The sequence below is a fragment of the Ruegeria sp. CDSC068 genome, from assembly GCF_059610545.1.
In genome coordinates this window covers 288,358-403,700 of record NZ_JBXWNV010000003.1, presented here as the reverse complement: position 1 = coordinate 403,700, position 115,343 = coordinate 288,358, and the positions used below count along the sequence as shown (strand labels likewise).

92 protein-coding genes and 2 pseudogenes (2 of these 94 only partly in view) are annotated in these 115,343 nt (G+C 55.9%); 52 read left to right on the top strand and 42 right to left on the bottom strand.

What is annotated here, in order from left to right; genetic code table 11:
• Nucleotides 1-497, bottom strand: the 5' portion of a protein-coding gene (iolC, locus tag AC2FID_RS09155) for a 5-dehydro-2-deoxygluconokinase (RefSeq protein WP_282152137.1). The gene continues 484 nt to the left of window position 1, outside the view; only the first 497 of its 981 coding nucleotides appear in the window; it begins with the start codon at nt 495-497; the stop codon falls past the left edge of the window.
• A gap of 115 nt (nt 498-612) precedes the next feature.
• On the opposite strand from iolC, the gene AC2FID_RS09150 reads away from it, so the two are divergent.
• Nucleotides 613-1,716, top strand: a complete 1,104-nt coding sequence (locus AC2FID_RS09150; RefSeq protein ID WP_282169434.1) for a Gfo/Idh/MocA family protein — start codon at nt 613-615, stop codon at nt 1,714-1,716.
• Nucleotides 1,717-1,755: 39 nt separating this feature from the next.
• Nucleotides 1,756-2,889 carry a Gfo/Idh/MocA family protein gene (locus AC2FID_RS09145; protein WP_282169435.1) on the top strand — a complete coding sequence of 378 codons (1,134 nt, stop codon included), beginning with the start codon at nt 1,756-1,758 and terminating at the stop codon, nt 2,887-2,889.
• Here the strand turns inward: AC2FID_RS09145 and AC2FID_RS09140 are convergent, their stop codons facing one another.
• The 3 genes from AC2FID_RS09140 to AC2FID_RS09130 form a co-directional block, all read right to left on the bottom strand.
• Complete coding sequence (locus tag AC2FID_RS09140) at nt 2,890-3,888, bottom strand: LacI family DNA-binding transcriptional regulator (protein ID WP_282169436.1); 999 nt, start codon at nt 3,886-3,888, stop codon at nt 2,890-2,892.
• A 268-nt stretch (nt 3,889-4,156) separates the two neighbouring features.
• Complete coding sequence (locus AC2FID_RS09135) at nt 4,157-4,996, bottom strand: hypothetical protein (RefSeq protein WP_282119496.1); 840 nt, start codon at nt 4,994-4,996, stop codon at nt 4,157-4,159.
• A 74-nt stretch (nt 4,997-5,070) separates the two neighbouring features.
• Complete coding sequence (locus tag AC2FID_RS09130; protein WP_282169438.1) at nt 5,071-5,985, bottom strand: LysR family transcriptional regulator; 915 nt, start codon at nt 5,983-5,985, stop codon at nt 5,071-5,073.
• A 100-nt stretch (nt 5,986-6,085) separates the two neighbouring features.
• Here AC2FID_RS09130 and AC2FID_RS09125 point away from each other — a divergent pair, with 100 nt between their 5' ends.
• The 4 genes from AC2FID_RS09125 (at nt 6,086) to AC2FID_RS09110 (ending at nt 10,202) form a co-directional block, all read left to right on the top strand.
• Nucleotides 6,086-7,045, top strand: a complete 960-nt coding sequence (locus tag AC2FID_RS09125; protein ID WP_496836462.1) for a Bug family tripartite tricarboxylate transporter substrate binding protein — start codon at nt 6,086-6,088, stop codon at nt 7,043-7,045.
• Nucleotides 7,046-7,114: 69 nt separating this feature from the next.
• Nucleotides 7,115-7,582 carry a tripartite tricarboxylate transporter TctB family protein gene (locus AC2FID_RS09120; protein WP_109310957.1) on the top strand — a complete coding sequence of 156 codons (468 nt, stop codon included), beginning with the start codon at nt 7,115-7,117 and terminating at the stop codon, nt 7,580-7,582.
• A gap of 6 nt (nt 7,583-7,588) precedes the next feature.
• Nucleotides 7,589-9,103 carry a tripartite tricarboxylate transporter permease gene (locus tag AC2FID_RS09115; protein ID WP_496836461.1) on the top strand — a complete coding sequence of 505 codons (1,515 nt, stop codon included), beginning with the start codon at nt 7,589-7,591 and terminating at the stop codon, nt 9,101-9,103.
• On the top strand, nt 9,096-10,202 hold the full coding sequence (locus tag AC2FID_RS09110; RefSeq protein WP_496836459.1) for a lyase family protein: 1,107 nt from the start codon (nt 9,096-9,098) through the stop codon (nt 10,200-10,202). The genes AC2FID_RS09115 and AC2FID_RS09110 overlap by 8 nt, the downstream gene beginning before the upstream one ends.
• Nucleotides 10,203-10,265: 63 nt before the next feature.
• Here AC2FID_RS09110 and AC2FID_RS09105 read toward each other — a convergent pair whose 3' ends face one another.
• Genes AC2FID_RS09105 through AC2FID_RS09095 form a run of 3 tightly spaced genes read right to left on the bottom strand, consistent with a single transcriptional unit; the run spans nt 10,266 to nt 13,983 of the window.
• Nucleotides 10,266-11,042, bottom strand: coding sequence for an enoyl-CoA hydratase-related protein (locus AC2FID_RS09105; RefSeq protein WP_282152127.1), 777 nt, complete (start codon nt 11,040-11,042; stop codon nt 10,266-10,268).
• A 2-nt stretch (nt 11,043-11,044) separates the two neighbouring features.
• Nucleotides 11,045-12,358 (bottom strand): ferric reductase-like transmembrane domain-containing protein, encoded by a 1,314-nt coding sequence (locus AC2FID_RS09100; protein ID WP_496836458.1) that lies wholly within the window; start codon nt 12,356-12,358, stop codon nt 11,045-11,047.
• A complete protein-coding gene (locus AC2FID_RS09095) occupies nt 12,358-13,983 on the bottom strand; it encodes an amino acid adenylation domain-containing protein (RefSeq protein ID WP_496836456.1) in 1,626 nt (541 codons plus the stop codon). The genes AC2FID_RS09100 and AC2FID_RS09095 overlap by 1 nt, the downstream gene beginning before the upstream one ends.
• A gap of 153 nt (nt 13,984-14,136) precedes the next feature.
• On the opposite strand from AC2FID_RS09095, the gene AC2FID_RS09090 reads away from it, so the two are divergent.
• The 5 genes from AC2FID_RS09090 to fcl all read left to right on the top strand — a co-directional run bounded on the left by AC2FID_RS09090 (nt 14,137) and on the right by fcl (nt 19,221).
• Complete coding sequence (locus tag AC2FID_RS09090; protein ID WP_496836455.1) at nt 14,137-14,967, top strand: DUF6502 family protein; 831 nt, start codon at nt 14,137-14,139, stop codon at nt 14,965-14,967.
• A 2-nt stretch (nt 14,968-14,969) separates the two neighbouring features.
• Complete coding sequence (locus tag AC2FID_RS09085) at nt 14,970-15,839, top strand: DUF5666 domain-containing protein (RefSeq protein WP_496836454.1); 870 nt, start codon at nt 14,970-14,972, stop codon at nt 15,837-15,839.
• 256 nt (nt 15,840-16,095) lie between these two features.
• Nucleotides 16,096-16,980 (top strand): phytanoyl-CoA dioxygenase family protein, encoded by an 885-nt coding sequence (locus AC2FID_RS09080; protein ID WP_496836452.1) that lies wholly within the window; start codon nt 16,096-16,098, stop codon nt 16,978-16,980.
• A gap of 128 nt (nt 16,981-17,108) precedes the next feature.
• Entirely contained in the window at nt 17,109-18,233 is a 1,125-nt protein-coding gene (gene gmd, locus AC2FID_RS09075; RefSeq protein ID WP_113790783.1) for a GDP-mannose 4,6-dehydratase, read from the top strand.
• A gap of 10 nt (nt 18,234-18,243) precedes the next feature.
• Nucleotides 18,244-19,221, top strand: a complete 978-nt coding sequence (fcl, locus tag AC2FID_RS09070; protein WP_496836450.1) for a GDP-L-fucose synthase — start codon at nt 18,244-18,246, stop codon at nt 19,219-19,221.
• 33 nt (nt 19,222-19,254) lie between these two features.
• Here the strand turns inward: fcl and AC2FID_RS09065 are convergent, their stop codons facing one another.
• From AC2FID_RS09065 to AC2FID_RS09035, 7 genes are all read right to left on the bottom strand, one after another.
• On the bottom strand, nt 19,255-20,331 hold the full coding sequence (locus AC2FID_RS09065; protein WP_496697706.1) for a DUF2793 domain-containing protein: 1,077 nt from the start codon (nt 20,329-20,331) through the stop codon (nt 19,255-19,257).
• Between the two features lie 247 nt (nt 20,332-20,578).
• Nucleotides 20,579-21,472 carry a UTP--glucose-1-phosphate uridylyltransferase GalU gene (gene galU / locus AC2FID_RS09060; RefSeq protein ID WP_282169450.1) on the bottom strand — a complete coding sequence of 298 codons (894 nt, stop codon included), beginning with the start codon at nt 21,470-21,472 and terminating at the stop codon, nt 20,579-20,581.
• Between the two features lie 311 nt (nt 21,473-21,783).
• Nucleotides 21,784-23,589 carry an ABC transporter ATP-binding protein gene (locus AC2FID_RS09055; RefSeq protein ID WP_282169451.1) on the bottom strand — a complete coding sequence of 602 codons (1,806 nt, stop codon included), beginning with the start codon at nt 23,587-23,589 and terminating at the stop codon, nt 21,784-21,786.
• A 1-nt stretch (nt 23,590) separates the two neighbouring features.
• Nucleotides 23,591-24,520, bottom strand: a complete 930-nt coding sequence (locus AC2FID_RS09050) for an ABC transporter permease subunit (RefSeq protein WP_058274595.1) — start codon at nt 24,518-24,520, stop codon at nt 23,591-23,593.
• Nucleotides 24,521-24,530: 10 nt separating this feature from the next.
• Nucleotides 24,531-25,454 carry an oligopeptide ABC transporter permease OppB gene (gene oppB, locus AC2FID_RS09045; RefSeq protein ID WP_058277210.1) on the bottom strand — a complete coding sequence of 308 codons (924 nt, stop codon included), beginning with the start codon at nt 25,452-25,454 and terminating at the stop codon, nt 24,531-24,533.
• A 65-nt stretch (nt 25,455-25,519) separates the two neighbouring features.
• Nucleotides 25,520-27,148, bottom strand: coding sequence for a peptide ABC transporter substrate-binding protein (locus tag AC2FID_RS09040; protein ID WP_496836447.1), 1,629 nt, complete (start codon nt 27,146-27,148; stop codon nt 25,520-25,522).
• Between the two features lie 404 nt (nt 27,149-27,552).
• A complete protein-coding gene (locus AC2FID_RS09035) occupies nt 27,553-28,788 on the bottom strand; it encodes a lytic murein transglycosylase (RefSeq protein ID WP_496836445.1) in 1,236 nt (411 codons plus the stop codon).
• A gap of 187 nt (nt 28,789-28,975) precedes the next feature.
• On the opposite strand from AC2FID_RS09035, the gene AC2FID_RS09030 reads away from it, so the two are divergent.
• The 6 genes from AC2FID_RS09030 to AC2FID_RS09005 are packed head-to-tail and all read left to right on the top strand — an operon-like array spanning nt 28,976 to nt 35,507.
• Entirely contained in the window at nt 28,976-29,938 is a 963-nt protein-coding gene (locus AC2FID_RS09030) for a cytochrome ubiquinol oxidase subunit II (RefSeq protein WP_496836444.1), read from the top strand.
• On the top strand, nt 29,935-32,025 hold the full coding sequence (locus AC2FID_RS09025; RefSeq protein WP_496836442.1) for a cbb3-type cytochrome c oxidase subunit I: 2,091 nt from the start codon (nt 29,935-29,937) through the stop codon (nt 32,023-32,025). The genes AC2FID_RS09030 and AC2FID_RS09025 overlap by 4 nt, the downstream gene beginning before the upstream one ends.
• A complete protein-coding gene (locus AC2FID_RS09020) occupies nt 32,022-32,654 on the top strand; it encodes a cytochrome c oxidase subunit 3 (RefSeq protein WP_282119480.1) in 633 nt (210 codons plus the stop codon). Before AC2FID_RS09025 ends, AC2FID_RS09020 begins: the two co-directional genes overlap by 4 nt.
• A complete protein-coding gene (locus AC2FID_RS09015) occupies nt 32,647-32,973 on the top strand; it encodes a cytochrome o ubiquinol oxidase subunit IV (RefSeq protein WP_058277205.1) in 327 nt (108 codons plus the stop codon). The genes AC2FID_RS09020 and AC2FID_RS09015 overlap by 8 nt, the downstream gene beginning before the upstream one ends.
• Nucleotides 32,974-33,006: 33 nt before the next feature.
• The gene (locus tag AC2FID_RS09010) at nt 33,007-33,987 is read left to right on the top strand and encodes an HlyD family secretion protein (RefSeq protein WP_282169456.1); all 981 of its coding nucleotides are present in this window, start codon (nt 33,007-33,009) and stop codon (nt 33,985-33,987) included.
• Nucleotides 33,984-35,507 (top strand): DHA2 family efflux MFS transporter permease subunit, encoded by a 1,524-nt coding sequence (locus tag AC2FID_RS09005; protein ID WP_496836439.1) that lies wholly within the window; start codon nt 33,984-33,986, stop codon nt 35,505-35,507. The genes AC2FID_RS09010 and AC2FID_RS09005 overlap by 4 nt, the downstream gene beginning before the upstream one ends.
• Here the strand turns inward: AC2FID_RS09005 and AC2FID_RS09000 are convergent.
• Both AC2FID_RS09000 and AC2FID_RS08995 read right to left on the bottom strand, forming a co-directional pair.
• The gene (locus AC2FID_RS09000; protein WP_282169458.1) at nt 35,504-35,866 is read right to left on the bottom strand and encodes a fluoride efflux transporter FluC; all 363 of its coding nucleotides are present in this window, start codon (nt 35,864-35,866) and stop codon (nt 35,504-35,506) included. The two genes, AC2FID_RS09005 and AC2FID_RS09000, sit on opposite strands and share 4 nt — an antisense overlap.
• Nucleotides 35,863-36,270 carry a fluoride efflux transporter FluC gene (locus tag AC2FID_RS08995; RefSeq protein ID WP_261307899.1) on the bottom strand — a complete coding sequence of 136 codons (408 nt, stop codon included), beginning with the start codon at nt 36,268-36,270 and terminating at the stop codon, nt 35,863-35,865. The genes AC2FID_RS09000 and AC2FID_RS08995 overlap by 4 nt, the downstream gene beginning before the upstream one ends.
• Before the next feature lie 216 nt (nt 36,271-36,486).
• On the opposite strand from AC2FID_RS08995, the gene AC2FID_RS08990 reads away from it, so the two are divergent.
• The 3 genes from AC2FID_RS08990 to AC2FID_RS08980 all read left to right on the top strand — a co-directional run bounded on the left by AC2FID_RS08990 (nt 36,487) and on the right by AC2FID_RS08980 (nt 40,594).
• Nucleotides 36,487-38,067 carry an FMN-binding glutamate synthase family protein gene (locus AC2FID_RS08990; RefSeq protein WP_496836437.1) on the top strand — a complete coding sequence of 527 codons (1,581 nt, stop codon included), beginning with the start codon at nt 36,487-36,489 and terminating at the stop codon, nt 38,065-38,067.
• A gap of 62 nt (nt 38,068-38,129) precedes the next feature.
• Complete coding sequence (locus tag AC2FID_RS08985) at nt 38,130-38,669, top strand: RNA polymerase sigma factor (RefSeq protein WP_496836435.1); 540 nt, start codon at nt 38,130-38,132, stop codon at nt 38,667-38,669.
• On the top strand, nt 38,666-40,594 hold the full coding sequence (locus AC2FID_RS08980) for a vWA domain-containing protein (RefSeq protein ID WP_496836434.1): 1,929 nt from the start codon (nt 38,666-38,668) through the stop codon (nt 40,592-40,594). Before AC2FID_RS08985 ends, AC2FID_RS08980 begins: the two co-directional genes overlap by 4 nt.
• Before the next feature lie 43 nt (nt 40,595-40,637).
• Here AC2FID_RS08980 and AC2FID_RS08975 read toward each other — a convergent pair whose 3' ends face one another.
• From AC2FID_RS08975 to AC2FID_RS08960, 4 genes are read right to left on the bottom strand one after another with little or no spacing between them, the layout of a single operon-like run.
• Nucleotides 40,638-41,288, bottom strand: coding sequence for an ABC-type transport auxiliary lipoprotein family protein (locus AC2FID_RS08975; RefSeq protein WP_109310978.1), 651 nt, complete (start codon nt 41,286-41,288; stop codon nt 40,638-40,640).
• Complete coding sequence (locus AC2FID_RS08970) at nt 41,285-42,601, bottom strand: MlaD family protein (protein WP_282152105.1); 1,317 nt, start codon at nt 42,599-42,601, stop codon at nt 41,285-41,287. The genes AC2FID_RS08975 and AC2FID_RS08970 overlap by 4 nt, the downstream gene beginning before the upstream one ends.
• 5 nt (nt 42,602-42,606) lie before the next feature.
• Nucleotides 42,607-43,422, bottom strand: a complete 816-nt coding sequence (locus AC2FID_RS08965; protein ID WP_496756085.1) for an ABC transporter ATP-binding protein — start codon at nt 43,420-43,422, stop codon at nt 42,607-42,609.
• Between the two features lies 1 nt (nt 43,423).
• A complete protein-coding gene (locus AC2FID_RS08960; RefSeq protein WP_496836432.1) occupies nt 43,424-44,548 on the bottom strand; it encodes an MlaE family lipid ABC transporter permease subunit in 1,125 nt (374 codons plus the stop codon).
• A gap of 296 nt (nt 44,549-44,844) precedes the next feature.
• Here AC2FID_RS08960 and AC2FID_RS08955 point away from each other — a divergent pair, with 296 nt between their 5' ends.
• From AC2FID_RS08955 to AC2FID_RS08945, 3 genes are all read left to right on the top strand, one after another.
• Nucleotides 44,845-46,377, top strand: a complete 1,533-nt coding sequence (locus AC2FID_RS08955; RefSeq protein ID WP_496836430.1) for a sulfatase-like hydrolase/transferase — start codon at nt 44,845-44,847, stop codon at nt 46,375-46,377.
• Between the two features lie 130 nt (nt 46,378-46,507).
• Nucleotides 46,508-48,373 (top strand): PAS-domain containing protein, encoded by a 1,866-nt coding sequence (locus tag AC2FID_RS08950; RefSeq protein ID WP_496836429.1) that lies wholly within the window; start codon nt 46,508-46,510, stop codon nt 48,371-48,373.
• Nucleotides 48,373-49,071 carry a response regulator transcription factor gene (locus AC2FID_RS08945; protein WP_058274613.1) on the top strand — a complete coding sequence of 233 codons (699 nt, stop codon included), beginning with the start codon at nt 48,373-48,375 and terminating at the stop codon, nt 49,069-49,071. Before AC2FID_RS08950 ends, AC2FID_RS08945 begins: the two co-directional genes overlap by 1 nt.
• Nucleotides 49,072-49,142: 71 nt before the next feature.
• Here AC2FID_RS08945 and AC2FID_RS08940 read toward each other — a convergent pair whose 3' ends face one another.
• The 5 genes from AC2FID_RS08940 to AC2FID_RS08920 form a co-directional block, all read right to left on the bottom strand.
• Entirely contained in the window at nt 49,143-50,453 is a 1,311-nt protein-coding gene (locus AC2FID_RS08940; protein WP_282119467.1) for an HlyD family type I secretion periplasmic adaptor subunit, read from the bottom strand.
• Nucleotides 50,437-52,584, bottom strand: a complete 2,148-nt coding sequence (locus AC2FID_RS08935) for a type I secretion system permease/ATPase (protein ID WP_496836427.1) — start codon at nt 52,582-52,584, stop codon at nt 50,437-50,439. The genes AC2FID_RS08940 and AC2FID_RS08935 overlap by 17 nt, the downstream gene beginning before the upstream one ends.
• The gene (locus tag AC2FID_RS08930) at nt 52,572-53,927 is read right to left on the bottom strand and encodes a TolC family protein (protein ID WP_496836426.1); all 1,356 of its coding nucleotides are present in this window, start codon (nt 53,925-53,927) and stop codon (nt 52,572-52,574) included. Before AC2FID_RS08930 ends, AC2FID_RS08935 begins: the two co-directional genes overlap by 13 nt.
• A 2-nt stretch (nt 53,928-53,929) precedes the next feature.
• Nucleotides 53,930-54,736, bottom strand: a complete 807-nt coding sequence (locus tag AC2FID_RS08925; protein WP_496756074.1) for a SapC family protein — start codon at nt 54,734-54,736, stop codon at nt 53,930-53,932.
• 61 nt (nt 54,737-54,797) lie between these two features.
• A complete protein-coding gene (locus AC2FID_RS08920; RefSeq protein ID WP_496836424.1) occupies nt 54,798-58,628 on the bottom strand; it encodes an Ig-like domain-containing protein in 3,831 nt (1,276 codons plus the stop codon).
• Between the two features lie 210 nt (nt 58,629-58,838).
• Between AC2FID_RS08920 and AC2FID_RS08915 the strand changes: the two genes are divergently transcribed.
• Nucleotides 58,839-60,890: a dockerin type I domain-containing protein gene (locus tag AC2FID_RS08915; protein ID WP_496836422.1), complete on the top strand. Its 2,052-nt coding sequence runs from the start codon at nt 58,839-58,841 to the stop codon at nt 60,888-60,890.
• Nucleotides 60,891-60,903: 13 nt separating this feature from the next.
• Here the strand turns inward: AC2FID_RS08915 and AC2FID_RS08910 are convergent, their stop codons facing one another.
• From AC2FID_RS08910 to AC2FID_RS08900, 3 genes are all read right to left on the bottom strand, one after another.
• Nucleotides 60,904-62,217, bottom strand: coding sequence for an HlyD family type I secretion periplasmic adaptor subunit (locus tag AC2FID_RS08910; RefSeq protein WP_282169471.1), 1,314 nt, complete (start codon nt 62,215-62,217; stop codon nt 60,904-60,906).
• Nucleotides 62,217-63,914, bottom strand: a complete 1,698-nt coding sequence (locus AC2FID_RS08905) for a type I secretion system permease/ATPase (protein ID WP_496836420.1) — start codon at nt 63,912-63,914, stop codon at nt 62,217-62,219. Before AC2FID_RS08905 ends, AC2FID_RS08910 begins: the two co-directional genes overlap by 1 nt.
• 682 nt (nt 63,915-64,596) lie before the next feature.
• Entirely contained in the window at nt 64,597-65,856 is a 1,260-nt protein-coding gene (locus tag AC2FID_RS08900; protein WP_496756066.1) for an aminotransferase class V-fold PLP-dependent enzyme, read from the bottom strand.
• Between the two features lie 557 nt (nt 65,857-66,413).
• Here AC2FID_RS08900 and AC2FID_RS08895 point away from each other — a divergent pair.
• The 14 genes and pseudogenes from AC2FID_RS08895 to AC2FID_RS08830 all read left to right on the top strand — a co-directional run bounded on the left by AC2FID_RS08895 (nt 66,414) and on the right by AC2FID_RS08830 (nt 80,912).
• A complete protein-coding gene (locus tag AC2FID_RS08895; RefSeq protein WP_496697747.1) occupies nt 66,414-68,153 on the top strand; it encodes an ABC transporter substrate-binding protein in 1,740 nt (579 codons plus the stop codon).
• A gap of 82 nt (nt 68,154-68,235) precedes the next feature.
• Nucleotides 68,236-69,285: an ABC transporter ATP-binding protein gene (locus AC2FID_RS08890; RefSeq protein ID WP_496836417.1), complete on the top strand. Its 1,050-nt coding sequence runs from the start codon at nt 68,236-68,238 to the stop codon at nt 69,283-69,285.
• Between the two features lies 1 nt (nt 69,286).
• Nucleotides 69,287-70,363 (top strand): ABC transporter ATP-binding protein, encoded by a 1,077-nt coding sequence (locus tag AC2FID_RS08885; RefSeq protein WP_496836416.1) that lies wholly within the window; start codon nt 69,287-69,289, stop codon nt 70,361-70,363.
• On the top strand, nt 70,360-71,223 hold the full coding sequence (locus AC2FID_RS08880; RefSeq protein ID WP_058274620.1) for a carbohydrate ABC transporter permease: 864 nt from the start codon (nt 70,360-70,362) through the stop codon (nt 71,221-71,223). The genes AC2FID_RS08885 and AC2FID_RS08880 overlap by 4 nt, the downstream gene beginning before the upstream one ends.
• On the top strand, nt 71,220-72,017 hold the full coding sequence (locus tag AC2FID_RS08875) for a carbohydrate ABC transporter permease (protein WP_058274621.1): 798 nt from the start codon (nt 71,220-71,222) through the stop codon (nt 72,015-72,017). The genes AC2FID_RS08880 and AC2FID_RS08875 overlap by 4 nt, the downstream gene beginning before the upstream one ends.
• Nucleotides 72,018-72,025: 8 nt before the next feature.
• Nucleotides 72,026-72,430 carry a DUF2160 domain-containing protein gene (locus tag AC2FID_RS08870; protein WP_058274638.1) on the top strand — a complete coding sequence of 135 codons (405 nt, stop codon included), beginning with the start codon at nt 72,026-72,028 and terminating at the stop codon, nt 72,428-72,430.
• 66 nt (nt 72,431-72,496) lie between these two features.
• Entirely contained in the window at nt 72,497-72,892 is a 396-nt protein-coding gene (locus AC2FID_RS08865) for a BlaI/MecI/CopY family transcriptional regulator (RefSeq protein ID WP_113790821.1), read from the top strand.
• Nucleotides 72,879-73,976: a M56 family metallopeptidase gene (locus tag AC2FID_RS08860; RefSeq protein WP_282169476.1), complete on the top strand. Its 1,098-nt coding sequence runs from the start codon at nt 72,879-72,881 to the stop codon at nt 73,974-73,976. Before AC2FID_RS08865 ends, AC2FID_RS08860 begins: the two co-directional genes overlap by 14 nt.
• A 441-nt stretch (nt 73,977-74,417) precedes the next feature.
• Nucleotides 74,418-74,807, top strand: coding sequence for an adenosylmethionine decarboxylase (gene speD, locus AC2FID_RS08855; protein WP_282169477.1), 390 nt, complete (start codon nt 74,418-74,420; stop codon nt 74,805-74,807).
• Nucleotides 74,808-74,814: 7 nt separating this feature from the next.
• Nucleotides 74,815-76,107: a GNAT family N-acetyltransferase gene (locus tag AC2FID_RS08850; protein WP_282169478.1), complete on the top strand. Its 1,293-nt coding sequence runs from the start codon at nt 74,815-74,817 to the stop codon at nt 76,105-76,107.
• Between the two features lie 30 nt (nt 76,108-76,137).
• Nucleotides 76,138-76,725: a hypothetical protein gene (locus tag AC2FID_RS08845; protein ID WP_282119451.1), complete on the top strand. Its 588-nt coding sequence runs from the start codon at nt 76,138-76,140 to the stop codon at nt 76,723-76,725.
• A gap of 76 nt (nt 76,726-76,801) precedes the next feature.
• Nucleotides 76,802-78,352 carry a polyamine aminopropyltransferase gene (locus AC2FID_RS08840; protein ID WP_282169480.1) on the top strand — a complete coding sequence of 517 codons (1,551 nt, stop codon included), beginning with the start codon at nt 76,802-76,804 and terminating at the stop codon, nt 78,350-78,352.
• A 68-nt stretch (nt 78,353-78,420) separates the two neighbouring features.
• Nucleotides 78,421-78,626 (top strand): annotated as a pseudogene (locus tag AC2FID_RS08835) (transposase); the annotation flags it as partial.
• 231 nt (nt 78,627-78,857) lie between these two features.
• Nucleotides 78,858-80,912 (top strand): adenylate/guanylate cyclase domain-containing protein, encoded by a 2,055-nt coding sequence (locus AC2FID_RS08830; protein ID WP_282169481.1) that lies wholly within the window; start codon nt 78,858-78,860, stop codon nt 80,910-80,912.
• 190 nt (nt 80,913-81,102) lie between these two features.
• Here AC2FID_RS08830 and AC2FID_RS08825 read toward each other — a convergent pair.
• Nucleotides 81,103-81,936: pseudogene (locus tag AC2FID_RS08825) on the bottom strand (transposase family protein); the annotation flags it as partial.
• Nucleotides 81,937-82,173: 237 nt separating this feature from the next.
• Here AC2FID_RS08825 and AC2FID_RS08820 point away from each other — a divergent pair.
• The 4 genes from AC2FID_RS08820 to AC2FID_RS08805 all read left to right on the top strand — a co-directional run bounded on the left by AC2FID_RS08820 (nt 82,174) and on the right by AC2FID_RS08805 (nt 86,741).
• Nucleotides 82,174-83,379, top strand: coding sequence for a YcaO-like family protein (locus AC2FID_RS08820; RefSeq protein WP_496836411.1), 1,206 nt, complete (start codon nt 82,174-82,176; stop codon nt 83,377-83,379).
• Nucleotides 83,376-84,734 (top strand): TfuA-like protein, encoded by a 1,359-nt coding sequence (locus AC2FID_RS08815; protein WP_496836409.1) that lies wholly within the window; start codon nt 83,376-83,378, stop codon nt 84,732-84,734. The genes AC2FID_RS08820 and AC2FID_RS08815 overlap by 4 nt, the downstream gene beginning before the upstream one ends.
• Complete coding sequence (locus AC2FID_RS08810) at nt 84,721-86,016, top strand: gluzincin family metallopeptidase (RefSeq protein WP_496836407.1); 1,296 nt, start codon at nt 84,721-84,723, stop codon at nt 86,014-86,016. The genes AC2FID_RS08815 and AC2FID_RS08810 overlap by 14 nt, the downstream gene beginning before the upstream one ends.
• Before the next feature lie 149 nt (nt 86,017-86,165).
• On the top strand, nt 86,166-86,741 hold the full coding sequence (locus AC2FID_RS08805; protein WP_282169484.1) for a pentapeptide repeat-containing protein: 576 nt from the start codon (nt 86,166-86,168) through the stop codon (nt 86,739-86,741).
• A gap of 55 nt (nt 86,742-86,796) precedes the next feature.
• Here the strand turns inward: AC2FID_RS08805 and AC2FID_RS08800 are convergent, their stop codons facing one another.
• Entirely contained in the window at nt 86,797-88,566 is a 1,770-nt protein-coding gene (locus tag AC2FID_RS08800) for a tetratricopeptide repeat protein (RefSeq protein WP_282119444.1), read from the bottom strand.
• 94 nt (nt 88,567-88,660) lie between these two features.
• Nucleotides 88,661-89,263, bottom strand: a complete 603-nt coding sequence (locus tag AC2FID_RS08795) for a GNAT family N-acetyltransferase (protein ID WP_282119443.1) — start codon at nt 89,261-89,263, stop codon at nt 88,661-88,663.
• 278 nt (nt 89,264-89,541) lie between these two features.
• Here AC2FID_RS08795 and AC2FID_RS08790 point away from each other — a divergent pair, with 278 nt between their 5' ends.
• On the top strand, nt 89,542-90,384 hold the full coding sequence (locus AC2FID_RS08790; RefSeq protein ID WP_496836404.1) for a fumarylacetoacetate hydrolase family protein: 843 nt from the start codon (nt 89,542-89,544) through the stop codon (nt 90,382-90,384).
• 55 nt (nt 90,385-90,439) lie between these two features.
• Here the strand turns inward: AC2FID_RS08790 and phnY are convergent, their stop codons facing one another.
• Both phnY and AC2FID_RS08780 read right to left on the bottom strand, forming a co-directional pair.
• Complete coding sequence (gene phnY, locus AC2FID_RS08785; RefSeq protein ID WP_496836402.1) at nt 90,440-91,888, bottom strand: phosphonoacetaldehyde dehydrogenase; 1,449 nt, start codon at nt 91,886-91,888, stop codon at nt 90,440-90,442.
• Between the two features lie 186 nt (nt 91,889-92,074).
• A complete protein-coding gene (locus AC2FID_RS08780; RefSeq protein WP_496756041.1) occupies nt 92,075-93,094 on the bottom strand; it encodes a GlxA family transcriptional regulator in 1,020 nt (339 codons plus the stop codon).
• A gap of 150 nt (nt 93,095-93,244) precedes the next feature.
• Here AC2FID_RS08780 and AC2FID_RS08775 point away from each other — a divergent pair, with 150 nt between their 5' ends.
• Nucleotides 93,245-93,925 (top strand): GntR family transcriptional regulator, encoded by a 681-nt coding sequence (locus AC2FID_RS08775; protein ID WP_496756039.1) that lies wholly within the window; start codon nt 93,245-93,247, stop codon nt 93,923-93,925.
• A gap of 13 nt (nt 93,926-93,938) precedes the next feature.
• On the opposite strand, the gene AC2FID_RS08770 is transcribed toward AC2FID_RS08775, so the two are convergent.
• From AC2FID_RS08770 to AC2FID_RS08740, 7 genes are all read right to left on the bottom strand, one after another.
• Nucleotides 93,939-94,895, bottom strand: coding sequence for an ABC transporter ATP-binding protein (locus tag AC2FID_RS08770; protein WP_496836400.1), 957 nt, complete (start codon nt 94,893-94,895; stop codon nt 93,939-93,941).
• Nucleotides 94,892-95,869, bottom strand: a complete 978-nt coding sequence (locus AC2FID_RS08765) for an ABC transporter ATP-binding protein (RefSeq protein WP_472725037.1) — start codon at nt 95,867-95,869, stop codon at nt 94,892-94,894. Before AC2FID_RS08765 ends, AC2FID_RS08770 begins: the two co-directional genes overlap by 4 nt.
• Nucleotides 95,870-95,873: 4 nt before the next feature.
• Nucleotides 95,874-96,779, bottom strand: a complete 906-nt coding sequence (locus tag AC2FID_RS08760) for an ABC transporter permease subunit (protein ID WP_496836399.1) — start codon at nt 96,777-96,779, stop codon at nt 95,874-95,876.
• Nucleotides 96,776-97,783, bottom strand: a complete 1,008-nt coding sequence (locus AC2FID_RS08755; protein ID WP_282169492.1) for an ABC transporter permease subunit — start codon at nt 97,781-97,783, stop codon at nt 96,776-96,778. The genes AC2FID_RS08760 and AC2FID_RS08755 overlap by 4 nt, the downstream gene beginning before the upstream one ends.
• Entirely contained in the window at nt 97,783-98,877 is a 1,095-nt protein-coding gene (locus AC2FID_RS08750) for a M24 family metallopeptidase (RefSeq protein ID WP_496836397.1), read from the bottom strand. The genes AC2FID_RS08755 and AC2FID_RS08750 overlap by 1 nt, the downstream gene beginning before the upstream one ends.
• Before the next feature lie 68 nt (nt 98,878-98,945).
• Nucleotides 98,946-100,529: an ABC transporter substrate-binding protein gene (locus tag AC2FID_RS08745; protein WP_282119435.1), complete on the bottom strand. Its 1,584-nt coding sequence runs from the start codon at nt 100,527-100,529 to the stop codon at nt 98,946-98,948.
• Nucleotides 100,530-100,754: 225 nt separating this feature from the next.
• On the bottom strand, nt 100,755-101,675 hold the full coding sequence (locus AC2FID_RS08740; protein WP_282119434.1) for a LysR family transcriptional regulator: 921 nt from the start codon (nt 101,673-101,675) through the stop codon (nt 100,755-100,757).
• A gap of 344 nt (nt 101,676-102,019) precedes the next feature.
• Here AC2FID_RS08740 and AC2FID_RS08735 point away from each other — a divergent pair, with 344 nt between their 5' ends.
• Genes AC2FID_RS08735 through AC2FID_RS08725 form a run of 3 tightly spaced genes read left to right on the top strand, consistent with a single transcriptional unit; the run spans nt 102,020 to nt 108,932 of the window.
• Nucleotides 102,020-105,748 carry a beta strand repeat-containing protein gene (locus AC2FID_RS08735; RefSeq protein WP_496836395.1) on the top strand — a complete coding sequence of 1,243 codons (3,729 nt, stop codon included), beginning with the start codon at nt 102,020-102,022 and terminating at the stop codon, nt 105,746-105,748.
• A 59-nt stretch (nt 105,749-105,807) separates the two neighbouring features.
• Nucleotides 105,808-107,565, top strand: a complete 1,758-nt coding sequence (locus AC2FID_RS08730) for a type I secretion system permease/ATPase (RefSeq protein WP_496836393.1) — start codon at nt 105,808-105,810, stop codon at nt 107,563-107,565.
• Nucleotides 107,562-108,932 (top strand): HlyD family type I secretion periplasmic adaptor subunit, encoded by a 1,371-nt coding sequence (locus AC2FID_RS08725; protein ID WP_496836391.1) that lies wholly within the window; start codon nt 107,562-107,564, stop codon nt 108,930-108,932. Before AC2FID_RS08730 ends, AC2FID_RS08725 begins: the two co-directional genes overlap by 4 nt.
• A gap of 70 nt (nt 108,933-109,002) precedes the next feature.
• Here AC2FID_RS08725 and AC2FID_RS08720 read toward each other — a convergent pair whose 3' ends face one another.
• Nucleotides 109,003-109,620 (bottom strand): TetR/AcrR family transcriptional regulator, encoded by a 618-nt coding sequence (locus AC2FID_RS08720; protein WP_282169497.1) that lies wholly within the window; start codon nt 109,618-109,620, stop codon nt 109,003-109,005.
• 207 nt (nt 109,621-109,827) lie between these two features.
• Between AC2FID_RS08720 and AC2FID_RS08715 the strand changes: the two genes are divergently transcribed.
• The 5 genes from AC2FID_RS08715 (at nt 109,828) to AC2FID_RS08695 (ending at nt 114,369) form a co-directional block, all read left to right on the top strand.
• Entirely contained in the window at nt 109,828-110,757 is a 930-nt protein-coding gene (locus tag AC2FID_RS08715; protein ID WP_282169498.1) for an AEC family transporter, read from the top strand.
• Between the two features lie 101 nt (nt 110,758-110,858).
• Complete coding sequence (fghA, locus tag AC2FID_RS08710; RefSeq protein ID WP_496836389.1) at nt 110,859-111,692, top strand: S-formylglutathione hydrolase; 834 nt, start codon at nt 110,859-110,861, stop codon at nt 111,690-111,692.
• A gap of 3 nt (nt 111,693-111,695) precedes the next feature.
• Nucleotides 111,696-113,153 carry a Si-specific NAD(P)(+) transhydrogenase gene (gene sthA, locus AC2FID_RS08705; RefSeq protein ID WP_282119428.1) on the top strand — a complete coding sequence of 486 codons (1,458 nt, stop codon included), beginning with the start codon at nt 111,696-111,698 and terminating at the stop codon, nt 113,151-113,153.
• Nucleotides 113,150-113,605 carry a YaiI/YqxD family protein gene (locus AC2FID_RS08700; protein WP_058272080.1) on the top strand — a complete coding sequence of 152 codons (456 nt, stop codon included), beginning with the start codon at nt 113,150-113,152 and terminating at the stop codon, nt 113,603-113,605. Before sthA ends, AC2FID_RS08700 begins: the two co-directional genes overlap by 4 nt.
• A 143-nt stretch (nt 113,606-113,748) precedes the next feature.
• Complete coding sequence (locus AC2FID_RS08695; RefSeq protein WP_108859718.1) at nt 113,749-114,369, top strand: HAD family hydrolase; 621 nt, start codon at nt 113,749-113,751, stop codon at nt 114,367-114,369.
• A gap of 1 nt (nt 114,370) precedes the next feature.
• On the opposite strand, the gene AC2FID_RS08690 is transcribed toward AC2FID_RS08695, so the two are convergent.
• Nucleotides 114,371-115,343 carry the 3' portion of an MFS transporter gene (locus tag AC2FID_RS08690; RefSeq protein WP_282169501.1) on the bottom strand. The gene runs 266 nt beyond the window's last position, so the window shows 973 of its 1,239 coding nt (coding positions 267-1,239); the start codon falls outside the window, past its right edge — the gene reads right to left on this strand; the stop codon is at nt 114,371-114,373.

Genomic DNA, 115,343 nt, shown 5'->3' with positions numbered 1-115,343 from the left:
GCCTTTCGGGCGTTTTCGAACGCGCGAAACGTGGCGCTGCGCGAGGGTTCAGCGGCAAACACCGTTCCGGCAGATATCACGGCTGAAAATTTGCCGTAGTCGACCTTGTTCATGTCATCCTCGGTCACCTGAAAGTCGACTGCGCCGTTGCGGTAGATGACATTCTGAAATTCTTCGATCCGGCTTTCGTAAACGGCCAGAGACATGCGGTATTCACCACCGACGACGCGGATATAGGATGTGTCTACACCGTAGTGAGCAAGTTTATTCAGGCAGAAGCGGCCAACCGCATCATCTGAGACCGAAGTGATCAAGGATGCCTGGCTGCCCAGTTTGACCAGCCCCGCGCAGATATTTGCCGATGAACCACCCAGATCGGCGTGAAACATGTCGGCGTCTTCGCTTTTAACACCAACGGGATCGGCATACAGGTCCATGCCCGCGCGTCCAAAGACCGCAAACCGGTTTCCTTTGATACCGTCTATCAAAGCGCTCACGTCATGTCCTCCGGCAAAAATGGGCTGGCGAGGATCGTTGGTCCTTGCGTTGAATCGATTCACACGATACTGATTTTGCAACCGGTTGCAAATACATTGTTCGGAGCCGTTGCAGATGCCTGAAATCGGAATTGGAATAATCGGCGGTGGCTATATGGGCAAAGCTCATTCAGTCGCGATGTCAGCCGTAGGCCCAGTTTTTAACACAGCCTTGCGGCCACGACTTGAGATGATCTGCGCCTCCACGCCCGAAAGCGCCGAGCGATACCGCGCGGCTTACGGCTTTCGTCGCGCGACCTCGGATTGGTCAGTGCTGGTCAATGACCCGGCAGTGGATGCTGTCGTGATTGCCTCGCCTCAAACAACGCACAGACAGATTGCAGAGGCCGCGTTAGCCTTGGGCAAGCCTGTGTTGTGCGAAAAACCCCTCGGATCTTCTTTGGATGATGGGCGCGCAATGGTTGCCGCGGCCGAGGCCACGGGCGTCACCAATATGGTCGGGTTCAACTACGTCAGAACGCCCGCAACACAGTTTGCCCGTCAGTTGATAGCCAACGGTGAATTGGGGGACATAACCTGGTTTCGCGGCGAGCATACTGAGGACTTCTATGCCGACCCTGACGCCCCGGCCACATGGCGGACGTCCGGAATGGCCAACGGCACGATCGGAGATCTTGCCCCACATATGGTCAACGGTGCTTTGGCCCTGATCGGTCCGATTGTCGAGGTTATGGCCGAAGTCGAAACGGTTCATACTGAGCGCCCAGGCGGCACCGTCACCAATGATGACCACGCGCAAATCATGTGCCGGTTTGCCAGTGGCGCGATGGGCAATATCTATGTCAGCCGCATCGCGACAGGTCGAAAGATGGGCTATGCCTATGAAATTACAGGCACCAAAGGCGCAATCCGGTTTGATCAGGAAGATCAGAACGCCCTGTGGCTCTATCGGCGCGAAGGACCAGAGGAAGAAAGGGGCTTCACTAAGATCCTGACGGGTCCGGCGCACCCCGACTACGAGCCTTTCTGTCAGGGCCCCGGTCATGGAACAGGTTATCAGGACCAGATCATCATCGAGGCCAAAGATTTTCTTGAGGCCATTCACACGGGCAAAACGATTTGGCCCACATTCCGTGATGGGCATGAGGTCAACTGCGTTCTGGCCGCCGCGTTGAAATCGTCAGAGCAGCGGCAGTGGCAGGACGTCAGTACCGTCTGAACACAAAAACTAAGAGATCATCTAAGAGAGACGAGAACCATGGCAAAGCTGAAATGGGGCATGATTGGTGGTGGTGAAGGCAGTCAGATCGGACCCGCACACCGGTTAGGAGCGTTGGCGGACGGGATGTTCGAATTCGCTGCGGGTGCTTTGGATCACCGACCCGAAGTCGGGCGGGAATATGCGCGACGACTTGGAGTGGCATCGGATCGTGCCTATGGCGACTGGCAGGAAATGCTGGCCGGGGAAAAGAACCGTCCCGACCGGGTTGATCTGGTGACCATCGCCACTCCGAACTCCACCCATTTTGAAATTGCCAAAGCGTTCCTTGAAGCCGGGTTCAATGTGCTTTGCGAAAAGCCAATGACAATGAACGTGGAAGAGGGCCAAGAGATCGTTCGCGTTGCAGAGGCCTCGGGCAAGATTTGTGCCGTGAACTATTGCTATTCCGCTTATCCGATGGTGCGCCAGGCGCGCGCGATGGTTCGCGCCGGGGATATTGGCAAGGTGCGTCTGGTTGTGACGAATTTCAGCCATGGCCACCATGGCGACGCGACTGACGCCGATAACCCGCGCGTACGCTGGCGCTATGATCCAGCGATGGCGGGTGTGTCTGGCCAATTCGCCGATTGCGGTATCCATGCGCTGCACATGGCCAGTTTCATCAGTGACGATGAAGTCAAAACCTTGTCTGCAGATATGGCGTCTACGATTTCAAGCCGCGAACTTGAGGACGATGCCATGGTCAACTTCCGGACCGAAGGCGGTGCTGTCGGGCGGTTGTGGACCTCTTCGGTGGCAATTGGGCGTCAGCACGGGTTTGATATTCAGGTGTTTGGCGAAACCGGAGGTCTTCGCTGGACGTCGGAGCAACCCAATCAATTGATCTATACGCCTGTCGGTGGCCGTACACAGATCATCGAAAAAGGCGAGGGCGGTCTTCACGACGATGCGCAACGATTGTCCCGTGTGGCGATTGCCCATCCCGAAGGGTTCCCGCTGGCCGTGGCCAACATCTATTGCGATCTTGCCGACGCTATTCGCGGAGAGGCGCGTGATGGTCTGCCTACACCTGCCGACGGAGTGCGGTCGATCGCAGCCGTGCATGCCGCAGTGGCGTCTGCAAAAAATGACGGGGCATGGACGGACGCGCGCCCACCGATGTTTCGCTGATCAGGGTCGGGGCCGCAATGTGCCCCGCTCGATCACACGGCAGGGGAAAATACGGGCCTCGGGGTAACGCTCGGGGTCTTTCAGCATCTCTTCGACCAGGTCGACGGATGCGGTAATGATTTGTTTGATCGGCTGATGAATCGTCGTCAGGTTCACGCTTTCCCAGCGCGACATCTCCATGTCGTTCAGGCCGATGATGCCGATGTCTTTGCCCGGTTTCAGCCCGTGATCGGATAATGCGGACAGGGCACCTATGGACAGAATGTCGTCGCCGCAAAAGTACCCTTCTGCAGGGCCTTCCGCCAGTTGCTGAAGCATTTCTTCTCGCCCGGCTTCAAATGAATAGGCGCCTGCGAAGCAATGCGTCACTTCGAGTTCCGGGTGCTTTTCAACTTCTTCCATGAAGCCGCGATACCGATCCATCGCCGATGTCGCATCTTTCGGGCCGCCCAGATAGCCGATACGACGATACCCCCGCGACGACAGCTCGCGCGCGGCCATGCGTCCGCATTCAACGTTGTCTATGCCTACAACATGCACCTCAGGTGACGTCGCAGATCGACCGAAAGTGTGCACTACCGGAACACCTGCATCGTGGAACGCCTTGGCAAAGCTGGGGGGCAAGGTAGATGAGGCGACGATGGCAGCATCCACAGAATACTGCCGCAGCATTCGGACCGAATTTGTCGGCTCGGTTTCGTCGGTCAGGTTCACGATCAGCGGACGCAGGCCGCGTTCCTGCAAAGCGCGGGTGAACTGGTCAAAGACCTCAAGAAAAATGGGGTTGTGGAAGTTGTTAGAAATCAAACCGATCAACTTGGTGCGTCCGGTTGTCAGCGAAGAAGCCAACGCGTTTGGGCTGTACCCCAGTTCGGCTGCAGCCTTCTCCACCTTGCTCCGTGTCTTTGGTGATACGGACGCGCCTTCGGTAAAGGTCCGCGATACGGCAGAGCGAGATACACCGGCCAGTGCGGCCACTTCTTTGAGGGTCACACTCATAGCTGGCACCGATGGGTTCGGGGATGGCTTTCAGTCAAATTCATGGGAAAATACTACGCCCTATTGCGTCGGGTTTGCAATCGGTTGCAAGGGTGTGCTGAAAAGACGTTGGGTTCCTTGCAAAGAAGCATCGAAAATCTCAAGCCCTCCGACTTGGATGCAATCTATGGATTCAGACGCTGTATCGAAGGGGGTTTAGGCACGCACATCGCTCCTAACGACCCTGACATTATGTGGCCTGCAACTTGAGAATGCCCCTTTTCCGACCTCATTGAAGCAATGACCATTCAAGACGGTTATCTCCGCACACTTCAGCCCGAACACGCATTGCCCCGCCTTTGGTGGGCGCAGCGACAATTGTGCCTTCTTTGACCGGCGTCAAGGGTGTTGTCGTCCATCGCAGTCTTTGTTCCATGGTAACATGCTTAAGTGGGCGCTGCAGACTGGGTTCTTCGTAAAAAACGGGGCAGTGGGGCGCATAAACGTTCAGGGACGTCATCTTGTAGGCGGTGAACACATCAAACGGCTTACTCCGTTTTATGGCCGCCCGCGTGGAATGCCGCCACGCATCCAGACCTGCTGGTGACACATAGAGAATAGCTATCGCACCGGCCATAGAATGCAGCCTCAGCCAATCGCTGTTCTCAGTCGAAGCGAGTGCAAGGTTGTAATGCGCGCGGTGGCCGAAACGTTGAACATAGCGACGTATCCAGGGAAAGCAGCCGAAGGGCGAAACGCCCAAATAAACGACGTCCGCATCTTTTGGAATTTCAGGAATGGTCAGGTCTTCGGTCAACGCGGAGACATCATCCTCCAGAACCAATGCCGGGAGCGTTTTGAGTGACTCAAGCGCTGCAAGGTGGGCGCGGGCGCAGTTTAAGGCACGGCTTTGTCCGGCGCTGCCTTCTGAAAATGAAAAACTGATGCCGTGCTTGTTCATCAAGTTGGTCATATGAAGCCGTCTGCTATTGTTATCGGGTAAATTGATGACCCGGCAGTCTGCGACGATTGCGCTCAACTTTTTCATTTTGGTGTCCGTCAGCTGCGCCACGCAATTCGCGCAGCCGATGAATGATCGTGGATCGGGGGTTTCAAGATGCTTGAGCATCGGCTCTGTTGCAATCGTTGCTTTGGCCTACGCGGGGCATGGGACATGGACCTGAATCCGCCCGACAACAATTGTCAGGCAAGAGACAAAGTTGGGCTGTTCTTACATAGCTTGGACGCCTGCCAAAACAGAACGTCCTCAAAATCCTGAAGCGCCTGAGATTTCTCCTGCGTTGCGGGGTACAACAAACCAAAGGTCATCCAACGCTCTGGTGCGATCGGAACCAGGGCCAAACGTTCTTTTGTTTCCTGTGCTGCGACCAACTCGTCAGCAATGGTTATACCGGCGCCTTCCGCGACAAGCGAACAGGCAAGCTGGGACGCCGCGACTTCGCAGGTATGTCTGGGATTAACGCCCGCTGACCGGAAGATGTCATCAAGTTGTTCGCGCAATAGAAGTCCGTTCATCAGCCGAATGACCGGCTCGCGGGCAAGATCTGTCGCCGTAACCGACTTGCGATCAGACAATGCATGCGCAACCGGCAAAACGGCCTGCGCCCGCACCCGCAGCAGGGGTTTTGTCCTGACGCCCGGATGCTCGACCGGCAATGCTCCGATGCCGATGTCATATTCACGTCCGGCAAGCCATTTGCTGGCCTCACGTCGTGCCCGGATGTCCAGAGTTACGTTTGTATCAGGGTGGGCTTGCAAAAACATCGCAAGTGCAGGCGCCGAAATTGCCCGTGCGATACGCGGCATCGTGACCACGCGCAGTGTTTCCGTACGTCCGGCTTTAATCTCTGCAGCGATGCGGGGCACTTCATCAAGGTTGTCCAGGATACGCCCGGCTTCGCGGTAGAATGCCAACCCTTCGCGTGTCGGAGTCAAGTTGCGGCCGCTGCGGTCAAACAGGGTCAGGCCCAATTCTGCCTCAAGCCCGGAAATCAGTCGGCTGATTGCAGGCTGACTCAGGTGCAGAATTTCAGATGCAGCAACCAGCGTTCCTTCGGAAAGGGTGGCACGAAAGGCGCGAAGGGCTTTGATATTCATCAGGTGGACTCTTTACTAATTTGCAAGATAAGATAACATCTTTGCATTTTTATTAACACTGAATTTAAGCTAATTTTGATCGCATCTTAGGGAGGATGCTATGAAGCGTAGAACAATTCTCACTGCTGTTCTTGCGGCAGTAACCGTGACTGCAACGGCAATGGCAAGTTTCGCAGCCGACTGGCCGAAACGTCCGATCAACCTGGTTGTTCCTTACAAAGCCGGCGGTGGTACAGACGCTTATGCTCGCGCTATTTCGGCAGCAGCCGAAGGCATTCTGGATGTTCCAGTTGTCGTCGTGAACAAACCCGGCTCGGGCGGTCTGAATGGTGCGAACTCGGTCGTGGGTGCACGCCCTGACGGCTATACATTGATGATGACTTCGGGCGGTTCGTTCCTGTTGTCGACCATGACACGTGACACCGATATCGATGCACTGGACAGCTTTGAGTTTGTTGCTCAGGTCGGTCAGCTGCAAACGTCGCTGATGGTGCCGCTGAACAGCCCGTTCGAGTCCGTTCAGGACGTGATCGACGCGGCCAAAGCCAACCCCGGTCAATTGCGTTGGGCCCATTCGGGTCGCGGAGGCTTCCACCACGTTGGTGGCATGGGCTTCCTGGCCAGTAACGGCATCGAAGCACAGGACGTACCGTTCAAAGGTGGCGGACCAACCCGTGCTGCACTGATCGGTGAACAGGCCGACTTTGGTTTCCTGGGTGTTCAGCAGCTGGCAGGGTTTGAAGAGCAGCTTCGCGCCTTGGCCGTCAACAGCCAGGAACGCGATGGCATCATGAAAGATGTGCCTGCATTTGGCGAGCTGGGCATCCCGTTTGCCGCTGTATCTTCGCCGGTAATCGTTTTCGCTCCGAAGGGCACACCGGCCGAGGTCGTTGCCGCGATGGAAACCGCGCTGGAGCAGATCGCCGCGAAACCTGAATTTGCCGAACTGCTGGCCTCGCGCGGAACAGGCCCGGTTTATCAGAATGGTGCGGACGCAAAAACAACGCTGTCCGCCATGAAAGAGGACGCCGCTCCCCTGGTCGAAAGTCTGACCAACTAAAGTCCTCGGGGCCGGGTGGATATTCTTCCCCCGGCCTTTTTGTATCTAACGCAATCAGGGAGGAACGATATGCGCGCCTATGCAGAAGGCCTTGTGCTTGCCCTTATTTCCATCGTTGCCATTTGGGGCGCCTGGCAAGTGCCAGCAGCTTCGCCGGGGGATACCTGGGCTGGCATCGTACCATTTTCAGCATCCATCGCACTGCTGTTTCTGTCCGGCCTGTTACTGTTAGGCGCCGTCCGTCAACCGGCTGGCGATACCGGTCAAGAACAGGATAACGGCGCAACCCTGCAGATCATCGGCCTGTTCATCATTGCCCTGATCTATCAGCAGTCATTCCGCTGGTTTGGCTATCTTTTGCCAACAGCGATCGCTGCGCCGGTCGTTTTGTACTTCTTCGGAGTTCGCAGCTGGATCGGTCTGGCGGTTTCCGTCGTTCTGTGCCCGTTGATCTTCCACCTCATCTTTTTTGTGCTGCTTGGTGTGTACCCGCCTTATGGCGAGGTCTTTGACCTGCTCAGCTGGATACAGGGGTAAATCGTCATGGAAATTTTTCCCGCACTTCTTTCGGTCATAACCGACCCCAGTTTGCTGTTTGCCATCGTGCTGGCCGCAGCTGTGGGCATGGTCGTTGGGGCCACGCCCGGTCTGACCGCATCGGCGGCGATTGCCATGCTGCTGCCCATCACCTTTTACATGTCGCCACTATTCGCGCTCGCCTTTCTGTATGTGATCGGTAAATCCGGTCGCTATGGCGGCTCGATCGCGGCAATTCTGTTCAACACGCCGGGCACCGCTGCCAGTGCCGCGACACAGATTGACGGTTATCCCCTTGCTCGCGCTGGTCAGGCTGGCAAGGCGATGAAGGTCGCGACCATATCATCAGTCATCGGTGATCTCATGGGGGATATCCTGCTGGTCGTCGGCGTCGGTTTTATTGCGGCTATCGCCCTAAAGCTTGGCCCGCCCGAAACCTTTGCAATCTACTTTGCAGCCTTCGTGGTCATCGGTTCGGTCATCGGCAGTTCAATCGTCAAAGGGTTGGCATCTGCCCTGATGGGTATTTTGATCGCTATGGTCGGATTGGACCCAATCTCAAGCGAAGAGCGTTATACCTTTGGCTCGTTCGACCTGTCCAACGGGATTGGCCTTGTGCCCCTGATGATCGGTGTATTCGTTTTGGGTGAGGTTTTTGCCCAATTGGAAACGCGCCGCAAGGCAACCGGTGAAACCAAAGAAAATGAAAGCACGGAAGACGGCAACAGCCTGACCTGGGAAGAGTACAAACCTTGCTTGCCCCATGCGTTCCGTGGTGGCTTCATCGGTGCAGGCATCGGTGTGCTCCCAGGTTTGGGTTCGGCTATTGCGGCCTTCATTTCGTACGGTGAAGGCAAACGCCGCGCCGAAAACCCCGAGAAGTGGGGCAAGGGCGCGCTGGAAGGTGTCGCAGCACCCGAAGCCGCAAACAACGCGGTGTCCGGTCCGTCGATGGCCCCGCTGCTGACGCTGGGCATCCCGGGGTCTACGATTGGTGCGATCCTTTTGGGTGTTTTCCTGATCCACGGCATCCAGGTAGGGCCAACCCTGTTCCTGACCGACAAGGAGCTGGTCTACAAACTGTTCGCCTGCGGGATGCTGGGTATCGTGGCCTATGGTCTGATCGGTTACTTCGGTGCCACTCAGGTTGCACGAATTATCCTGAAGATCCCGGCCAATGTCCTGTACCCGCTGATCTTCCTGACCGCGTTTGTCGCAGCCTATTCGGCGCGGGGGTCAATGTTTGATGTCACGGTCATGACCTGTGCGGGCTTTGCCGGCTGGCTAATGCGGAAATACGACTTCAACGTAGCGGCATTTGTCATTTCGTTCGTGCTGGCCAAAGGTGCTGAAGAGACATTCCGTCAGTCGTTGCTGATGTCGGATGGTGGCGCCCTGATCTTCGTTGAACGTCCAATTTCTCTGGCCTTTCTGGTCATCGGCGCAGGGGCAATTGCCTTCCGCATCCGCGGGATCATGAAAGAGCGCAAGATCGCAAAGGGAGCGTTGGAAGATGCTTGAGCACTCCCTTTACCGCGACTGCTTTTCCAGCGCCGATATGCGGTCCGTCTGGTCGGAACACGCCACGATCTCGGCCTGGTTGAAGGTTGAACAGACGCTGGCCCGTCACCAGGCGCTGGAAAACCAGATCCCGCAAGAGGCTGCAGATACGTTGGACGCGGTGTCAGTCTGCAATCTGGATACCGAGCGGTTGCACGAAGACATGATGCTTGTCGGGCGCCCGATCGTTGGTCTGGTCGAACAATTGCGAAGGCAGGTCGGTGAGCACGCGACAAAAGTCCACTACAGGGCGACAACGCAGGACATTATGGACACTGCACTGGCCCTGCAAATGAAGATCGGTCTGGAGCACATCCAGACCGGACTGCAAAGACTGACCACCGCTATTGAGCAACATATCGATCAGCTTGGTGATACTGTCATGATCGGTCGCACGAATGGCCAGCATGCCTTGCCCATTCGGGCCGAAACTAAATTGACCGTCTGGAAAGTTGAACTACAGCGGCGGGCACAAGCGTTGGAAGAAGCAAGCGTTCGCGGCCTGAATGTCCAGATTGGTGGCCCCGTTGGCGATCTGCGCGGTTACGAAAACGGGACCGGACATCGCATCAAGGAAGGCGTTGCGGCCACTTTGGGTCTGAATGTAGTTGAACCCCATTGGCAAAACGCCCGTGACGGGCTTGCCGATGTTGTAACTGCGCTGGGAGGGCTGTGTGCGACGCTGTGCAAGATCTCGCATAACGTCAATCTGTTGTCTTCATCGGATATTTCCGAATGTTCCGAGGTGCATGAAGCCGGTAAAGGCGCGTCTTCGACTATGGCGCACAAACAGAACCAGCGCGCGTCAGAATTCGGAGAGGCCGTCGCCCGGCTTGGACGACAGCGGGCTGAACAGATCGGCGAATTCACCACCCATCAACACGAACGTTCGGGTGGTATGTGGATTGGCGAATGGATCGTTATTCCCGAGACGTTCTTGCTGACTTCGGGCGCATTGTCATGGGTCGAAACGATCTTTGCGAACTTGGTTGTGGATTCTGAATCCATGGCCCGCAAGGTTAACGACTTTGAGTATAGCACGGCTGGGAAAACGCACTGAAGCGAAAAGACTGGTCATATCACCGCTCATTTCTCGAGCGGTGATTGACGATGCGGGATGTGATCACTGGGTCCTGCGCCTGAATTGGGGCTTTCGCTTTTCCAGAAAGGCATTCATGCCTTCTTGTTGGGCCGGCAATCCATAAAGCGCGTGATACATCTGCCGCTCGAACCGCACACCCGATTCAAGTGTGCTCTGGTCGGCCATGTTTACGCAAGTACGCGCCATACTGACGATATCATCAGCGTAATCTGCAATGGTTTCGGCCACCTCTTGCGCGGTGTCCAAAAGAGTGTCCTGCGGGACAACCCGACTGACCAAGCCCATCTGCAGGGCCTCTGACGCGTCGATCATGCGCCCGGTCAGGATCATGTCCATAGCTCTGGCACGGCCGATCAGCCGCGTAAGTCGCTGCGTGCCGCCAATGCCGGGAATGCAGCCGATTTTGATTTCGGGCTGACCGAATTTCGCAGTGTCCGAGGCCAGAATGACGTCACACATCAGCGCAACTTCACACCCGCCACCCAGGGCATAGCCACTGACCGCTGCCACCTTGGGCAGGCGAAGCGCCGCAAACCTGTCCCATTCGGCAAAGTAGTCACTTGCCTGCATGGTCGCGTAGGTTTGCACCGCAAGCTCGCCGATATCTGCCCCGGCGGCAAAAGCACGATCATTGCCCATAAGGATCAAGCAGCCGATGCCGGAGTATTTATCGAATTCGGTGGCGGCGGTCAGCACTTCGTGCATGAGTTGTGTGTTCAATGCGTTCAGATGATCGGGCCGATTGAGGCGGATCGTCGCGACCCGCCCCTGTGTATGGGTTTCGATTGTCTCAAACATGATCAGCTATCCCAAATTGCGCCATAGGCGGGAATGCCAAGGCTTTCCAAGTCATGCACAACCTTGCGGGTCAGCTTTTGGTTTGAGATCACGATAACTGCTTCGGCCCCGCTGTCGCGAACGGCTTGCAATGCCAAGGCCGAAAGGTTCGGTTTGCCGTCTTCGTCGGTGTCCCAGATCAAAGGCTGCTCGGTATTTGCTTCGATCTCGTCAACCAGCGCGTCACCATAGGTTTTGCGCGGGCTTCGGGTGGACCAGATCAGGCGGTTCGGCACTTCTTTGACCAGCAGATGTGGCAGGATCGGCCCAATGCCCGAACCGGTGCCCACATACACCACCTTTTTGAACAGCACTTCGATCCGCGCGACACCGGATGTGGTGATGCCCTTGACCCAAACCTTCTTGGGCGGATTGTCGATAAAACGCCCGGTCCAGTCGCCCGCACGGCTGATGGCCAATCGGTAACCCGGCTGGTCCGGGGATGGGATATTGGCGAATGAGTGATACTCGCCAAACGGGGTGTGGCTGATCGCGTTCGAACTGCCGGGGAACGGAGTATCTCCATAGTCAAACTGCGCAATCACCGCATGGTTTGACGGCTTTTCGATCCGGACATTCACGCGTTTCAGGGTCAGCCACGGCGACAGGATCGACAAGGTGATCAGGCAGAGCATCCAGAAGGCCGGGCTGTGCAACAACATGCCCCCCAGGTCATTTGTGATCGAGATCGTCTGCGCCCAAAACAATCCTAAAACCGTCCAGCCGACAAAGCGGTGCGTTTTCTCGAACGCATTGTGAAACCGCGCGCGGACCGGGCCGAGGGCCGATATCACCATCAATGTCATCAAGACGACCATTGTCGCGCTTAGGCCCAGTGTCAGGTCTGAGGGCAAGGCGGCTCCGTTGGCGCGATTCCAAATTATCGCAAACAGAAGAAAGCCGAACCAGATGGTCCCAGTGACGGTGCCGCCGGAATGCAACCCGCCAAAGTGGAACACCTTGCCAGCCCCCCAACGGATCCAAAGTGGCCATGATGTGGGAATGCGTGTGGCCAGCCAGAACAGGGCGTTGACCACCCGCTGTTGCCGGATCAGGATGCCGAGGCTGAGGTTGATCAGCGCCATATCCGCAATCGGGCCGAGCGTGAATGCATTCTCAGCGAACCAAGCCCCATCGCGCAATCCAACCACTAAGACGGCCAGATTCACCAATGCAACAAGCGTCACCAGACGGCGATATTCCATCAGGGCCGGGTGGCGGGTCACCCGCCGCCAATTCAGGCCGCCTGTTTCAAGATTTGTCGTCTGCGTCGTCATCAGTTCAACTCCGCACCAGTTTTCGCGATATGGCTGCGCGCCAGATCCAGCAAAAGACGCTTGTCCAACTTGCCGCGTGGAGTGCGAGGCAACATGTCCATCGGAACCACAACAGCGGGGCTGCAGTAGTATGGCAGGCGATCCGAGACGGATTGCGCCGCCTGTTTGGGGCAGGCCGACAACGGTGAGATAAAGCTGACCAGATTGCGGCTGTCATATTGCAAGGTCACCGCCTGCTGACAGCAGGGCGAGGCCTCAAGCGCGGATGTAACACCGTCCAGCTCTACCCGGAATCCGCGCACCTTGACTAAGTCGTCAACGCGCCCGAAATGCTCAAGCTCACCGGTCCTCGTCCAGCGTCCCAGATCACGGGTGCGGAACATCATATGCCCCGGCCGAAATGGGTCGGGTTGGTAACGCTCGGCCGTCAGTTTGGGGTTGGCGAGGTAACCGGCTGTGACGCAATCGCCGCCAGCCCACATCTCGCCCTTTTCGCCGATAGGCAAAGGGCGCAGGTTTTCGTCCAGAACATAAACCGTGTTGTTCGGTGTTGTTCGCCCAATCGACAGAAACGGTTTGTCGGGGTGATGCGGCTCGGCTGTATTGATGATGGTGGTCTCGGTCGGACCACAGGAATTGTAGAAGGTGCAAAAGGTTGACCAGCGATCGGCAAGCGGGCGGGGGCAGGGTTCGCCCGCTACGGCGACAGCTTTGACCTGCGTGCAGCGGGTCTCGTCCAGCGCATTCAGGATTGAAGGCGTGGCGATCAGCACATCCACCTTCTCGGCCGTTTCCTGAATCGATTTGCCACGGATCACCAAAGTTGCGCCATTGGACAAAGCGCCAAGGATCTCCCACGCGGCCATGTCGAATGAGATCGACAGGATCTGTCCGACCCGCAAGCCCGGTCGCATCCCCAGATCCCCGGGGGCGGTCAGCAAGATATTGGCCAGGTTCCGATGGCTAACCTGTACGCCGTTTGGAACGCCAGTTGTGCCGGACGTGAACAATATCATCGCCAAATCGTCGGGGCTGGCCCGATAAGCAGGGCCGGGGGCCGGGGCGTTCAACATCGGGTCGAACATCGTCGTATCAATTGTGATCAGGGTCTGGTCCAATCCAACGGGGATTTGATCTGCCAGTTCGCTCAGGCTGAGGATGATTTTTGCACCAGTTACATTCGCAACATGGCGTAAGGTTTCCGTCGGCGCGACACCGACATGCTGCGAAATATAAGCGGCCCCAAGCTTTATGGCGGCGACGATACCTACGACCATTTCGACCGAACGATGCAGGAACAGGCACACCGCGTCGCCGCGTTTCACGCCATGGGCGCGCATGACATTCGCCAATCGGTTCGAGGCCTCGTCGAGCGCCCGGTAGCTAAGGTTATGGTCCGCACATTCCACCGCGGTGGCATCGGGCTGATCCTGCAACGACTGGCGCAGCGCATCGGCGATGGTGGCATAGCGTGGCGGAACCTGCGGCCCCCAGCCAAAGGATAGAAACAACTCTTGATCTTCGGGGCTGAGCGCGTCCAGCGCACCCGGTTTTTTTGTGCGGGTAAAATCGGTTTGAGACAGGGGGGGGTAGTTTGTCTGGGGATCGGTTGCGATAAGGTGCATGGCATTCTCCAGTTCAAGAAGGGGTCACACCTTAGTGATAATGGGAAAAATTCCCATTAAAGGTCACATTCGATCACATTTTGAACACGAAAGCGTTGAATTCGTTAATTCTAGGAAAATGTTATCAACTACCAATCCGTCACGAGTTCCCAAATGTCGAATGATCCCAAACCTCCTCTTGAAACCGCGCTGTCTGCGTTGCTGGTCCCACTGGCACAGGCAATGGTTGCGCATGGGGTCACGCTTGGCTCCGCGACCGAAGCTCTAAAACTGGCCTTGCTGACGGCTGTTGAGCAAGGCACGGACGGAAAGCTAAGCGACAGTCGCGCCAGCCTGTTGACGGGTCTGCATCGCAAGGATGTCAAAAGGCTACGCCACATCGATGATGATGCCCCGTTGAAGCGCAGTTGTAATGCGGCGGCATTGGTCATCAGCTATTGGTCGACGACGCCCGAATTTCTGGACGACTTGGGCGCGCCTCGGATTCTGAGCCGTAAAGGCGACGAAACTGGCCCAGGATTTGATGATTTGGTGAGGCGCGCGCGTGTGGACATGGCCCCAGGTACCGTTCTGGAAACCTTGGTCGATCAAAAGAACGTAGAACAGGTCGGCAAAGGTAAGCTTCGCCTTTTGTCCCAAGCCTTTCTTCCTTCTGCTGGCAGCGCTGAACAGGTGGCGGCCTATGAGGCGACACTGTCTGCGCACCTTGCGGCGGCAACACAGAACCTGCTGGCCGAGCCGGATGCTCCGCGAAATTTCGACCGCGCGGTCCGGTATTCTCATATGTCGCCTGAATCAATTGAAGAGTTGCGCCAATTTTCGTCAGATCGGGCGCAATCATTGTTGCTAGAAATCAATGCCCTCGCTCGCGCGTTACAGGAAAAGGACAGTGACGGCGATCACAGCGGTCGGTTTGCAATGGGCGCCTTTGTCCTGCCCTCTCCGCAAAGGGTGCCAAGTAAAAACACGAAAGAGGATGAGTAGGCATGGGTGTGTTTCTTCGTGTGCTCGCGGCGTTTTTTTTGGTGTCTTGGCTGCCTGCTCCGACTCAGGCCGAAGACAAAAGTGAAACTGATCGTGAAGGTGGCATTATCGGCACCGGTATCGTGGGCACGATCACTCATCTGGGCAGTATCCATGTAAATGGGCAGCATATATTGTTCGATGGCCACATGCCGGTTACCGACTCGGTTCCTCTGATCACTGCGAGCGAGTTGAAGCCGGGTCATACCGTTGCGGTTGTTGTAACTCAGGAAAATGGTGGGTGGCACGCAAAACACATCCGTCAGGTCCTGCCGCTGGTCGGACCAGTGTCTAGCGTGCAGGACGGCACGATATCGGTTCTTGGGACCGACGTTGCGTTCGAATGGCGCGCAGACATTCAGGTCGGCGATTGGGTCGCTATCAGCGGATTGTGGCAAGGTCAGTCAGTGCGCGCATCACACATCGAAAAACTGACAAGCGTTGGGCATCAGGCGCGGTTGTCCGGCACATATCTTGGGCCTGACCCTCAGGCCCAAACAGTGATCGGGGCAAGTGTTGTCAGTGGGCTTGAGCCGCAACATCTGTCGCCGGGTGATCTTGTCCGGGTCGTCGGGCAGCCAACACGTGACGGGATCATGGCCGAGCGTCTGGAAGCCGGGCTGTTCGCCGGTGCGGTCGGCATTGTTCAGGTCCAAGGCTATTTCTCAGAACCCCAGCCCGGCGGGCTGTATACGGTGCTGGGAAGTGGCTTGATCGCCTATAGCGATCAGCCCGAGATGATAGACCCGAACACCCTTGTTATCCGCTGCGGCGACGGCAGCGGGTTGGTGATTGCAGGCAGCATAGGTGCTTTCGCTCAGCTGGGATGCTGAAACGTGAACTCTGGTTTTGGCTTTCCGGCGACACGTTTGATCCGGGAGGGTTTAGTCGTGCCCTCAATCTAATCATAAGGTCTGATCCGTGTGGAGCCGGCCGGAGTTTTGAAAGCACGAAAGCGTTTCAGAAATGAAACGCGAGGTGACTTGCCCCAAAGGCAAAGCTGAACTTATCGTCGCACGTAGGATAAGCACCCTGCGGGCAGCGCAGGGTAAAACTCTGGGAAAGCAAGTTTTCAAGAAGGTATGCCAGATGTCTGAAAGCACCCCAACGCGTGACGTCGTACTTAGCCAGGCGCAATCCGACAAATATTGGGGGGATGGGTTTCTTTTTCCGCTGACCATCTTTTCCGAAAAGGAGGCTGCCGAAACCCGCGCTGAGCTTGAGCGGATTGAGCGGGAGTGGCTTGACGCGGATCTGCCCTTGCCGTTGAACACCTATAAACGGGTCAACGCACATCTGGTGATGCCGCTTGCGGCGCGTGTCGCGACGGATCCCCGCGTATTGGATGTGGTTGAGGGTGTATTGGGGCCGGATATCATGGTCTGGTCAGCTGAATTCTTCATTAAAGAGCCGCACACAGCCCATACCGTCGGGATGCACCAGGATTTGACCTACTGGGGTATGGGTGAAACCCCGGATCAGGTCACCGCCTGGATTGCGCTGTCGCCGGCAACGGTTGAAAGTGGGTGTATGGATTTTGTGCGCGGCAGCCACAAGAAACCGATCCTTCCCCATAAGGACACTTATTCAGACACCAATCTTCTGTCGCGCGGACAAGAGGTTGCTGTGGATGTCGCCGAGAAAGACAAGACCCACATCGAATTGGCACCAGGGCAGATGTCTCTGCATCATGGGCTGACGATCCACGGTTCGGGTCCCAATCAGTCGGGTGACCGGCGTATTGGTCTTGCGATCCGCTATCTTAACCCTAATGCCAAGCAACTGGTTGCCGAGCGAGACTATGCCATGCTGGCGCGCGGGCAGGACGGCCAAAGCAATTTTGTTCATGTCGAGCCACCAACCGAGTTGTTTTCTGCTGATGCGCTTGCGCTGTACGACAGGGTTCGCAGCGATCAAAGCGCAGCGCTGGCAGAAGGTGCAAAAGGCTCAGTACCGTTATATGCGTCGTCCTGAAGCGCTTGCGCAAACGATGGTCAACTGCAGTTGAATCAAAGCCCGATCGTGGCGCAGGGTTGCATTCAGGGGTATATTGCTGTTTCTGAGGCGGCGAAAAGCAAATCAGATATTCTCGGATCGCGGCTATGACAAAAACAGCATTGGTGACTGGTATTACAGGGCAGGACGGATCTTATCTTGCTGAGCTATTGCTGGAAAAAGGGTATGAAGTCCATGGGATCAAGCGCCGTGCATCTTCGTTCAACACACAGCGCATTGACCACATTTATCAGGACCCGCATGTGCCCAATCCGCGCCTGCACCTGCATTACGGTGACCTAAGCGATACATCGAACCTGACGCGCATCATTCAAGAGGTTCAGCCGGACGAGGTGTATAACCTTGGCGCTCAGTCCCACGTGGCGGTCAGTTTTGAATCGCCGGAGTATACCGCTGATGTCGACGCGATCGGTACGTTGCGCCTTCTCGAGGCGATCCGCTTTCTGGGTCTTGAGAAAAAGACACGCTTTTATCAGGCGTCCACGTCCGAACTGTACGGATTGGTCCAAGAAACACCGCAACGCGAAACAACGCCGTTTTATCCGCGTTCCCCTTATGCGGTGGCCAAGCTGTATTCCTATTGGATTACAGTGAACTACCGCGAAGCGTATGGCATGTATGCCTGCAACGGCATCCTGTTCAATCATGAAAGCCCACGCCGGGGCGAAACCTTTGTGACGCGCAAGATCACCCGTGGTCTCTCCAACATTGCACAAGGTCTGGAAAGCTGCCTTTACATGGGCAATATCGACAGCCTGCGCGACTGGGGGCACGCCAAGGATTACGTCCGGATGCAATGGTTGATGCTGCAACAGGACGCCCCCGAGGATTTTGTTATCGCAACGGGTGTGCAGTATTCAGTGCGGCAATTCATCGAATGGTCTGCCGCTGAACTGGGCGTGACGCTTGAATTCTCAGGTACAGGCGTCGATGAAATCGCTACGGTCAAATCCGTCGAGGGCGATAGTGCACCTGCGTTGAAGCCCGGCGATGTCATCATGCGCATCGATCCGCAATATTTCCGACCGGCCGAAGTGGAAACATTGCTTGGGGATCCTTCGAACGCCAAAAACAAACTGGGATGGGAGCCGGAACTGACCGTTCAGCAAATGTGCGTTGAAATGATCACCGAGGACCTGAAGACAGCCAAACGGCATGCCTTGCTAAAACAGCATGGTTACGAATTACCGGTCACGCTTGAAAATGGCTAACGCAGGGGGCATGCGCAAGATCTACGTCGCCGGGCACCGCGGCATGGTCGGCGGTGCAATCCTGCGTCGCTTGCAAGACCGTCAGGCATCAGGTGAGGCGCTGGAACTTGTAACACGGACCCGTGCGGAACTTGATCTGACCAATCAAGCCGCTGTCGCCGATTTCATGCAAGCCGAGCGCCCAGACGTTGTCATTCTGGCGGCGGCTAAAGTCGGCGGTATCCATGCCAACAACACCTACCCGGCTGATTTCATTTACAAAAACCTGATGATCGAGTGCAACGTGATCCATCAGGCGTTTACCGCGGGGGTCAAAAACCTGCTGCAGTTGGGCAGTTCCTGCATCTATCCGCGCGCTGTGCCGCAGCCAATGCGCGAAGATGCCCTGCTGACAGGTGTGCTAGAGCCGACAAACGAACCCTATGCCGTGGCAAAGATTGCCGGAATCAAGCTGTGTGAAAGCTACAATCGGCAGTACGGCCTGGACTATCGTTCCGTGATGCCGACAAACCTGTACGGACCAGGCGATAATTTTCACCCTGAAAACAGTCACGTCCTACCCGCCCTGATCCGCCGATTTCACGAGGCACAGCGGAATGGGCTGGAAGAAGTTATCATCTGGGGCACAGGTAAGCCCCGGCGCGAGTTTCTGCATGTTGACGACATGGCTGAGGCGTCTTTGTTCGTAATGGGCCTACCGAGTGCTGCATATGAGGCAAATACCCAACCCATGCTGAGCCATATCAATGTGGGATGTGGTGAAGATATCTCAATCGCGGAACTGGCAGCGATGATTGCAAAGATCACCGGGTTCACCGGGCGGATTACGCAAGACGTCAGCAAGCCGGACGGTACCATGCGAAAGCTGATGGACGTTTCCCGGCTGGCCGACATGGGATGGCGCGCGACTATCAGGATCGAAGACGGTATTCGCGAAACCTATGCCTGGTTTCTAGAGCAACCCGAGGCAGAACTTCGCGCGAAGTGACCGCCCGGACACAGATCCGGGCAGTCTGGCGGATCAGAACCAGCGGCCAATTGCTATGGCCGTTGGAGGTAAAGCCGTCGCGTCAGAAACAGACGAAAGAACTTTGTACACGACCTGAGTTTCGGACGGTTCATCAAAGCCCATGAACCTGTTGATCGTGCCCCCACTGCCGCTGATTGCCGTGTTGGTGCCAGTAGCAAAGGCAGCCGGGAAAACCCATGTTGCAGACGAGCTCGCATACAGTGCACCTTCGGTGTTTGTGCAGGTCGTTGCATCCTGTGAAGCGGTGCAAATCTGGGTACCATCAGCAAACCGGACGAAATCACCACTCGGTGTGGCTCCTCTTTCAATCACAGCACCGGTTGGGGTTCCGCCGCTTTGCGTGACCGCCCCCAAAAGATTTCCGGGCCCATAGCCATAGTCAGCCCGCATCAAGCGGCCCGCAGTTGTGTCTTCCGCGCTGTTTTGCACGGCCGTGCCAGAGGCCACCCCGGACGTTGGATCAAAGCTCAGCGCTTCGGACCAATTATTCCCATCCGGCGAGACCTTGATGGAAAAGCCTGTGCTACCGGACAGACCCATTTCCGCATGTCCGGTCCAGTTGGATTGAAACAAAAGGGATGCGGTTTCACCCGCATTTGCCTTGTTGATCTTCAGTTGATGCCCGGCACCCTCGTGGCTTAGCAAGGTTGCCGGCGCGCGCACTGACAGACGATTGGTCGTGTCGTGCCCGGTGGCAATTCCGACGCCTGGCAGGTTCTGCGTCGTGGTCGTGGGTTCGACCCATGCCGACCCGTCCCAAATTGTCAGACGATTATTCTCCCGGTCCCACGCGCGCCAGCCCGATTTGGGCGTTATGAAATGCCAGCCATTGTCTAACCAAGCTGCAAGTTCTCCCGCATGATCCGACCAATCGCCGGACGGCGTCGACCCAAGGGCATAAAGATCACCCTGCGCCGGAACTGTGGGCGGCGTCGAGGCATTAGTAGACTCAATGCAAAGCTGGACGACCAGATCAAGGCGTCTCAGGGCTTCATTAAGTGTGACGTGCTTTTGCGCTTGCGACGGTTGCAGCAATGGCAGGTTCAATCTGGGCGAATTTTGGGACAAAGGGCATTCTCCGTTGGTTGTCGGATCGTCAATTGCGTTGCGCGCCAGACTGCCGCGCCTCACATGAATCCCGCCTGACCGATACGAACGCTCGGTTAATGCCGTGCCAATATTTTGCCTGAGCGATGGGCTGTCCAATCACCCCAGGGCTTTTGATCTACACCGAAAGAAAAAGGCAAACTGCAATGCCTGCAGTTTGCCCTTAATTCGATACCGTTTACCTCGTTTTCGAGGCCACAATCCCTGGTTACTGGGCTGCCTGACCCGTGGCGACAACGTCGTGCAGGTATTTTTGCAAATCCTCTCGAAGGTCATCGCGCGCCAGCGCAAACGCGACTGTTGCCTGCAGGAAACCCGCTTTGGACCCGCAGTCAAACCGCTGGCCGTCGAATTTGTATCCGAAAACCGGGACACCGTTTCTGATGTCTTCGGCGATTGCGTCCGTCAGTTGAATCTCGCCGCCACTGCCCAGCTTGTTCTGATTAAGGTTGTACAGAACCGATGGGCGCAGAATGTAACGACCGATTACTGCCAGATTGGACGGTGCTTCCTCGGGTTTCGGTTTCTCGACCATGCCGCGCGCGCGCACCGCTGTTCCGATGTTATCGCCCACATCCAAAACGCCGTAAGAGCTTGTCTTTTCCGGGGGAACTTCCATGGTGGCAACCATATTGCCGCCAGTTTCCTCATAGGCTTCTATCATCTGCTGCAAGCAGGGCTTTTCCCCTGCGATGACGTCGTCGGGCAGCATGACCGCAAATGGTTCGTCTCCAATCAGGCGGCGTGCGCACCACACGGCGTGACCCAAACCCAAAGCTTTGTGTTGCCGGATATAGGCGATAGCCCCGCTTTCCATGTTGGTCGCATTTAGCGTTTCCAACAGGTCGTCTTTGCCTTTTTCCTTAAGCGTTTGTTCAAGGATTTGGTTGTGGTCAAAATAGTCCTCAAGCGCTGACTTTCCGCGGGACGTTACAAAAATGAATTCGGTAATCCCGGCCGCCCGAGCTTCGTCAATTGCGTATTGAACCAGCGGGCGATCGACCAGGGTCATAATTTCCTTAGGTACCGATTTTGTCGCGGGCAGAAAGCGAGTACCAAGACCCGCAACCGGAAAAACCGCCTTTGTGACCTTACGTGCCATGCTACCTCTCAGCAAAAAGTCTTATCCGTATGAAAGTGTTTTGTCGACGCCACCTCATATTGCGCGCGATTAGAACAATCAACGCAATTAGGCAAAGTCGGTCAACTTGGAGAGATCGTGCCACCGTTGAAATCGGAAGTCAAAATGCTCTGCTCATGCTGGCTATGACATAGCCTTAAAGGTTGATAGTTTAGGGTTAAAATGGATGAAAATGTGCACATTGGATGCAATGTGGAGACAAAAGGAGTCGCTGAAACACCCAAAAAACGAACCTGCCCCGAAGGCTGTGAATTGCTTCGGAGCAGGCGGGTTTATGCCTTCGCCATGATCGCCTCGAGCGGGTCGTGCTCGGCCACAAAATGATTAGGCTTCACTTCACTCAACAGAGGAACATAGTCATTCTCACCGGCCGCCAAACGACTTGGGAGGAAACGCAACGCGGCTTTCGGATCCATCGGTGAGGGCAGTTCGCCCGGCAGTTTCAGGCGCGTGCGGCTGCGCTCCACGTCCGGGTCCGGAATTGGCACGGCCGAGATCAGCGATTTGGTGTAGGGGTGGATCGGATCAGAACATATCACTTCTCCGTCGCCCAGTTCCACGATCCGGCCCAGATACAGCACCATGATCCGGTTAGATACCGCTCGTACAACCGACAGGTCGTGACTGATGAAGATCATCGACAGACCGAACTCCTGCTGCAACTCGCGCAGCAACTCCACGATCTGCGCCTGAATTGACACGTCCAGCGCGGACACTGCTTCGTCGCAGATGATCAGCTTGGGTTTGTTGATCATCGCCCGTGCAATGCCGACGCGCTGGTTCTGACCGCCCGAAAGCTCGTGCGGATAGCGGTTGATCATGTTGGCCTTCAGGCCGACCCGTTCCATCATTTCGGCGACCAGCTTCTTGCGCTCCCGCTCAGTCAGGTCAGGGCGATAGGTCTTCAGCGGTTCCGCAATTGAGGCCGAGATGGTCATCCGCGGATCGAGGCTGGCCAGCGGGTCCTGGAACACGATTTGCAAGTCCTTGCGGTACTTGTTCAACTCGGACCTCCTAAGTCCGACAATGGGATGACCCAGCCAACTGACATTTCCCGCACTGGGTTCGATCAACTGCAGGACGGCCCGTGCCAGAGTGGACTTTCCGCAACCAGACTCGCCCACGACTCCCAATGTTTCGCCCTTGCGGATGTCAAAACTGACACCATCGACGGCTTTCAAAGGTACTTTGTGCCCGAACAAACCGCCCGAGACGTGGATTGGGAAGTGCACTTTGACGTCGTCGACTTTCAGCAGCGGCTCATCGACTTTTTCCAGCGCCTTGGGTGCGTCACCGGCGTCGATGCGGGGCATCGCGGCCAGCAAAGTCTTGGTGTAGTCGTGTTTGGGCGCCCGGAAGATTTCACGCGTCTCGCCGGCCTCAACGAATTGACCCAGCCGCATGACCTGAACGCGATCGCACATTCGGGCCACGACACCCATGTCATGGGTAATCAGCGCAATCGCGGTGCCTTCGTCCTTTTGCAGGCGTACCATCAGGTCCAGAATGTCTGCCTGAACCGTCACATCCAGCGCCGTTGTCGGTTCATCCGCGATCAACAGCTTTGGATTACACAACATGGACATTGCAATCATGACCCGCTGGCGCATACCGCCAGAAAGCTCATGTGGATACTGATCCAGACGCCGTTTAGCCTCAGGGATGCGGACACGTTCGAGCCATTCAAGGCAGCGCGCCCGAGCAGCCGAACCTTGCAGCCCTTCGTGAACCTGCAGGACTTCGCGCATTTGTTGGCCAATACGCAGGTGCGGGGTCAGGGCGGTCAGGGGATCCTGGAAGATCATGCCGACATCGTCGCCACGGATCTGGTTCAGCTTGTTCACCGGCAGGTTCAGAATTTCCTGACCGTTCAGCAAGGCGGAACCGGTTGCCTGCCCGGCAGGGGGCAGCAGGCCCATCGCGGCCATGAATGTCTGGCTTTTGCCGGACCCGCTTTCACCCACGATACCCAGGCATTCACCGGGATTGATGTCAAAACTGATGCCTTTGACGGCCTCAACAACGCCGTCGGCGGTGTTGAACTGGACGCTCAGGTCTTTTACGGAAAACAGGCTCATATCAGCGATCCTTCGGGTCCAGAGCGTCTCGCAAGCCATCACCTATGAAGAACATGGTGATGATGATTGCGACGTAGAATGTCAGTGGGAACAACAACTGCCACAGTGTGCCATAGCCCATCGTCCCGGCCCCTTCGGCGATCAATCGACCCAGAGAGGTATAGGGTTCGGAAATCCCAAGGCCGAGAAACGAAATGAAACTTTCGGTCAGGATCATCTCAGGCACCAGAAGCGAAGCATACACAATCACCACGCCAAGAAGGTTGGGCAGGATATGGCGATACATGATGGTGAATTCGCTGACCCCAGCTGCACGTGCGGCCTCGATAAACTCTCGGTTCTTCAGGGTCAGGGTTTGCCCCCGTACAATTCGTGCCATCGTCAGCCAACCAACCGCACCAAGTGCGATGAACAGCATGACGAATGATCGACCCGCGACAACCAGCAGCAGGATGATGACCAGAGTTGCCGGAATGGCCAGCAGGATATCGACGAAGCGCATCATCACACCGTCGGTGCGGCCACCGATATACCCTGCGGCAATACCGTAGCATGTACCGACGATCAGGGCGGTCGCGGCACCGATCAGACCCACCAGCAGCGATGTCGTCGTCGCCTGAATGATGCGGCTGTATAGATCGCGCCCCAGATCGTCGACGCCGAAGAAATGTCCAGTCTCTGCGGACGGCATTCCCATGCCGCGTACGTCGCCCATGACGTTCCAGTCGATTTCCTCGTTGCTCCAAACGGCAAAGTAGGGGCCAATGATCGTGAACAAAACGATCATCGCCAGAATGAACAGGCTCGCCATGGCGGCCTTGTTGCGAACAAAACGCATCCGTGCGTCCTGCCACAGTGAACGCCCCTGAATGACCGTGTAATCGGTGATGTCTTCGGCCAGGTGGGCGGCTTTTTGTGATTTACCAAGCATTGCCAGCCCCTCAGTAACGGATTTTCGGATCGAACCAGGCATAGGCCAGGTCGGTCAGCAGGTTTACGAGTACGGTCAGGACGCCATATAGGATCGTGACACCCAACAGCACCGCGTAATCACGCGATAGCGCGGACCCCACATAGGCCTGCCCCAGCCCACCGGTCGAAAAATAGATGTCCACAAAGACCGAACCGGTCAGTACATAGACGAAAACCGGACCCAGATAAGACACGACGGGCAGCAAGGTCGGTTTCAGTGCATGGCGCCAGATCACAGTTCTTGTCGGCAGACCCTTGGCGCGAGCCGTGCGGATGAAGTTCGAGTTCAGAACTTCAAGCATCGATGACCGCGTGATCCGCGCAATGGATCCCATGTATGAAGTCGCAAGCGCGATAACGGGCATGATCAGGTACGGCCACTGGCCGCCATTCCAGCCACCGCCCGGCAGCCATCCCAGCCACAAGGTGAAGGTCAGGATCAGGATCGGACCCATGATGAAGTTCGGCAGCGCCTGCGCTGCGATACCCAAGCCAACAGCGAAATAGTCGATCCAGCTGTTGTGCTTGATCGCCGCGGCAATCCCCAGCGCGACTCCGACGGTTGTTGCCACCAGGAAGGACAGCGAACCGTAGGTCAGCGAGATCGGGAAACCCTGCGCGATGATGTCATTCACATCCCGGTCCTTGAACTTAAACGACGGGCCGAAATCAAAATGCACGACGATGTTGTACAGATAGTCCCACAGCTGTTTCCACAGCGGTTGGTCCAACCCGTACCGCGCCTCGATATTGGCCAGCACAGCGGGCGGCAGTGGCCGCTCCGAGGTGAATGGTCCACCTGGCGCGAAGTGCATCAGAAAGAAACTTGCAACGATCAGCAAAAGGATCGTTGGGACGGCGATCAGCAATCGCCGGACGATATAGGCAAGCATTTCATGCCCCCATTATTGGCTTTGCCCCGGAAAGAACTCCGGGGCAAAGCTTGGTCTAAGGAAGATTATTCGGCGGTTTTGTAGAGGTTCTTGGAATACCAGTTCTGCTCTACGTTTTTGACCGGCCAGTTACCGACATCGCTGTCCATCATGTAGACGCCAGCATAGTGATAGATAGGGATAACAGGCGTCTCTTGCGCGATGATACGCTCGACCTCAGTGTAGAGAGGAGCGGCATCGTCAGAGGTTTTGGCTTCGGACAGCAGTTCATCAACGCGGGCGTTGTTGTACTTGCCGTCGTTATAGCCGGAATCCGACTGTAGCAGATCGAGGAAGGTCGAGGCTTCGTTATAGTCGCCACACCATGCGCCGCGTGCCATATCGAAGTTCTGATTGCCACGCTCTTCCAGGAAGATTTTCCATTCCATGTTGGCCAGCTCGGCATTTACGCCCAGCTTTTGCTTCCACATCTGGCTCAGGGCCACGGCAACTTTTTTGTGCGCTTCCGAGGTGTTGTAAACCATCTCAAAGCTCAGTGGGTTGTCGGGACCATAACCAGCTGCGGCTAGCAGTTCCTTGGCCAGTTCGTCGCGCTCGGCCTGCGACATGGACGCCATTTCTACGTCTGGAACGTCAAAGCCAGCGGTTGCTGCCGGGGCAAAGGTATAAGCCTGCGGCTGCCCACCTGCCATGATGTTCTCGGTGATGATCTTACGATCAACTGCCAGGGACAGCGCCTGACGGACGTTCGGGTCCTTGAAGGCTTCGGGGCCACCATCGGACAAGTTGAACGTGTAATAATAGTTACACAGGCGCGGGAAGCTGATTGCTTCTTCCGGGTGCTCTTTTTGCAAGCGTGGGAACTGACCTGCGGGAACTTCTGTGCGGTCCAGCTCACCTGCCAGGTAACGGGTCAGCGCGACGTTTTCGTCGTTGATGACCAGTGCCACGACTTTTTCGATGATCGTGTTGTCGTTGTCCCAGTAGTTTTCGTTCCGTTCACGAACCGAACGTTCCTGTGGCAGATGTTCGGTCAGGACGTATGCACCGTTCGATACGATGTTTTCAGGCTTGGTCCAGGCGTCGCCAAACTCTTCGATGACTTTCTGCGGGGCAGGGAAAGTGGTTGAGTGTGTGGTCATTTGCGGGAAGTACGGCAGCGGTGCGCTGAGCGTCACTTCAAGCGTGTGGTCGTCGATGGCTTTAACGCCCAAGTCGTCAACCGATTTGTCACCTGCGATGATTTCAGATGCGTTCTCGATCGACATCAGTTCCATGAACCATGCATAGGGCGAGGAAAGGGCGGGATCGACGGCACGTTTCCAGGCGAAAACAAAATCGCCGGCGGTTACCGGATCACCATTCGACCATTTAGCATCGTCGCGCAGGGTAAAGGTGTAAACGTCTTTAGAGTCGTTGGTGGTGTAACCGGTGGCAACACCGGGGACCAGATTGCCGTCTTCGTCCTGGTTCATCAGGCCTTCGAACAGGTCACGCACGATCTCGGCGCCGGAAACATCCTCAACAACTTGAGGGTCAACCGAGCTGTGTTCGTCCAGAATACGATAGGTAAAGGTCTGGTCATCCGCCAACGCTTCGCCGGTAGTCGGATGGGTTCCGGCGGCAAATGCAGCACCGGTTATCATGGTAGAGGTCAACAGCCCCGCAAGAGATGTACGAATATACTTGTTCATGTTTTTCAACTCCCGTTTTTTATTAAGCAACCCACGCGCATCCCTTCAGGATGGCTGAGGGCCACCATGTTTGTCCGACCCAGAAAGAGACCGGGACTGGTTCGAATTTTGCTTTTTCAGATCGCAATGAACACCGCGTCGCAGTCTTTCGGTTTGCAGTCGGGAACGTGTTTGCAAAAGTCGCCTTTCACTGATGTCGAACGTGGCATTATTTCAAAAAAGGTTAAAGCCTTTGCCTTAAAATTGGGCAACCAGAGGTGGAATGTGAATGGAAACGGGGGTGCAGTGGAAATTTTATGTTGAAACTCGGAGGCTTCGTGACATTTTCGTGAAGGGTGCCGATTTTCGTTTGGTTGTTTCCGTCGGGTCAAACAGCTGAGGGGTATCTGGATCAGGGCGAATCGCTACTGTTTCAGGCTGGCCTTCATTCCCGCATCAGGAAAGCAGGTAGGAGCTTGGCCGATCAATTCTTGCCAGCGTCCGATCGAACGACGGGTTTTGAACCCGGGTAGGCCATCCGCCCCTCCGACGTCGTGCCCTTGTTGTTCCAGTGTGCGCTGCATGGCAGCGATATCGGATCGGTACATGGCGTCGATCTTGCCCCAGCGACCAGAAAAATTGCCAACGCCATATTGAATGCGGTCTCCGACGTGTCCAACGAACAAGGCATACAGATCGCTTTTGTTGTATTCCTTGAGGACATAGAAGTTCGGCGTGACGACAAAGGCTGGGCCGTTCCGCCCGGCGGGCATCATCAAATACCCATCTCCGGCCAGTTCATGTTTTGGAAACGGCTTGCCTGACACGCGCGCAATTCCCATTGCGGCCCAGTCCCGAATGGGTCTGCCTTGGTCAGGACCTTCCAGCGCGCAGGATATGGTGTCAGGAACAACGACTTCGAACCCCCAATCGCGCCCGGCCCTCCAGCTATGCTGCGCCAGATAGTTCCCGATAGAGGCAATTGTATCTTCGGCTGAGGTCCAAATGTCAGCTTTCCCGTCCGCGTTCCCGTCGGCCGCATAGGTCAGGAAATTGGAGGGCATGAATTGCGGTTGGCCCAAAGCGCCCGCCCAGCTGCTTTTCATTGTGCCCGGCGGTGCATCGCCCGCTTCGGCGATTTGCAGCGCCGCGATCAGCTCTTTGGTAAAATAGTCAGCGCGGGTACTCATGAACCCTTTGGTGCCCAGCACCTGGAAGGTGTTGTGTCGAATGGGAACTTGCCCATAGCCGCTCTCACGACCCCAGATGGCCAGAATGATGCGGGCGGGCACGCCTGTTTCGGCCTCGACGCGCGCCAAGGTTGCGGCGTGTCGCCGGGCCATCTGCCGCCCGACGGATGTCGCGCCCTGAACGGAGCCCGCGTTGAAGTATCGACCCGGGGAGCCAAATTCAGCCTGTTTTTGCCGTTTCGGGGTTTTGATCGGTTGCCCCGGAGGCACCAGATCCGGCAATTTCCAGTTCAGCGTCACACCGTCAAAGGCCTGTTGCATCGTGCGCCTGGAAACACCCTTGGCTCTGGCCTTTGGCCAGATGGTGTCTTGCAGCCAAGACTGGAATTGTCTTTCAACCGCAGCACGATCTTGCGCGGTTGCACTTGTGGACAGGCACCAAAGACCCAGGACGAACGTGATCCATCGCATCGCTTAAGGTCTGGCTTGGTCAAAGCCGCAAGTCAACAGCGGTTTTCCCGTGGTTTTGTCTGCGCCTATTCCCACCGTTGATCAGGGTCGGCGGCCGAGCACCGACCTATTTGGGAAAAAGCCTTGAGAAATTTCATTTGTCTGCCGATAGTTGGCGCGAGAGATTGCTTTAGGAGGACAATCAGGCGTGGCCCTATTCCGAATGTCACCAAAGGCGATGCAGGTTGTGATTGTCGCTGCGGCTCTCTCTGCTACGGCGCAAGCTGCCGGTGCAAGTGACAGTTTCATGGACCCACAAGGTCCGATTGCCGCTGTCCAAAAAGTGCATCTTTTCCGCGCAACTGTCCTGATCCTGTTGGCGGTTGTTCCGGTTCTTGTTCTGGTGCCGCTGATTGCCTTTCGGTATCGGCGGCACAAAGAAGGCGGAGCCATGTACCGGCCCAAGTGGGATTTCTCCGGTCCGTTGGAGTTCGTTATGTGGGGCGTGCCGGTTCTGATTGTCGTGCTGCTATCTTTCTATCTGTGGAAGGCGACCCACCGATTGGACCCATATTCGGATCGCTTTGGCGAAATGCCCGCGCTGAACGTTCAGGTCGTCGGTTTGGATTGGAAATGGCTGTTCATCTACCCCGATCTTGGCATCGCCAGCGTCGGAGAGCTTGGCATCCCCGTCAAACAGCAGGTCGCAATGACACTGACGACCGATACTGTGATGCAGTCCTTCATGATCCCTGCTTTGGCAGGCCAGATTTATGCAATGCCCGGTATGACTACGGAATTGCATGTTGTGTCGGATGTGGCTGCAACAATGCAGGGCGAAAACACCCAGTATAACGGGCGCGGGTTCACCAAACAGAAGTTCCAAACCGTTGCCATGTCCGTCGAGGAATTCAACGAATGGGTCGACAAGGTGCGCAGTAACGGCATTGCGCTGAATGACGAGACCTATCGCATTTTGGCCATGCGGACGGACCGGGACGAGGTGCAAGCCGCGTTGGGAACCGAGCAAATGCCAGATAACGCGTTGTATTTCACGCTGGAGGACAGCAACCTGTTTCATTCAATTGTGCATCGGTATCACGGCAACAATGCTCTGACCGCCGACCAGCAGCCAGGGACGGTAGAATTCGGGCAGGAGGCGCAGCAATGACCACCAATGGTTCTGGCTTCTTCGGCCGCCTGAATTGGGACGCGTTTCCGATTACAGGGCTTATTCAGAATCCCAACACGAACGAGATTGTCGCCAACACTGCCGCTGCGATAGTGATCGTCGGTGTCATCGTCGTCGTTGGATCATTAACGTGGTTTCGCCTTTGGGGACCATTGTGGCGCGATTGGTTAACCAGTGCGGATCACAAGAAGATCGGCATCATGTACATCGTCTTTGCAATCGTCATGCTTGCGCGCGGCGTTTTGGAAGGCGTGGTAATGCGGGCGCAGCAGGCGGCCGGTCCGGGCGATGGATTTCTTGAGGCCGAGCATTTCGCCGAGCTTTTTAGTACCCATGGCACGATCATGATCTTCTTTGTCGCCGTTCCGTTTGTGTTTGGTCTGGCGAATTTCCTGATCCCGCTGATGATCGGTGCGCGCGATGTGGCCTTTCCCGTGATGAACCAGATCAGCCTTGGTCTGACCGTCTCAGCCGGAATGATGCTGATGGTATCGTTGGTGGTGGGCGAGTTTTCGACCGGCGGCTGGACAGCGTATCCGCCATATACCGGTGCAGCGTTCAATCCCGGTGTTGGCCCTGACTACTGGATCTGGGCGATCGTGGTCTCTGGTGTCGGAACCACACTGACGGGCATCAATTTTGCTGTCACGATCTATAAGTTGCGCGCACCTGGCATGAAATTCATGCGGCTACCGATGTATTGCTGGACAATCATCTGTAGCTCGATCCTGATTGTCTTTGCCATGCCGCCTCTGGGCGTTGCCGCACTGATGCTGGCAGCGGACCGGTATCTGGACTTTCATTTTTTCACCAACGACCTTGGCGGCAACATGATGAACTATGCCAATATGTTCTGGCTGTTTGGTCATCCCGAAGTCTATTTGCTGGTTCTGCCGGCCTACGGTATCTACTCTGAGGTCTTCGCAACATTCTCGGCCAAGCGCCTGTATGGCTACAACTCGCTGGTTATCGCCACCATGTCGATTGCGGTGTTGTCATTCACTGTCTGGCTGCACCACTTCTTCACCATGGGTCAAAGCGCGCTGATCAATGCCGTGTTTGGCATCGCGACAATGCTGATCGCTATCCCGACCGGCGTGAAGGTCTATGACTGGATGGCTACCCTGTTCCGCGGGCGCATCCGGTTTTCGGTGCCGATGCTCTACGGGTTATCTTTCTTGATGTTGTTTGTCATCGGCGGGCTTTCCGGTGTGATCCTCGCAAACCCAACAGTGGACTATCAGGTCCACAACACGCTATTTCTTGTCGCCCACTTCCACAATGTCCTGTTGCCGGGTGTGCTGTTCGGACTGCTTGCCGGATACAACTATTGGTTCCCCAAAGCTTTCGGGTTCCGCCTGAACGAATTCTGGGGCCGCGTCTCGGTTGCGTTGTGGACCGTCGGGTTCATGCTGACATTCCTGCCGCTTTATTTCGTCGGCCTGATGGGAATGCCACGCAGGTCATTCAGTTGGGAGGACCCGAGCTTCCACCCGTACATGATCGTCGCCGTCGTCGGTGCGCTGATCATATTGGCGGCTTTGCTGTCGGTGATCGTGCAACTGTGGGTTAGTATCCGTGATCGGGAAAAGGCACGCGTTCCGGTCGGTGATCCGTGGGATGCGCATACGTTGGAATGGTCGATCCCGGCCCCACCGCCTTCCTACAATTTTGCCATCATCCCCCATGTGACCGATCGCGACGATTTCGCTGCCGCGAAAGAGCGCGGCAGCGCGTATCCGTTGCCTGATGCCTATGAGGATATCTCGGTTCCGCTGAACACTGGAATTGGGTTCAGTCTCTGCGTACTCAGCGGGGTTTGGATGTTTGCGCTGGTCTGGTGGATCTGGTGGCTGGCGGCGCTGATGACAATCTTTATGCTCGCGACCTTTATCGCATGGACGTTCAAGGCCGAAACAGAGCGGGTCATTCCGGCAGACGACGTGCGTAAGCAGCACGAAGCCTGGTTGGATCTGGTTCACAATTCTACGCCCGTTGACCGTGATCACGAAACTGCCCCGGAAAATCGCGGATTGGCCCGCCCTGATCTGGAGGCCGTGACATGAAACGCGCGCCCACCCACAGCTATCCCGGCCTGAACCTTGGACGGCGGCACGCAAGTGCCGACAAGGCAAGCGAAGTCGTTACCTTCGGGTTCTGGGTCTTTTTGATGAGCGACCTAGTCTATTTCGGGCTGATGTTCGCGATCTACATCACAATGATCGACGCACAGGCAGGCGGACCCGGGCCGCACGAATTGTTCGACCTGAAAAGCATCTTTGCCCAGACACTGATCCTTTTGACCAGCAGTCTTACTGTGGGTCTGGCGATGCTTGCGCTCAAATACAACCTTCCGCGGTGGCGGATCGTATTCTGGTTCTTCGTGACACTGGTTCTTGGTCTCAGTTTCTTGGTTCTGGAAATGCGCGACTTCATGTCGATGGCCGAAAAGGGGGGTATCCCACAGCGCAGTGGGTTTTTGTCAGCATACTATGGGTTGGTGCCTTTGCACGGTCTGCACGTCACGGCCGGGTGCATTTGGTTGATCGTGCTGGGTATTCAGCTACGAATTTTTGGCCTTACCGATTTGCTGATGTCTCGCGTGGTACGGCTGGCGCTGTTCTGGCACTTTCTGGACCTGATCTGGATTGGCATCATCACTATCGTTTATTTCGGAGGGCTGACCTATGGATAAGCGCAGCGAAATGCATCGCCGCGAGCGCCGCCGTTATGTGATCGGCTATGGTGGGTCGCTTTTGTTGACCTTTGCAGTTTTCGGAATCGCTTACCGTTTCGGCATTGAGACAAAGGGCGTTTACCTTGCAATCAGCCTGCTCGGATTGGCTCAGCTGATCGTACAGCTGGTTTATTTCCTGCACATCGATCGACGTCGCAGCAGCCGCGAAGATCTGGACCTTATCCTGTTTTCCACGATGGTGCTGCTGATCATCATTCTTGGAACTGTTTGGATCATGGGTAATCTGGCGGTTCGGATGCACACGTTTCCAATGTGACGTTCGGCCAAGCCAATTGAAGGGGGCTGGTTCATGAAATCTCTTAAGGTCGTTGGCGCGGTGGTCATCTTGGGCGCAATTGCCATCGGGCTGCTGTTGTACTGGCGCCATCAGGAACGATACCCTTCGACCGATGACGCCTATGTGGGGGCGAACATCATCTACGTGGCGCCACAGGTCACCGGTCAGGTTGCCGAAGTGCTTGTGATTGAGAACCAGCCGGTCAAAACCGGGGACTTGCTGTTCACGATCGACGATACGCAATTCAAAGCTTCGGTTGATCAAGCCAAGGCCAACCTCGACAGCGCGGTGCAGCAGGCGCAGTCTTACAGTACACAGATCGCGGCCGCACAAGCGGTGGTCGACAGCACGCAGTCGGCCTACAATACGGCTCAGAGTAATCTGGAACGTGCTAAGGCGCTGTTTTCAGACGGTGATCTGGCGCAGGCGTCCCTGGATCAGACCAGTTCGGAATTTGCGCGCGCCGCGGCGCAACTTACCACAAGCCAATCCGCCCTGTTGGCCTTGCAAAGTGGTTTGGCGGCCAAACAGGACGATATACTGTCATCGCGCGCCCAAGTGGAAATTGCGCAGGCCAATCAAAATTGGACCAAGATCTTTGCGTCGGCAGATGGGTGGATCGCCAACCTGACCCTCAGGCCTGGATCGTCGGTTTCAGCTAACGCGCCGCAGTTTTCGATCGTTGAGTCGTCTGATTGGTGGGTGGACGCCAATTTCAAAGAGACATCACTGCCGCGCATTCGTCCGGGTCAGCAGGTCACGGTAAAGATCGACATGATGCCGGGCGTCACCCTGACGGGCAAAGTTGCGTCAATCGGACGGGGGTCGGGGGATACGTTCTCGCTGTTGCCATCCGAGAACGCCAGCGGGAATTGGGTCAAGGTCACGCGGCGCTTTCCGGTACGGGTTGAACTTGATCCTACGGATGCCCCATTGCGGGTGGGTGGCAGTAGCAAGGTGACCGTGGATACCACACCGCAGGCCCAAAAATGACATCCCCGGCAGCAGGCCACATCAATCCGGTGATTGTGGTTGCTGTTGTCCTCAGCGCTATTCTTGAGGTGCTCGACAGTACAATCGTCAATGTCGCGCTGCCCCATATTCAGGCGGCATTCGGGGCAACAACCGATCAGGCCACGTGGATACTGACCAGTTATATTGTGTCGGCCGTTGTGGTCATGCCACTGACGGGCTTTGTCGCCCGCCGTGTCGGCCGTCGACGTCTGATCCTGACCGCTGTGACCGGGTTCGCGACGATGTCGGTCATGTGTGGCCTGTCCTGGAGCCTTGAAACCATTGTAGCCTTTCGCCTGGCCCAAGGCATGTTCGGGGCGTTTCTGATCCCGTTGTCCCAATCCATTCTCTTCGACGCCTATCCCCGTGAAAAACGTGGGCAGGCGATGGCGGTCTTCGGTTTGGGAGTCGTCGTAGCACCGGTGTTGGGGCCCACAGTTGGGGCGATCCTGACCGAGTATTTCTCTTGGCGAATGGTGTTTTTCGTGAACCTGCCGGTAGCCGCGATGGCGTTGCTTTTGTTGGCCGGAGAGTTGCCGGATGACGAAACCGAAGAGGTTCGCATCGATTGGAAAGGCCTTGCTCTTCTGGCCATTGGCATAGGCTGCCTGCAATTTGTTCTGGATCAGGGAGAGACCAAGGACTGGTTGTCATCACGGGTCATTCAGGTTGCCCTCATCGCTTCGGTTTTGGGCGCGGTTGGGTTTATCATCCATGTGCTGACCACGGAAAAGCCGGTTGTCGATTTGCGGTTTTTCGCGGATCGCAATTTCGCGCTGTGCAATATGGTTATCGCCGGATTTGCCATTTCCCTGTTCGGAGGTATCGCGATCCTGCCGACTTTCGTTCAGAACTTGCTGGACTATCCAGTCATCACATCGGGCCATCTTTTTATCCCGCGAGGGGTCGCCGCCGGGCTGTCGATGGTCCTGACCGGCGCTGTTCTGGTTACGCGTTTCGATCCGCGTGTTCTGGCCGGGCTGGGTATGCTTTTGACGGCTGTCAGCAATTTCATGATGGGGGCGCTCAACATGGATGCTGGATTTTGGGAGCTTGCCTGGCCAGGGGCGGTAAGCGGTCTGGGGATGGGCCTCGTGTTTGTACCAATGTCGATATTGGCGTTTGAAAGCATCTCCAAGTCGCGGCAGGACGAGGCATCAGGCCTGTTCAATGTGACCCGTCAGCTTGGATCATCAGTCGGAATTTCCTTGGTCGGAACTTGGGTTGTTCGGGGTCTTCAAACAAACACGGCAGTTCTCAGCCAAAACGTGACGCCCTATAACCCCGCCGCCCAAGCCTATCTTGCGCCACTGAACCTGACGCCAGACAGTGCGCAGGGGGCAGCTATTCTGGGACAGGAAATTGTTCAGCAGGCTGAACTGATTTCATATCTGACCGTCTTCAACAATCTAGGGCTTTTGGCCTTGGCGACCATTCCGCTGCTGTTCTTTTGCAAAGCACCTAAACCTGGAACGCAGGCGTCAGTGCCTGCACATTAACGCATCAGGAAAAAGCCAAATGCCAGCGCCGCCCAGCAAAGACCCAGGCTGAGCAATATATTGCCCGCCGCCAGCGCCACGGTCCGTTCGCGTCTAAGTTCCAGCGACTGATAGGCAAAGCTGGAAAACGTCGTGAAGCCGCCGCAAAAACCAAAGACCAGGCGTTTTTGTTCTTCGCCCATCTCTATTGATCCGCCAAGATAGCCGATCCACAACCCCAGCAGCAGACTACCCAGAACGTTTACAATCAGGGTCGAAAACGGCAGGTCATGAACAATTCGCAGAGCGATCCAGTGGCGCAAAACAGCCCCTAAACCACCGCCTAACCCGAACATCGCGTGCAGGAACAATTCGCTCATTCAGTCGCCCTCGGCGGATGAAAGCGCCTTCCGATAGCCTCACCCAAAATGGCGGCTGCCAGTCCCGCCGCGATTTCCAACGCGGCGGCCGAAGCCGCAACCCAGATGTTAGACAATGCCAACCGCTCCAATTCGGAAACAAAAGAGGAAAAGGTCGACAGGCCACCACAAAAGCCGACAGCGCCAAGATGCAGCACATGGGCATGGACGCGGTTTCGCACCGAATACAGCCATCCCAGTATGAAGCAGGCCACAATATTGATGCCAAAGGTCTGCGTCAGAAATCCGGCATGCGGTATGCTCACCGAGAACAACTCGCGCAGCAGCGACCCAACTGCGCCACCAATGAACACGGCTCCGAACATCAATGCCGTGGTCCGAACATGCGTTCGTTTTTGTGTCACAGCCTGCCGTCCTGCCCCTATCCCGTTTCCTCGGGCATAATAGCTGGCGTTGCCCGGATCAACCGTGACCAATGTCCGGACTACATTTCACATCTTCGCCCGTTTGCGTGAAGGCGGGCACAATCGCTTGCAATCTAACAGCGATTTGCCCCACGTTTGGCGAACACCGCGCCTGCTGCAGCAGGCTGGCAAGCACGCGACCCTGGGAGAGCACGAATGATTGTACGCAGACTCTATTACTTCATTGCATATGTGTGTCTGCCGCTGACCCTGTTGTGGGGTTTTTTTTGGCCGCCCGCCCATTGGTTGCTGGTGGTGCTCATTCCATATGCCGTGATCGGCCTTTACGACATGCTGACGACCAAACACAACGTGCTGAACAACTATCCGGTCCTGGGGCATTTCCGGTATATGCTGGAGTTCGTCAGCCCGGAAATCCGGCAGTATTTTGTGGAAACCAACGAAAGCGGCCGCCCTTTCAATAGGATCGTACGATCACTTGTCTACTCGCGGGCCAAAGGACAGGTGGATACGCAGGCGTTTGGTACGCAATACGACGTCCTGTCAGTCGGATATCATCGTGCTAACCACTCGCTTGCGCCCAAGCATGTGGATGAAAGCGAAGAACGGATCATGCTGGGTGGCCCGCAATGCACGCAGCCATACAGTGCGTCGCGGCTGAACGTCTCCGCCATGAGCTTTGGGGCGCTCAGCGCCAATGCGATCCGGGCACTGAACGGCGGCGCCAAGGACGGCGGATTTGCGCATAACACGGGTGAGGGCGGCCTGTCCCCGCACCATCTGGCCGAGGGTGGCGACATCATTTGGCAGATCGGAACAGGCTATTTCGGCTGCCGCACGCCCGAGGGTGGTTTTGACAAGGACCTGTTTGCCGAAAAGGCAAAAAAGGACGTTGTCAAAGCGATTGAAATCAAGCTGTCGCAGGGGGCCAAACCTTCGCATGGCGGGGTGCTGCCTGCCGCAAAAGTGGATCAGGAAATTGCCGAAATTCGCGGCGTGCCGGAACATCAGGACGTGATATCTCCGCCCACTCACTCTGCTTTTGAAGGTCCAACCGGTCTGATGCATTTTGTGCAGCATCTGCGGGAAATGTCTGGCGGCAAACCAATCGGGTTCAAGCTGTGTATTGGTAGACCGTCCGAGTTTATGGCGATTTGCAAGGCGATGCTGGAAACAGGAATCCTGCCGGATTTCATCACCATTGACGGTGCCGAAGGCGGTACCGGTGCTGCCCCGGTCGAATTCACCAACCGGTTGGGCATGCCGCTGAACGAGGCGCTGATTTTCGTAAACAACTGCCTACGTGGCGTCGGTTTGCGCGACAAAATCCGGATCATCTGTTCGGGTAAGGTAGCCACCGGCTACGATATGGTCGAAAAATTCGCGCTGGGGGCAGATATGTGCAACGCGGCGCGCGCGATGATGTTTGCCGTAGGATGCATTCAGGCGCTGCATTGCAATACGAACCGCTGCCCGTCCGGCGTTGCCACTCAGGACCCGATACGGGGCAGGGCGGTCAATGTTCCACAAAAACGCCAGCGCGTGCACCGCTTTCACGATGCGACATTGGAAAGCTTCCGCGAACTTTTGGGCGCTATGGGCAAAGACAAAGTGTCAGACCTTCACCCGATAGATATCCGCCGCCGCACGGCAGACGAGCGGGAACGGTCTTATGCCGAACTCTATACCCTTATCGACGAAGGCGTTTTGTTGACAGACGCAATACCGTCCGACTACGCGGCCGATTGGAAACTCGCGTCGGCGGACTGCTTTTAATTTTTTTTGGCTATTTCGCCAAGGATTGACGATTTTGATCCGTCATACTCAGTGTGATGCGTATGAAAACATCGGATGAAGACTTGGCCAGGGCCGCTGCGGACGGGGACGTTGACGCGTTTGCGACCCTGTTGCAGCGCCATTACGACCGGGTCTTTCGTCTGGCTTTTCGTCTGACCGGACGGGCTGATCAGGCTGAGGATCTCACACAGGATATCTGTGCGGCGCTGCCCACCAAAATTGCGGGCTTTCGGGCGCAGGCCAAGTTCACAACCTGGCTTTATCGCGTTGTCGTCAACGCGGCCGAGGACGCCCGGCGTCGCCAGGCAAGTCACAGTCGCGCTGCCGCAGGGTGGGGTGATGTGGAACACATGCGACGGGCAGAGGCGACCGAGACGGCCCAAGCATTGGATTGGTTGCAGCGCGCCATGCGGTCTCTGCCACCCGAATTGCAAGATACTCTGGCCCTGACATTAGAGGATGAAATGACACACGCCGAAGCTGCTGCAGTTCTGGGCGTGTCCGAAGGCACCGTGTCCTGGCGCATGTCCGACATTCGCAAACGTCTGCGCGCCCTGCGACAAGAGGAATTGGCACAATGACCGATGATCTTGATGATTTCAAAGCCTTGATGGATGTCGCGACGCCGGCACCAGATGCCGAACGGCGGGCGAAAAACTTGAAATTGGCTCAGAAAAAATTTGCACACAACCAAGGATCGCATGCTGCTGTGCGTCCGACTGTTAAGCGAGGCCCAATGGCCCGCATGACAGAAGGAGCGAAATCCATGTTGAATGCCTTGTCCCATCGCGGCGCCCTGACCGCCACAACCGCAATTGCCGCTGTTGCGCTGATCATGTTCGTGCCGCAGTCCCGCGACATCGTTGTGCAGCCCCTATCGCGCAGTGAAAGCCCTGCGCCCGCACCCGAAGCAGATTCTGCCGCATTGGAAGATCTCGTCGTTGAGGCCCCGGTCGTAGTTGAAGAGTATGCCGCGCCCGTGCGATCCAAAGCGGCCGCCCCTCAGCAAGGCGTTTCGGGCTTGGTTGCTGAAAACACTGCGCGACTTGGCATCACTTCGGGCGATGCCACTCATATGATGGTTGAACCAGAGGTGGGAATTCTGCCCTTCCCGGATACCGAGGCGTTTTCAAACGCTGAAGCCAATCCTCTGAAAGTCACCAGTGAAGAGCCTGTTTCCACCTTTTCAATTGACGTCGATACGGCCTCCTATTCGATCGTCCGGTCCTCTCTTATGCGCGGTCAGCTTCCACCCAAGGATGCCGTCCGTGTCGAAGAGATGGTAAATTATTTTCCTTACTCGTATCCCGCACCAGAAGGGGACGCGCCGTTCCGGCCGACGATCACAGTAACACCGACGCCTTGGAATGAGGGTACTCAGCTTGTGCATGTCGGTATCCAAGGGGCATTGCCGCAGATTGAGGACCGACCGCCGCTTAATCTGGTCTTTCTGATCGATACCTCGGGATCGATGCATGATGCCAACAAACTACCACTGTTAAAACAATCGTTCCGTTTGATGCTGTCAGAGTTGCGAGATGAGGACGAGGTCTCGATCGTGACCTATGCCGGAAGCGCGGGGCAGGTTCTGGAACCCACCGCGGCCGTGGAACGTGACAAAATCCTCGGCGCGCTCGACCAGTTGGAGGCAGGCGGTTCGACCGCAGGTCAGGCCGGGTTGCAACAGGCATATCAGGTAGCCGAAAGCATGAGCGCTGACGGTGAGGTCACGCGCGTCATCCTGGCAACGGATGGCGACTTTAATGTTGGCTTGTCTGATCCTGATGCGCTGAAAGACTTCATAGCAAATAAACGTGACAGCGGTACGTTCCTGAGTGTTTTGGGTTTTGGCCGGGGTAATCTGGACGATGCCACGATGCAGGCACTTGCCCAGAACGGAAACGGACAGGCCGCGTATATCGACACGCTGAGCGAGGCGCAAAAAGTCCTGGTCGACCAGTTGACGGGCGCATTGTTCCCAATCGCAAACGACGTCAAAATCCAGGTTGAGTTCAACCCGTCACAAATCGCCGAATATCGCCTTATCGGATACGAGACGCGCGCGTTGCGTCGGGAAGATTTCACCAATGACAAAGTGGACGCCGGCGATATCGGCGCAGGCCACTCGGTTACGGCGATTTACGAGGTCACGCCTGTTGGTTCAGACGCGATCCTGAACGATCCGTTGCGTTATAATGCCCAAGTGGTACGTGACGGTTCGGATGAGATCGGGTTTTTCAAACTGCGTTATAAAACGCCGGGGTCCGACCAGAGCCGGTTGATCGAACAGCCCATTGCGGCGACGCAGGACGAGGTTTCAGACGATGTCCGCTTTTCCTATGCCATCGCCGGGTTCGGGCAGTTATTGCGCGGTGCAGAATATCTGGGGAACTGGTCCTACGACGATGCGATCGGATTGGCAAACGCAGCCCGCGGTGAAGATCCCTTTGGGTACAGGGCCGAAGCTGCCACGCTCATGCGGCTTGCGCAAACGTTGTCACGGTAACAGCGGGCAATGGGGCGCTGCGTTGGGCAGCGCCCGTGTTCCGTCAATACGATCTTTGGTTGTTGGCCGCATGTGTGTTGATCCGGCGCACGCTCCACTCTACGGCGTCGCGCATGGTCCTGCCCAAAGCATCGTCAAAGGCTTTCACAAGGTCAGGCGTCGCATCGCTGGCAGAGGCAACAACTTCCCGAAATGAACTAGACGCGATGATCTTGTCTTCGAATTCATCAATGATCTTAATGTTCATGCGCACTTCGACGCGGATGGTTTTTGTCCCCTCAACATCGCTGACGACGAACCCCTGAAATTCGCGTAGGTCCGGAACGATGACATAATCGGCGCGCAGGCCCACGGTTGAGCGACCAACAGCGGCCACCTTGCCACTGTTTTCATAGCTTTCGACCAACAGCGCCTGTACGATAAGCGGTGCACGGTCGACCCATCTGGCGCGCGGTAGGTATTGCACCTGCAATGGGGTCGGCTGAATAGCGATCTGATCGGTATTGACCGCCGCCGTTGCTGTCGGTTCCTGTACAACGATTTGTTTTTGGACGCGCGGCAACGAAGACGAAAAGGTGCTTTTCGGCGTCAAAAGATACAGGTCGTTTGGCTTGGATGCCTGCCTCAGCGTGCCCAACCCGGTGCACGCGCCCAGCGACCCCAACGCCAGAACCAAAAGAAACAGCCTGATCATTGGCGAAACTCCGAAGCTTGGGTTCCCAGTAAGAAGCGTGCCGGGTCACGTTCGACCTTGTCCACCAGCCGATCCAGGCTGATTACCAATCGTTGCGACTCTTCTACGAAACGTGTGAATTGCGGCAGGCCGACGCGGAGGAAGTCGGACAATTGCCGTCGGTTGTCCTGAACGATGCCGTCGATGGTGCCCAGCAATTCGGACGCCGATCGCGATGCATTGAGGATATCGGCCGAAATTTCGTCCAACTTGCTTGTGACATTAGACACTGTTGAGGCGACCTGATTGGCCGCATTGCGGATATCGTCCATGACTGCGCCGACGTCTTTGTTGATGACCTCATTGGCCGAGTCAAAAGCGCGTTCCGCAGAAGCCAATGTGGTGTTTGCTGTATCCATCGCTGCCGTGATCGACCCCAGTGTTTTGTTTGCATTCACAAAGGTCTCGGTCGCGGTCGCCAAGGCAACGCTGCCTTCGTCGGACAGGCCGGTCAGGCGTTCTGCCAATGTTGAGGCCCGATCGATAAATGGTTTCACGTCGTCCTGTATTATGCGATCGGCCGATTCAATTGTTGTCTTGGCGCTGTTCAGTGTTTCCGTTGCGGACTCGGATGCAGTTTTTACGCTTTTGAGTGTGTCTGTCCCTGTCGTCAGGGTGGTTTCGGCTGTATCGGCCAATTTATCAAGCCGCGTTGTAAAGTTGCCCAGTTGCTTGGCAGCGCCGCCAAGGTCGGTGGACAAGCTTTCGAAATCTGTCAGCGTTTTGTCCAGCCTGCCGGACGCAGAAGCCAGGTTGTCCAAAATTTCGCTGACGGATTGGCGGTTCTTGTCGTCAACGACCGAGTTCAGACTTTCAAGCAGGGTAACCGCCTCATCCAGAACTTTCGGGGCGCCTTCGAACAAGGATTGAATTGCGCTGCGCTTGCTTTTGATTACGCTGTTTTCCGGCAAGGGTTTGTCGCTGCTTTTGCCACCCGTCAGCTCAACATAACTGACGCCAGTAACACCCAGAGATTGTAGCTGCGCGATGGTATCTTCGGTGACGGGTATGTCGGCATCTACTTCAAGCTTAACGCGCACCTTTGACGGATCGTCCTCGTCCAGGTTCAACGAAATCACCTGACCAACGGGCAAGCCGTTGAAGCTTACGCCGCCCGCAGAGGAGAGGCCTGATACGTTTTCGAACAGAACGTCGTAATATGCGTATTGGCGCGACACCTCGAATTTCGCGAGCCATAGGAAAAACCCGAAGGCACCAAGGATGCCCGCGATTGTGAACGCGCCGATCAGGATATAGTTTGCCCGGGTTTCCATAGCCTTTACCTGTCCTGCCCCTTCTCTTGCGCCGCGCGGGCCCGGGGGCCGGTGAAATACTCTTGAACCCAAGGATGGTCGACTTTGGTCATTTCTTCAATCGGACCTTCAACCAGAACCCGTTTTTCTGCGAGCACTGCGACCCTATCGCAAATGGCATAAAGACTATCGAGGTCATGTGTGACCATAAAGACGGTCAAGCCTAAAGCATGCTGCAATTCACCGATCAACTCGTCATACGCAGCCGCGCCGATTGGGTCGAGGCCGGCGGTTGGCTCGTCCAGAAATACGATCTCGGGGTCCAAAGCCAAGGCGCGGGCAAGGGCGGCGCGTTTGCGCATCCCGCCGGACAATTCGGAAGGCAATTTCCCGCAACTCAGTTGCGGCAAACCGACAAGGCTGATCTTCAGGTTACCAAGCGCGCACATCAGGCTTTCGCTCAGCCCTGTATGTTCGCGCAGCGGAGCCATCACGTTCTGCAAGACCGTCAGCGAGGAAAACAATGCCCCATCCTGAAAGGCAACGCCCCAGCGACGCTCAATCCGGCGGCGTTCCTGTTCCGGGCCATTCAATACGTCGACACCCAGCACCTCAATGCTGCCCGCCGCGGGTCTGTTCAGGCCGACAATCGTGCGCAGCAGAACCGATTTGCCGGTTCCCGATCCACCGACGATCCCCAGAACTTCACCACGCCACACATCCAGATTCAGGTTCTGATGTACAACTTGCGGACCGAACTGGTTTGTGAGATTGCGAACGCGGATCACCGCCTCGCGCTGAGCGTCGGATTTTGATGTCTGTTCCAGCGTCGTACCGTCCATCTCAGACCTCCATCACCGAAAAGAAGATCGAGAACAAAGCATCCAAAGCGATCACCAGAAAGATGGATTGCACAACCGAAGCCGTGGTTCGTTGCCCGACGGATTGGGCAGACCCCTTGACCTGCATGGCCTGCCAACAAGCAATTACGCCGATGACCAAAGCAAAGAAGGGGGCCTTGATCATGCCAATTGCGAATTGCCAAATACCGGTGTTTTCTTTCAGGCGCGTGACGAACATGCCAGGGCTGACCCCAAGGTCGATCCAACTCATCAATCCGCCGCCGATCAGGGCGGCAAGGTCGGCGATGAAGCCAAGGATCGGCAGCATGATCAACAGGGCAACAACACGTGGGATCACCAACACCTCGATTGGGTCCAAACCCAATGTGCGCATTGCGTCGATCTCTTCCTGAACCTTCATCGAGCCAATCGAGGCGGTAAAAGCCGAGCCTGAACGCCCAGCAACGATGATCGCTGTCAGCAAAATGCCGAGCTCACGCAAAACTGAGATCGAAATCAGTTCGACCACGAAAATCTCGGCGCCGAACTGCTTTAGCTGGGTCGCGCCCTGAAAGGCCAGTACGACGCCGATCAGGAACCCCATAAGGGCAACGATCGGGATGGCCTTGAGGCCGGTCTCTTCCATTTGCGAGACCAAGGCCGCTTTGCGCAGACGGCGCGGCATTAGAATTGTACGGACAAGACGATGCAGCGTCAGACCCAGGAAGCCCAGCAGGGATAGCATGCCTTTTCCGGCCTGGGCGGTGCGTTCCCCGACACTTGCGACCCAGTCGGTAAAACTGCGCTTTTCAGTTGCCACACCGGGGTCGTCGGGAATGTTTTCCGCCACGGTTTCCAAAAGCGCGGAATGGGCGGGCTTTAACCCTTCATAATGAACGTTTGCGCCACTTGCCTTTGCGCGCCGCGCAACATCGGCAATCAGCCATGCGCCACCGGTATCCAGTGCTCCGACCTTCGAAAGATCGACAGTTAGTTCGTTACTGTCTGCTCGAAACCCTTCAAACGCCTTTTCGACCATGTCCAGGGATTGAGTCACCAGATCACCCGAAACCCGCAGGTAAACGCCGTTGGCGTCACGGTCCGACTGTATCACTGGCTGCGTCATGAGCGTATGTGATGGCAAAGGGCATTGACCTGCAACGGATTTTTGCGAACTACGTTGTATTTCTTACCGCTCAATAGCGTCTAAGTGACATCTCCAGACACCAAAGTCATGGTTGTGGTTGGTTTTGCGCTCAACTAGGCCGACCGGTGCAAGATCATTTCAAATTAATCTGTTGCTTCTGTTGCAAGGGCGCGCGGGGCGAAAATCCGATGGGTTGTGACTCAGGTGTTGCGGGGTTCTGCGAACCAAGACAGAGTTCGCTCTGGCGCCACTGACGTGGAATCAGGGAGAGCGAAATGCGGCACGCTAAGAATGTTTTGTTCATCATCATAGATCAGTTGCGCGCCGACTGTCTGAACGGCGCTTTAGCGGCCCATGTCGATCTGCCAAACCTGCGTGCATTCATGGACGAGGCGGTGACGTTTGACCGGCATTTTTCGGTGACCAACCCCTGTGGCCCTTCGCGTGTGTCAATTCTGACCGGGCAATATGCGATGAACCACCGGTCGGTTCGCAATGGAACCCCGTTGCGGCATGATACCCCGAACATCGCGACCGAAATGCGCAAAGCCGGCTATCTGCCCATGCTGTTTGGATACACGGATACATCCGCCGACCCTAGGGTGCATGATCACAACGATCCGATCCTGAAATCCTATGAACACCCAATGGCTGGGTTTCATGAGGTCCTCGAAATGCGGTTGGAGGAATCCTATCCTTGGCGCGGACATCTGATGCAAAAGGGTTATGCGTTCGAAGACTACTGGGACGTTCACAAGCCGGTCGCGCCGGATGGGGGTGATCCCCGATTGAATGACCCTGCGATGTATCGGGCGGAAGACAGCGATACTGCGTTCCTGACGGACGTGTTCTTGAACAGTATGGCACCTTATGTTGGCAAAGACTGGTTTGCCCATCTGACCTATATTCGCCCACACCCGCCATTGGTCGCCCCGGCACCCTACAACGATATGTATGACCCAGCGACCCTGCCTCGGCCCGAAGGGTTCTCCAATCCGTTGGATGAGCGGGCGATGCACCCGTTTATTGGCCCGACAATTGACAATACGTCTGCCGGTGATTTTGTTCTGGGCTTTGACGGGGTTGAGCCGACGCTTGAAAACACCCAATCTCTACGCGCCGTTTACTTGGGCCTTGCGACCGAGGTTGACCATCACATCGGGCGTATCGTCCAGTTCCTGAAGGATAGCGGCCAATACGACAACACGATGGTTGTCATCACTGCGGACCACGGAGAGATGCTGGGCGACCGACACAGCTGGGGCAAGATGGCGGTCTTTGACGCCGCCTATAAAACGCCATTGATGATTAGGGCCCCCAACAATCAATCGCATGCCGGGTCGGTGATCTCGGTACCGACGGAATCCATCGACATAACGCCGACGATATTGGATTGGATCGGCCAGCCGATCCCAAATTCCATGGACGGTCGATCGTTGCTGCCGCTGATGCAAGGGCAAATCCCTGACGATTGGCGCAGCTATTCCTTCAGTGAATTGGATTTTGCCGAACCAGAGCAACCTACGATCTGGCAGCAGGTTTTGGGTACGGGCAATAGCGATTCATGTCTGGGCATCCTGAGGGATGAGCGTTTCACTCTGGTCGAATTCGCCGCAGACCTTCCGCCCATGCTGTTTGATCAGCAAGATGGTGGAGAATTGCGGAACAAAGCAAATGATCCCGAATGTATGTCGGTCTTGATGCGCCTATCCAGACAAATGTTGCGCCATCGGATGCAAAATATGGATCATACTCTGTCCCTGGATTCCATTACGGTGGATGGTCCCAAGACCAAATCCAGGTATTGAACGCAAAATATGTGCGGCCCGTTGTTCCAATCTGTCGCGCTCTTGCCCTCTACACCTGTTGCAGATCCGGTGTTACGCATGTGTCGCGGGGAGGATGGGTTTGGAAATATCCGAGCAACAGATAAAATCTATGACGACAGCTGGTCTGAACCTGATCGGCCAGGCCCTGTCGATCTATGACAGTCAGCTTCGGCTGGTGGTCAGCAATCGCCCGTTTCAAACGATGTTTGATTTGCCGGACCATCTTGTCCAGCCTGGTGCGTTGTTCAGTGACACAATTCGACACCTCGCATCCAGTGGCGAATACGGCGATGTCGATGATGTCGAAGCGGCTGTCGATCTGCGTGTCAATCAAGCTCTGACCTTCGAATCTCACTATATTGAACGTGTTCGGGCCAATGGCCAGGTCATATCGGTCGAAGGGGCCCCTCTGCCCAAAGGCGGATGGGTGGCGGTCTACACAGACATCACCAATACCAAACAGGCTGAGGCCCTGTTGCGTGCCCGCTCGGAGGAGCTTTCTGGTCAGTTGCTCGACCGGGCTGAAGAACTGTCAGCAACGAACAGAAAACTGGCGGCAACAAATTCGGCGCTGGAAGAAGCCAAGCGTCAATTGACCGAGATCGAAGCGCGCACCCGTATGACGACCGAGATGATGCCGGCTCATATTGCACATCTGGATGCTGACGGCCGTTACGATTACTCCAACCGACGGCTAAACTCGGTCATGCCAGGTCGCCCGTCCGAGATTTTGGGTATGCATATTTCTCAGGCCTTGGGGGCTGCCGCTTTTACACGCGTCCAGACGCATCTGAAAAAGGCCTATGCCGGGGAAACTTCTGTTTTTGAATTTACCGAAGATCAGGATTCCAGGCGCATTCGCGTATCCTTTACACCTGATGGCGAAGGTGGTGTTTACATCATGTCCGTCGACATCACCGAGGAAACGCAGGCGCGTGTCGCGCTGCAACAAACCCGTCGCCGCGCGATGGCTGCACAGATGACAAGCGGGTTGGCGCATGATTTCTCGAACCTATTGACCATTATTCTGGGCATGCAATCTCAACTGGAAAAAATGGATTTGTCGGAAGAGGCTTTGGAACTGATCGACGCGACCAAGCAGACAGCACGCAGGGGCGGACAATTGCTGAATCGCATTGCGGATATGACTGGTAACCGGACACCTCAGCCAAAAGCGACAGACATGCGCGGGCTGCTGGAAGATCTGCGCATTCTGGCCTCTCCATCTTTGCCGCGCGGGGTCGGCCTGTCGTTGGTGAATACATTGCCTGACAAAGCTCTTATGCTGGATCCAGGAATGGTTCAGGACGCCTTGCTGAACCTGGTTTTGAATGCGCGCGACGCTTGTGGTGAAACCGGTCAGATTACAATCAGCGCCCACACAATCGGTGAGATATGGACGGAAATAGCAGTGTCGGACACGGGCCCCGGGTTTTCGAAAGATGCGTTGGATAAGGCGCTGAACCCATTTTTTACAACCAAAGGCGACAAAGGGTCAGGCCTTGGTTTGCCGATGGTCTACGACACCGTCAAGTTGGCCGGGGGCGACCTGAGTCTGCGCAACACTCCGTCAGGTGCGTCGGTTATTTTGCGATTGCCGTACCGTGCGGCCCCGCCGGTACAGGAGGGGTTGGTTTTGTTGGTCGAAGACAGCAACGATCTGCGCAGTCAATTCCGCGATATGTTGGTCGACATCGGGTTTGCAGTGATTGAGGCGACGTCTTGTGACGAAGCCATCGCCCTGGCAAAAGATGTCAAAGACATTGCTTTGGTGCTGTCCGATATTCGCCTTGAAGGGCAGGAGACGGGTTTGGATCTTTTGGCAAAACTGGAGCCCGCCTTGCCCCGTATCCTTATGACATCCTTGCCTTATTCCGATCCGTTGTATCGCGAGGCGCTGAAACGTGCGCCGGTGCTGCGGAAACCCTTTACCCGGGCGCAACTGTCCGCCCTGATCCGTGACGAGGCTGCCTGATGACCCAACCGCTGGTGACCATCGTCGATGATGAGCCCGAGATCCGGCGCATTCTGACCGACGCGCTTGAAGAAGCAGGCTTTCGCACCCAGAGTTTTGCGCGCGCGCGGGAATTCGAAGCGTCGCTCAAACGGGTCACGCCGGACGTATGTCTGGTTGACTTGTCATTGCCGGATACGGACGGGTTGGCACTGGTCCATCGGTTGGCGCTGGAGCAGGGGGCTTCGGTCATTATCATATCCGGTCGTGCTCAGGTTCAGGATCGTGTCACCGGTTTGGAGCTGGGGGCGGATGACTATATTACCAAGCCATTCGACCCTGCCGAAGTTGTGGCGCGCATTCGGGCGCGGTTGCGGTCCCCCAAGGCGCAGACCACACAGTCTGACGTGGCGCGTTTCAACGGTTGGACGGCTTATTTTGATCGCTACATCCTAGAAGACGGATCCGGCGCCGAGACCCCGTTCAGTCATGCAGAGGGAGAAGTTCTGAGGCTGTTTCTGGAAAGTCCCAAGCGATTGATCAGCCGCACTCAGATGCAAGATGCCCTGGGTGGCGCTGCCGGCGACAGTTTCGATCGTGCGATGGATGTCAGAATTTCCAGGTTGCGGACCAAACTGGGCGAAGACCCCAAAAACCCTCGCCTGATCAAGACTATCTATGGTGCCGGATATATATTTTTGGGTGATGTTGAATGGTAAGCAATGGTCTAAACGACGTCCTGCCGCGTTAATACTTGGGGCACCAGTTTGTCGTTTGACGCTGCACTTTTTTATTCGCGCAGAGCGCGATCCTTAATCTTGATTACGGGTTGCAAAAGGTAGTCCATAACTGTTTTCTTGCCTGATAAGATATCCACTTCGGCAATCATCCCAGGTATGATCTCGACGGCAACGCCGCTTGCGTCCAGAATAGCGTGACGTGTCTGGATTTCGATGACGAATACCTCTTCATCATTACGTTCCGGCCTTGTCACCGTGTTCGCGCCTATGCGGGTGATCTCACCATCCAGCGCGCCGTAACGCGCAAAGTCATAGGCCGTAATTTTCACCTTAACGAGCTGGCCTGCGTGCAAAAACGCGATATTTTCTGGGCGAACATAGGCCTCGACCAGCAGCCTGTCGTCTAGTGGAACAATCTCGATCAGCTCTTCGCCGCTGCGTGCCAAACCGCCAATCGTTGTCCGGTGAACGCGATTTACGATTCCCCGCACCGGTGATCTGATCTGTGCGCGATCCGCGCGGTCTTGCAAGGCCGGCAAGGACGGCCGAAGTGCTGCGAGTTCGGATGTCGAGACTGCTAGGTCGGTCAGAGCCGCGCTCCGGAACCTGCTATGCGCGGCTTGAATACGATCGTCGATTTCTTCCAGTCCGGTTTTCAACCTTTTGGTCACTGCAACTGCACGGACCTTGCGACCCTCCCATTCGGCGGAACTGCGGCGCAGCGACAAAAGCGTTGTCGCAGGTTCCATTCGTTTTTCCACCAAGGGGGTCATGATGGCGCGTTCTTCGGCCAGGATCCCAAGCGTTTCTTCGGCTGTCACTTGGTCCACCAGTCCTTCCTCATACTCGCGGTGGCGCTGCTCACGCTGTCGCTCCAGAATGGCAACTTCAGCAGCCAGTTCTGCCTGACGACCCTGATACAAAGCAGTTTCGGATCTGACGACTTCTGGCGCGCCTTCAATCAGCTTTCCTGAGAAGGTAAGCTGGGTGCCGTCAATCTCTGCCTGCAATCGTTGGGCACGAGCCATTAATCCATACGCGCGCTGTTGTTCCTGGCTCAACTGACTGTCGATTTGCGTTGTGTCGAACTCCATTAACAGTGTTCCCTTGTCGACAACCAACCCTTCCGCGACGTGCAAGGATTGCAATACTCCGGGTTCTGTTGCCTCGATTAGTTGAACGTCTGCCGACGGCACAATCCGCCCGTCCACGCGAGTCACGTCGTCCAGTTCCGTCATATAGGCCCAAAGCCCGGCGGAGACGAGACAGGCAAGGATAACAAGCAACAGGAGAGACCCCCCCAACGGAGATTTTCCCCGCATTTCTCTTGCCATAATGGCAAGGTCAGGATGCCGCGACATTCAGATGCCTCCCTGTTGAGTGTGCGCGCTGGGTCAGCATGCTTTTTGGACCGTCTGCCCCGACCCGGCCGCGTTCGATAACAATGACCCTGTCGACCAGATCAAGCAGGCTGCTCCGATGTGTGACGATAACCATTGTGGCGTCATTGGTTTCTTGCTTCAGACGCTTGATAACTTCGGCTTCGGTCTTCACGTCCATTGCACTGGTAGGTTCATCCAACAGCAACACTGGTGGGCGTCCAATCAACGCGCGGGCAAGCGCGATGGCTTGACGCTGGCCGCCCGATATTCCTTCGCCACGTTCTGCCAGTTGTTGGTCATAGCCGTTGGGGCAATGCGCGATAAAATCTTCAACCCCGGCCACCTGGCCGGCTCTGATCAAATCTTGATCCCTGGCCCGGATCGCACCGCTGGCAATGTTTTCGCGAATTGAGCCGGAAAAAAGCCAAACGTCCTGCAAAACCGAACCGACATTGCGACGTAGGTCGCCAGGGTCAATCTGACGGATATCGACCCCATCCAGCAATACCGAACCGGTTCTCGGCTCGAATAAACCGAGCATCAAACGCGCGATGGTGCTTTTCCCAGATCCGATCGCGCCCAGAATGGCAACTTTTTCACCCGGTTCTATGTCGAATGAGACACCTGAAAGGGCATCATCGGCTTGTTCGGGATAGGCAAAATGCACATCTTTGAAAGAAATGCGGCCTTTAACATGTGGTCGACTAATCCAGTTGCGCCCTTCGGGCCGCTCATTTTCCGCCTGCATCAAAGCGTTCAGATTTCGATACGCGCTGCGCGCCTGGTTCACACGTGTGAGTGTTTGGGCAAGCTGCCCCAATGGCGATAGCGCGCGTCCAGTCAGCATTACAGACGCGATTAACGCACCCATACTTGCCTGCCCTTCAGTGATCAGGAACACGCCGAAGAAAACAATCAGGACTTGCGCCGCCTGTTGCGTGAAGCCCGTCAGATTCAATGCGAATTGGGTAACTGTCCGGCTGCGGATTCCATGCGAGGACTGTCGCTCGATAGCATCTTCCCATCGCGCCCGCATTTGTTTTGCCGCTGCGGTTGTTTTGATGGTTTCAAGACCAGATACCGTCTCGACCAGTACGGATTGTTTTGACTGACCATCCGCAAAACTTTTTTCGGCCAAACGCGATAACATTGGTTGCACTACCAGGCCCGCAATCAAAACAATCGGAACGGCAAGGGCAGGTATCAGCGCCAGAGGTCCACCAACGAGGTGAATGACCAGTATAAAAAGGGCGATGAAGGGCAGGTCCACGAGGGCGACTAGAGTTGCTGATGTAAAAAACTCGCGTAGAGTTTCAAATTCGCGGATCGTGCTGGCCATAGCACCGGTCGATCCGGTCCGCGATTTCATTTTGATGTTCAAAACCTGGTCAAAAACGCGCCGCCCCATAAACATGTCGGCCTTTTGCCCGGCCTGATCAATAAAGCCAGCGCGCAAGAGTTTGAGGGCGAAATCGAAAGAAAGGGCAATACCAACCCCTGCGGTCAGTGCGATAAGGGATTCCGTCGCCTCATTCGGAAGAACCCTGTCATAGACGACCATGATGAAAACGGATGTGGAAAGACCCAAAAAATTCGCTACCGCCGCGGCAAGCACCACTTGCGCATAGGACCAGCGGTTTGCCAACATGGCCGACCAAAACCAATGCCCGGATGCGGCCTTATTTCGACCCTGCGTTTCCTCGTTGTGGCTGCGCCGAAACAAAAGTGCGTAACCGGTGTAGCGATTTCCTATAACTTTCTCTTCAACCTCTCCGATGCCCTCACCCATCTCGGGGTCGAAAATTAGAAGAAGGCCGCTCTTAGTACGCCCGTGAAACACAACTGCTTTGTCGTCCTCCAACAGAAAAATTGCTGGGACCAGTGTGTCATCGAAATCCGCAAGTCTGCGCGACCCAAATCCCGCCTGCAACCCGGCATGGCGGGCAGCCTCAATTGCATCTCGCTGGGTCAGATGACCTGTTGTGCCGGATTGCGCCGCGTGAAGTGCCCCGACCGTAAGTGAGCGATCAAGATGCGCGGCGACGTGCTGCAGGCAGGTTTCTAACGGAGAAAGCTCTTGTTTAGGTGTTAAAGGTTTCAACGCGGCCATGAATCTTCACCTGTGTTTGCAATTGAAATACCGAGATAATCCAGGATGTCCCCGGTCAGACTGAGGGCGGCGTAGTTTGTAAGGAAGAAGCTTTGTTCCGCCAAAATCAGCCTTTGCTGCGCGTTCACATAGTCTCGCTGCGCATCCAGTATCTCGACCAAGCTGCGTCGGCCGATGGTGAATTGGGCCCGTGCAGCTTCCACGCTTTCGGCGTTGGCCTGGGCAGCTAAACGAGCCGCTTGCAGGCGAACCGCGCCTGCGTCCTGATCTGACCGGATGAACTCTAACTCGCGGCGGATTTCTCGAATCAACGTCTCACGGGCGAATTCGGCCTCTTTTACCTGAGCTTGGGCAGCAGCTATGGCGGCCTTACGTTGACCGGTGCTGTCCAGTTCATAGTTAACGGACAGGTCGACACCGAAATTGGCGTCATTACTGTCATCGCGATCAGCAAAAGCCGCGATCTCTACACCTGGCTGCCGCCGCGCAATGGCTGCGGTCTGCTCGGCCTTTGCGGCGATCAAAGCGGCATTCGCACGTCGTACTTTTGGGCTGTCCAAAACGATTTGCGAATCCGTTCTGGCCAATTTGGGCGCAGCGACTGGAGCGGTAAGTGCCCCCGGTGGGCGTCCGAAGACTTCCTGGTATTGTGCCTCGGCCCTGTCTGTCCGGGCTTCTGCATCGGCAAGCTGCGTTCGCGCGTCTGCCATACGCGAGCGTGCGGTCAAAACGTCGGCATTTGAGCCCACGCCCTGCGTGCTGCGTTCCGTGATCTGGCGCACGATCTCGGCGTGCACCTCAACGTTCTGGGTTGAGATTTCCAGGATCTTGCGCCGATCAAGGACCACAACATACGCTTCGATCGCGGCGAGGGCCAACGCCGCTGCGGTTTGCAGCTGACCGCCTCGGCTTTCGAGGACGCGAGCCTGAGCCGCAGCCAGTTCGCCCGACGCAGCACCTCCGTCAAAGACGAGTTGCGAAACGCGCAGATACGGGGTGAAGTCTGCAATATCGGGATTCACACGCTGTGATCGCGCATTAATGCCCATTGATACGCGAGGAAGGAAAGCACCCTTGGCCGCATTTTCGTCAGCGTCTGCGATTTCCAGTCGTGTCGCGCTTTGCGCGAGGTTTGGGTTAGTTTCGACAGCCGCCCGCACCTTTTGACCAAATTCGCTTTGCGTCAGACGTGGAAGGGGCCGCTGCGCGCCAGCCCCAACAGAACCTGCTGACAGTGAAACCTCTACGCCCGTAAGGTCAGGCGGAGGTGCGCAAGCCGCCATTAAAGGAATACACAGACAGGCAAGATACTTTAGGCCAGAGTTGCAGCAGATCAGAGGCATATTCACACCTCACCGGTCACTAAAAGTTCGTCATTATGCGCGTGTGCCATGGCGGTAAGGAAACGGGAAATGTCTGAATTTTCGGTGTATTGCTTTTGAAGTTTTGGCTTTGCCAGCTGCTCCTGTGCCTGCGACAGCCAAGAAATGTGTGATAGTGATACTTGGTGGGCGTGCAGCAATTGAATTGCACCGACATCAAACAACGCAAGCTTCTCTGTCTGCGAAAGAGCCTTCAGGCGTCGGACATTCAGGACCAGGTACCCCGTCGGCAAGGCGACGTTTTCGTAGCTGGTCATTTTTTCAAAAAGGCCCATCTCTTGAATGACTTTACACACGGACCGAATGTCCTTTGCCGAAGCCTCTCGTGCTTGGATAAACCTGAGGACGTTTAAAAGTTCAGCGGTCAACTCACCAGCGTCGGTAAAGAACGGTTCGTCCTCCGGAGTGTCAGTGACCAGGCCAGAAGATTCATCGACCTGAAGTTGTGGCTCACAATCCGTTTTACTCGGCAAACCCGCTTGAAAGGGCGGGCACCGTAACGCGGACGGAATGTAGGTGGCCAACCATCGGCCTTCGTCGGACACAAAAGGGGTTGGCGCGTCCGTGTTAATTGACAAAAGCGCTACAGGTTCAATTTCCCCCTCGGATTCGCGAAACAATACCGGGTACGTGGCCGCGACGAGCAGAATTTCTTTCTCGACAATCGAGCAAGCCTGCTGGGTTTCCGCAAAGTGGTAAGATGAAAAACGCTTCCAGTATTTGCCACTGTGCCGCTCATATGTGACTGGAAACAGGCCGTTCTCTGCCATGTTTGATCCTTTGGTGTATGGGAGTGGTTGCCGGTTGAAAAGCCGGCAGGCCGTGTTTTGATCAAGCCGTTGCTCCGGTCGGGTCGGCGATCAGGATATTGTCCGCGCTCAATCCGCTAAGGTCGTCCAACCCCGAAAAATGCGCCATGGTTTCAACGGTGGCTGCAGTCGGGGATGAATAGTCGACCCTGACCAGAACGCTGTCGTCTCCATCTGTCGCGAGTACGTAGATCTCGTCACCGGCTTGAAGTCCCGTCAAACTTTCGACGGCAGTTTCAATTGTGTTGATCGACAGGTCGGCCAGAGCTGTGGTCAAGCCGATGACGCCCGTGTTGGCACCAACTGCGCTGCCTACATTTAATGTCTCAACGTCCGTGCCATCGCCACGCAAAGTAGAGTGATCGAGGCCACTGAACATCAACGCATCTGACACATCCGCTGCCGCGCCGACTGAAAAGCCGGTGATCGTGTCCACTCCGTTAGCCGCAGGGGCGGCTTCGAACACAACGACGTCGCGACCCGCGTCCGAGACATTGACGGCGTCGTCACCGCCCTGACCACGAACAAAGCTGTCCACATCGCTGGCGACCAAAGTGTCATTTCCATCAGCGCCGACTATGACGGTCGTCGGACCCCCATCCGGGGTGGTAAGCGACAGTTCAACCGGTTTGCTGGGGTCCTGAACGGTCATGGTGAACGTTACCAGAGGTTGGTTCAGATCCGTAAAGCTGGTCGCAACACCTGCAAAGTTGACCACGGAGCCCCCAACTGGGTTGGACAGATACAGACCGAAAGCCCCGTTCCCAATATCGGATCCTGCGTCGAAGGTCACAACTGACGGATCAAATCCCAACTCGATCGTCATCGCTAGCCCGCTGGAAACGTCGCGGTCAGCGTCTGCGAAGATTTGGTACGTGATAGTTGAACCGCTCCGACCCGCTTCTGCAATGACATATGCGCCCGGTACATGCGCCGTCGTCTCACCGGTTGCCGGTAAAGGATCAGGGCCGCCGGAAACCGTGGCCTGCGCCTGAAAGTTCAGGTCATCACCTGCTGAAATACCTGTGAAATCCGACGCCGGAACTGCAAGCGACCAGGTTCCATCAGCTGCGACAGTAGCGGTGCCGACAGAGTTACTATTGAGTGTTACGTTCACCGCTTGGCCAGCGGCGAGGCCAACGGATGTTCCAGATACAACAACGCCAGAACTCTGCGCGTCGCCGAGTGAAATTGAGTTGTTCGCCCCTATAGAATTCAGGTCTAACAGCGGCCGGAAATCCGTAGCGAGTGTTGTGGTCGCCGGACTGGCGCTATTGCCGGCCTGATCACTGACCGTTGCAGAAATGGGGAAATTTGTACTGTCCGCCAATCCGGAAAGATCCGCCGCAGGTACAGTGACCGACCAAGTGCCACCAGTGGCGACACCTGTATATGATTGGCCATCCAGCATGACGGTGACTATTTGTCCTTCTTCCGCCGATGTCGCCCCGGAAATGGACAGATCGTTGCCCTTTTCGGAGACGTCCAAAACAGATCCTACAGCCAATGGGTTGATCGTCACAGTTGGTGCTGTGAAGTCTGTTCCAAACCCATCACTCGCGCTGGCGCTGTTTCCAGCCGCGTCTGAAACCGTCGCATTCACACTGTAAATTTCGTCGTCTTGCAGGGCATTTAAGCCGGCCGCCGGCGAAACCAACGTCCAGGTGCCGCCGCTGACCGTAGTGGTATTGCTCAGGTCTACAGTGCCATCTGCCCTGACGATTTCCACGGTGATGGTGGTGCCGTCCGGGGCATCCGATGTGCCTGAGACCGTCAGATCCGTGCCGCGTTCCGCCAAGTTCATGACCGGGCCGTCGGACAAATTGGTGATGGTGATGGAATGAGGTGAGAAATCAGTGTCAAAACTGCCGCTTGCCTGCAGCGCTGGGTTTCCGGCGGCATCTGTCACGTCTGCAGTCACCGGGATTGTTGCGCCATCGGACAATGCCGTCAAATCTGCCGCGGGTACAGTCGCGCTCCAGACGCCACCAGATACGGTGCCAGTATAATCCTGGCCGTTTAACGATACGGTTACGGTCTGTCCGTCCTCTGCATCAGTTGATCCGGTGATTGTCAGGTCCGTATCACGCTCAGCGGCATTCAGGACGGCACCATCAGAGTATCCATCGATGGTCACGGTTGGGGCGGTGACATCCTTGGATACGGGTGCATTCGCCTGGTTGGCTGCGAGCCCGTCCGCATTGGATACATTTGCGGTGATGGTGAATGTGCCCCCGTCTGCCAATGCTCCAAGGTCGGCCGCTGGGATGGTCACCGACCAGCTGTTGCTGGACACTGCGCCGATGTAACTCTGGCCGTCCAGCACGACTGTTACTTGCTGGCCGTCTTCTACGTTCCCGGTAATTCCCGAAATTATTAAATCCGAACCGACTTCTGCCGCGTTCACAGCGGATCCAACTGATAGCGGCGATATGGAAATTGCAGGGCCAGTCAGATCTACCGGAACGGAGGTCATTGCCGGAACCGAAGTGTTTCCTGCTTCATCGCTGACAACGACCCTTATCGACACAGGAGTACCTGAGGGCAGATTTGCGAGATCAGCGGATGGAATAGTGACGCTCCAACTACCGTCAGAGGCGGTTGTCAAATAGGTTTGCCCGCCGAATTCGACCATAACTGTCCGGCCATCAGCTGCTGTTGTCGATCCGCTCAGCTCCATATCGTTCTGAACGTCGACCAATTCGATTTTGTCGACGGGGAGAGGATCCAAGGTAACGGTCGGCGCCGTAAAGTCTGTCTCAATGCTGTCACTGATCTGTGCTGCCGGGTTCCCCGCCATATCTGAAACATCTGCGGTCAACACGATGGTTTCGCCATCCGGCAACGCGGCAAGATCGCTGGCAGGAACAGTGACAGCCCATTGACCGTCGGTCACAGTGCTAGAGTATGTTCCGCCGTTCAGAGTAACCGTCACGGTCTGACCGTTTTCCGCGTTTGTCGTCCCGGAAACGGTCAAATCCGTTGCGCTTTCCGCCGCATTTATGACCGCACCGTCCGACAATCCGGAAATTGTCAGAGTAGGGGGTACTGTATCGATGTTGTAAGATACGGTCTCTACCGAAAGTTCTCGCCCGCCGCTGTCCAAGTGAAGAACCGTGACGTTCTGAACACCTTGTGGCAGACTGGCCGCTTCGACGGCTGTCAGCGAAATGCTCCAACTTCCATCGGGATTGAGTGGCACGGACTTGACCAAAGACCCGATCGTAAGTTCCACTGTTTCGGTTCCATCCGGGACCCTGATATTCGCCTCTGTGCTGCTGAGCGCCGTGGATTGTGCTTGTGCGAGGTTCAAAACCTGAGGCGGTGCAGGCGGCGCGGGTTGAAAATCACCATCGTCTCCACCACCGCCGCCGCCGGCCCCCGCCGCGGCGGCCCCCGCCAGGCCCAATCCGCCCAATGCAGCCCCGACGCCACTGATGCCGCCGCCAGCCGCAGCGGCACCACCTGCTTCGGCAGCCAGACTAAATTGCGCAATTTCACTCACGGCATTTTCGGCGATCATGATCGCGCCACTGTCCAGAACCTGAACGTTTTCCGCAGCGACAATCATTGTACTGCCATCTATCATCTTCAGCAGAACATCCCCGTTTTTCAGGAGCTTCACTGACTGAACGCCGGGAATCGTTTCTGCAAACTGATAGGCATAAAGCTCTTCTATCGTTGCCTGCGCCAAGGCGGGTAGCGCCATGAGAGTCGAGCCAAGTCCCCCGGCGATACCGCGTCCAATCCAGCGTCGCATCTTGCCATCAGTCCACCGGCGAATGTGGTCCTTGCGACCATTGTCTGATCCGGGGTCTGCAGTTTTGGCTTTGGGATCATGTTCTTTGGTCATCTTACCCTCACATGTGATGTCTGTGTCCGCCTGGATGGGCCAGGTTTTGTTCATCAGTCTTTCGCGTTTGTGACTCATGCGGTCGGACCAGGAAAAATTGTGTTAAACTGAAACCGAACTCCTCGTTTTCACCACAATTCCGCTTTGGTATCGGGCCGGGCATCGGATCATCCTGCAGTCATTGCCAAGTTTGGCGTGGGGTGATGTAGTATGATGCTTCAGTTCGAAAGCGTGGTTGCAACAGGGAGCGCAGCGCTCGATTCAGGTATCCGTGATACGGCTTTAAAAACGCTTAACGGGACCACGTATCTGTACAGTTTGACCGGCCCCGGTGGTGGCGTTGCTGTTTGGAAGCTTATCAATGGCGCGGTTCCGCAACTGGTCGATGCCGAGTATTTCAGCGGTTCGATCACGTTTCAGGTGGGCCGCACGGGGACTCCGATTTCGTTTGGCGGCAGTGATCAGCTCGTATTGGATATCGACACGGCAAATGGGCTGGTGGGGTATGATTTGAACCCGGATGGGACCGTTGGATCCTTGCGGGAAACCGGGATATTGAGTGGCGGCGGTGACATTTCGGCCTTGGTGAAACTGTCGACCGGGTCCGGCGATCTGCTGATGATGGCGCATGAAGATACCGGGCGGATTGTCACTTATACCGTGAATGGGGACGGCACGTTGACGTCCTCGGGCGTGATCGTGGCACGATCTGATTCGCTGCAGTCGTTGAGCATTGGTGCAGACAACTTTGTTATTGCGACCGACGGGGCCAGCAACACTGTCTCGACTTACAGGGTTGACGGGGGAACCGCAGCCATAACAGCGGTAGACAACAGCGAGGCCCTGACGACTTTGGGAATCGCGACGCCCACAGCGGTTGAAGTGATACAGGCATATGGCAAGTCCTGGGTGGTGGTCGCGGGGGCTGAAAGTAACTCTCTCAGTGTCATGGAACTAGCCGCCGATGGCCGTCTAATTCCAACCGACCATGCTCTGGATTCGCTGCACACACGGTTCGAGTCAGTTCAGGACCTTTCTGTGGTCGAGATCAACGGGCATGTGCTCGTCGTCGCGGGTGGTGGCGATGATGGAATAACCTTGTTCGCCATGACGCCCGGTGGACAACTGGTGCATTTGGACAGTTTTGCCGATACGCTTCAAAGCGGTTTGCAGAATGTGGAGTCGTTCAGCGTCGCGCAGGTCGGTGATGAGCTGCAGATTCTGGTCGCTTCGCAACAGGATGCGGGGCTGACCCAACTAACGGTGGATGTCGCAGAACTGGGTGTCGTTCGTAGTGGCTTGGGAACAGTTAACGGTACCGCCGGTAACGATATGCTCAGCGGCACTATTCTTCCAACGACCCTTATTGCTGGGGCCGGGGATGACATTTTGATTGCCGGTTCTGCCGCTACCACAATGTCGGGTGGGTCGGGTGCGGACATCTTTGTCATGCAATACGGAGCGGAAACCACCACGATCACGGACTTTCAGGCTGGTATCGACCGGTTGGACATGTTCGATTATCCGCTGCTCAGAACGCCTGGACAGTTGACCTTTACCGCGACGGCGCAGGGAGCCCGGATTGAGTACCTCAACGAGACGATAAACGTGATTTCCGCCACTGGTGGTCTGCTGACCAGTGCTCAGGTGTTTGGCGCGGGTTTTGGCGGCCCCGATCACATTCCTGTCGATTTTGGCGATTTCGGGGGGCTCGAGCCGGGCAGTTCCGATGGGGTTTTGGGGGATGTCTCAATCAATTCAGAGACCGCCAACCCCAGCCTCAGTGACGCTGAAATCAGCTTCACCCCAAATGGCGGAGCCACAATCAGTGCTCGTGCAGACAGCAATGGGCGGTTCGATTTGAATTTACCGTCTGGCACTTTCGAGGGTGAATTCGACATCATCAAGACCTATTCTACCGCGAGCAAGGACATCAACGCATTGGACGCGCTGCAGGTTTTGCGGATCTCGGTCGGTCTGGACCCGACATGGGGGCCAGCCTCGCCGGAGAATTTGATCGCGGCTGATTTTAACCGGGATGGTTCGGTGAATGCGCTCGATGCATTGTCGATTCTGCAAGTAGCAGTCGGACAGCCGACAGCCGTTCCCCCGGGATGGGTTTTCATCGACAGTGACGCGGACCTTTCAGGGATCACGCGCACCGATGTTTCTTATGATACCGGGGCCAATGTAGTGGCTGTGGATGGCTTGATTGCTACCGACATGACCTCGATCCTGCTGGGCAACCTCGAAGCGCCTTAGTGCGGCCGGGCGGTCACTCTCGGAACGCCCGGTTGAAGTAATCTGCCAACGGTTTCACCAGATAGGACAGGGGCGTACGTTCATCCGTCTTGATCAATGTTTCCACTGGCATGCCGGGCAGCAATTCCTGCCCGTTCAGACGATCGACTTGCCCGTCCTGTGGTACGACCTCGGCGCGATAGAATGTCTGGCCAGTGTTTTCGTCTGTAAATGTATCTGCTGAGACATTGATCACCTGTCCGTCAATTTCAGGCGTTTCACGTTGATTGAACGCGGGAAACCGCAACAAAACCGGCTGGCCAACATGCAACTGGTCTACGTGAATTGCATCGACGCGTGCGGCCACGACCAGGGGCGTATCCTGCGGCACCAGATACATCATCGGTTCCGCAGGTTGGATCACAGACTGCAGGGCAAAAACCTGGCTGCCGTATACCGTTCCTGAAACAGGGGCGCGGATATCCAGTCGTGACAAACGAGTGTCCAGCGACAGGCGGCGCTCGGCCAGTTCTGAAATCTGGGATTGAATATCTCGCAGTGTCGAGATGGCTTCTTCTCGCCGTGTCGCCTCAAGCTCAAGGATTGCAATTTCGGTCGCAGATATCTCGCCTCTCAGGCGCGCAGCGGCAGCTTCCAACCGGCCGATATCGCCGGTAAGGCTGGCTTCTTCGCGCTGAAGGGCGGAAACACGGCTTGCCTGAGTGAGGCCGCGCTGAAGCAAGCTTTGTTGATCATCCAGCTCGGCCTGAATCAATTCGACCTGACGCCGCAGTGAAACAAGCTGCGCTTCGGTACCGCCGATTTCGCTTTCGATTTGAACGGTCTGTTTGCTCAGCTGCTCTGTTTGCTGGTTCAGTGTGTTCAAGCGCGCCTCGAACAGGCGTTGCTGACCTGCGATCAGATCAGGGTCAATATTTTCCTGTTGCAGAATCTCGGCCAGCCGGGCGGCCAGAGCTTCGGCATTTGTGCCATCGCGCTCGACTTCCAAACGGGCCCGGCGGGCCAATAGTTCGAACAGCTGGGCTTCGACAATGGTTTTCTCAGACGACAGAAAAGTGTCGTCCAGTCGCAACAGCAATTCGCCACTGTCCACGGCATTGCCATCGCGCACATAGATCTCACCAACAACGCCGCCGTCGGGGTGTTCAATAACCTGACGGTTGCTTTCGACCTCGATAATGCCTTGCGAGATGATAGCCCCGGCCAATCGTGTGTTGACGGCCCAAACACCCAAGCCGCCAACAAGGATGCCAAGGGCTGCAAAACCAACCAGGGCAGGGATCGTAATGCGCCACACCGGCCGCGGATTATTTGTTTTGTCCTGCATCAGTTGCCTGCCTTGCTGAGGTTGCGCTGGATCGATCCGGCGTTTTGTACGACTGCGCCCAGAACTTCATCCCGTAGACCAGATTTGACAACCTGTCCGCGCTCGACCACCGCAAGATCATCACATTCCGAGATCGCCTGCGGACGGTGCGTCATAATGATTGCGGACTTTCCTGCGGCCTTGAGTTCGCGAACGGCGGCGTTCAGCGCCTCGGTCCCATCGGCATCCAGCGCCGAGTTCGGTTCGTCAAGGATCAGCAACACGGGGTCTCCGTACAGCGCGCGCGACAATGCGATCCGCTGTTTTTGACCACCCGACAGCTGACTGTCATTGCCTTCCAGAATGGTGTCGTAGCCTTTTTCCAGCGTCAGAATCAGCTCATGCGCATTGGCCTTCTTGGCTGCTGCTACAACGGCTTCAGGGTTTGGGTCTTCGGACATGCGCGCGATGTTTTCGGCTACAGTTCCGTTGAACAACGTAACTTCTTGCGGAAGGTACCCGATATGCTGACCTAGATCTGTCGGGTCGTATTGATCCAGCGTTGCACCGCCCAACCGGATCTCGCCCGCGGCAGGATGCCAAATACCCAAAAGTGCCTTGGCCAAGGTGGATTTTCCGGACCCGCTTTTACCGATGACGCCAAGCGCCCGCCCGGGCTCGAGGTTCAACGACACGTTGCGCAGGGTTGGCGTATCCGCGCCCGGCGGAACGACCGTCAAGCCTTTGGCTGTTAGCCGGGCCTGGGGAACAGGCAGCTTGGTGCGCTGTGCTTCGGGCGGCGTGGCATCCAGAAACCGGCTCAACGAGGTCCACGCAGTTCGAGCACGTTCAACGACAGCCCATTGCCCAACGACCTGTTCAACGGGAGCCAAAGCGCGGCCCAATAGGATTGATCCCGCGATCATCGCGCCGGGGGTCAGTTCGTTACGAAGAACCAGCAATGCCCCAAGTGCCAGCATTGCAGATTGCAAAAACAGCCGCAGCGATTTTGTCACGGACGAAAAACTGCCGGTCCAGTCACTGGCAGCGATTGTCTGCTGCAGGGCGTTTGAGCGTTGTCGCTGCCATCTACGCGTGATGTCCTGTTGCATGCCTTGCGAGCGGACGACTTCGGCGGCTTGCCGGGCATGTTCCGAAAAGCTGTTGGCTTTTGCGGACGCGGATTGAGCCAGAGCAACTTTGCGACGGGTCAGTATCTGGTTCAACAACGCGATCACAACCAAAAGCGAACCGCCACCAACGGCCAGCCAGCCCAGAAGGGGATGGAATAGAAAGATCGCCGCAATGAAGATCGGCGTCCAGGGGATATCCATCACAGCCAACAGAACCGGAGAGGAACACAGGTTTTGGATGGATTCCAGATCGCGCAATGCGGTTGCTGGCGCTGCCCGGGCGCGTGGGTGCAGCGATCGGCGTAGGGTCGCGTCAAACACGCGTTCGTCCAATTGCGATTGAAAACGCGCGCCAAAACGCGCCACGATCCGACCCCGCGCAAAATCGAGCATGGCCATAAGGCCGTACAATAAAGCGACCAGCAGGAACAGTGCCGCCAAGGTCTCGACCGCTCGGGATCCAAGGACGCGGTCATAGACCTGCAACATGAACAAGGGTCCGGTCAGCATCAGCAAGTTGACAAAAATACTGAACAGAAACGCCAGCGCCAGGAATGTGATCCCCTGGTTGCGCGCTGATTGCATTTCATGTCTTGGCTGGGTGGCCCTGCGGTTCTCAATATTCACGAACGAAGCTTCTCGTTTTTGTTGCTCGGGTTTCGAATGGGCTAGCATTCGCGCGCATCCTAGACTGATGTCTCAACAGTGGAAATGCATGCCGTCGCGGATTGTCCATATGCCGCCGACCGAGTTCGTAATCGACGTATTGAATATAGCGCATTGGCATCAAACTCGCCTGTTGATTGAAACTGTATTCTCTTGATCTTCACGTAGCGCAATCGAGGCAGAGTCCATATGGCAAACATCTCAAGCCCTGCGAACCGCGCGCTTGTCATCGTCGCGTTTGATGACGTCGATGCGGCGATACCGCAATGGTTTCAACAAGCTGGACAACTGAACTGCACCTGATCGGGAAAACGGACAATGTTCTGCGTCACGGGACGCACGACGGTGCCAATTTGGGTGCGCTGAACACAGGGGTGGTACTTCGGTCGAAAATGTGGGCAAGGCGATCAGGGCGGGGCGTGAAGGGGCCGAAACTATAGTGCAACATTGGGGAGGGCGGGGCTGGCGTCAGGCTATTTGCGATCCTTTGCCCAAACCTTCGACGGATCGTGGGATGACTTGGGCAAAGTTCACCTGACCGATGATGTAACCGGGCAACTGGATTACAGTTTTGAAGCCGAAGAGTGTGTTCGCCAGCCCGTCAGCGGTTTTCGCCCAATACCTTGATCGCCCCCAGAAGACGGGCGATTTCCTGCTCCGTGTTGTAGTGACAGAAGGAAATGCGAATGCAATCTGACAGGTCCAGCGGCGTAAGAACGTTGCCGGAATAGTGATCGGCCTTTCGCGTATGGGTCCGAATGCCCTGTTGATTCAATACCTCGACTACGTCTTCGGATGCATACCCCTCGACCACGATTGACACCAGTCCTTCGCGTGCCGGGTTATCGGCGCCCGCCAAAATGGTCACGTGGTCCATATCGCGCAGTCCTGGCAGATTGCCTGTGCCGTTGATTGCAGTATTGGTCAGGTGGGTTTCATAGGCGTGAATGGCGCGACCTGCAGCCTCGATCCGCTTGCGCGGTTCGGTCTCATCCGAGACTTCGCTACCGAGCCAGTCAAAATACGCCACTACGTCCGAAACAGTTGCGTAAGATCCCGCGTCACGGGTCCCGAACTCCCACCCGGTTGCGGGTGCGTCGATCAACATGTCATGCGGCAAAGCGCTGAGTTTGTCAGAAATCCAGGCGATGCCATATCCGTGACGCGAAAACACTTTATAGGGCGAGATCGCGTAGCCATCGACATTATAGCCATCCAGATCCAGTTGCCCGTGGGCAGCATGCTGAATGCCGTCGACGATGATCAAACAATCCGGTGCCACAAAACGGATCGCCGCGGAAATTGCAGCTACGTCCATACCCATGCCTGTCACGGGGGACGCATGCAGGATCGTTGCCACTGCGACATCTGGCGTCATCAGCGCGGTATAGTCATCGGCCGTAACCAATCCGGTGTCGTTGCCGTGGGGCACATTCACATACTCCAGCCCTGCGATTTCAGCCCAGCGGCAGGCTGCGCTTCGGGTGGCCGGGTGCTCGATGGATGACCCTATCACTTTTGACCCTTTGGGGGCGACCAGGCACGCGGTGCGGATCATGCGAAATAGCAGCTCGGTTCCGCTTTCACCTGCGAAGAACTGCCCGGAAGATGCGTTCATGAACACGGCCAGGTCGTCCTTTGCCTTGTTAATAACGCCTTGGGTTCCCTGACCTGCCGGATTTATGCGCCCGGGATTGTCTGGGATTGCTGCATAAAAAGCTGAGGTTTCAGCGACGGATTTCAATGTCAGTGCTCCGCCCGCATTCTCGAAAAAGATGCGTTCGCCCTGAAACGGGCAAGTGCCGACATGGGCGAACCGGTCGCGGATGGCGTCGATGAGGGCAGGGTTGTCTTGGATCATAGATTTGTCCTGTGCATAGTCAGAGCGCGGTTCACGATCGTGCGGCGGAGCTTGGCCACCGCGATAAGGCTTTGTTCGGAAAACCGTCGACAGAGTCATCGAAAATTCCGCGAACTGAATTGATCAGGCCGTATGCTGCCATCCTGTCAAGCGACAACGCGACATGATTGCGCTGCGCCGGCGTTTTTTGTCGCTATCGAACTATTCTTTCATAAAAATATTGCGCGTATTATCGGGAGATCCAGATGAGAATGGCGCCTTCTGTTGGCTCGTGTGTGTGGTGAAGCAGGCGATATGTATCGTGAACGGTTTCATATCCTCGACAAAGGTTTTTGTCAGCTTTAGCATACTTACCGCAGGGTGTTTTTCACGATGATCGGGCACTATCCTGCCGTTGGGTGATACGCTGGTTTTCTAAAAATATATAATATAATCAAAAAGTTGATCAGAGTTTATCTATTTACTAAAAATTTAGTTTGACAGGTGCGCAGAAAATCGCTGATGCTGTCTGCTATCCGGTTTGCGCCGGAAAACCATAATTTTTTGGGAGGAAAGAGATGCGGAGACATCTACTTTCCGCAGTGGCGGCTGTGGCCGTCATTGCGGGGCACGGTCCCGTTTGGGCCGACGAAGCCGCAGCACAACGTTGGATCGACGATGAATTCCAGCCATCGACCTTGTCGAAAGACGAACAGATGTCGGAAATGCAGTGGTTCATCGAAGCTGCACAGCCTTACTCTGGCATGGAAATCAACGTCCTGTCCGAAGGCATCCCGACACACTCTTACGAATCCGAGGTCCTGACCAAGGCGTTCGAGGAAATCACCGGCATTAAGGTCAACCACCAAATCCTTGGTGAAGGCGAAGTGGTTCAGGCGGTTCAGACCCAGTTGCAGACCGGCCGGAACCTGTATGACGGCTATGTCAACGACAGTGACCTGATCGGCACGCATTCGCGTTTGCAGCTGGCCTATCCGCTGACCGACATGATGGGTGGCGACTGGGCCGGTACGACCTCACCGACGCTGGATCTGGATGACTTCATGGGCATTCAGTTCACCACCGGTCCGGACGGCAAGCTGTATCAGCTGCCGGATCAGCAGTTCGCAAACCTCTATTGGTTCCGCAAGGATTGGTTCGATGATGAGGCCAACAAAGCCGCGTTCAAAGAGAAGTATGGCTATGACCTGGGCGTTCCGGTCAACTGGTCAGCTTACGAGGACATCGCAGATTTCTTCACCAACGACGTAAAAGAAGTCGACGGCACCACGATCTACGGTCACATGGATTACGGCAAGCGTGCGCCCGACCTGGGCTGGCGTATGACTGATGCATGGCTGTCGATGGCTGGTGCAGGTGATAAAGGCGAGCCAAACGGTATCCCCGTCGACGAATGGGGCATCCGCATGGAAGCAGGCACCTGTAACCCTGTCGGCGCTTCGGTGTCACGCGGTGGTGCTGCGAACGGTCCGGCTGCGGTCTATGCGATCCGTAAGTGGGATGAATGGCTGCGGAACTATGCACCTCCGGGTGCGGCGTCTTATGACTTCTATCAGTCGCTGCCGGCGCTCAGCCAGGGCAACGTGGCTCAGCAGATCTTCTGGTACACAGCCTTTACCGCCGACATGGTGAAGCCGAAGTCCGAAGGCAACAACACTGTAGATGACGAAGGCACGCCGCTTTGGCGGATGGCACCCAGCCCGCACGGCCCCTATTGGGAAGATGGCCAGAAGGTTGGTTATCAGGACGTGGGTTCCTGGACATTCCTGAAGTCGACCCCTGCGGATCGTGCTCAGGCGGCTTGGCTCTATGCCCAGTTCGTGACGTCCAAGACTGTCGATGTGAAGAAGTCCCATGTGGGTCTGACCTTCATCCGCGACAGCTCGGTCAACCACGAGTCGTTCACCGAACGCGCACCTAAGCTGGGTGGTCTGGTCGAGTTCTACCGCTCGCCTGACCGTGTGGCATGGTCGCCGACCGGCATCAACGTGCCGGACTATCCGAAGCTGGCCCAGATCTGGTGGCAGCAGATCGGTGACGTGAACTCGGGTGCCTTCACCCCGCAAGAGGCGATGGACCGTCTGGCCGAAGAGATGGACATCACCATGGCCCGCATGCAGGCCGCGGATGAAAGCGCCGGTGTCTACGGTGGTTGTGGTCCCCGCTTGAACGAACCGCAGGATGCGTCGTTCTGGTTGGAAAAAGCAGGCTCGCCCAAAGCCAAGCTCGAGAACGAAAAGCCGCAGGGTCAAACCGTCAACTACGACGAACTGGTTCAACGCTGGCAGTCTCAGTAAGCCATTGAAACCCGGGGATGCCGTTTCAGGCATCCCCACCTCAAGACCAGTGCGACGCACTGAAGAACCGGAACCCACGGACATGATCGAACTACAAGATGCCACCAAACGCGTTGGCAACGTTATCCATATCAAGCCCACGACCCTGACGCTGCAAACCGGCCATTTCAATGTGCTGCTGGGCGCGACAGGATCGGGCAAAACCTCTCTGATCAAGATGATGGCCGGGCTGGACCCGATCGCCTCGGGCAAGGTGTTGATGGACGGGCAGGACGTCACAAGGCTGAACACGCAAAAGCGACAGATCAGCCTCGTGCACCAGTTCTTCGTGAACTATCCGCATATGAGTGTTTTTGACAACATCGCCTCGCCTTTGCGTGTGGCTGGAATGGCGAAATCCGAGATTGAAGGGCGCGTGGAAGATGCCGCCGACCTGCTGCAACTGCGCCCGATGTTGCATCGCCGACCGCATGAGCTGTCAGGCGGACAACAACAACGTACCGCGTTGGCCCGTGCCATCGCAAAAGAAAGCCGAGCCGTGTTCCTCGATGAACCGTTGGCGAACCTCGACTACAAGCTGCGCGAAGAACTGCGCGAGCAGCTACCCGACCTGTTTGCCGGTCGTGGGGCGGTGGTGGTTTACGCCACCTCGGAACCCGAAGAGGCGCTGCTTTTGGGTGGATATACCGCCCTTATGGAAGACGGTCGCGTTACGCAATTCGGCCCGACTGCTGATATCTATCGCAACCCTGAGAATATTGCCGCTGCGCGCGTGTTCTCAGACCCGCCGATCAATGTGGCCCGTGTCACCGTGTCAGCTACGCAGGCACAGCTTGCAGGCGGCGGCGGCTGGGCGGTTTCGGATTTGGCGGACGGCGAGTACATGGTTGCAGTACGACCGCACCGAGTGACTCCCACCCGCACCTCGGATGCCGATGTGGAACTGACAGGTCGTGTGATTGTCACAGAGCTATCGGGTTCCGATTCCAGCGCGCATTTCCAGCACGGGGATGATGCTTGGGTCTCTTTGGCGGCTGGCGTGCACCCTTATCGGGTGGGCGAAGATCACCGATTTTATATGAACCCGGCTCATTGCCGGTATTTCGGCCAAGACGGCAAAAGGGTGGCCTGACATGGCACAGATCAAGCTTTCAAACCTAAAACACAGCTACATGCCGACTCCGGCGGGTCCGGAAGACTATGCGCTGAAGGAAATCGACGTGACATGGCGCGATGGTGGGGCATATGCACTGCTGGGGCCGTCGGGTTGTGGCAAGTCCACGTTGTTGAACATCATCTCGGGCTTGTTGATGCCGTCCGAGGGCCAGATCCTGTTCGATGATCGCGACGTGACAGCTCTGCCGCCTGACCAGCGTAATATCGCGCAAGTATTCCAGTTCCCGGTGATCTACGACACGATGACAGTAGGCGAGAACTTGGCGTTTCCGCTCAAAAACCGAGGTGTTGATACGACGACGATCAAACGTCGCGTCGATGAGATTGCCGAGATGCTGGATGTCACTGAGTTGCTCAAGACCCGAGCGTCAGGACTCAGCCCAGACAATAAGCAGAAAATTTCGATGGGGCGCGGTCTGGTCCGCGACGACGTGAATGCGGTGATGTTCGACGAACCGCTGACTGTGATCGACCCGCACTTGAAATGGAAACTGCGGTCGAAACTGAAGGAACTGCACCAGCGCGTCAAAGCCACGATGATCTACGTGACCCACGACCAGACCGAGGCGCTGACCTTCGCGGACGAAGTGGTCGTGATGCAAGACGGTGAAGTGGTTCAGATCGGCACACCTGTCGAGCTGTTCGAACGTCCTCAGCACACGTTTGTTGGTCACTTCATCGGCTCTCCCGGCATGAACGTTCTGCCCTGTGAAGCCAAGGGTGACCGCGCCGTTTTCGAAGGCCACGAAGTGATGCTGGAAGGTCTGACCCATGGTGATGGCGGTCGCACCGATCTGGGCATCCGCCCCGAATACGTGGGGTTCGGTGACACAGGTATCCCGGCACATGTAACCAAGGTCTCGGATATTGGCCGTCACTACGTGGTCAGCGCCATGGTCGGTAACACAGCGCTGAAAGCAGTAACTGAACACAGTGTCCCGGAACCGGGATCACAAGTCTTCCTGCAATTCAAACCTGAACAATCGCGCGTTTACCGCGACGGCTGGATCGCTAGCGAGGAGCGGGCACAATGAGAACGGAAAACCAAAAGGCATGGTTCTTTGTCTTACCGGTGCTGGCACTCGTCGCGTTCAACGCGCTGGTGCCGATGATGACGGTGGTCAACTACTCAGTGCAGGAAACCTTCGGCAACAACCAGTTCTTCTGGGAGGGACTGGGCTGGTTCGAACAGATCCTGCGCTCTGACCGGTTTCAGGCTGCGCTTGGACGGCAGTTCCTGTTCACTTTCCTGATCCTGCTGATTGAGGTGCCCCTGGGCATCATCGTAGCCCTGTCGATGCCGCGCAAAGGCTTCTGGGTTCCTGTTTGTCTGGTTCTCATGGCTCTGCCGATGCTGATCCCATGGAATGTAGTCGGGTCGATGTGGAATATCTTTACTCTGCCCAAGATCGGCTTGCTGGGCTATTTCCTGAATGACGTTTTGGGCATCAACTATGACATGACGCAGCAGCCGCTGTCGGCGTGGATCACGGTCGTCATCATGGATGTCTGGCATTGGACTTCATTGGTCGTACTACTCTGCTACGCTGGCCTCGTGTCGATCCCGGACGCCTATTATCAGGCCGCCAAGATTGACGGCGCCAGCCCGTGGTCGGTGTTCCGCTATATTCAGCTGCCCAAGATGAAAACAGTCCTGACCATCGCAGTACTGCTGCGGTTCATGGACAGTTTCAACATCTATACCGAGCCCTTCGTTCTGACCGGCGGCGGCCCCGGCAATTCAACCACCTTGCTGTCGATCGACCTTGTGAAGATCGCTCTGGGACAGTTCGACCTTGGCCCTGCAGCCGCGATGAGCCTGATCTACTTCGCCATCACGCTGCTGGTTTCTTGGGTCTTCTACACTCTGATGACAAAGGATGACGCGCAATGAAGAAGCGGTCCCTTATCCCAATCCTCTATATCGCGTTTCTGATGCTGCCGATCTATTGGCTGGTAGCGATGTCCTTCAAAACCACGAACGAGATTCTGTCGGGCTTTTCCCTGTTCCCGCAGACCTTCACGCTGGAGAATTACATCACCATCTTCACAGATCCGACGTGGTATTGGGGCTACATAAATTCGATTGCCTACGTGACAATCAACACGGTGCTTTCCGTTTGTGTGGCCTTGCCCGCCGCTTATGCGTTCTCGCGCTATCGGTTCCTTGGTGACAAGCAGCTGTTCTTTTGGCTGCTGACCAACCGTATGGCGCCGGCTGCGGTGTTTGCGCTGCCTTTCTTCCAGCTGTACTCGTCTATCGGATTGTTCGACACATATCTGGCCGTGGCACTTGCCCATACACTGTTCAACGTGCCGTTGGCTGTTTGGATCCTGGAAGGTTTCATGCGCGGGATTCCCAAAGAGCTGGATGAAACGGCCTATGTTGACGGCTATTCGTTTCCACGCTTCTTCGTGACGATTTTCCTGCCGAACATCAAAGCGGGTGTCGGCGTCGCGGCCTTCTTCTGTTTCATGTTTTCGTGGGTCGAGATGCTGTTGGCCAAAACCCTGACTGCGGTAGAGGCTAAACCCATCGCGGCCGTCATGACGCGTACTGCCTCCAGCGCCGGGTACGAGCTGGGCCTGCTGGCCGCTGCCGGAACCCTGACCATCATCCCCGGAGCCATCGTCATTTGGTTTGTCCGCAACTACATCGCGCGCGGTTTCGCGATGGGTCGTGTGTGAGGTTCAATATGCGTAAACTTCTTCTCATCCTCCCCTTCCTACCCACGACGGCCTTGGCTCAGGCTCAGACCGGATGGGGCAACGTTGGCCAGCAAGAGGAAAAGGGATTTTCCTGGACCGACCCTTTGTGGCCCGATTTCTGGATGGCCTGGACGCCTGCGACACTTGCAGTTTTCGTTGGGATATTCTCAGCCATCGCGCTTATTGGCGTTCTAGAAGGCTTCAAATATCGCGACGGGATCGAGCGGCGCGGCGTATTGGGTCTGACCACCACGCTCGGCGATCGTCTCTTCATCACGCTTCTCGGGGCTGCCTACATCTTTCTGGCCTGGCTCGGATTGGTTGGGCAACCGGTTTGGACGCCGCTGTTTTTGTCCATCGGTTGGGGCATCTTCGTCTTCTGGAAAGTTTAGGCTTTGCGAAACAGTGAAAGGATGCTTGTCTGTCAGGCATACTAAAAAATGGCGACACCGAGACTGATGCGAAAGAAAAAAACTACAAACTTGCTGACCGAAGTGGAACTTGAGTTCATGAATGAACTCTGGGCGCTGGGTCAGGGCTCAGTCCGAGATGTTCTTGATCGTTTGGCGCCAGATCGAAATCTGGCCTACACATCCGGCGCAACAATTTTGCGCATTCTCGATGAAAAGGGATTTGTAGAAAGCGAAAAGAACGGCAAATCGTTGATTTATAGGCCACTTCTGGAAAAAGACAGGTATCAGTCGCGTTCGCTGCAAAATCTCTCCCGAACGTTATTCGACGACACCCCCGCAACTTTGGTTGCAAGGTTGGTCGACGATGCGGGGCTGACAGAAGATGATCTGGAGGAAATTCGAGCACTGGTAGAGAGGAGACTGCAAAATGACGGCGGTTAAACCGGTTCTCGACGCTTTTCTCGAGTTAAATGTTGTACTTGGATTGTCGGCACTTATCTGGCTGGCGGTGCGCGTCGTGTTCGCGCGATCGTCTATGCGATATGGGTTTGTTGCACAACTTCGATCGCTCAAAGCACTTTGTATTTGTGTTGTGCTGAGCCCGGTGCTGGCAATGGGTGTCTCGGCCTTTATCGGTTTTCTGTGGCCTGGACGCGCAGTCGCACTGGGGGATCTGGCCGTGGCTGCCTACTTGCGTGGTGATATTGCCATGCCGGCTGCGCAGTTCGAAACCCTGCTGAACACGCGCGAACGTTGGCTTGATCACGTTCTTTCTGGTTCGTCTGTCCTTGTAACATGCGTTTTGATTGCATTCGCCCTGGTGTCGACTTTCTTGACAATTCGTGTGCTTCGCGATGCATGGGCAATTCGCAAAACCGTGAGATCCAGCTTTCTTTGGCGGCGGTCGTCGAAGGTAGACATTCGTTTGTCGGACCGGATAACCGTACCCTTCGCTGTGCGCGGCCTACGTCGCCGCCACGTCGTCTTACCCAGCCATTTGCTAAATACACCGCGTGAATTGCGGTTCGCTCTGGCACACGAATTTCAACACATCCGTGCCATGGATGTGGAGTGGGAGCTGGGCTTTGAGCTGATGCGCCCGCTACTGTTCTGGAACCCGGCATATCTGGTGATTAAGCACCAGTTTGACCGACTGCGCGAGTTGGCCTGTGACCAATCCGTTGTCTCGCGTAAGGGGATAGACGCCAAAGACTATACGGCCTGTTTGCTGGATTACTGTTCGCGATCTCTTACAATGAACTGCCCACGCATTCTTCATGTGGCCTTGGTGAACGGGACAAAAGCAAAGCATGTGTTGCGTTTGCGTGTGATTGCCTTGACCGAAGCGTCGACGGCAAGTCCTCCTCTGCCTGCCGTATTTCTTGGGATGACCCTAGCATTGGCAACCATTCTTGCCATCAGCTCGGCGTCAGTACGCCAAACTCAGGATTGGAGCCACGATCGCTTGATGCTGTCGACAGTTGTTAATCTGGAACGGCTTGAGGCTCGCACTCAGGGGAATTGATATGCGGTGATGCTCTCCGGCCAGGGTTGGAGAGACGGATTGCCGTTTCATGCGCACGATGTTCAGCGCCGGGAAATTTTGGCCCGAGGCTTGGGCATGTTGAGTTCCTGATTTTGCGTTAAAGCGGGGCAGGGGTGCCCGTTCTAACGCAACCAGGCAGAGCTATGTCGTTTCACCAACGTACAACCGCTTGCGCAACCGGCATGGTGTTGCCTTGCGGGCCCGAAACCAGTGCGAGTTGCACGCTTCCCAAAGAATGGACCGGAAATAAAACGAGAGTCTGACGCAAATACTCAGACTCTTGAATGATCCCCTATAGGTTGTGTATTTTTTGCCACAGCGTGGCAGTCAAAAGCGGGCAACCCTGCAGTCAGATTGACTGCAGAGATCAATAAAATAGAAGTGGATCAATAATTTATGGTTTGAGGCTTTGAGTTTTTTATGAGCGCTGTTTTGCCCTCTTTAGGTGTACATCTTTTAGCGGATTTCTTCGATTCAACTGCACTTTATGATCCTGCTCCAGCTGAAGAAGCTCTGACACGCGCGGCTATTGCAGCCAAAGCGCATGTCCTTGACGTCGAAGCTCATGATTTCGGACAACGTGCAGGGTTTACCGGGGTGGCTTTGTTGGCTGAGTCCCATATCTCGATCCACACTTGGCCCGAGCATGGTTATGCCGCCATTGATATCTTCATGTGCGGCGACGCCGAGCCGCAGCGCAGCCTGGATGTACTGAAATCCTATTTCCGCCCGCAGCGCATTGAGGTGCAATCCATCAAACGGGGCCTGATCGGACAAAACGTGCCGCGGCTGGCTATCGCCGGCAGTTGAAGGGCGAATGAGAGAGCTGCGCAGATGCCCGGTCACGATGTCTCTAATCCTGTGCGCGATTTGCGTCTACGTGCTGTTCGGTCCGGTGCGTTATTCGGGGCCTGTGCAAAGCTTGCCCGACCATCTGTTGTTCGTGATCCGGCATGGCGATCTGAGCCATCTGACACTCAACTGTGTGATGATTTTCATCGGCGGCTGTCTGACCGAACCTCGCTTGGGCAGTACCGGGACCGCAGGCCTTGTGATCCTGAGCGTCGTTGCCGGCACAGTGGCAGAGTTCGTTCTGGTCGGGCCGGGGTTCGTAGGGTTATCAAGCGTTTCCTATGCCCTTGTTGCCTTTGGTCTTGTAGCAGCGGGACCGCCAAGCCAACGTGTTTGGGCGCTTGCGCTGATATGCATTCTGCTCGTCGCCGAGTTTTTGTACCTGCGGTCTCAGATCGCGGTTTTCACCCACATTACATCCGCGTTGGTCGGGGGAGGTCTTGCCTTGTTTAATGCGTTGTTCGGCTCGAAGGGGCCGACCCTCACGCCTATGGAATGGCGGCATGTATCGCCTGCCATTCAGATCATCGCCCAGACCGATGAAGATGACGCGGCCGAGGCTGAAGACAAATTTGTTAACGAGGGCACCCAAAACATGTTTGTCCTGCAAGATCGGGGCAACGTGCTCGGTCTGATCGGCTACAGTATTGACGAAGATGTACCTGATGTTGCGTGGCTGTCCTGGACCTACCTGGATCAGGCCCAAACCGGCAAAGGGTTGGGCGGGCAGATGTTGAACGACATGCTGGGTAAGCTTGCGCAGCTACAGATCCGCAAGATTTTCATCGAAACCAGTGACTACGAAGAGTTCGGCAAGAAAATCTATGCCGCCGCGCATAAGCTGTATGAAGAATTCGGGGCAGCGGTCGAGTTGACCGTTCCTGGGTATCACAGCCCGCGAGAGGCGAAAATCATCTATGGATTGGATAATCCGGATGCGCCCGAACTACCGCCCGCCCATCCTGCCTCAACCACAGGTCTGTCTGTCGTTGACCTGCAAAAGGCCGCGGAAACCAACGATGTAGCGGGACTACGCTGGAGCGAATCCGGTACCGGTTTGAACGGGCTGGATCAGCAGCTTTCGCTGGCTCGCACGCAGAAATATCGCATGGCCATTCTTACTGTCCCCTCTGATCTGTCCGACGCACATGCAGCCGAATTACAGGGGCAGGGGATGAAGAAATGCGGTGCGCTCAAAGAATTCTACGGCAAGGACCTGCACCAGGATTGGTGGTCCTATGACCTTGATGAAACCTGAAAACACAGTCTTAACTCGATAGGAGAAATTATGTTTGGAAATCTAAAAACAATCGTCATTTTGGGCGTTGTGGGCTTCATAGGGTATTCGGTGTTCCTGGCCCCGAAGTCCGAACAGACCGCCGATCTTGGGCAGGTTCTGGACCGGACCGAATTTGCGATCAACGAGTATCAGGAATATCTGACAGCTAACAGCATCGCCGAAGCCTCGGACGATCAAGTGGAAGAGTTCACGGAGTATCTCACCCAGATCATGAACTCGGAACCGCGCTTTTATGACGAGCCGCTGGGTCTTGAAATTCTATCCGACGCCAAGTTCTCGGGTTATGCAGACGCTAATGCAAACGGCGCACGAGACTCGGATGAAGGTGAGATTTTTACCATCGAGATTGACGAGGCCAACAGACGCCTGATCGCCACTGACACTACTGGTGAGTCCGCTGGCCTGCGTTTCTCGGGCGCCGGCTTCCTGGCCGGTGCGCTGATTGGCAACCTGCTCAGCCGACAGCGTTCGGCCGGTATCAGCGCCTCAAGCTTCAACAACCGGAACGTGACGCCGCGCGCCAGCTATTCAGCTCCGCGCAGCGCTCGCGCTGGTGGTCTGCGCGCCGGTAAATAAGGCACCGCGTCCGCAACATACTCCACTCAGGCCCGGCGCTAATCGCGTCGGGCTTTCCAGTTATTCGGAATTCAATATGACCGACACTCTGACACCGCGTTACACAGAGCTGCCACGCCGGCAGGCGATGGTTCTGCTTGGCGCGATCCTTGTTGTTGCCCTGTGCGGCATTGTCTACGAACTGATCATTGGAACGGTGTCCAGCTACCTGCTGGGCAACTCGGTCTATCAGTTTTCACTGACCATCGGGTTTTTCATGTTTGCTATGGGGGTCGGGTCATATGTCTCACGCTTTTTCCACGGCAACCTGATCCAAACGTTTATCTGGGTTGAACTGATTCTGGCCTTGGTCGGCGGCCTGTGCAGCGTGTCATTGTTCATGCTCTTTCCCTATGCGCCGTGGTTCTACACGGTGGGAATGTTTACCTTTATCTCGACCATCGGGTTTCTCGTCGGTTTGGAAATTCCGCTTTTGATGCGGGTCTTGTCCGAAAGCAGTACCGCGCGGGAATCCATCGCCGACGTGCTATCACTTGACTATATCGGAGCACTTTTCGGATCTGTTTTGTTTCCAATCCTGTTGCTTCCATCGCTTGGACTGATTTCATCCTCATTCGCCATTGGCCTGACCAATGCCATGGTCGCTTTGCTGAGCGTCCTTTGCCTACGCGACCAGCTGGATTCACCCAAACGGATGCTGGTCAGCGCAATCGCGACCATCGTTTTGCTGTTCGCGCTGACTTTGCTGGCCGGGCGCATCACTGCGTTTGCGCAGGACCATCTGTATTTTGACCGTATCGTCTGGCGTAAGCAGTCGCAGTATCAGTCACTGGTCGTCACCAACACCTGGCAGAAAAATGACGTGCGCCTTTACATCGACGGCCACCTGCAGTTCGCCGAAGCGGATGAGTATCGCTATCACGAGGCGCTGGTCCATCCAGTTCTGTCATGGGGGGAAAACGCCCCCAAGTCCGTATTGGTTCTGGGCGGAGGCGACGGGCTGGCCGTGCGAGAGATCCTGAAACACCCCAGCGTATCGCGCATCGACCTTGTTGATCTCGATCCGGCGATGACCGACCTGGGGCGCAATCTGGCCCCCATCGCGCGCCTGAACGAAAACAGCATGGAGGCCTCGATTCTGAACGTCTACAACACCGATGCATTCAACTATGTCAAATCCACCGATCAAACCTATGATCGGATCATTATAGATTTTCCCGACCCCCATAACGAAGCGCTGTCAAAGCTCTATTCGATCGAGTTCTATGCCATGGTGAACAGCATTTTGAGCGACGATGGTGCTTTGGTCACTCAAAGCAGCTCTCCCTTCTTTTCACCGCATACCTATTGGACGATTTCCGAGACCCTTTCCGAGATTTTCCCGCAGGTGGTGAACTATCAGGTTTCGATCCCGTCATTCGGAGTTTGGGGTTACAACCTTGTGGCCAATGATCCGACGGCGACACTGGGCGAGGTTCCAGAGAGTGCGCGCTTTCTGACATCCGGTGTCTTTGAGGCCGCCCAAGTGTTTTCCGAGGACCTTCTTCCCAAGCGAGAACTGGCGATTAATTCCATCTTTGACCCAGGAATCTATCACGAATACTCGCGTGACGTTTCTGGCTATTGAGCTAGGTTTGCGACCGATCGATTTCCGTCTAGCTGTATGGTTCGCCGTGGCTGAAACAGGCGGCGAGCATGCCTGATCTATTCTGGTTGAGCGACGTACAGTTGGCACGCCTTGCGCCCTTTTTTCCAAAGCCTCATGGGAAGCCCCGTGTTGACGACAGGCATGTGTTGAGTGGTATTATTTCATTAACCGCAACGGGTTAAATTGACGAGATGCGCCCAAAGACTTTGGTCCGCGCAAGATCCTCTTTAACCGTTGGAAGCTGTGGAGCGATTAAGGCATCTTTGCCTAGATGCTGGTCGGCCCGGCAGCGAATGGCGACACGCTACGAAAGATGCCAAAAGCCTTTCTCTTCGCAATCGCTTTTGCTGCACTCGTTATTTACGGGTTAGATATCCTGAAACTAACAGTTGCGTGAGATTTCGCGTCTGGGTCTAAGAAAACTTTGCTCTCTTAGCTGTCTCAATTCAATACTGAAACACGTGGCTTTTTGGCGGAGAGTTTATTGCGATTTAGTGTAGGCATTGCTGTGTCAATTCTGGTGGCTGTGTCTATCGGAGTGTCGACGTTTATTGTTCATTCCCTGTGGTGGACAACAGCGCGCGACAATAGCCGCATGCTTGCAGCAGAAATAAACGGCCAGATCGCAAACACTGTCCGTATCGAGGTGGGCGTGACACTCAGGTCGGCCGAAGCCGCCTGGGCGGCCGTTCGTACGATTTTTGTTCAGAACGTCATCGCGACGCGACAGGCCGACAAGCGGGAGTTTGTTTTCCTGTCACAATTGCAGGCGCAGCCGAATATCTCATGGATGTTCTTCGGCTGGCCTGATGGAAATTTTTTCGCGTCACATCGCCTGGGTGACGGTGGGCTTGAGATGATTGAAATCGATGAGGGAATCCGCGACCGAATGCTGCGGAAAGACCGCTACATCTTCATTCCTGGTGACATACAGTTCGAAGAGCGGACCTTTACCGAAACATCTTATGATCCGCGCGAACATGCCTGGTTTAAAAACTTCATGGGCCTCAATTCCTCTGGGTGGATCGAAGCGCGCGACCTTCCGGATAGTGACAGAACCGTTTACGCCTTTGCCGGTCCGATAGACGTCAATAGAGCGCGACAAGGCGTTCTGGCAGTTGCGATCGAAACGGATCGTTTGTCACGGTTTCTTGCCACGCTTGCGCCCGGCGAATTTGGCGCGGCGTTTATCTTGAACGCCGATGGAAAGGTTATCGCGGTCCCCGATGCCGAAGCGGATGAGGTCACTCCGGCGCGCATGGGCGAGGGCAAGCTTTATGAAGTCGCCATGATCTCGGGCGAAAGGCTGTTGGCTGACCCACAAGCAAATGCCTCTGGTACATTGACGAAACGTGTCGTCATTGACGGCGTGCCTTATGCGGTGGCGCTGACGCCCCTGGGGTTTTACGGCTGGCGCGTTGCCACAGTCATACCTGAAGCGGCCTTTCTTTCGGGCATCGACGAGACGCTGATCAATCTGATTTACGTTTTGATCATTGTGGTGGTTGTTGCAACCGGATTAGCGATCTGGCTGATCCGCAAAGTTGTGGCAAATCCGCTGGCACGCATTGCCGAAGACCTCGGTAAAATTGAGCGCTTTGACGTCGAGCAGATTGAGCGCAGACCGTCCAAACTGTCTGAGCTTTCCAATCTTTCTGCGGCCACCGCCAGCATGGCGGCTGGTTTGTCAGCATTCCGAAAATACGTACCCACAGATCTCGTGCGCATGCTGCTTGCTGAGGGTATCAAGATACAGCCCGGCGGAGAGATGAAGCAGATCTCTGTTTTATTCTGCGACGTCACGGGTTTCACCGGGCTGTCCGAGAAACTTGGCCCCAAGATTACCCAACTGATGGAGCCCTTCTTTAGCGCGGCCTCCACGGCTATCGCTAAAAATGGTGGGACGATCGACAAATTCATGGGTGATGCTGTGATGGCGTTTTGGGGGGCGCCGCGCAAGGATGTGAACCACGCTGAAAACGCCTGCCGCGCAGCATTGGACCTTGTCGCTGCAGTGGACGCGTCTGGAATTGAAGATGATGACGGCAATCCCTTGCGTGTCAGGATCGGGCTGAACAGCGGCGAGGCTCTGGTCGGAAATATCGGATCAGAGCAGCGGTTAAACTACACCGCGATTGGCGATGTTGTGAATGTTGCCAGCCGGTTGGAAGGAGCCAACAAAGATTATGGCACGCTGATCCTCATTGGGCCGGAAACGAGACAACAGGCAGCCGACACAATCGTGGTGCGCGAACTGGACACGCTAACCGTATTTGGGCGCCTTGAAGAGCTTGTGGTCTACGAACTGATAGCGATGGCAGATGGGCGTGGCGGATCATTTGCCTGGATAGAGACCTATGAACAAGGCCTTGCGCACTACCGGGCAGGGCGGTTTGAAGAGGCTCTTGCCGCATTTGAGGTTGCAGACCGAAAACGAAATGGAGATCCCGCCTCAGTCGCAATGATGGCCCGTGCCCAAAGCCTGTTAGACAAGCCTCCACCAGAAGACTGGCGCGCAATTACCAGTACCAAAAAATAGTAGTAGCCACATCCGCCTAAGTTAGGTTCAGGCCCCCTTTTTTGATTTTCGTTTTGTGGTGCGGTTCACGGCGCGCAACCGACCGGTAAATATGTCTGACCTTTTCTGGCAAGCCGACGCCTTGATTAGCCCCATCCGAGTGGTCCAGTTTGAGCGTGAGTGCAGGATTGGCCTTGGGTTCCATAGTAACGATGAACTCCGGGCCGTTGTCCGACCTGATGTAGGCCGGAGTGTGGCGCAAGATGAACAGGTCCATCAATGCACCAATGACTTCTGTCGAGTTCAGCATCCGTATCGCCAGGAACGCTTTCCCGTCATCGGTCCGATGAAGAACGAAGTCATGTGACCAGACATGATTACGATGTTCGGGTCGGAGTCGAACACACGACCCGTCCACAGCGCGGCAGGGCATTGCGAAGCAAAGTCCTCAGAGGATTCAGCCAGAGACGCCCCATCTTTGTTTCATTGGCACTTTGAGGCCCTTACGTCGCCACAGGCGCTCGGCACGCTTGTTGTTGATCTGCTAGCCCGCGTCACTCAGAAGGGCTGCGATAAGGCTTTACCAGTATCGACCAGAATGGCGCATCAGCTTGATCGTGTAGGTAGCCAGCCAGTCTTCGCCGGCACGTCCAACTGGCAACCGTCTCTGCGTGGGCCGATGCTGACCCAAAACACGGCAGATCCGCCGCTCGGACACCCGCATCTTGTTACGAATGTGATCAATGCAAGCCCGGAGACTTGAAGGGCTAAGTAGTTTCCCTGTGCTGCTTCAGACCGGATCAGCTTGCCCAACGTGAGGTGTGACACGGCACGACGCAGCCGATCATTCTCCTGCTGAAGCCGCTCTAGCTCCTTAAGTTGGTCGGTTGCCATACCGCATACTGCTTACACCAGCGATAGAAGGTCTGTCTGTTGTCCGCACTTATCGCATGGTGTCTACGCGCAGCATCTCTTGGCCGTAAAACGCCTCAACCTTCCATAATTTAGTGACAATCACTTCCGGGTTGTATCGTTTGACTATCAGATCTGACCCTCGGGTACCTAACTATAGGGGCGGAACAATTTAGTGGGGGAGGATAAGCATTTATTAATCGTATAATCAATCTTATGTTAAATGAGAATCCTTGGAGTTGTCACCTAGTTACAAAATCGACGCCAGAAACCAGCAAGGTTGACCCACACGAATTCATCTACCATCCTATTTGCGTATAGTTTGTTTTATTGTGCGAACCTGCACGTTTGTTTTGGCAAGGTCGATGAAATGACCGATAGTTCACAAAAGACCTACGTGCATGACACTCATCGTCTGCGCGACCCCGCACACACCCTGAGTATTGTGCAACCATTTCTTCGGGAAATGGGTATAACTCGGATCGCGAATCTGACTGGTCTGGATCGGATTGGTTTGCCTACCGTCATGGTTGCTCGTCCCAATTCCCGATCTGTTGCGGTGTCACTTGGTAAGGGACTGTCGTTGCAGGCAGCGCAAGCTTCAGGCGTTATGGAAGCGATCGAATCCTGGCATGCCGAACGTGTGCGACTTCCGCAACGGCTTGCCAGACTTACCGATTTGGCTGATGAAGCGACCGTAGTGGATGTGGAGCGATTGCCTAAGGTCACCGGCGCGAAATTTGATCCCAATAGCAACATGTTATGGGTCGAAGGTCGGGATTTGAAAAGCCAACGGGCCTGCTGGGTTCCGCTTGAGATGGTGGACACTGACTACACCACGGCTCCACTCGCTGGACAACGCGCCTTTCCCAGAACAACAAACGGTTTGGCTTCGGGCAACAATGTCGCCGAAGCGAGTTGTCATGCGATTTGCGAATTGATTGAGCGGGATGCAACGACGCTGTGGTCTCATCAAACCACGACCGTGCGTATTGATCTCGGCACTGTCGACGACCCAAGATGTCAGGCGGCCATTGAAAAAGTCACCGGCGCAAATCTGGAGATCGGGGTGTGGAACACCACGTCGGATATCGGAATTGCCAGTTTTCGCTGCGTGATCTGTGAGGCCAGCGGGCAGCCTGGTCACATCGGCATCGGCGACGGGTGCCATCCGGATCGAGCAATCGCGTTGCTGCGCGCGGTGACAGAGGCTGCTCAGACCCGGCTAACCTATATCTCGGGCGCGCGCGATGATCTGGATCCGGAAGAATTCACTGACCAGGCGCAAACGGATCGGTGTAGATATGTGCGGGATCTGATCGATCGTGCCACTCCGACAGAGAATTTTCAGGACTGCCCGACGCATTCAACCAAGACATTCGAGGATGACCTGGCTTTGCTGTTGAACAGGTTAGAGGCCGTCGGGATTTCTCAGGTTGTGATCGTGGACTTGTCTCGGCCTGAATATGATCTATCGGTTGTTCGGGCGGTCATACCGGGCTTGGAGGCGCCACATGACGACGCGGATTATGTACCAGGACTAAGAGCGCTGCAGATCAGGCAGGAAACCGCATGACCGTCGTTGTATTTGTGGGCCCTACCCTGCCAGCGCACGAAGTCACCGCACGGTTGAATGCTGCGATCCTACCCCCTGTTCAGCAGGGTGATGTTTATCGCGCAGCCAAGGATCAACCGCACGCCATTGGAATCATAGATGGGTTTTTTGAAGGTGTGCCGTCAGTCTGGCATAAGGAAATCTTGTGGGCGATGGAACAAGGGATACCGGTATTTGGCAGCGCCAGCATGGGCGCCCTGCGAGCAGCGGAACTTGCCGATTTTGGAATGATCGGTGTTGGCGGGATCTTTAAGGACTACCTCAGCGGCGTTTTGCACGATGACGATGAGGTCGCGGTTCTGCACAGCCCGGCAGAACTGGGGTTTCAACCGCTCAGTACACCGATGGTATCGATCCGGGCCACAGTCAAACAGGCGCAGGCTCAGGGGATTTTACCTTCTGAAAGCGTCGCGACTATCCTAGAGCATGCGAAATCCAGACACTATCGGCGCCGCATTTGGCAGAACATCGGCAAAGAGTTAAGCGACTTGCCCGGAATAGAGGCCTTTTTAGATTGGCTACCCGACGGCCAAATTGATGCCAAGGCAGATGACGCCCGCGCGATGCTGGCCCTTATGGCGGATTGCCTGTCGCGGGGCACCCTACCCCCAATTCCCGTAACGCGGACCGAACCAACATTGGTGTGGAAACAGTTGCGCAACCGCATCGACACCAACGAAGCAAAGAACCACGCGGTGATCGACGAGTTGAGGTTAGACCCGGAACTGTACGCCGAATTGCGCAACCGCGCAGTGCTGAGCGTGATGGCACAGGAAGAGGCCGCCGAGCAGGATCGGCAACCTGATCGTGACGCCCTGATCCGGCAGATGACGGACCACAGGGCCATGGCTGGATTGTCTCATAAAACGCATTTGATGGAATGGCTGACCGCCAATGATCTGAACCTTGCGGAATACGAGGACATACTGGCGGATGCCGCTCGGATCGATGCGGCGGTCGCCGCGCGTTTGACGCAGTTGGAAGGGCCATTGCTGGCCGAACTGAAACGAACCGGAAAGTACACCGATCTACGGGAACGGGCGGCCGCCAAGGAAAAAGCTGCGATTGTGAATGGGCAACTTTCGGGCGCAGATCGTCTCCGTATGGTCGTGTGGTATTTTGAAACGCGCCTTAATCGGGACGTGCCGGATAACCTGGACGGCTACGCAACCTCGCTTGGCCTATCCGGGCGCGTGGAACTTGGTGAGTTGATCGAAGCAGAGTATTTGTTTTGCCACAGGGGTTCCTGTGCAGACGTCCTAAAAAGCAAGGTGACTTCCGCCCGACACGAGGGGTCGATTGATGAACACACATGAGACTGTAAGCGACGAAGAACCCGGCACACGGTTCCTGCTGTATCCGCAATCACCTTTTCTGGAACCGGGCGCGCAACCGGAGCTTGTCGAAATTTCGGCTCCGCAAGGTAGCATCGGGCCGGGGCCGTCCGGTCCGCGCATGTACACTGTAAATCCTGTCGGCAAAACCACACCTTACGGCGCCATTGTTCCCGGGCCAAATGGACCGGGTATGTATCTGCCTCCTTGGGACGGATACATCCAACCGCCCGCGATGCCTGATGAGTTAGGGAACTTCTTTCATATTGCCCCGTCGGACCCCTCATTTGAGGCGGCGCATTTGTTCGGGTCAGCTCACTTTACAATGGATGTTTGGCAAGGGTATTTTGACCGGCCGATCCCATGGCATTTCTCACGCGATTTCAACCGGCTTGAACTGTCCCTGCTACCCAGTCTGGACAACGCACATATTGGTTGGGGGTTTCTGGAAACGGGCGGCACACACGAACATGGAGACGAGTACCGCCCATATAGCCTGAACTTTGACGTTGTCTCCCATGAAATTGGACATGCCATTATCTATAGCGTCATTGGTATGCCGTCAGACGGAGATGCGTCGGGCGAATATTACGGATTTCACGAGTCCGCTGCCGATATGGTTGCCCTGCTTGCCTCGCTGCATTTTGGATCGGTTGTCGAAGCGCTGCTGAAAAACACGCGGGGAAATCTGTACACATTCAATCGATTGAACCGGTTTGCCGAACTGGGTGAAAACGCCCAGATCCGGATTGCCGCAAACACACGGTCCATGTCCGAATTTGCAGCAGGATGGTCCAGCGAACATGACCTGTCGGAACCGTTGACCGGCGCAATGTTTGACATATTCGTGGACATTTATCACGAACGCCTACTGGTGCATGGATTGATCTCGGCCGAAGAAGAACACCTGTCCGACCAGCTTGAGGACTCACCGGAGTACAGCGAGGTTATGCAAGGTATTTTTGATAGCCGCTACGCTGAAAATCCCGAAGGGTTTCGCATCGCTCTGCTCGAGGCACGCGACTATCTGGGAACCTATCTGGCTGATACGTGGGACCGGCTCGACGCGGACATGCTCAGCTATTTCGGCGTCGAAAAAGCACTGCTTGCTGTAGACCAGGAAATCACTGGCGGTGCGTTTCGCAACATCATCGAAGGCAACTTCCGCATGCGTGATATTGGTCTGACATCTGCCGGTCCACGTCTTCCCGACCCCGAGGAAGACAGCCACTCGGCCTCGGTTCGTACGCAGGTGCCAGTGTAACTTGTAAAATCCTTTATTTTTAAGCGGTTTTATGGCATGCAATCGGAAGAAGATTATTGGAACGCATTTGCTCGAATATTTTTCGAGTTTATTTTGAGGGGGAGATGAGGGTTCTGGCTTCGTCGATCCCATAATTGGGAGAGAGAGATATGCCTGAATCCTTGCTCAGTTTTTCAGAAGTGTTGATATATGGCCGTGAGCTCGAAGATTTAGAGTACAAACGCATTCCGTCCAAAGGGAAGGGCGCCAACAAGCATCTCGACGATCAATTTGGGGTGGAAAAAGGGGAGAAAGGTCCTCGGTTCGCCAAGATTTATGGCTTTGCCTTTGAGGGCACTTATTACGAAATGCCGGAGCCGGTGATCTTTCTGGTTCATGGTAAAGGTGAGCTGGTCGCTGATCCCGATAAGCCTGCAGACGACGCATCCCGAGCGCCGCAAGACCCGAGTATCGGCGGCGTCGCAGCGGCCGACTATCAGGTCGCCGATGGCATCCGCGTCTGGCGGTACGACAAATCTGACCAGACCATGCGTATGGACGTGATGACCGGCCAGTTCGAACAAGTCCTGCTGGACATCTATTTCGGCTTTGATAGCCCGGCTATCAGCGGTGCCAAAGTCAGCGGCGCGAAAGTAAGTGGGGCCAAGGTCAGCGGTGCCAAAGTCAGTGGCGCAAAGGTGAGCGGGGCCAAAGTCAGCGGCGCAAAGGTACGCGGCGGCGACTAAATCCAGTTTTTTAAAGTAAGCTCTGGGGCACCGGAACGCGGTGCCCCTTTGCATTTTAGAACCCGGCCTTTTTCAGACCTTCCACAAAGTGCTGCGTGTCTTCCTCTAGCCGATCCGGTTGAACGGTTGTCCACCGGGCCAGCGAAAAGTTTGGATGCGCCTCGCGGTGCTTTTCCCGGATCAGGCGGGCCATGTCCGTTTGACCCAGCTGAGCATAGCTGGCGGCCAGCATACGCTGCCCTTCAGTCGGATTGTTCATCTTGTTGACCGTCTCAATTACATCCTCATAGCGTCTGAGGTTGTAATACGCTCCGCCCAAGTGCCAAAGGTACTGATCCGGGAAATAGGGATTTAGACGCATTGCCTGCTGAAGATGCGTTATGGCCGTCTCGTTATCGCCCGAATGGGCCAGAGCATCGGCAAAGTCAGAGTGCATATCTGCGTCATTTGGGTTTAACGCCAGCGCCCTCTGATAGGATTGGATGGCTGCGTCATGCTCTTTGCGGTACAGGTGCACATAGCCCAATTCGCCGAAACCACGCGCGTCGGTCGGGTCCAGCTCAATCGCGCGCTGCGCCAACATCAGCGCCTTTTCCAGGGATTGTGACGGCTCTTCGGCCCAGGAATAACGCCAGTCGATATTTAGAGTTCGCGACAGCGCCGCTGCAGCACGGGCATATCCTTCGTCCCGTTCAAGGGCTGATTGATAGAAATTCTGTGCCTTGCGGTTGTCGTTTCGGGTATATTTGAAGATGTGGTGCTGACCTTGAAGGACCGAACCATAGGCCTCAAGATCGTTTGGAATCGCCTGAATCATGCGCTGTTTTTCATGCGACTCGATCATCACCGCAGTGGCCGCCACAATGCATTCCGTGACCTCATCAAGAATGTCGAAAATATCGTCAATCTTGCGATCGAACCGTTCGCCCCAGATCGTGCGCTCGGTGTTGGCATCAATCAACTCGGCGGAAATCCTGATCCGACTGGCTGAGCGACGTACACTGCCGCGCGCGACATAACGGACATTCAGTTTTTGCGCGGCCTCTTTCGGAGGCATCGATTGTGTCCTGAAGAAAAACGACGAGTTTCGGGCGATGATAAAAAGGTTCCGGAACTTGGACAGATTCATGATGATGTCGTCCGTCAGACCTTCGGCGATCCAGCTGTCGGACTCATCGCCGCCAGAGCTACTGAAGGGCAGAACGGCCACCGACGGCGTATCCGGCCGTTCGAATATGTCCCCTTTCAAATCCGGGCGCATCGTGCCAGCCATTGTTGCGCCGGCCACTTCGCTGCGGACGCAGTAGGTCGAGACAGGATTCATGATGTTCTTGAGCTGTTTTGGCCCCAGAAACTCGTACCCATATCGCAGGCGATTGCAGACCTGATCATACACGGCAGAGCTGACATAGACCCGCTCAGGCTCGGCTATCTCTTGCAACCGGGCCGCGATATTGACGTTGTCGCCGTGAATGCCACGTTCGTCTATCAGTATCTCACCAAGGTGAATCCCGGCCCGGAACTTGATTCGCTGATCCTGCGCGCGGGTTTTGTTCTGATCGCTTGCGATTTGATGCAATTCGACCCCGAATTCTACTGCGCTGGTGGCAGTTTCGAACAGGGCCAAAATCCCGTCCCCACGTACCTCAACCACTCGGCCGTTGTACTTTGCGCACGATGCCTCAAGCAAAGAAATCAATGCTTTCAATTCATTATAGGTATCCAGCTCATTCTCGCTCATGAGCCGGGAGTATCCTACGACATCAGCGAACAATACTGCGCCAAGCCGTTGAGTAATTGGAATGTCAGAAATTGTCGTACTCACAAGTGTTACTCTTTTTTCGGATTCGTAGCGGACCCGTAACCAACATATATCAAAAAACGTTTTTGACGACCGAAGCAGTTTTGATCGGAACTGATCACACCTCTGCGATCCGAGGTGGCCATGACCAGTCGGCGCAATCATTCGGCCCCAAAGTCACGATCGTATTCGCATCCAGTTCCTGTGCCAAAACGTTTCGGCGAACCATCCACTCGGATTTCAGAATGCCCACAACAACCATATCTTGAAACTCACCTTCAGCGAACCACGCTTGACGCATTGTCCCTTCAATCTGGAATCCTATCTTCGCAACAAGATCACGGCTGTGATGATTGTCCTCACGATAATAAGACGTTATGCGGTTCAGCCCCAACTGTCGAAATGCCAGATCCAGCACCAAAGCAGATGCCCGGAGCCCGACGCCGGATCTGCGCATTGCCTTGTTGACGAAAACTGCAACCACTGCATCGCGATTGATGTTCGAGATAGACTCGAGTCCGGCCAACCCAACGGCCTCACCTGCAGAGGACTCGACGATAAACCAACATTTGCGGCTGGCATCGGAAGACGTAAATGAATCTCTCCAAAATTCTTCGGCATGCGATGTATTGAGGGGCACGCGCGTTGTACGATCGAAACGCGCAAGGTCTTCAACGTCCTGAAACCAACTCAGAACGGAATCCAGATCTGCCCTTTCCATCGGACGCAACCTGAACGTGTTTTGTGAATTGTTGCTCACGATAAATAGTACCTTTGAAAGAAATCAGTAAAATCTGCTCGGACACTAGCACAAAAAATTCAAAATTACGAAATGAGATTACAGTATCTCTGTCCTCTGTTTAATTCACCACAAGAATTGAGTTTTTGGTGCAGGGGGTCGATAAGTGTGCTGTCCGGTCAAATACAACGGAATTTCCCATCCGCACCCCTGTTGGCTAATGATGGCCGCGGACGCTCTGAGCAAAGGGAACACTATCAATGAAATTACTGCGGTTCGGTCCCAAGGGCGCGGAAAAGCCCGGTCTTCTGGATGCCAAGGGCGCAATTCGTGATTTGTCGGGTGTGATTGATGATCTCACAGGCGAGTTGCTTGGCGATGAAGCCCTGGACCGATTGCGCAGGTTGGATACCGCAAGCCTGCCTCTAGTGGATGGTCAACCGCGGATTGGCGCTTGCGTGGGTCAGGTCGGCAAGTTCGTCTGCATAGGTCTGAACTACGCCGATCATGCGGCCGAAAGTGGGATGGAGTTGCCGCAGGAACCGGTAATCTTTTTTAAGGCAACTTCGGCCATTATTGGCCCCAACGACACGGTCGAAATCCCTCGTGGCTCGGTCAAAGCCGATTGGGAGGTGGAACTGGGTGTGGTGATCGGGAAAGAGGCCAAATACCTCTCGGAAGCCGAAGCCTTGAACCATGTCGCCGGTTATTGCGTCATCAACGACATATCAGAACGCGATTTCCAACTGCACCGTTCGGGCCAGTGGGTCAAAGGCAAATCCGCCGACACGTTCGGTCCTATAGGTCCATGGCTTGTGACACGGGATGAGGTACCCAATCCGCAGGACCTGCAGATGTATCTTGAGGTGAACGGGCAACGGTTTCAGAATGGATCGACCCGAACGATGCATTTCGGCGTGGCGACAGCAATCTCTCATCTGTCGCAGTTCATGTCGCTACAGCCGGGAGATGTGATTTCGACAGGCACCCCTCCGGGCGTGGGCATGGGCCAAAATCCGCCGACCTATCTAAAACCTGGCGACAGGATGGAGTTGGGCATCAAAGGCTTGGGCGTGCAACGGCAGAACGTCGTGCAGGGCTGAGCCCCCTGTTTGTGCAATTGTCACAATTTCCCGCAACAGAAAGAGGGCTAAAAAGTCACTCGGGCCAGGGCAGTGAATAAGTTTTGACGTTGGTGAAAAATTTCATCGCCTCGATCACGCCTTCCTTGACGCCGTTGCCGCTGTCCTTGATGCCGCCAAAAGGAGACATTTCGATCCGGTAGCCGGGCTGTTCCCAGATGTTGCAGGTGCCAACGTTCAAACCGTTGATGTAGGTAATCGCCCGGTTCAGATCATTTGTACAGACACCCGCAGATAAACCAAATGCGGTGCCGTTTGAGATCTGCATGACTTGCGCATCATCATCTGGAACACGAACGATCGGCACGATTGGACCAAATGTTTCTTCCATCACCAACTCGCTGCCGTGGGGCACCTTGTCGACGACGATCGGCGGCAACAGTGCACCGACACGGCCAGGGTGATAGAGGATTTCTGCGCCCTCTTGCGCAGCCTTCAGCACGCGGTTTTCGAACAACTCGGCGGCTCGTGCATGGATAACGCAACCCAATTGCGTTTCCGGGTCCTGAGGGTCACCAAACCGGATCGCTTTTGCCTTTTCCAGAACAAGTGGCACAAATCTATCTGCCACGCTTTCCTGAACCAGAATGCGTTTGATCGCGGTACAGCGTTGCCCCGAATTTCCTGTGGCCCCGGCTACGGCTATGCTGGCGGCCTTGTCCAGATCGGCGTCTTTTAGATCATTCAGAACGATCAGAGGATCGTTGCCGCCCAACTCCAGTGCCTGCCGTTTGTAACCTGCCTTGGACGCGATCATCTTGCCCACCGGCACACCGCCCGTGAAGGTGATTATGTCGATGTTTTCATTGGTGATCATCTCATCGCCTATGTCCTGCGGCCAGCCAGTCACGACCTGAAACATTTCGGGCGGCAGCCCTGCCTCGTACAGTATGTCCGCCAGCGTCAGGGCAGTCAGAGGGGTCAGCTCGGTCGGTTTGCACACCATGCAGTTATTGGTGGCAATGGACGGCGCAATCTTGTGGCTGACCATGTTCAGAGGATGATTGAACGGTGTAATTGCGCTGATGGTTCTGACCGGCTCGCGTTTGGTGAAAATCTTGCGCGCCTTGCCGTTGTGGGTCAGATCGCACGAGAAAACCTCACCATCGTCCTTCAGGGCCTCGGAGGCAGCGAACTGAAAAACGTCCTGCGCGCGCCTGGTTTCATAGATCGAGTGCTGATGGCAGATGCCAAGCTCAAGCGTCAGCCACTTTGCGAGGTTTTCGCGATTCTCACCAATCAACGCGCCGGTGCGCCGCAAAATCTCGCTGCGTTCGTAACGCGTCAATTTGGGCGTGTAATTTGCGGCGATCTCAAAAGCTTTGCGTACATGTTCAGAAGTACCGGCAGGGACGGTACCGACAACCTCACTCGTGTAGGGGTAGTGGACCGGGATTTTAGCATCGGTAAAGACAATCTCGCCGCCAATACGCATGCCTTCGTTGCGGATACCGGATGTGTTCATGATAACGTCCATGATAAAGGGGCCAACGCTATGCTGGCAAAAAACGGTGCTTCAAAATTGCGCAATGGCAGGCGCAGCGAAGTGTCGATCACGCAATTGAAGATGAAGGGAACGCCCCGCTCGGTCAATCCACTGTGGCAGTCCAGAGCTGGATTGCACCTCGGTATCCAAGTCTCACCAACGGTCTTAGTTGCCACTTTCGTGCGACCACGATCTGCGGAAGTTATGCGGCGAAACATTGTACCGGCCTCGGAAATGAACTGAAAGCCTGTCCGTGCTGGAAAACCCGGATGCAAAGGCAATCTCGGATACGCTGAGGTCGGTTTCATTCAAAAGGGCGAAGGCACGATCTAGCCTGAGGTTGTTGTAATACTGGCCGGGCGACATCTTTGTGTGCTGCTGGAACAGCCGTTCCATATGGCGTCTGGACAGAGACGCCTGATCCGCTACCGCCTCAAGACTGAGCGGCGATTCAATGTTGTCTCGCATTATTTGGACAGCTTCGACCAGCTTGGCGTTGCGCGTCCCCAAAAGGGCCGAGACTGGCGAAACTTGATTGCTGCCACTTTCTCCGACGCGTCGGTGCAAGCACATCTCGGACACGTTGATGGCCAGGGCGTTGCCGAACAATTCCTCGATCACTTCCAGCATCATATCGGTGCTGGCGTGCCCTCCCCCGCAAGTGCGCAGCTTGCCGTCAATCTCGTACAGACTCTGGGTTGGCGTCATTGTCGGAAAATACTCGCAAAACCCGGGGCGGTTTTCCCAATGAACGGTAAACTTCTTGTCGCCGATCAGGCCTGCCTTGGCCAAGGCAAAGGCCCCGGTGCAGATACCGCCAAAATCGCATCCATGTGCCTTTTGCCGACGGATCCAATTCAAAACCCGGGTGTCAAACGAAGCCATCGGCTCAGTGCCGGAACACACGAAGGTATAAGCCCCCTGCTCCAGATCATGCATGGGTTGGTCGGCTTGAATGCGGATTCCGTTCGAACACGTGACCGGCGCGCCATCTGCTGACAGGACATACCATTCGAACAATTGCTTTCGGGCCAGTTGGTTTGAAATACGCAAGGGTTCAATCGCTGCGCTAAACGCCAACATCGTGGTATTAGGCAGCAACAGGAAATGAAAGGCCTTGGGTGGTCCATCATAAAGAACGTCGACGGAAATCGCCCCCTTGGGCAGGAAACGTTGACTGACCACTACACCCCTCCTTCGCGTTCGAATACCGCATCGTTGCTGGCCTGCTGGAACGTTCGAGCAACTTAAAGTTATCAATAGATGTAAGACCCTTGGAAATCGAACGCTCATTTTGTATTTTGGATACAACTTACACCGACCGAGACCACTCTTATGCCCAGAACCCGCGCGATCGCACGTCAAAGTCTTCCAGAAGTCATCACAAATGATCTGCGGGAACGTATCCTAAGCGGAGAGATGGCCGAAGGTGAAACCATCCGTCAGGAGGCCCTTGCCGAGGATTACGATGTTTCGCGCATGCCGATCCGCGAAGCATTAAAACGGCTGGATGCCGAAGGCCTTGTGCAGCTGACTAACAACCGTGGTGCATCGGTGACTTCGCATTCGCTTTCGGAAATTGGCGAGATTTTTGACCTTCGCGTTCTTTTGGAAGTTGACCTGTTTAGACGGGCCATTCCGCAGATGACGGAAGCTGATTTCGCCAGATGCGAGAAGCTGCTCGACGACATGGAAAGGTCTTACGAAGCTTACAATGTCGGGCGATGGGGCAGCCTGAACTATGAATACCACAAAGCCCTTTATGCTGCTGCTGATCGTGGGTTGACCAATGAGATCCTGCAAAGGGTCAATCTGCAATCGGACCGCTATGTCCGTATGCATCTCAGCGTTATGGAACAGCGCGAGCCCGCCAAGCTAGACCACCGACAGCTTTTGTCGCTGGCACGCAAACGTCAGGTTGATGCCGCAGGTGAACTGCTGACCAAGCATATTCAACGGACCAAGGATCAGTTGCTGGCGATGGTTATTAAGACACGGAAAGGCGAAACTGGCTGAAGGTCCCCCATCCCTACCACAGTGGATGCAGGCACGCCACTTTGTGGTCTGACCCGCTCAGTTCTGGTGGCGCGGCGCGGCATTCTTCGGTTGCAAGCCAGCACCGTTGTGCAAAGGCACAGCCTTTGGGGATGTTCATCGGGGACGGAAGCTCGCCTTCCAGTTTGATCCGATCCTTTCGCGCGTCGGGATCTGCGCGAGGTGTTGTCGACAAAAGAGCCTTGGAATAAGGATGTCGAGGGGCAGCAAACAGCTTTTCTTTCGGTGCCTTCTCAACCGCGCGGCCTAAATACATAACGATCACGTCGTCGGCAAAATGCTTCACCACCGACAAATCATGCGAAATGAACAGATAGGCAAGGTTCAGACGTTCCTGCAGTTCGACCAGCAGGTTCAGAATTTGCGACTGGATTGAGACGTCCAGTGCTGAAACAGGCTCATCCAGCACCAGCACCTTGGGGTTCAGCATCAAGGCGCGGGCGATTGCAATCCGCTGCCGCTGCCCGCCCGAAAACATGTGTGGGTAGCGGTCGTAATGTTCGGGGCGCAAACCCACGAGGTCAATCATTTCACGCGCGCGCGCCTCGCGGTCGGCTGCGGACATCTCGCGGCGGTTAATTATCAATGGCTCTTGCAGGATTTGACCGATCCGTTGGCGCGGGTTGAGCGAGCCGTAGGGATCCTGAAACACAATCTGCACAGTTTCACGCATTTGGGCCCATTTCGACGGAGTTATTTCAACGCCATCGATGGTCAGACTACCCGAGGTTGGTTCTTCGATCATCGTCACCACCCTTGCGAGGGTGGACTTCCCACAACCGGACTCTCCTACGATCGCCAACGTTTTGCCCGGTTGCAGTTCGAAGTCCACGCCAGACAAGGCTTTTACCGTTGCGGCCTTCGACAACAACCCGCCTTTTACGGTGTAGAACCTGGCCAAATCACTGGCCTGAACGATGGGGGCGGTCATGCCAGCTCTCCGGTTGTTATCTTTTCAACGTAATGGCAACGAGCCTTGCCGAACTCCGCACTGTGCGGAGTTGGGGGCAACGATCGGCACAGATCATCCGCATATTGGCATCTGGGGCTGAACAGACACCCTTTTGGCCGGTCAAACTGCCCTGGAACGACGCCGGGAATAGTAGGCAGCATCTTCGACGTCGCCCGTTCCGGAAGCGCGTTAAGCAACGCAGTTGTGTAGGGGTGACGCGGGGTGCGGAACAGGTCTTTGACTGCCTGCTCCTCGACCTTTTGGCCAGCATATTGGACCTGCACCCGCTCGGCGGTCTCGGCGACAACGCCCATATCATGAGTGATAAGGACCAAACCCATGCCCTGCTCATCCCGTAGGCGAACCAGCAGATCAAGGATTTGCGCCTGAATTGTCACGTCCAGCGCCGTCGTCGGCTCGTCCGCAATCAACAGCTTGGGTTTGCAGGCGATGGCCATCGCAATCATCACCCTCTGGTTCATGCCGCCGGACATCTGGTGCGGAAACGCGTTCAGGCGGCTTTCCGGTGCGGGGATGCCGACCTGATCAAACAGTTCGATGGCGCGCTGGTGGCGGTCCTTTCGGTTCAGACCCAGGTGGATGCGCAAGGCCTCCTTGATCTGGAAGCCAACCGTGAAACAAGGGTTAAGCGATGACATCGGTTCCTGAAAAATCATGGCAATGTCTTTGCCGATGATCTTGCGGCGATCACGGGCCGAGATTTTGGTCAGATCAATGCCTTCAAAGCTTAGTTGGTCGGCCGTAATTGTGGCCGTCCAGGGTAGCAGACCCATCAATGCCAGCATCGACACCGATTTGCCCGAGCCACTTTCGCCGACGATGGCCATCAACTCGCCCTTGTCGACGGACAGATCAACGCCATCCACGGCGCGGAACTGACCCGAGGCGGTTGCGAATTCGACAGTGAGGTTTCGGATATCCAACAGGCTCATGTCGTCAGCTCCGCTTTAGCTTAGGGTCCAGCGCATCGCGCAGACCGTCGCCCATCAGGTTGATGGCCAGCACCGTGACCAGGATGGCCAGACCGGGGAACGTCACTACCCACCACGCGCGCAGAATAAACTCACGCGCTTCGGCCAGCATGGTGCCCCATTCTGGCGTGGGCGGCTGCGCTCCCATGCCCAGAAAGCCAAGGGCTGCGGCATCCAGAATGGCGGTCGAAAACGACAGCGCCGCCTGAACGATAATCGGAGCCAGACAATTCGGCAGCACAGTCTTGAACATCAGTCGGGCCTTGCTGGCACCGGCAACGCGAGCCGAGGTCACGTAATCCTTTTGCCGCTCTGCCAACACAGATGCCCGGGTCAAACGCACGTAATGCGGTTGAAACACAATGGCGATGGCGATCATCGCGTTGGTCAACGAGGGACCAAGGATAGCAACCAGAACCAGCGCAAGCAGCAGTGAGGGGAAGGACAGGATGATATCCATCACCCGCATTATCATCGTATCGACCCATTTGGGCGCGAAACCCGACAGCAGGCCGACAATCACCCCACCCGTCACGGCCACACAAACCACCACGATGCCGACAAAGAAGGAATAACGCGATCCCATGATCAGCCGCGACAGCATGTCCCTGCCCAGTGGATCGGTGCCCAACGGGAAGGCCCAATTGCCGCCTTCTTGCCACGCAGGGGGTTGCAGGATGTGATTGCGGAATTGTTCAGTCGGGTCGTAAGGGGCCAACAAAGGCGCAAAGGCCGCGCAGAAGACAAAAGCGGCAAAGACCCAAAGGCCCATCACCGCACCGCGGTTTTCGCTGAAGTAATACCAGAACTCTCGCAGAGCGCTGGGGCGGTCTTCGGTTCTTGGTGGGGTCGCGGACAATTCAGCCATCATCGCCTCCGGATTTTGGGGTTGATGACGCCGTAAAGGACATCGACCAGCAAGTTCACCAGCATGACGATCACGGCGATCATCAGCAGGCCGCCCTGCACCACCGGGTAGTCGCGGCGGAAAATGCTGTCGACCATCCACTTGCCGATGCCAGGCCAGCTAAAGATTGTCTCGGTCAGGATCGCTCCGGCCAGCAAAGTGCCGACCGACAGGCCGATCACTGTAATCACCGGGATCAGCGCATTGCGCAGCGCATGCAGCCCATTGATCCGCGCGGGGGCGAGGCCCTTGGCGCGGGCCGTGCGGATGTAATCCTCACCCAACACTTCCAACATGGCCGAACGGGTCTGGCGTGCAATTACGGCCAAAGGGATCGTGCCCAAAACGATGGTCGGCAGGATCAGATGGCGTACAGCCGATCCAAACGCCCCCTCCTGCCCGGACAGCAGACTGTCGATCAACATGAAGCCCGTGACGCTTGGAAAGTAGTACAGCAGGTCGATCCGGCCTGAGACAGGCGTCCAACCAAGGTTGCCGGAAAACACGATGATCAACAACAGCGCCCACCAGAAGATCGGCATGGAATACCCGATCAGCGCAGAAGACATCAGCGCCCGGTCGAAGAATTTGCCCCGGTTCACAGCGGCAATAACGCCAGCAGGCAGCCCTAAAGCGACAGCAAAAATCATGGCGCAGATCGACAGTTCCAGCGTCGCGGGAAACAGGGCAAAAAATTCGTCCCAAACCGGCTTCTTGGTGACAAAACTTTCGCCCAAATCACCATGCAACACACCAACCAGATAGTCCCAGTATTGCTGCAGAACCGGTTTGTCGAAGCCAAGCTTCTCGACCATTTCCTGATAGCGTTCTTCGGACATTCCGCGTTCACCGGCCATAACGATGATCGGATCGCCTGGAAGCACCCGAATGAACATGAACGAGATCAGTGTTACGCCCAGAAATGTCGGAATGAACATGCCGAGGCGGGTAAGGAAATAGCCAAACATCAGCGGCCTATGATTGTTAGTTCTTTGGGAAAGCTGGTCAGCGACCGGCAACCGTCTTCGGTCACCAGTACGTCATCTTCGATCCGAACGCCGAAATTGTCCAGGTCATAGAGGCCCGGCTCGTTTGTCCAAACCATGCCCGCGCGCATGATCTGGCCGTTGCCACGCATGATGTAGGGCGCTTCGTGCACATCGCGGCCCAGCCCATGACCGGTCTTGGTGCGGATACGATCTGCATAGGGCGAGGCCTCGAGCACGCTGGTCACCGCGTCGTCGATATCGTGGGCCGTTACGCCGGGTCGGCAAGCTTCGAACCCGACAAGGTTGGCACGCAAAACCGTGTCGTAGACCGCCCTGCCCTCATCTGAGGCTTCGGCGACAAAAAAGGTGCGTGTGATGTCGGCGGCAAACCCATGCTTGCGTGCGCCGAAATCGAATAGCAGCGCGTCGCCTGCTTTGATCTGATAATCCGCGCGCGCTTTACCATGCGGTTGAGCCGAGTTTCCTCCGGCTGTCACGATAGGCGAAAAGGCCAGCGACGCAGCCCCTTCTGCGAACAGCGTTTGGATCAAGGCCTGCTCAATCTGTACTTCTGTCTGACCAACACGAACATCCGCAATGACTCGTTCCAGTGCTCGTTCCGAGATATCAATTGCCGCTTGCAGCGCTGCAATGTCATCGTCCGTCTTGATGATGCGCAGGCCGGAAATCTCGCGCTCAGCATCCACGATCCGCAAGTTGGGCAGGGCTCTGGTAAATGCCTTGGAGACAAAGACGCGCATCACCTGCCCTTCGACCGCCAGAGATCGCGACGGCATATGTTCAGCCAGTGCCGCGAAGGCATCGTCATAGCCTGTCTGATCGCGCCAGTCGAAGACAGCGCCGTCAAACCCGACCAGCGCCCAAGAGCCCAGTTCTAGGTTCGGCACAATCGCTGCCGGTACGCCTTCGGCCGGGATCACGACCACAAAGGGTCGCTCGTTGCTCATGAAGGGTTTTACCAAAGCGCGGGTAAAATTCGGACCGGGCACCAGTGCCACGGCATCTACTGACATGTCCTTTGCCAGTTGTTGGTACTCGGACAAATCCGGCATTCGCGCCGACCTCCCAATAAAGAAAACCGGAGCCGCCAATTGGGCGGCTCCGGCCGTTGAGTGGTGGTTTATTCGACGCTCACACCGTAGAAGATGTGGCCGCCCAACGGGTGCACTTTATAGCCCTGAACCTTATTGCTCATCGGCATGTAAACGACCGAGTGCGCAATGGTTGCCCACGGAGCCTGCTCTTTGAAAATGACCTGGGCATCTTCATACAGCTTGGTACGTTCAGCCTGATCCGTGGACTGTTTGGCCTTCAGGATCAGATCTTCGAACGGCTCATGGCACCATTGTGCTCGGTTCGACGCTTCACGACCGTCACAACCCAGTAGGACCGCCAGGAAGTTGTCTGGGTCGCCATTGTCACCGGTCCAACCCAGAAGAACGGCACCATCACGGTCCAGATCTTTCGAACGCGACAGGTACTCACCCCATTCGTAAGACACGATCTCGACGTCCACGCCAACCTTCGCGAAATCCGCCTGGATCAGTTCAGCCATACGGCGCGCATTCGGGTTGTACGGACGCTGTACCGGCATTGCCCATACCTTCATCGACAGGTCGGAAACACCTTCGGCTTCCAGCATCGCTTTGGCCGCTTCTGGATCATAGGCATCGTCGGTGATCGCGTCGTTATAGCCCCACATGGTCGGCGGGATCGGGTTCTTTGCAACCTGGCCCGAGCCCTGGAACACCACGTCGATGATCGCGTTCTTGTCGATTGCCATGTTCAACGCCTTGCGGACGTTCGGGTTGTCGAAGGGCGCCATTGTTGTGTTGTAGGCCAGATAGCCAACGTTCAGGCCTTCCTGCTCCAACATGTTGATGTCGGCATCATCCTGCATCGCCTGAATGTCAGCCGGGTTCGGATACGGCATGATGTGACATTCGCCGGCCTTCAGCTTCTGATAGCGCACGGATGCGTCCGGAGTGATCGCAAAGATCAGATTTTCAACATCCGCAGGTGCCTTCCAGTAGTCGGCATTCTGGGCATAGCGGATCACGGCGTCTTTCTGATACGCTAAGAACGAGAACGGGCCAGTACCAATGGGTGCGGTGTTCAGCTTTTCAGGCGTCCCGGCTTCCATCATCGCATCTGCATATTCTGCAGACAGGATCGAAGCGAAGTCCATCGCCATGTTGGCAACAAACGGCGCCTCAGGCTTGGTCAGAGTGAATTTGACGGTGTAGTCGTCGACCTTTTCAATGGACTCGACCAGATCGGGCATACCCATACCCTTGAAGTATTCCCACGTACCGCCAGACACCTGATTATAGGGATGGCTGTCATCCTTTTGGCGCATGAACGAGAAGATCACGTCATCCGCGTTGAAATCGCGGGTCGGCGTGAACTCGTCATTCGAATGGAACTTCACACCCTGACGCAGCTTGAATGTGTACTCCAGGCCATCATCACTGGCTTCGACGCTTTCGGCCAGACCGGGGATAACGTTGGTTGTGCCGGTTTCGAATTCCAGCAGGCGGTTGTAGATCGGGTGCGATGAGGCATCAAATGTGGTTCCGGCTGTAAACAGTGCGGGATCGAACCCCTCGGGTGAGCCTTCTGAACAATAAACCAGCGTGTTGGCCTGCGCGGCTGCGCTGGACAGGGCAATAGCCGCTGTTGCAGCCAAAAATTTGAGTTTCATGATTGTCTCCCAGAAAATTTTCAATCGGCTTTCGCGTTGCTTTTGTTGACCAAGCAATTTCTGACGACTCTCATCGCCGCGAAATCTGTGCTCAATGTATCCAAAATACAAAATCCATTGTCAACTCACTTTGAGAGTTGAAGGAATGTGTGAACCAATGCACCTCGCAAAGCCGAGAGACTACACATCTCGGTTTCATTGATGATTGCAAAGATTGACGAGTGATTACGGCGTGAAGGTCGGCGCAACACCAACCGGGGGTTGATCTTGAATATATGCACCCACACGGTTCAAAACTTGAGTTCTAGGACATCCCGGGCGGGTCGCAGCACCAAGGTTACGCAGGTTGCCGGGCCCCTCAAAAGGAACAAAGCACAAGGGCCACTTGTCTCGCTTGAATTGCTCGGCAGCCAGGGCCGACACAATTGTACAATCATCAGAATGACAAATGTGTCGGCAGATCGTTTCAAACCTCAGCGCGCTCAGATCAAACCGCTTGGCGACTCGGATCGCAGGATCAGCTTTGGGCAAACGGTCCTCAAGTTCATAGCCAAAACTGTGAGGAAGCCGGATGAAGTCATGCGGAGGCACATCCTCTGGCGCAATAGAGGGAAGCATACAAAGTGGGTGCCCTTCACGCATGGCCAGAAACAACGGCTCGGCCCAAATTGACGTGAAAGCCAGAGCGTCGCTGTTGTTGACTTTGGCCACCAGCGCCATGTCCAATTGATGATCTTCCACCATCTGCAACATGTTTTGCGGAAGGTCCTCGATCATGGTCACACGCATCCGCGGGTACAGATCGCTGAACAACCCTGAGAAGTACTGCGTCAGGTAGGGTGCAAGCGTTGGCGTCATGCCAATCCGGTACGTGACGGCCTCGGGGTCGCGGTATTGGGTCGCAGTGTCGCGGATCTGTTGTGCATCAGACAGGATGGATTCAGCTATTTTGAGGATGCTTTGACCAAATGCCGTTGGGCGCACTTCGTTATTTAGTCGTAGAAACAGTTCAACACCCAGTTCGTGTTCCAGCTTCTTGATCTGGTTCGATAGTGCAGGTTGCGAAACGTTGCACGCAACCGCCGCCTGACTGAACTTGCCATGTTTTGCAATGGCGAGCACATACTCCAAATCTCTGAAATTCATCCGCTCAATCTCTCTGCGGTCATACAAAAGCGGCTCGAAACCACCCCTTTATTTACCTTAAAGCGGGTAAAACTGCATGAAATCCCGATCAACTCCGCTGACAAAACTGTTAACCGGCGCATTCGAATAGAACATCACGCGTGGCAGGAAAATTGTAACCTGTTGATTTATTTGATGTGGCATTTCCGGATTCTCACGGAAACCGTGACTATTTGCGTTGGTTATACGGCCGATTTGCAGGATGAATTTCAGATGACCCGGGGTGCCGTCTACCCCTTTGCTACGTGGAATGCCCGACACACAGGGCGGACTGCCAAACGTAACAATTTATGACGGAGTACCCCATGCTGTCCCAACTTCTGACAAGCCTGCGCGCTCGTCTCTTGACCACGTCTACAATAGCGCAAGAGACCACCCGCGACGGCCAAACCCTTTTCAACAACTTCTTTCAAAGCACCGTTGTAGATGACACCCCGGCTTTCGTGCTGGCAAATGACTTCTCGCGTCTGCTGAACTTTGGTGAAATCATCACCAACAACGCCGTTGCCGCCGTTGCCGCCGTTCAAGCGCAGGGGCAGGATATTGATGTGTTCAACTTCCGCTCTGGGCGGATCGAGGCGAACAACGGCCCCGACGCATTGGCCACCGGCGTTCAGGTCACCGGCAGCGCACAGGTTCGCAACTTTGGTGAGATCGCGGGTGAATTTAACGGCGTTCAGTTTGCAGGTGCTCAAAGCTCGGGCGGCCTGGACAACTTCCGCGGCGGCGTAATTAGTTCTGACAGCCGCGCAGTCGACATTCAGGGCCAAGGCATTGATGTGCGCAACTTCGGTGACATCATCGGCACCGGCGATCAGCGCAATGGCACGATTTACACCAACAGCACTGCCGAAGACATCTCGATCTCGAACTTTACGGGTGGCACGATTGACGCGGGCGAAGGCAACCAGGGCGCGGGCATCTCGTTGCAGATCGGCGATGAGGTCGGCGATCGCGTGGAAACCGACATCTTCAACGGTTTTGGCGCGACAATTCAAGGCCGTGGCCAAGGGGCCGCCAATACCGGGCTGGCCGGCGACGGCATTCGCATTGACGACGGTGCCGAAGGTGCCACGTTGGAAACCGAGATCGTCAACAGCGGTCTGATCTCGACCGAAAGCAACCAAGGCACGGCCGCCGGTATCCGCATCGCGGATGGCGTAAACGCCGAAGGCGAGATCCTGAACACGTCGACCGGCGTGATCGAAGGCCCGCGCAATGGCCTTTACATCGGCAATGGTGAACATGATCTGGACGTGCTGAACTTTGGCACCATCCAATCCGGAAGCCGCGCGGTGAACATCGACGGCTCAGGTGTCAACCTGATCAATGGCGGCGACATTCTGGGAAACGACGACCAGCGTAACGGCACCGTTTATGCCGATGGCACCGCAGATGACTTCTCGGTCCGCAATCTGGCCAATGGCACAATCGACGCGGGTGAGCACAACCAGGGCTCGGGTTTTGCAGCAGAAATTGGTGGAGCCGCAGACGGTGCCAACACGTTCTCGCTGGAAAACGATGGCCTGATCCAGGGTCGGGGCAACGGCGCAGCAAGCACAGGCCTGGCCGGAGATGGTATCCGCATCGGCAACCCCGGAAATCAGGGCATCGCCGAAGCGACCATTGTCAACCGTGGCGAGGTGCGCTCGGAAGGTGCCATCGGCACTGTAGCCGGTGCGCGCGTTGTGGATGGCGTGAGCTTTCAGGGCGAATTTACCAACGCCGGCACAATCTCGGGTGTCCAAAACGGCGTCTACTTTGGCAACGCGGATCATACGGGTGGCCGTTTCGTCAACGAAGCAGGAGGAGTTGTGTCCTCGGACAGCCGGGCCTTCAACATTGATGGCACGGGGCTTGAGGTCGACAACCAAGGCAACATCCTTGGCACCGAAGATCAGCGCAACGGTACGGTTTACGCTGACGGAACCGCGGATGACTTCTCGGTACAGAACTCAGGTCTGATTGACGCTGGTGACGGCAATCAGGGTTCTGGCTTTGGTGTGGAAATCGGTGGTGCAGAAGATGGTGCCAACACATTCACACTGGAAAACACGGGCGTGATCAACGGGCGCGGAAACGCGGGTGCGGCCACGCCGCTTGCCGGTGATGGCATTCGTATCGGCAACGTTGGCAACACCGGCACTACCGATGCGACGATCTCCAACTTTGGCGGGATTTTCTCTGAAGGCGCCAACGGCACGGTCGCCGGCATCCGAGTTGTCAATGGCGTGAACTTCCAGGGCACATTGCTTAACGCGGGTGCCATCGAAGGTGTGCAAAACGGTGTCTACTTTGGCACTGGTGACCATTCGGGCGGGTCGTTTGTTAATAGTGGCACCGTTTCCTCGGACAGCCGGGCACTGAACATCGATGGTAACGGGCTTTCCGTTCAGAACCTGGGTGCCATTTTAGGTACAGGCAATCAGCGCAACGGCACAGTCTACGCTGATAGCACGGCAGACAACTACACCTTCACCAACACTGGTCTGGTGGACGCGGGCGAGGGCAACAACGGCTCGGCTGTTTCGCTGCAAACCGGTGACATTTCAGGCGATGTCGTCTCGGCAGCGATTGTAAACGAAGGTGTCTTGCAAGGCCGCGGCGATGTAAGCGAGGGCAATCAGGTTGGCGATGGTCTGCGCCTGTTCACGGGTCAGGAAGACGCGTCTTTTGCCGGAGTTGTCATCAACGAAGGTCTCATCGCCGGGTCCGACCAGTCGGACGCTGCAGCCGGTATTCGTATCGATGGCGGCTTGAACCTTCTGGGTGCGATCCTGAACGAAGGCGAGATCCGAGGCACTGTAAATGCGATCGATGCATCGGATGCTGGTGACGTTACCATCGTCAACGACGACGAAGGAGTGATCAACGGCAATGTCCTGCTGGGCAACGGCAATGACATTTTCGTCGATCTGGGCGCCACTAATGGCGACATCAACGGTGGCGCAGGTGATGACGTTCTGATCGCTGGCGATGCAGACAACGTTCTGACCGGTGGTCTGGGCAATGACTTCATCGACGGAGGCGGCGGCATCGACACAGCCGATTTCTCGGATCTGGATGTTGCGGTAGAGGTCCGTCTGGACGCCAATGGCAACGGCACCGCCACGCGCGATACCGGGTTCAACGTCTCGATCGTGGATGCGGCTGTTGTGGCTCCGGACCAGTTTGGTGCGAATATCCCGGATGGAGGCTGGTTTGTAGAAGAGGCCGTTCTGGGCAATCTGTACTACAACATTCACACCTCCGACTTTCCTGCCGGGGAAATTCGCGGGCAATTGCTGGTCGACAGCGATGTAACCGAAAACGGCATCCGCACAGTTTCGCTGAGCGGCGGTCTGGACGCATCGCAAGAACCCGGGCCGACATCGGATAGCGAAGCCACCGGCAACGCGACCGTTGTCATCACTCAGAACCTGGCAACAGGCGAAGTCACCTACTCGAGCGAGTTGAGCGTTGTGGGCCTTAACGAGGCCGACCTGAACACGCCGATCCCCGGTGTCGTATCAGCCATCCATCTGCACAACGCACCAGCGGGCGCAAACGGCCCGGTCGTGCAGGACACGCTGGTGGACGCAGGCGCGACGCTTGATGTTGATGCAACAGGCGGCACCGGAGTTGTCGGTCTGGACGTGATCGACAATCAGATCGAAACCGACGTGCTGGTCTCTATCGAGAATGTCATCGGCTCTGACGATGGTGATGTGATTGTCGGCAGCGATCTGGAGAACGTTCTGAACGGCGCGGATGGCGATGACCTGCTGAACGGTGAGGGCGGCAATGACGTCCTGATCGGTGGCGAAGGCGCTGACACCTTCCTGTTCCAGGGCACCTTCGGTGATGACACAATCTCGGACTTTGAAACGGGCGTCGACAGAATTCAGATCGGAGATCTGGGTCCTGACTTCGACGGCGGTCCAAGTACCGTTCAGGATGGTGACGACGCCGTCATCAGCTTCGGCGACGCAGGCTCGATCCGTCTGGCCGGTGTCGATGCCGCCGATCTGAGCGAAAACGACTTCATCGTCTAATTGAACAACAGCGGGGCGGCCCTTGCCGCCCCGTTTGCCAAACCGGAAAGGGTTCCCTGATGTCCCAGAAAACCAATCCCGTGAAAGCCGCCTGGGGGTCGTTGCGCAAGGGTTTTGTTGCAGTTGCCTTCTTCAGCTTGTTTCTGAACCTTCTTATGCTGGCCGGTCCGCTTTACATGTTGCAGGTCTACGACCGCGTCCTGACCAGTCAAAATGTCGACACCTTGATCGCGCTGTCAGCATTGTTGGCCGGTGTATTCGTCGTGGTCGCCTGCCTTGACCTGATGCGGATGCGCATTTTGGGACGTCTGGCCGCCCGCTTTGAGCTGAACGTTGGTGCCCCAGTTCTTGGCGCTGCGATGCGCCGCCGTGTCCATGGTGAAGCCGATGCTGGTGAAAACCTTGTCGAAGACGTGAACGGCTTTCGCGAATTCATCTCGGGAACCACGCTGACCGCGTTTTTCGACGCGCCGTGGATCCCGCTCTATCTGTTGGTCCTTTATGCCCTACACCCGTATCTGGGTCTGCTTGGTTTGGCCGGTGCCGTCATGCTGACGATCATGGCTCTGATCAACAACTCGCGCGCCCGGGAACCGATGCGGTCGGCTTCGCAAGCGCGCGGTCGTTCAGATGCCTTGTTCAGCATCAGTGATAAAAACGCCGAGCTTGTTCAAGCGCTTGGCATGAAATCCGATTTGCTGCGACGCTGGACCTCGCTTCAGGCGGAAGCCCATCAGCACAAGACCCGCGCCGCTGACCGGGTTGCCAGTTTTTCTGTCGTGTCCAAGACCGTTCGGATGGGTTTGCAATCGGCCATTCTGGGGCTTGGCGCGGCACTGGCCATCACCGGAGAATCCACCGCTGGCGTCATGATCGCGGCAACCATCGTGCTGGCCCGCGCATTGGCCCCAATTGACCAATTGATCGGTCAGTGGCGCAGCTTTCTGGCCGCGCGCGGATCTTACTCCAAGCTGACTAAACTGACCGAAGAGTTTGCCGAAGCCCCACCCAATCTGCACCTGCCGCGCGCGTTCAAATCTCTGGACGTCAAGATTGCGCAGGCAGGCCCCCCGCGCGCCGTCAACGCCTCGCTCCGCCAGATCGACTTTGGCCTTGTGCCCGGAGATGTGTTGGCAGTTATCGGGCATAGCGGTTCGGGCAAGACCACCTTGGGCAAGATGATTGCCGGTATCTGGCACCCCCAACGGGGCGAGGTTTTGCTGGATGGCAGCCCGATGTCCAAATGGAACCACGAGGATCTGGGCAAACAGATCGGTTATCTGCCACAGGATATCGAGCTGTTCGACGGCACGATCCGCGAAAACATCGGGCGCTTCTCTGTCGCCATAGACGATGCCGAAGTGCTGCGTGCCGCACGCGAAGCCGGTGTGCACGAAATGATCAGCGCCCTTCCCGATGGATATGAAACGCGCATCGGTCGGGGGTTCTTTTTGTCCGGTGGTCAACGTCAGCGGCTGGCACTAGCCCGGGCGCTTTATGGCGATCCGTTTGTGTTGATTTTGGACGAGCCGAATTCGGATCTGGATGCCGAAGGCGAACAGGCCCTGCGTGATGCGATCACGGCAGCGCAGTCCCGCGGCGCAATTGCCATCGTCATGACCCATCGTCCTGCAACGTTGCAGGCTGCCAACAAAGTAATGGTTCTGCGAAACGGCGCTCAAACACAGTTCGGGGATAAAGAGGACGTCCTTAAGGTCAATCGCCGGAACGTTCTGGACAAACCGACTCAATCCGGGGCGCAGGAACCTACCGCGCGCTCTGCCAATACAACTCAGATCAGCGGAGCTGCCCAATGACCAAGTTGATGAAACGCACACAATCCCCGAACGTGCTTACCGCCCAGGATGTGCAAGTATTGGACATCACGACCGAAGCCTCTGGCATCAAACGCTATGTCCTGTTTGGGTTGTTTACCCTGATGGCTTTCGTCGGCGGCAGCATCTATTGGGCCTTCGCCTCGAAACTGGATGGGGCGGTCGTCGCGCCAGCATCGTTTGTGGTGGAAGGTGACCGCAAAACGGTTGAACATCTGGACGGTGGCATCATTGACTCGATCTTGGTCACGGATGGTGAATTCGTTCAGGCAGGTCAGCCCCTCGTACGGCTTGACACCTCAGATTTCGACGTAGATCTGAGTGTTCTGGGCAGCCAATTGGGCGAGTTGTCGGTCCGGCGCGCCCGCTTGCTGGCGCAGATTAACGGCACGGACAGGTTTGACGAGCCAACCGCTTTGGCCGGGTTCAGCGATGGAATGCAGCGGCTGCATTGGTTGTCGCCTTACCTGACGCAGAAACAACTATTTGACGCCGAAGCCCGCGCCCGCCGGACCGAGGCTCAAATCAACGCGCAACGCATTCAGGGGCTGCGCAATCAGATCGCCGGCCTGAACGAACAACGTCTCTCGACCCAAAACCAGAAGGACATCACGCAGGTTGAGCTGTCCAATCTGAAATCCTTGCTGGACAAAGGGCTTGTGGCCGTCACACGGGTCAGCGCGCGCCAGATCGAAATGGAACGTCTGGGCGGTGTCGATGCGTCGTTGCGCACCCAGATCGCGCAGGCCCAGGACCAGATGCAAGAGTTGCAACTGTCCCTGCTCAGCCAACAAAAGCTGCGCGACGAGGTGATCGCCGGAGAGCTTGCGGTTGTGGATGCCCAGCTTGATCTGATCCGGTCACAATATTCAGGGGCATTGGAACGGTTGAAACGAACACAGGTCCTGGCCCCTTCCAGCGGGCGGGTCGTTAATTTGGCAGTATCTACAACCGGCGGCGTCATTCGCCCCGGAGAGGCGATCATGGATATTGTTCCCGCCAATCAAGCCCTGATCGTCGAAGCACGTATCAAGACCGCCGACATCGACAAGTTGCAGATCGGTCAGGCAACGCGCATTCGCCTGTCAGCCTTTACGCAGACCGATGTGCCTGAAGCCAGCGGCCGGATTTTTGACATCTCAGCCGACGCGCTGGAGGACGATCGCACAGGCGAGCCTTATTACAAAGCCCGGGTGAAACTGGATGCCGATCAACCCACCGAAGTCGCCGCACTGGATCTGTTGCCAGGAATGCCCGCGGATCTGTTTGTGAAAACCGGCGAGCGCGCAGTAATCAGCTACCTGTCACAACCAATCAGTGACCGGCTCGCCAAGACTTTTATCGAGTAACTTATTTTGCCCGCATCCGGCTTGCCGGGTGCGGGTCGTTCACGTCTTTCTCGTGACTAAATGCTGCAGGTTAGACGCCGTATCGCGCCATGAACATATCAACGGCCTGCGTCGCAATTGCATCCAACTCTGCTTTGGAAAAGCTCTTTTGAACGCCAATGGCAGCGCGGGTCCAAATCCGAACCTTGCATAGTTCACTGAACTGTTCGGCTGCCAATTGCAGGTTGTCGATGGCCAACTCTCCCTTGTTGACCGCCTTTTCCAGATACTCGACCATCTGGCGCTGACCGTTCTGCGGCCCGGCCTCATAAAATGTTTGGCCCAACTCCGGGAACCGGTCACGCTCGGCGATGCAGATGCGGAACATCTGTTGCGAGAAGTCCGAGACCAAAAAACTCGTGAGCTCTGTTGCAGCGATTGTCAGAACTTCGCGTGCCGGTTTGCAATCGTCCACCATCGCCACGACGTTTTCCGCCATCCGTCTACACTCGACCTGCGCCACTTCCATGAAAAGCAGCCGCTTATCGGGGAAATAGCTGTATAGCGTGGCCTTAGAGACCCCGGCAGCACGGGCTATATCGTCGACGCTTGCACCTTCGAAACCATCCGCCATGAAAACCTCTCGGGCTCCGCGCAGGACCTGATCAAATTTTCGGCCTGTACGCAGAATGACGGCTGCTTCGGTCATGTACTCTCCTTCGGTCGATTGGGTGACAAATGTTTAAACCGTTCAGTTCAGATACAACAAATCGCACAATTAGCAGGCATCTGGCAACACAGATGACGTTAGGTTTTCGATTAACCAGTTAAGTTAATTTACAACGCGCGTCCCCAAAGCCCTATAATTGGCCCGTCATATCTTGCAGCCTGTGTGTTACGTGCTACCACTTTGCACATGGTCGATATCTTTCTGCGCACACTGCCCTTTTTTGCGATCATCGGCTTGGGATACTGGGCTGGGCGCAGTCGATTTTTTTCTGAAGAAGCAACGGCGTACCTGACGAAATTCGTTTTCTATTTTGCGCTGTCGGCCATGCTGTTTCGCTTTGCCGCCACCCTGCCCTTTGCTGATATTTTCAATGCAAGGCTAGTCGTTGGATACTTGATCGGAACCGCCGCTGTGTACGTCTTGGCGACGGTTGTCGCATGGATACGTCGGCTTGATATCCCGACCGCAGCGGTAGAGGCGCAATGCGCGGCCATCGGCAATGTCGGTTTTCTGGGCCTGCCCATGCTGGCGCTGCTGTTTACCGAAGCCGCGATTGGCCCGGTTATGCTGGTTCTGACGGTTGATCTGGTGGTTTTTTCATCCCTGATCGTCATCTTGATAAATGGCGGGCGCGACGGGCGGTTGAAACCTGCAACCTTCCGACTGATCGGGATCGGGTTGATCAAGAATCCGATGATCGTTTCGATCTCGGCGGGAATGCTCTGGTCCGCGTTGCAGATTCCTGTTCCTGTCCCATTGAACGATTTCCTGACAATTCTGGGCGGGGCCGCGACCCCGGGTGCCCTGTTCGCTATCGGAGCTTCTCTGGCCAGCAAATCCGCCGAACGCGTTCACATTGCAGGCTGGCTGAGCTTTTGCAAACTTGTCGTTCACCCTGTCTGCGTTGCCGTTGTGTTGATTTGGATTTTGCCCGTGGCTGCATTTCCTGCTTCTGTCGCAATCGCCGCCGCGGCACTGCCGGTGGCGGGTAACGTGTATATGCTGGCCGCCCATTACAGGGTGGCCCCGCACCGTGCATCAGCTGCGATACTACTGTCCACAGCGGCCAGCATTCTGACGGTGCCATTGGTCATCGCCTGGGTCGGAACGCCCTGATTTAAGCCTTGTGAAAAATGGCACACCAAAGCCGCGCAGCCTTTACGTATCGAGCGTGTAAGGATAGCCATGTCGCAAACCCAACGTAAGGACGAAACCAAATGGAAACCCTTTCGGAAAATGCATGTTTCGGAGGCGTTCAGGGCGTCTACCGCCACGCCTCGACTGCCTGCCAATGCGACATGACCTTTGGCTTATTCCTGCCGGCCGAGGCCAAAGACGGCCCGGTTCCGGTTTTGTGGTATCTGTCAGGCCTGACCTGCACCCATGAAAACGCAATGACAAAAGCAGGCGCGCAGGCCTGGGCGGCTGAACAAGGCATCGCGGTGGTCTTCCCGGACACCTCGCCGCGTGGTGAGGGTGTTGCCGATCACGATGATTACGATCTGGGCCAGGGCGCCGGGTTCTATCTGAACGCCACGCAGCAGCCTTGGGCGCCGCATTTCAATATGTGGGATTACGTGGGCGAAGAATTGCCTGCTTTGCTGACCGAAAACTTCGCAATCGACGCGGAGCGTCAGGCCATAACCGGACATTCGATGGGAGGGCACGGAGCGTTGACACTGGCTATGAACCTGCCGGGGCGCTTCCGGTCTGTGTCCGCTTTTGCACCCATTTCAAACCCGACGGGTGCGGATTGGGGTCGCAAGCAACTCAGCGCCTACCTAGGCGATGATCAGACGGCATGGGCCAAACACGATGCCTCGGTCATTATGAAAGAAATCGGCTTTGACGGCCCTATTCTGATTGACACTGGTGCGAATGACCAATTCATCGACCTGTTGCGCCCAGAAACTTTGGCGCAGGCGATAGCGGAACGTCGTCAGCAGGCAATCTTCCGTCTTCAGCCAGGCTATGACCACTCATACTTCTTCGTGTCGACCTTCATGGAAGACCACATCACCTTCCACGCCGAGGCACTGTACGGAGACTGAGGCATGAGCAAATTTGACTATGACCTGATCATCATCGGGTCCGGCCCCTCGGGTCGTTCGGCCGCGATACAGGCGGGCAAACTGCAACGGCGTGTTCTGGTGATCGATCGCAAGGATCGGTTTGGCGGCGTGTCCGTCCACACCGGAACGATCCCGTCAAAGACCCTGCGTGAAACGGTACTGAACCTGTCCGGGTGGCGCGAGCGCAGCTTCTATGGCCGCTCGTACCGCGTCAAAGATCAGATCCGGGCCGAAGACCTGAAGGCACGTCTGCATATGACGCTGGATCATGAAGTTGACGTGCTGGAACACCAATTCAACCGCAACCATGTGGAGACCCTGAACGGGTTGGCCAAATTCGTTGGGCCTCACGAGATTGAGGTTGCCACTGATGCCGGCGAGACAACGAGACTTACGGCGGCCAAGTTCCTGATCGCAACCGGAACAAAAACCTATCGCCCGGATTATGTGCCATTCAACGGAAAGACCGTTGTGGACGGTGACGACTTTCTTGAGATGGCAGAGATTCCGCGCTCGCTGGTCGTGATAGGTGCCGGAGTGATTGGCGTGGAATACGCCACCATGTTCTCGGCATTGGACGTTCGGGTGACGTTGATCGAACCGCGCGAGACCTTCCTGGATTTCATCGACACCCGCCTAATCCATGATTTCACCCATCAGATCCGCGAAAACGGCGTGGACCTACGTCTGGGCTCAGCCGTTCAAAAGATAGAAGACGCTGGGGGCCATGTCGAAGTGACTCTCGAGAATGGCCGCCACGTGCGAGCTGAGATGCTACTGTTCGCCGCCGGGCGCATGGGGGCGACATCGGCATTGAACCTGCAGGCCGTTGGCTTGGAAACCGATCATCGCAATCGGATCGACGTGGATCGCAAGACGTATCAAACTGCAGTGCCGCATATCTACGCGACTGGCGATGTGATTGGGCACCCATCATTGGCCTCAACCTCGCTGCAACAGGGCCGTGTGGCTGCATGTCACGCGCTGGAAACCCCTACCCTGCCGGAAAGTCCCTGGTATCCTTACGGCATATATTCGGTCCCCGAGATCTCAACTTGCGGCATGTCCGAAGAGGAACTGCAAGAACGCGGCATCCCATACGAAGTCGGCGTGGCGCGGTTCCGGGAGACTTCGCGTGGGCATATCATGGGGTTGGAGCACGGCATGCTGAAGATGCTGTTTTCACTGAAAACCCGCCGGGTGCTTGGCGTGCAGATCGTGGGCGAAGGTGCGACAGAGTTGATCCATATCGCGCAGGCAGTCCTGAATCTGAAGGGCACGGTGGATTACTTCGTGCAGAATACGTTCAACTATCCAACCCTTGCCGAGGCCTATAAGATCGCTGGTTTGGATGCATTCAATCGGATGCCAATCCCGGACGAGTTCAAAGTGCGCAAGAAACCCGCTGAAAAGACCGAGAAGAAGGCCGGGAAAGCGTGACGACGCTCTATATCGATGGCGATGCCTGCCCCGTGAAAGCCGAGGCTGAACGGGTTGCAACCCGGCACAAAGTTCCGATGGCACTGGTGTCAAACGGTGGCTTGCGGCCGTCTGCAAACCCATTGGTGCAGGTGGTCATCGTGTCTGAGGGTGCGGATGAGGCAGACAAATGGATCGCCGAACGATGCGGCGCAGGGGACGTAGTGGTAACCTCGGATATCCCGCTGGCCGCAAAATGTGTTGAGGCCGGCGCTCGGGTCCTCCGTCCAAACGGTGAAGCCTTTACCGCGGCCAATATCGGCCAGCAACTGGCCATGCGTGATTTGATGGCCGACTTGCGCGCATCCAACCCATTGGGCGCGGGTGGCGGCGGAAAACCCTTTGGCAAAGCTGACCGATCCCGGTTTTTGGACGCCCTGGAACGTGAGTTAAGGGCTGCGCAGCGGGGCTAATCCTCCCGCTTGCCAGCGACGCATCATAGATGCGTCTTTGACAATTGGGCCGGGCAGTGCTGCGCGCTGCGGTTGTGCCTTGAACAATCCCGTCGCGCTTGGTTCAGTGGCACCAACTAAGGAACAAGAAGACAGGTACGTACATGTCGGTGAAAGCTGTTGTTTTTGACATCGGGAATGTTCTGATCGAATGGCAACCCGAACGCTATTACGACCAGGTCATCGGGGAAGAGCGCCGTCGTGCCATGTTCTCGGAAGTTGACCTGCACGGGATGAACGACCTGGTTGACCAGGGTCATCACTTCACTGACACAATCTATGATTGGGCCGAGAAATACCCGGAATGGCGGGATGAAATCCGCATGTGGCACGACAAGTGGATCGAACTTGCCGCGCCCGAGATCCCCCACTCGATCCGTCTGCAACGGGCCTTGCGGGCCAAAGGCGTGCCGGTTTTTGCATTGACCAATTTCGGGGTGCAAAATTTCGACTATGCGACGACGGTTTACCCGTTCCTCAACGAGTTCGACAAACAATACGTGTCAGGGCGGATGCAGACCGTCAAACCGCATGTTCCGATCTATGAAATGGTCGAAGCGGATTGTGGACTACCGCCCGAGGCGCTTTTGTTCACCGACGACCGACTCGAAAATATCGAAACGGCGCGCGCCCGTGGATGGCAGACGCACCACTTTACCGGCCCACAGGGTTGGGCGGACCGACTGCTGCAAGAAGGTCTACTGACGGTCGAAGAGGCGCTGTAGCTCAGGCGGTGACGGGCGTTGGGCGGTTTTCGCGAATGGGAAGGTGGACGATGGCACTGAACGCCCCAATTGCGACTCCGATCCACCAGACCATGGTGTAGTCGCCGTACTGGTCATACATGCGCCCGCCCAACCAGACGCCCAGGAAACTGCCGACCTGGTGGCTGAAAAAGATGATCCCATACAGCGTTCCCATGTAGCGCAGTCCGTAGAGATGCGCGACCAACCCCGAAGTAAGCGGAACGGTGGCAAGCCAAAGCGAACCCATGACCAGCGAAAACACGATGACCGACAGGGGCGTGATCGGGAACACGATGAAGGCCGCCGCCGCAAGTGTGCGCGCCGTATAGACACCTGCCAGAAGGTATTTTTTGGGAAAGTGGTTCCCGGCCCAACCCGCCAGCAGCGTGCCCGCAATATTTGCCAGGCCTATCAATGAAATTGACACGGCCCCCAGTGCTGATGTGGTTGTGATGCCAATAGAATGCAGTACGCCACCGGGTTGTATGGGTCCGCACATCTCGGTCACGAAAGCGGGGAAATGTGCGGTGATGAAGCCAAGCTGATAACCGCAGCTGAAAAAGCCCAGAAAGATCAGCGTATAGGATGGATCGCGGAAAGCCCTGGTCAGGATCTGGCTCATGCTTTCTTCGATCTCTGCCTTGCTGGCGGCCTGCGGGGCGCGCATGAACGGCAGTGTCAGCACCAGTGCCAAGATAGCTGCAGCGAATACGATGAACACCTGCTGCCAAGGCATAAAGCTCAGCATCCATTCGGCTGTAGGCGCCCCCAGAACCTGACCGAAACTGCCAGCAGCTGTGATAATCGCAAGCGACATAGAGCGGTTTTCGTCCGACGATGCCCGCGCCACCACGGCAAGCACCACACCAAATCCTGTTCCCGCGATACCGAACCCCACAAGCCATGCGTACATTTGGTGCTCGAACGGAGTGACGGACCAGGCCGACAGAACC

What these genes read in the sequence shown, in the direction of transcription:
- AC2FID_RS09095 (WP_496836456.1), bottom strand. Translation starts at nt 13,983, where the DNA reads ATGCACCTTATCGCAACCGATCCCCAGACAAACTACCCCCCCCTGTCT.
- AC2FID_RS08770 (WP_496836400.1), bottom strand. Translation starts at nt 94,895, where the DNA reads ATGACCGCCCCCATCGTTCAGGCCAGTGATTTGGCCAGGTTCTACACC.
- AC2FID_RS08880 (WP_058274620.1), top strand. Translation starts at nt 70,360, where the DNA reads ATGAGAACGGAAAACCAAAAGGCATGGTTCTTTGTCTTACCGGTGCTG.
- AC2FID_RS08980 (WP_496836434.1), top strand. Translation starts at nt 38,666, where the DNA reads ATGACCGATGATCTTGATGATTTCAAAGCCTTGATGGATGTCGCGACG.
- AC2FID_RS09035 (WP_496836445.1), bottom strand. Translation starts at nt 28,788, where the DNA reads ATGCGATGGATCACGTTCGTCCTGGGTCTTTGGTGCCTGTCCACAAGT.
- AC2FID_RS09085 (WP_496836454.1), top strand. Translation starts at nt 14,970, where the DNA reads ATGGGTGTGTTTCTTCGTGTGCTCGCGGCGTTTTTTTTGGTGTCTTGG.
- AC2FID_RS08910 (WP_282169471.1), bottom strand. Translation starts at nt 62,217, where the DNA reads ATGCAGGACAAAACAAATAATCCGCGGCCGGTGTGGCGCATTACGATC.
- AC2FID_RS09040 (WP_496836447.1), bottom strand. Translation starts at nt 27,148, where the DNA reads ATGAACAAGTATATTCGTACATCTCTTGCGGGGCTGTTGACCTCTACC.
- AC2FID_RS08885 (WP_496836416.1), top strand. Translation starts at nt 69,287, where the DNA reads ATGGCACAGATCAAGCTTTCAAACCTAAAACACAGCTACATGCCGACT.
- AC2FID_RS08985 (WP_496836435.1), top strand. Translation starts at nt 38,130, where the DNA reads ATGAAAACATCGGATGAAGACTTGGCCAGGGCCGCTGCGGACGGGGAC.
- AC2FID_RS09125 (WP_496836462.1), top strand. Translation starts at nt 6,086, where the DNA reads ATGAAGCGTAGAACAATTCTCACTGCTGTTCTTGCGGCAGTAACCGTG.
- AC2FID_RS09130 (WP_282169438.1), bottom strand. Translation starts at nt 5,985, where the DNA reads ATGAATATCAAAGCCCTTCGCGCCTTTCGTGCCACCCTTTCCGAAGGA.
- AC2FID_RS08990 (WP_496836437.1), top strand. Translation starts at nt 36,487, where the DNA reads ATGATTGTACGCAGACTCTATTACTTCATTGCATATGTGTGTCTGCCG.
- fghA (WP_496836389.1), top strand. Translation starts at nt 110,859, where the DNA reads ATGGAAACCCTTTCGGAAAATGCATGTTTCGGAGGCGTTCAGGGCGTC.
- AC2FID_RS08775 (WP_496756039.1), top strand. Translation starts at nt 93,245, where the DNA reads ATGCCCAGAACCCGCGCGATCGCACGTCAAAGTCTTCCAGAAGTCATC.
- AC2FID_RS09010 (WP_282169456.1), top strand. Translation starts at nt 33,007, where the DNA reads ATGAAATCTCTTAAGGTCGTTGGCGCGGTGGTCATCTTGGGCGCAATT.
- AC2FID_RS08925 (WP_496756074.1), bottom strand. Translation starts at nt 54,736, where the DNA reads ATGGCAGAGAACGGCCTGTTTCCAGTCACATATGAGCGGCACAGTGGC.
- AC2FID_RS08730 (WP_496836393.1), top strand. Translation starts at nt 105,808, where the DNA reads ATGTCCCAGAAAACCAATCCCGTGAAAGCCGCCTGGGGGTCGTTGCGC.
- AC2FID_RS08695 (WP_108859718.1), top strand. Translation starts at nt 113,749, where the DNA reads ATGTCGGTGAAAGCTGTTGTTTTTGACATCGGGAATGTTCTGATCGAA.
- AC2FID_RS08840 (WP_282169480.1), top strand. Translation starts at nt 76,802, where the DNA reads ATGACCGACACTCTGACACCGCGTTACACAGAGCTGCCACGCCGGCAG.
- AC2FID_RS08845 (WP_282119451.1), top strand. Translation starts at nt 76,138, where the DNA reads ATGTTTGGAAATCTAAAAACAATCGTCATTTTGGGCGTTGTGGGCTTC.
- AC2FID_RS08810 (WP_496836407.1), top strand. Translation starts at nt 84,721, where the DNA reads ATGAACACACATGAGACTGTAAGCGACGAAGAACCCGGCACACGGTTC.
- AC2FID_RS08795 (WP_282119443.1), bottom strand. Translation starts at nt 89,263, where the DNA reads ATGGAAAGGGCAGATCTGGATTCCGTTCTGAGTTGGTTTCAGGACGTT.
- AC2FID_RS08725 (WP_496836391.1), top strand. Translation starts at nt 107,562, where the DNA reads ATGACCAAGTTGATGAAACGCACACAATCCCCGAACGTGCTTACCGCC.
- AC2FID_RS08735 (WP_496836395.1), top strand. Translation starts at nt 102,020, where the DNA reads ATGCTGTCCCAACTTCTGACAAGCCTGCGCGCTCGTCTCTTGACCACG.
- AC2FID_RS08815 (WP_496836409.1), top strand. Translation starts at nt 83,376, where the DNA reads ATGACCGTCGTTGTATTTGTGGGCCCTACCCTGCCAGCGCACGAAGTC.
- AC2FID_RS09135 (WP_282119496.1), bottom strand. Translation starts at nt 4,996, where the DNA reads ATGCTCAAGCATCTTGAAACCCCCGATCCACGATCATTCATCGGCTGC.
- AC2FID_RS08860 (WP_282169476.1), top strand. Translation starts at nt 72,879, where the DNA reads ATGACGGCGGTTAAACCGGTTCTCGACGCTTTTCTCGAGTTAAATGTT.
- AC2FID_RS08935 (WP_496836427.1), bottom strand. Translation starts at nt 52,584, where the DNA reads ATGGCCGCGTTGAAACCTTTAACACCTAAACAAGAGCTTTCTCCGTTA.
- AC2FID_RS08975 (WP_109310978.1), bottom strand. Translation starts at nt 41,288, where the DNA reads ATGATCAGGCTGTTTCTTTTGGTTCTGGCGTTGGGGTCGCTGGGCGCG.
- galU (WP_282169450.1), bottom strand. Translation starts at nt 21,472, where the DNA reads ATGGCACGTAAGGTCACAAAGGCGGTTTTTCCGGTTGCGGGTCTTGGT.
- AC2FID_RS08905 (WP_496836420.1), bottom strand. Translation starts at nt 63,914, where the DNA reads ATGCAATCAGCGCGCAACCAGGGGATCACATTCCTGGCGCTGGCGTTT.
- AC2FID_RS08765 (WP_472725037.1), bottom strand. Translation starts at nt 95,869, where the DNA reads ATGAGCCTGTTGGATATCCGAAACCTCACTGTCGAATTCGCAACCGCC.
- AC2FID_RS09150 (WP_282169434.1), top strand. Translation starts at nt 613, where the DNA reads ATGCCTGAAATCGGAATTGGAATAATCGGCGGTGGCTATATGGGCAAA.
- fcl (WP_496836450.1), top strand. Translation starts at nt 18,244, where the DNA reads ATGCGCAAGATCTACGTCGCCGGGCACCGCGGCATGGTCGGCGGTGCA.
- AC2FID_RS08960 (WP_496836432.1), bottom strand. Translation starts at nt 44,548, where the DNA reads ATGACGCAGCCAGTGATACAGTCGGACCGTGACGCCAACGGCGTTTAC.
- AC2FID_RS08805 (WP_282169484.1), top strand. Translation starts at nt 86,166, where the DNA reads ATGCCTGAATCCTTGCTCAGTTTTTCAGAAGTGTTGATATATGGCCGT.
- AC2FID_RS08945 (WP_058274613.1), top strand. Translation starts at nt 48,373, where the DNA reads ATGACCCAACCGCTGGTGACCATCGTCGATGATGAGCCCGAGATCCGG.
- AC2FID_RS09025 (WP_496836442.1), top strand. Translation starts at nt 29,935, where the DNA reads ATGACCACCAATGGTTCTGGCTTCTTCGGCCGCCTGAATTGGGACGCG.
- AC2FID_RS08870 (WP_058274638.1), top strand. Translation starts at nt 72,026, where the DNA reads ATGCGTAAACTTCTTCTCATCCTCCCCTTCCTACCCACGACGGCCTTG.
- AC2FID_RS09050 (WP_058274595.1), bottom strand. Translation starts at nt 24,520, where the DNA reads ATGCTTGGTAAATCACAAAAAGCCGCCCACCTGGCCGAAGACATCACC.
- AC2FID_RS09055 (WP_282169451.1), bottom strand. Translation starts at nt 23,589, where the DNA reads ATGAGCCTGTTTTCCGTAAAAGACCTGAGCGTCCAGTTCAACACCGCC.
- AC2FID_RS08915 (WP_496836422.1), top strand. Translation starts at nt 58,839, where the DNA reads ATGATGCTTCAGTTCGAAAGCGTGGTTGCAACAGGGAGCGCAGCGCTC.
- AC2FID_RS08865 (WP_113790821.1), top strand. Translation starts at nt 72,497, where the DNA reads ATGCGAAAGAAAAAAACTACAAACTTGCTGACCGAAGTGGAACTTGAG.
- AC2FID_RS08755 (WP_282169492.1), bottom strand. Translation starts at nt 97,783, where the DNA reads ATGTTTGGCTATTTCCTTACCCGCCTCGGCATGTTCATTCCGACATTT.
- AC2FID_RS09005 (WP_496836439.1), top strand. Translation starts at nt 33,984, where the DNA reads ATGACATCCCCGGCAGCAGGCCACATCAATCCGGTGATTGTGGTTGCT.
- speD (WP_282169477.1), top strand. Translation starts at nt 74,418, where the DNA reads ATGAGCGCTGTTTTGCCCTCTTTAGGTGTACATCTTTTAGCGGATTTC.
- AC2FID_RS08790 (WP_496836404.1), top strand. Translation starts at nt 89,542, where the DNA reads ATGAAATTACTGCGGTTCGGTCCCAAGGGCGCGGAAAAGCCCGGTCTT.
- sthA (WP_282119428.1), top strand. Translation starts at nt 111,696, where the DNA reads ATGAGCAAATTTGACTATGACCTGATCATCATCGGGTCCGGCCCCTCG.
- AC2FID_RS08895 (WP_496697747.1), top strand. Translation starts at nt 66,414, where the DNA reads ATGCGGAGACATCTACTTTCCGCAGTGGCGGCTGTGGCCGTCATTGCG.
- AC2FID_RS08940 (WP_282119467.1), bottom strand. Translation starts at nt 50,453, where the DNA reads ATGTCGCGGCATCCTGACCTTGCCATTATGGCAAGAGAAATGCGGGGA.
- AC2FID_RS09020 (WP_282119480.1), top strand. Translation starts at nt 32,022, where the DNA reads ATGAAACGCGCGCCCACCCACAGCTATCCCGGCCTGAACCTTGGACGG.
- AC2FID_RS08970 (WP_282152105.1), bottom strand. Translation starts at nt 42,601, where the DNA reads ATGGAAACCCGGGCAAACTATATCCTGATCGGCGCGTTCACAATCGCG.
- AC2FID_RS08965 (WP_496756085.1), bottom strand. Translation starts at nt 43,422, where the DNA reads ATGGACGGTACGACGCTGGAACAGACATCAAAATCCGACGCTCAGCGC.
- AC2FID_RS08745 (WP_282119435.1), bottom strand. Translation starts at nt 100,529, where the DNA reads ATGAAACTCAAATTTTTGGCTGCAACAGCGGCTATTGCCCTGTCCAGC.
- AC2FID_RS08760 (WP_496836399.1), bottom strand. Translation starts at nt 96,779, where the DNA reads ATGATGGCTGAATTGTCCGCGACCCCACCAAGAACCGAAGACCGCCCC.
- AC2FID_RS08740 (WP_282119434.1), bottom strand. Translation starts at nt 101,675, where the DNA reads ATGAATTTCAGAGATTTGGAGTATGTGCTCGCCATTGCAAAACATGGC.
- AC2FID_RS08875 (WP_058274621.1), top strand. Translation starts at nt 71,220, where the DNA reads ATGAAGAAGCGGTCCCTTATCCCAATCCTCTATATCGCGTTTCTGATG.
- AC2FID_RS08720 (WP_282169497.1), bottom strand. Translation starts at nt 109,620, where the DNA reads ATGACCGAAGCAGCCGTCATTCTGCGTACAGGCCGAAAATTTGATCAG.
- AC2FID_RS08920 (WP_496836424.1), bottom strand. Translation starts at nt 58,628, where the DNA reads ATGACCAAAGAACATGATCCCAAAGCCAAAACTGCAGACCCCGGATCA.
- AC2FID_RS08930 (WP_496836426.1), bottom strand. Translation starts at nt 53,927, where the DNA reads ATGCCTCTGATCTGCTGCAACTCTGGCCTAAAGTATCTTGCCTGTCTG.
- AC2FID_RS09080 (WP_496836452.1), top strand. Translation starts at nt 16,096, where the DNA reads ATGTCTGAAAGCACCCCAACGCGTGACGTCGTACTTAGCCAGGCGCAA.
- AC2FID_RS09105 (WP_282152127.1), bottom strand. Translation starts at nt 11,042, where the DNA reads ATGTTTGAGACAATCGAAACCCATACACAGGGGCGGGTCGCGACGATC.
- AC2FID_RS09090 (WP_496836455.1), top strand. Translation starts at nt 14,137, where the DNA reads ATGTCGAATGATCCCAAACCTCCTCTTGAAACCGCGCTGTCTGCGTTG.
- AC2FID_RS09000 (WP_282169458.1), bottom strand. Translation starts at nt 35,866, where the DNA reads ATGAGCGAATTGTTCCTGCACGCGATGTTCGGGTTAGGCGGTGGTTTA.
- oppB (WP_058277210.1), bottom strand. Translation starts at nt 25,454, where the DNA reads ATGCTTGCCTATATCGTCCGGCGATTGCTGATCGCCGTCCCAACGATC.
- AC2FID_RS09120 (WP_109310957.1), top strand. Translation starts at nt 7,115, where the DNA reads ATGCGCGCCTATGCAGAAGGCCTTGTGCTTGCCCTTATTTCCATCGTT.
- AC2FID_RS08950 (WP_496836429.1), top strand. Translation starts at nt 46,508, where the DNA reads ATGACGACAGCTGGTCTGAACCTGATCGGCCAGGCCCTGTCGATCTAT.
- AC2FID_RS09015 (WP_058277205.1), top strand. Translation starts at nt 32,647, where the DNA reads ATGGATAAGCGCAGCGAAATGCATCGCCGCGAGCGCCGCCGTTATGTG.
- AC2FID_RS08750 (WP_496836397.1), bottom strand. Translation starts at nt 98,877, where the DNA reads ATGCCGGATTTGTCCGAGTACCAACAACTGGCAAAGGACATGTCAGTA.
- AC2FID_RS08900 (WP_496756066.1), bottom strand. Translation starts at nt 65,856, where the DNA reads ATGATCCAAGACAACCCTGCCCTCATCGACGCCATCCGCGACCGGTTC.
- AC2FID_RS09145 (WP_282169435.1), top strand. Translation starts at nt 1,756, where the DNA reads ATGGCAAAGCTGAAATGGGGCATGATTGGTGGTGGTGAAGGCAGTCAG.
- AC2FID_RS09110 (WP_496836459.1), top strand. Translation starts at nt 9,096, where the DNA reads ATGCTTGAGCACTCCCTTTACCGCGACTGCTTTTCCAGCGCCGATATG.
- AC2FID_RS09140 (WP_282169436.1), bottom strand. Translation starts at nt 3,888, where the DNA reads ATGAGTGTGACCCTCAAAGAAGTGGCCGCACTGGCCGGTGTATCTCGC.
- AC2FID_RS09115 (WP_496836461.1), top strand. Translation starts at nt 7,589, where the DNA reads ATGGAAATTTTTCCCGCACTTCTTTCGGTCATAACCGACCCCAGTTTG.
- gmd (WP_113790783.1), top strand. Translation starts at nt 17,109, where the DNA reads ATGACAAAAACAGCATTGGTGACTGGTATTACAGGGCAGGACGGATCT.
- AC2FID_RS08820 (WP_496836411.1), top strand. Translation starts at nt 82,174, where the DNA reads ATGACCGATAGTTCACAAAAGACCTACGTGCATGACACTCATCGTCTG.
- phnY (WP_496836402.1), bottom strand. Translation starts at nt 91,888, where the DNA reads ATGAACACATCCGGTATCCGCAACGAAGGCATGCGTATTGGCGGCGAG.
- AC2FID_RS08850 (WP_282169478.1), top strand. Translation starts at nt 74,815, where the DNA reads ATGAGAGAGCTGCGCAGATGCCCGGTCACGATGTCTCTAATCCTGTGC.
- AC2FID_RS09100 (WP_496836458.1), bottom strand. Translation starts at nt 12,358, where the DNA reads ATGACGACGCAGACGACAAATCTTGAAACAGGCGGCCTGAATTGGCGG.
- AC2FID_RS08715 (WP_282169498.1), top strand. Translation starts at nt 109,828, where the DNA reads ATGGTCGATATCTTTCTGCGCACACTGCCCTTTTTTGCGATCATCGGC.
- AC2FID_RS08890 (WP_496836417.1), top strand. Translation starts at nt 68,236, where the DNA reads ATGATCGAACTACAAGATGCCACCAAACGCGTTGGCAACGTTATCCAT.
- AC2FID_RS08955 (WP_496836430.1), top strand. Translation starts at nt 44,845, where the DNA reads ATGCGGCACGCTAAGAATGTTTTGTTCATCATCATAGATCAGTTGCGC.